Source organism: uncultured Desulfovibrio sp., from assembly GCF_902477725.1.
In the GTDB taxonomy this organism is placed as follows: Bacteria; Desulfobacterota; Desulfovibrionia; order Desulfovibrionales; family Desulfovibrionaceae; genus Desulfovibrio.
The window spans coordinates 115,344-230,686 of record NZ_CABSIF010000002.1 but is presented as its reverse complement, the minus strand read 5'-3'; the positions used below and the strand labels follow the sequence as shown (position 1 = coordinate 230,686).

97 protein-coding genes, 3 tRNA genes, 1 other RNA gene and 1 CRISPR repeat array (2 of these 102 cut by a window edge) are annotated in these 115,343 nt (G+C 56.0%); of the genes, 53 read left to right on the top strand and 48 right to left on the bottom strand.

Translation table 11 applies throughout. From position 1 onward, the window contains the following. Together RDK48_RS02475 and RDK48_RS02470 are read left to right on the top strand one after the other, a co-directional pair. Nucleotides 1-431: the 3' portion of a hypothetical protein gene (locus RDK48_RS02475; protein ID WP_298994199.1), read on the top strand. The gene continues 52 nt to the left of window position 1, outside the view; only the last 431 of its 483 coding nucleotides appear in the window; its start codon lies off the left edge, out of view; the stop codon is at nucleotides 429-431. A gap of 364 nt (nucleotides 432-795) precedes the next feature. After that, nucleotides 796-3,252, top strand: a complete 2,457-nt coding sequence (locus RDK48_RS02470) for a DUF3365 domain-containing protein (protein ID WP_298994201.1) — start codon at nucleotides 796-798, stop codon at nucleotides 3,250-3,252. A 102-nt stretch (nucleotides 3,253-3,354) separates the two neighbouring features. On the opposite strand, the gene RDK48_RS02465 is transcribed toward RDK48_RS02470, so the two are convergent. Together RDK48_RS02465 and RDK48_RS02460 are read right to left on the bottom strand one after the other, a co-directional pair. Beyond that, nucleotides 3,355-3,849 (bottom strand): periplasmic heavy metal sensor, encoded by a 495-nt coding sequence (locus RDK48_RS02465; RefSeq protein WP_298994203.1) that lies wholly within the window; start codon nucleotides 3,847-3,849, stop codon nucleotides 3,355-3,357. 230 nt (nucleotides 3,850-4,079) lie between these two features. Further along, nucleotides 4,080-5,735 (bottom strand): multicopper oxidase family protein, encoded by a 1,656-nt coding sequence (locus RDK48_RS02460; RefSeq protein ID WP_298994206.1) that lies wholly within the window; start codon nucleotides 5,733-5,735, stop codon nucleotides 4,080-4,082. 373 nt (nucleotides 5,736-6,108) lie between these two features. Between RDK48_RS02460 and RDK48_RS02455 the strand changes: the two genes are divergently transcribed. From RDK48_RS02455 to RDK48_RS02440, 4 genes are all read left to right on the top strand, one after another. Beyond that, nucleotides 6,109-6,324, top strand: coding sequence for a hypothetical protein (locus RDK48_RS02455; RefSeq protein WP_298994208.1), 216 nt, complete (start codon nucleotides 6,109-6,111; stop codon nucleotides 6,322-6,324). A gap of 5 nt (nucleotides 6,325-6,329) precedes the next feature. Then, the gene (locus RDK48_RS02450) at nucleotides 6,330-6,473 is read left to right on the top strand and encodes a response regulator (protein ID WP_298994210.1); all 144 of its coding nucleotides are present in this window, start codon (nucleotides 6,330-6,332) and stop codon (nucleotides 6,471-6,473) included. A gap of 300 nt (nucleotides 6,474-6,773) precedes the next feature. Beyond that, nucleotides 6,774-7,955: an AAA family ATPase gene (locus RDK48_RS02445; protein WP_298994214.1), complete on the top strand. Its 1,182-nt coding sequence runs from the start codon at nucleotides 6,774-6,776 to the stop codon at nucleotides 7,953-7,955. After that, nucleotides 7,952-8,605 carry a retron system putative HNH endonuclease gene (locus RDK48_RS02440; RefSeq protein ID WP_298994216.1) on the top strand — a complete coding sequence of 218 codons (654 nt, stop codon included), beginning with the start codon at nucleotides 7,952-7,954 and terminating at the stop codon, nucleotides 8,603-8,605. Before RDK48_RS02445 ends, RDK48_RS02440 begins: the two co-directional genes overlap by 4 nt. A gap of 125 nt (nucleotides 8,606-8,730) precedes the next feature. On the opposite strand, the gene RDK48_RS02435 is transcribed toward RDK48_RS02440, so the two are convergent. The 8 genes from RDK48_RS02435 to RDK48_RS02400 all read right to left on the bottom strand — a co-directional run bounded on the left by RDK48_RS02435 (nucleotide 8,731) and on the right by RDK48_RS02400 (nucleotide 15,801). Beyond that, a tRNA-Arg gene (locus RDK48_RS02435) sits at nucleotides 8,731-8,807 on the bottom strand. 307 nt (nucleotides 8,808-9,114) lie between these two features. Then, nucleotides 9,115-9,591 (bottom strand): hypothetical protein, encoded by a 477-nt coding sequence (locus RDK48_RS02430; protein WP_298994217.1) that lies wholly within the window; start codon nucleotides 9,589-9,591, stop codon nucleotides 9,115-9,117. A 198-nt stretch (nucleotides 9,592-9,789) separates the two neighbouring features. Then, nucleotides 9,790-10,248 carry a PTS sugar transporter subunit IIB gene (locus RDK48_RS02425; protein WP_022657413.1) on the bottom strand — a complete coding sequence of 153 codons (459 nt, stop codon included), beginning with the start codon at nucleotides 10,246-10,248 and terminating at the stop codon, nucleotides 9,790-9,792. A 1-nt stretch (nucleotide 10,249) separates the two neighbouring features. Beyond that, entirely contained in the window at nucleotides 10,250-10,693 is a 444-nt protein-coding gene (locus RDK48_RS02420) for a PTS sugar transporter subunit IIA (protein ID WP_022657414.1), read from the bottom strand. Nucleotides 10,694-10,726: 33 nt separating this feature from the next. After that, the gene (gene rapZ, locus RDK48_RS02415) at nucleotides 10,727-11,677 is read right to left on the bottom strand and encodes an RNase adapter RapZ (RefSeq protein WP_298994221.1); all 951 of its coding nucleotides are present in this window, start codon (nucleotides 11,675-11,677) and stop codon (nucleotides 10,727-10,729) included. Nucleotides 11,678-11,863: 186 nt separating this feature from the next. Further along, nucleotides 11,864-12,403, bottom strand: coding sequence for a ribosome hibernation-promoting factor, HPF/YfiA family (gene hpf / locus RDK48_RS02410; protein WP_298994224.1), 540 nt, complete (start codon nucleotides 12,401-12,403; stop codon nucleotides 11,864-11,866). A gap of 36 nt (nucleotides 12,404-12,439) precedes the next feature. Then, the gene (gene rpoN / locus RDK48_RS02405) at nucleotides 12,440-13,864 is read right to left on the bottom strand and encodes an RNA polymerase factor sigma-54 (protein WP_298994227.1); all 1,425 of its coding nucleotides are present in this window, start codon (nucleotides 13,862-13,864) and stop codon (nucleotides 12,440-12,442) included. A 293-nt stretch (nucleotides 13,865-14,157) separates the two neighbouring features. Then, on the bottom strand, nucleotides 14,158-15,801 hold the full coding sequence (locus RDK48_RS02400) for a CTP synthase (protein ID WP_192111658.1): 1,644 nt from the start codon (nucleotides 15,799-15,801) through the stop codon (nucleotides 14,158-14,160). A 274-nt stretch (nucleotides 15,802-16,075) separates the two neighbouring features. Between RDK48_RS02400 and RDK48_RS02395 the strand changes: the two genes are divergently transcribed. The 14 genes from RDK48_RS02395 to RDK48_RS02330 all read left to right on the top strand — a co-directional run bounded on the left by RDK48_RS02395 (nucleotide 16,076) and on the right by RDK48_RS02330 (nucleotide 32,338). Then, nucleotides 16,076-16,885 (top strand): phosphoribosylformylglycinamidine synthase subunit PurQ, encoded by an 810-nt coding sequence (locus RDK48_RS02395; RefSeq protein ID WP_227118514.1) that lies wholly within the window; start codon nucleotides 16,076-16,078, stop codon nucleotides 16,883-16,885. 365 nt (nucleotides 16,886-17,250) lie between these two features. Next, nucleotides 17,251-18,042, top strand: coding sequence for a Nif3-like dinuclear metal center hexameric protein (locus RDK48_RS02390; RefSeq protein WP_298994229.1), 792 nt, complete (start codon nucleotides 17,251-17,253; stop codon nucleotides 18,040-18,042). Between the two features lie 19 nt (nucleotides 18,043-18,061). After that, complete coding sequence (locus tag RDK48_RS02385; protein WP_298994231.1) at nucleotides 18,062-18,838, top strand: zinc ribbon domain-containing protein; 777 nt, start codon at nucleotides 18,062-18,064, stop codon at nucleotides 18,836-18,838. 58 nt (nucleotides 18,839-18,896) lie between these two features. Then, nucleotides 18,897-19,259, top strand: an RNA gene (rnpB, locus tag RDK48_RS02380) — RNase P RNA component class A. Nucleotides 19,260-19,276: 17 nt separating this feature from the next. Next, entirely contained in the window at nucleotides 19,277-20,488 is a 1,212-nt protein-coding gene (gene ispD, locus RDK48_RS02375; protein WP_298994233.1) for a 2-C-methyl-D-erythritol 4-phosphate cytidylyltransferase, read from the top strand. Between the two features lie 48 nt (nucleotides 20,489-20,536). Next, complete coding sequence (locus RDK48_RS02370) at nucleotides 20,537-22,300, top strand: long-chain fatty acid--CoA ligase (protein WP_298994235.1); 1,764 nt, start codon at nucleotides 20,537-20,539, stop codon at nucleotides 22,298-22,300. Further along, nucleotides 22,300-22,782: a D-aminoacyl-tRNA deacylase gene (dtd, locus tag RDK48_RS02365; protein WP_298994236.1), complete on the top strand. Its 483-nt coding sequence runs from the start codon at nucleotides 22,300-22,302 to the stop codon at nucleotides 22,780-22,782. Before RDK48_RS02370 ends, dtd begins: the two co-directional genes overlap by 1 nt. A gap of 33 nt (nucleotides 22,783-22,815) precedes the next feature. Next, complete coding sequence (locus tag RDK48_RS02360; RefSeq protein ID WP_298994238.1) at nucleotides 22,816-23,169, top strand: STAS domain-containing protein; 354 nt, start codon at nucleotides 22,816-22,818, stop codon at nucleotides 23,167-23,169. A gap of 41 nt (nucleotides 23,170-23,210) precedes the next feature. Further along, nucleotides 23,211-24,344, top strand: coding sequence for a FapA family protein (locus RDK48_RS02355; protein ID WP_298994240.1), 1,134 nt, complete (start codon nucleotides 23,211-23,213; stop codon nucleotides 24,342-24,344). Continuing rightward, the gene (locus RDK48_RS02350) at nucleotides 24,341-26,119 is read left to right on the top strand and encodes a glycosyltransferase (RefSeq protein ID WP_298994242.1); all 1,779 of its coding nucleotides are present in this window, start codon (nucleotides 24,341-24,343) and stop codon (nucleotides 26,117-26,119) included. The genes RDK48_RS02355 and RDK48_RS02350 overlap by 4 nt, the downstream gene beginning before the upstream one ends. 2 nt (nucleotides 26,120-26,121) lie before the next feature. Beyond that, nucleotides 26,122-27,537, top strand: coding sequence for a glycosyltransferase family 9 protein (locus RDK48_RS02345; protein ID WP_298994244.1), 1,416 nt, complete (start codon nucleotides 26,122-26,124; stop codon nucleotides 27,535-27,537). Nucleotides 27,538-27,660: 123 nt separating this feature from the next. Next, a complete protein-coding gene (locus tag RDK48_RS02340; RefSeq protein ID WP_298994246.1) occupies nucleotides 27,661-29,691 on the top strand; it encodes a flagellar hook-length control protein FliK in 2,031 nt (676 codons plus the stop codon). 24 nt (nucleotides 29,692-29,715) lie between these two features. After that, nucleotides 29,716-30,459, top strand: coding sequence for a flagellar hook assembly protein FlgD (locus tag RDK48_RS02335; protein WP_298994248.1), 744 nt, complete (start codon nucleotides 29,716-29,718; stop codon nucleotides 30,457-30,459). Nucleotides 30,460-30,541: 82 nt separating this feature from the next. Continuing rightward, nucleotides 30,542-32,338 carry a flagellar hook protein FlgE gene (locus RDK48_RS02330; protein WP_298994250.1) on the top strand — a complete coding sequence of 599 codons (1,797 nt, stop codon included), beginning with the start codon at nucleotides 30,542-30,544 and terminating at the stop codon, nucleotides 32,336-32,338. 189 nt (nucleotides 32,339-32,527) lie between these two features. Here RDK48_RS02330 and RDK48_RS02325 read toward each other — a convergent pair whose 3' ends face one another. From RDK48_RS02325 to cas3, 14 genes are all read right to left on the bottom strand, one after another. Continuing rightward, nucleotides 32,528-33,526 (bottom strand): hypothetical protein, encoded by a 999-nt coding sequence (locus RDK48_RS02325; RefSeq protein WP_298994252.1) that lies wholly within the window; start codon nucleotides 33,524-33,526, stop codon nucleotides 32,528-32,530. A 40-nt stretch (nucleotides 33,527-33,566) separates the two neighbouring features. Next, nucleotides 33,567-35,687 (bottom strand): HD domain-containing phosphohydrolase, encoded by a 2,121-nt coding sequence (locus RDK48_RS02320; RefSeq protein ID WP_298994253.1) that lies wholly within the window; start codon nucleotides 35,685-35,687, stop codon nucleotides 33,567-33,569. A gap of 99 nt (nucleotides 35,688-35,786) precedes the next feature. Then, the gene (locus RDK48_RS02315; protein WP_298994255.1) at nucleotides 35,787-36,890 is read right to left on the bottom strand and encodes a transglutaminase-like cysteine peptidase; all 1,104 of its coding nucleotides are present in this window, start codon (nucleotides 36,888-36,890) and stop codon (nucleotides 35,787-35,789) included. A 257-nt stretch (nucleotides 36,891-37,147) separates the two neighbouring features. Beyond that, nucleotides 37,148-38,299: a (Fe-S)-binding protein gene (locus RDK48_RS02310; protein WP_298994258.1), complete on the bottom strand. Its 1,152-nt coding sequence runs from the start codon at nucleotides 38,297-38,299 to the stop codon at nucleotides 37,148-37,150. A 1-nt stretch (nucleotide 38,300) separates the two neighbouring features. Beyond that, nucleotides 38,301-39,680, bottom strand: coding sequence for an FAD-binding oxidoreductase (locus RDK48_RS02305; protein WP_298994260.1), 1,380 nt, complete (start codon nucleotides 39,678-39,680; stop codon nucleotides 38,301-38,303). Nucleotides 39,681-39,996: 316 nt separating this feature from the next. Continuing rightward, nucleotides 39,997-42,102 carry a methyl-accepting chemotaxis protein gene (locus RDK48_RS02300; protein WP_298994261.1) on the bottom strand — a complete coding sequence of 702 codons (2,106 nt, stop codon included), beginning with the start codon at nucleotides 42,100-42,102 and terminating at the stop codon, nucleotides 39,997-39,999. Nucleotides 42,103-42,490: 388 nt separating this feature from the next. Further along, nucleotides 42,491-42,851: a CRISPR direct-repeat array (repeat unit 32 nt; unit sequence GCTTCAATCCACGCTCCCGCACGGGGAGCGAC). A 270-nt stretch (nucleotides 42,852-43,121) separates the two neighbouring features. Further along, nucleotides 43,122-43,412 (bottom strand): CRISPR-associated endonuclease Cas2, encoded by a 291-nt coding sequence (gene cas2 / locus RDK48_RS02295; protein ID WP_022659420.1) that lies wholly within the window; start codon nucleotides 43,410-43,412, stop codon nucleotides 43,122-43,124. A gap of 4 nt (nucleotides 43,413-43,416) precedes the next feature. Continuing rightward, on the bottom strand, nucleotides 43,417-44,436 hold the full coding sequence (gene cas1c / locus RDK48_RS02290; protein WP_298994263.1) for a type I-C CRISPR-associated endonuclease Cas1c: 1,020 nt from the start codon (nucleotides 44,434-44,436) through the stop codon (nucleotides 43,417-43,419). Beyond that, entirely contained in the window at nucleotides 44,433-45,074 is a 642-nt protein-coding gene (gene cas4, locus RDK48_RS02285) for a CRISPR-associated protein Cas4 (RefSeq protein WP_298994267.1), read from the bottom strand. Before cas4 ends, cas1c begins: the two co-directional genes overlap by 4 nt. Before the next feature lie 459 nt (nucleotides 45,075-45,533). Next, nucleotides 45,534-45,695, bottom strand: a complete 162-nt coding sequence (locus tag RDK48_RS02280) for a Dna2/Cas4 domain-containing protein (RefSeq protein WP_298994269.1) — start codon at nucleotides 45,693-45,695, stop codon at nucleotides 45,534-45,536. Beyond that, entirely contained in the window at nucleotides 45,695-46,546 is an 852-nt protein-coding gene (gene cas7c, locus RDK48_RS02275; RefSeq protein ID WP_298994271.1) for a type I-C CRISPR-associated protein Cas7/Csd2, read from the bottom strand. Before cas7c ends, RDK48_RS02280 begins: the two co-directional genes overlap by 1 nt. Nucleotide 46,547: 1 nt before the next feature. Next, nucleotides 46,548-48,566: a type I-C CRISPR-associated protein Cas8c/Csd1 gene (gene cas8c / locus RDK48_RS02270; RefSeq protein ID WP_298994463.1), complete on the bottom strand. Its 2,019-nt coding sequence runs from the start codon at nucleotides 48,564-48,566 to the stop codon at nucleotides 46,548-46,550. 5 nt (nucleotides 48,567-48,571) lie between these two features. Further along, on the bottom strand, nucleotides 48,572-49,363 hold the full coding sequence (cas5c, locus tag RDK48_RS02265) for a type I-C CRISPR-associated protein Cas5c (protein ID WP_298994272.1): 792 nt from the start codon (nucleotides 49,361-49,363) through the stop codon (nucleotides 48,572-48,574). A gap of 12 nt (nucleotides 49,364-49,375) precedes the next feature. Next, nucleotides 49,376-51,877: a CRISPR-associated helicase Cas3' gene (cas3, locus tag RDK48_RS02260; RefSeq protein WP_298994275.1), complete on the bottom strand. Its 2,502-nt coding sequence runs from the start codon at nucleotides 51,875-51,877 to the stop codon at nucleotides 49,376-49,378. A gap of 240 nt (nucleotides 51,878-52,117) precedes the next feature. Between cas3 and RDK48_RS02255 the strand changes: the two genes are divergently transcribed. Continuing rightward, complete coding sequence (locus tag RDK48_RS02255) at nucleotides 52,118-52,411, top strand: hypothetical protein (RefSeq protein ID WP_298994276.1); 294 nt, start codon at nucleotides 52,118-52,120, stop codon at nucleotides 52,409-52,411. Between the two features lie 376 nt (nucleotides 52,412-52,787). Here RDK48_RS02255 and RDK48_RS02250 read toward each other — a convergent pair whose 3' ends face one another. The 4 genes from RDK48_RS02250 to rimI form a co-directional block, all read right to left on the bottom strand. Continuing rightward, nucleotides 52,788-53,843, bottom strand: coding sequence for a Smr/MutS family protein (locus tag RDK48_RS02250; protein ID WP_298994279.1), 1,056 nt, complete (start codon nucleotides 53,841-53,843; stop codon nucleotides 52,788-52,790). An 80-nt stretch (nucleotides 53,844-53,923) separates the two neighbouring features. Next, nucleotides 53,924-54,307 (bottom strand): preprotein translocase subunit SecG, encoded by a 384-nt coding sequence (gene secG / locus RDK48_RS02245; protein WP_298994282.1) that lies wholly within the window; start codon nucleotides 54,305-54,307, stop codon nucleotides 53,924-53,926. Nucleotides 54,308-54,358: 51 nt separating this feature from the next. Next, the gene (tpiA, locus tag RDK48_RS02240) at nucleotides 54,359-55,123 is read right to left on the bottom strand and encodes a triose-phosphate isomerase (protein ID WP_298994284.1); all 765 of its coding nucleotides are present in this window, start codon (nucleotides 55,121-55,123) and stop codon (nucleotides 54,359-54,361) included. Between the two features lie 14 nt (nucleotides 55,124-55,137). Then, entirely contained in the window at nucleotides 55,138-55,596 is a 459-nt protein-coding gene (gene rimI, locus RDK48_RS02235) for a ribosomal protein S18-alanine N-acetyltransferase (RefSeq protein WP_225529810.1), read from the bottom strand. On the opposite strand from rimI, the gene RDK48_RS02230 reads away from it, so the two are divergent. After that, on the top strand, nucleotides 55,595-56,110 hold the full coding sequence (locus RDK48_RS02230) for an NUDIX hydrolase (protein ID WP_298994287.1): 516 nt from the start codon (nucleotides 55,595-55,597) through the stop codon (nucleotides 56,108-56,110). The two genes, rimI and RDK48_RS02230, sit on opposite strands and share 2 nt — an antisense overlap. A 90-nt stretch (nucleotides 56,111-56,200) precedes the next feature. Here RDK48_RS02230 and RDK48_RS02225 read toward each other — a convergent pair whose 3' ends face one another. The 3 genes from RDK48_RS02225 to RDK48_RS02215 all read right to left on the bottom strand — a co-directional run bounded on the left by RDK48_RS02225 (nucleotide 56,201) and on the right by RDK48_RS02215 (nucleotide 59,252). After that, complete coding sequence (locus tag RDK48_RS02225) at nucleotides 56,201-56,989, bottom strand: inositol monophosphatase family protein (protein WP_298994289.1); 789 nt, start codon at nucleotides 56,987-56,989, stop codon at nucleotides 56,201-56,203. A gap of 119 nt (nucleotides 56,990-57,108) precedes the next feature. Then, nucleotides 57,109-58,134 (bottom strand): rod shape-determining protein, encoded by a 1,026-nt coding sequence (locus RDK48_RS02220; protein ID WP_022659408.1) that lies wholly within the window; start codon nucleotides 58,132-58,134, stop codon nucleotides 57,109-57,111. Nucleotides 58,135-58,136: 2 nt separating this feature from the next. Beyond that, a complete protein-coding gene (locus tag RDK48_RS02215; protein ID WP_298994291.1) occupies nucleotides 58,137-59,252 on the bottom strand; it encodes a GAF domain-containing protein in 1,116 nt (371 codons plus the stop codon). 196 nt (nucleotides 59,253-59,448) lie between these two features. On the opposite strand from RDK48_RS02215, the gene RDK48_RS02210 reads away from it, so the two are divergent. Genes RDK48_RS02210 through RDK48_RS02195 form a run of 4 tightly spaced genes read left to right on the top strand, consistent with a single transcriptional unit; the run spans nucleotide 59,449 to nucleotide 63,969 of the window. Then, complete coding sequence (locus tag RDK48_RS02210) at nucleotides 59,449-61,167, top strand: hypothetical protein (protein ID WP_298994293.1); 1,719 nt, start codon at nucleotides 59,449-59,451, stop codon at nucleotides 61,165-61,167. After that, nucleotides 61,164-61,922, top strand: coding sequence for a 16S rRNA (uracil(1498)-N(3))-methyltransferase (locus tag RDK48_RS02205; protein WP_298994294.1), 759 nt, complete (start codon nucleotides 61,164-61,166; stop codon nucleotides 61,920-61,922). The genes RDK48_RS02210 and RDK48_RS02205 overlap by 4 nt, the downstream gene beginning before the upstream one ends. Beyond that, a complete protein-coding gene (locus RDK48_RS02200; RefSeq protein ID WP_298994295.1) occupies nucleotides 61,919-63,142 on the top strand; it encodes a replication-associated recombination protein A in 1,224 nt (407 codons plus the stop codon). Before RDK48_RS02205 ends, RDK48_RS02200 begins: the two co-directional genes overlap by 4 nt. Nucleotides 63,143-63,144: 2 nt before the next feature. Further along, complete coding sequence (locus tag RDK48_RS02195; RefSeq protein WP_298994296.1) at nucleotides 63,145-63,969, top strand: 1-acyl-sn-glycerol-3-phosphate acyltransferase; 825 nt, start codon at nucleotides 63,145-63,147, stop codon at nucleotides 63,967-63,969. Nucleotides 63,970-64,116: 147 nt separating this feature from the next. On the opposite strand, the gene RDK48_RS02190 is transcribed toward RDK48_RS02195, so the two are convergent. From RDK48_RS02190 to RDK48_RS02180, 3 genes are all read right to left on the bottom strand, one after another. After that, a complete protein-coding gene (locus tag RDK48_RS02190) occupies nucleotides 64,117-67,434 on the bottom strand; it encodes an EAL domain-containing protein (RefSeq protein WP_298994297.1) in 3,318 nt (1,105 codons plus the stop codon). A gap of 247 nt (nucleotides 67,435-67,681) precedes the next feature. Beyond that, complete coding sequence (locus RDK48_RS02185) at nucleotides 67,682-69,124, bottom strand: diguanylate cyclase (RefSeq protein ID WP_298994299.1); 1,443 nt, start codon at nucleotides 69,122-69,124, stop codon at nucleotides 67,682-67,684. Between the two features lie 332 nt (nucleotides 69,125-69,456). Next, the gene (locus RDK48_RS02180) at nucleotides 69,457-71,148 is read right to left on the bottom strand and encodes a bacteriohemerythrin (RefSeq protein WP_298994300.1); all 1,692 of its coding nucleotides are present in this window, start codon (nucleotides 71,146-71,148) and stop codon (nucleotides 69,457-69,459) included. An 843-nt stretch (nucleotides 71,149-71,991) separates the two neighbouring features. Between RDK48_RS02180 and RDK48_RS02175 the strand changes: the two genes are divergently transcribed. The 5 genes from RDK48_RS02175 to RDK48_RS02155 all read left to right on the top strand — a co-directional run bounded on the left by RDK48_RS02175 (nucleotide 71,992) and on the right by RDK48_RS02155 (nucleotide 76,485). Continuing rightward, on the top strand, nucleotides 71,992-72,903 hold the full coding sequence (locus RDK48_RS02175; protein ID WP_298994301.1) for a glutamate/aspartate ABC transporter substrate-binding protein: 912 nt from the start codon (nucleotides 71,992-71,994) through the stop codon (nucleotides 72,901-72,903). Nucleotides 72,904-73,009: 106 nt separating this feature from the next. After that, complete coding sequence (locus RDK48_RS02170; protein WP_298994302.1) at nucleotides 73,010-73,759, top strand: amino acid ABC transporter permease; 750 nt, start codon at nucleotides 73,010-73,012, stop codon at nucleotides 73,757-73,759. Further along, nucleotides 73,752-74,429 carry an ABC transporter permease subunit gene (locus RDK48_RS02165; protein ID WP_022659397.1) on the top strand — a complete coding sequence of 226 codons (678 nt, stop codon included), beginning with the start codon at nucleotides 73,752-73,754 and terminating at the stop codon, nucleotides 74,427-74,429. The genes RDK48_RS02170 and RDK48_RS02165 overlap by 8 nt, the downstream gene beginning before the upstream one ends. A 20-nt stretch (nucleotides 74,430-74,449) precedes the next feature. Further along, complete coding sequence (locus RDK48_RS02160; RefSeq protein WP_027180933.1) at nucleotides 74,450-75,178, top strand: amino acid ABC transporter ATP-binding protein; 729 nt, start codon at nucleotides 74,450-74,452, stop codon at nucleotides 75,176-75,178. A 398-nt stretch (nucleotides 75,179-75,576) separates the two neighbouring features. Next, the gene (locus RDK48_RS02155) at nucleotides 75,577-76,485 is read left to right on the top strand and encodes a flagellin (protein ID WP_298994304.1); all 909 of its coding nucleotides are present in this window, start codon (nucleotides 75,577-75,579) and stop codon (nucleotides 76,483-76,485) included. A gap of 116 nt (nucleotides 76,486-76,601) precedes the next feature. Here RDK48_RS02155 and rnc read toward each other — a convergent pair whose 3' ends face one another. After that, entirely contained in the window at nucleotides 76,602-77,345 is a 744-nt protein-coding gene (rnc, locus tag RDK48_RS02150) for a ribonuclease III (RefSeq protein WP_298994307.1), read from the bottom strand. A gap of 101 nt (nucleotides 77,346-77,446) precedes the next feature. Here rnc and RDK48_RS02145 point away from each other — a divergent pair, with 101 nt between their 5' ends. From RDK48_RS02145 to RDK48_RS02130, 4 genes are all read left to right on the top strand, one after another. Next, the gene (locus RDK48_RS02145; protein WP_298994310.1) at nucleotides 77,447-77,788 is read left to right on the top strand and encodes a hypothetical protein; all 342 of its coding nucleotides are present in this window, start codon (nucleotides 77,447-77,449) and stop codon (nucleotides 77,786-77,788) included. Nucleotides 77,789-77,952: 164 nt separating this feature from the next. Then, nucleotides 77,953-80,628 carry a TIGR03960 family B12-binding radical SAM protein gene (locus RDK48_RS02140; protein ID WP_298994313.1) on the top strand — a complete coding sequence of 892 codons (2,676 nt, stop codon included), beginning with the start codon at nucleotides 77,953-77,955 and terminating at the stop codon, nucleotides 80,626-80,628. A 4-nt stretch (nucleotides 80,629-80,632) separates the two neighbouring features. Continuing rightward, nucleotides 80,633-81,253 (top strand): GDSL-type esterase/lipase family protein, encoded by a 621-nt coding sequence (locus RDK48_RS02135; RefSeq protein ID WP_298994315.1) that lies wholly within the window; start codon nucleotides 80,633-80,635, stop codon nucleotides 81,251-81,253. A 9-nt stretch (nucleotides 81,254-81,262) separates the two neighbouring features. After that, nucleotides 81,263-81,493, top strand: coding sequence for a hypothetical protein (locus RDK48_RS02130; protein ID WP_298994318.1), 231 nt, complete (start codon nucleotides 81,263-81,265; stop codon nucleotides 81,491-81,493). Between the two features lie 444 nt (nucleotides 81,494-81,937). Here the strand turns inward: RDK48_RS02130 and RDK48_RS02125 are convergent, their stop codons facing one another. Together RDK48_RS02125 and RDK48_RS02120 are read right to left on the bottom strand one after the other, a co-directional pair. Further along, on the bottom strand, nucleotides 81,938-82,414 hold the full coding sequence (locus RDK48_RS02125) for a chemotaxis protein CheW (protein ID WP_022659383.1): 477 nt from the start codon (nucleotides 82,412-82,414) through the stop codon (nucleotides 81,938-81,940). Nucleotides 82,415-82,583: 169 nt separating this feature from the next. After that, a complete protein-coding gene (locus tag RDK48_RS02120; RefSeq protein ID WP_298994323.1) occupies nucleotides 82,584-84,506 on the bottom strand; it encodes a cytochrome c biogenesis protein CcdA in 1,923 nt (640 codons plus the stop codon). 83 nt (nucleotides 84,507-84,589) lie between these two features. Here RDK48_RS02120 and RDK48_RS02115 point away from each other — a divergent pair. Further along, nucleotides 84,590-84,665: transfer RNA gene (locus tag RDK48_RS02115), tRNA-Lys, on the top strand. 554 nt (nucleotides 84,666-85,219) lie between these two features. Here the strand turns inward: RDK48_RS02115 and RDK48_RS02110 are convergent. From RDK48_RS02110 to RDK48_RS02085, 6 genes are all read right to left on the bottom strand, one after another. Further along, nucleotides 85,220-86,587 (bottom strand): amino acid permease, encoded by a 1,368-nt coding sequence (locus tag RDK48_RS02110; protein ID WP_298994326.1) that lies wholly within the window; start codon nucleotides 86,585-86,587, stop codon nucleotides 85,220-85,222. A 337-nt stretch (nucleotides 86,588-86,924) separates the two neighbouring features. Next, entirely contained in the window at nucleotides 86,925-87,647 is a 723-nt protein-coding gene (locus tag RDK48_RS02105) for a zinc-ribbon and DUF3426 domain-containing protein (protein WP_298994329.1), read from the bottom strand. 43 nt (nucleotides 87,648-87,690) lie between these two features. Then, complete coding sequence (gene hpt, locus RDK48_RS02100; protein WP_298994331.1) at nucleotides 87,691-88,239, bottom strand: hypoxanthine phosphoribosyltransferase; 549 nt, start codon at nucleotides 88,237-88,239, stop codon at nucleotides 87,691-87,693. Then, entirely contained in the window at nucleotides 88,226-88,735 is a 510-nt protein-coding gene (locus RDK48_RS02095) for an N-acetyltransferase (protein ID WP_298994334.1), read from the bottom strand. Before RDK48_RS02095 ends, hpt begins: the two co-directional genes overlap by 14 nt. Continuing rightward, nucleotides 88,735-89,202 carry a TlpA disulfide reductase family protein gene (locus RDK48_RS02090; protein WP_022659376.1) on the bottom strand — a complete coding sequence of 156 codons (468 nt, stop codon included), beginning with the start codon at nucleotides 89,200-89,202 and terminating at the stop codon, nucleotides 88,735-88,737. Before RDK48_RS02090 ends, RDK48_RS02095 begins: the two co-directional genes overlap by 1 nt. Nucleotides 89,203-89,251: 49 nt before the next feature. Then, nucleotides 89,252-91,648: a homocysteine S-methyltransferase family protein gene (locus tag RDK48_RS02085; RefSeq protein ID WP_298994338.1), complete on the bottom strand. Its 2,397-nt coding sequence runs from the start codon at nucleotides 91,646-91,648 to the stop codon at nucleotides 89,252-89,254. A gap of 297 nt (nucleotides 91,649-91,945) precedes the next feature. Here RDK48_RS02085 and RDK48_RS02080 point away from each other — a divergent pair, with 297 nt between their 5' ends. The 17 genes from RDK48_RS02080 to RDK48_RS02000 all read left to right on the top strand — a co-directional run bounded on the left by RDK48_RS02080 (nucleotide 91,946) and on the right by RDK48_RS02000 (nucleotide 107,475). Continuing rightward, nucleotides 91,946-93,208, top strand: a complete 1,263-nt coding sequence (locus RDK48_RS02080) for an RNA polymerase factor sigma-32 (protein ID WP_298994342.1) — start codon at nucleotides 91,946-91,948, stop codon at nucleotides 93,206-93,208. Between the two features lies 1 nt (nucleotide 93,209). Continuing rightward, on the top strand, nucleotides 93,210-94,994 hold the full coding sequence (locus RDK48_RS02075) for a tetratricopeptide repeat protein (RefSeq protein ID WP_298994345.1): 1,785 nt from the start codon (nucleotides 93,210-93,212) through the stop codon (nucleotides 94,992-94,994). Further along, nucleotides 94,991-95,776: a lipoprotein insertase outer membrane protein LolB gene (locus RDK48_RS02070; protein WP_192111900.1), complete on the top strand. Its 786-nt coding sequence runs from the start codon at nucleotides 94,991-94,993 to the stop codon at nucleotides 95,774-95,776. The genes RDK48_RS02075 and RDK48_RS02070 overlap by 4 nt, the downstream gene beginning before the upstream one ends. Nucleotides 95,777-95,918: 142 nt before the next feature. After that, nucleotides 95,919-96,362 carry a ribose 5-phosphate isomerase B gene (gene rpiB, locus RDK48_RS02065; RefSeq protein ID WP_298994347.1) on the top strand — a complete coding sequence of 148 codons (444 nt, stop codon included), beginning with the start codon at nucleotides 95,919-95,921 and terminating at the stop codon, nucleotides 96,360-96,362. A gap of 9 nt (nucleotides 96,363-96,371) precedes the next feature. After that, a complete protein-coding gene (cysS, locus tag RDK48_RS02060) occupies nucleotides 96,372-97,823 on the top strand; it encodes a cysteine--tRNA ligase (RefSeq protein WP_298994349.1) in 1,452 nt (483 codons plus the stop codon). 59 nt (nucleotides 97,824-97,882) lie between these two features. Next, nucleotides 97,883-99,292: a M48 family metallopeptidase gene (locus RDK48_RS02055; protein WP_298994351.1), complete on the top strand. Its 1,410-nt coding sequence runs from the start codon at nucleotides 97,883-97,885 to the stop codon at nucleotides 99,290-99,292. Nucleotides 99,293-99,294: 2 nt separating this feature from the next. Next, a complete protein-coding gene (gene hslV, locus RDK48_RS02050) occupies nucleotides 99,295-99,828 on the top strand; it encodes an ATP-dependent protease subunit HslV (protein ID WP_027180930.1) in 534 nt (177 codons plus the stop codon). Nucleotides 99,829-99,858: 30 nt separating this feature from the next. Next, complete coding sequence (gene ispE / locus RDK48_RS02045) at nucleotides 99,859-100,737, top strand: 4-(cytidine 5'-diphospho)-2-C-methyl-D-erythritol kinase (protein ID WP_298994354.1); 879 nt, start codon at nucleotides 99,859-99,861, stop codon at nucleotides 100,735-100,737. A gap of 5 nt (nucleotides 100,738-100,742) precedes the next feature. Then, nucleotides 100,743-100,817: transfer RNA gene (locus tag RDK48_RS02040), tRNA-Gln, on the top strand. A gap of 147 nt (nucleotides 100,818-100,964) precedes the next feature. After that, entirely contained in the window at nucleotides 100,965-101,912 is a 948-nt protein-coding gene (locus RDK48_RS02035) for a ribose-phosphate pyrophosphokinase (protein WP_298994356.1), read from the top strand. Nucleotides 101,913-102,021: 109 nt separating this feature from the next. After that, nucleotides 102,022-102,612, top strand: coding sequence for a 50S ribosomal protein L25/general stress protein Ctc (locus tag RDK48_RS02030; RefSeq protein WP_298994359.1), 591 nt, complete (start codon nucleotides 102,022-102,024; stop codon nucleotides 102,610-102,612). 95 nt (nucleotides 102,613-102,707) lie between these two features. After that, nucleotides 102,708-103,592: a carboxylesterase gene (locus RDK48_RS02025; RefSeq protein WP_298994361.1), complete on the top strand. Its 885-nt coding sequence runs from the start codon at nucleotides 102,708-102,710 to the stop codon at nucleotides 103,590-103,592. 153 nt (nucleotides 103,593-103,745) lie between these two features. Next, on the top strand, nucleotides 103,746-104,342 hold the full coding sequence (pth, locus tag RDK48_RS02020; protein WP_298994363.1) for an aminoacyl-tRNA hydrolase: 597 nt from the start codon (nucleotides 103,746-103,748) through the stop codon (nucleotides 104,340-104,342). A gap of 307 nt (nucleotides 104,343-104,649) precedes the next feature. Further along, nucleotides 104,650-105,165 (top strand): CarD family transcriptional regulator, encoded by a 516-nt coding sequence (locus RDK48_RS02015; protein WP_298994365.1) that lies wholly within the window; start codon nucleotides 104,650-104,652, stop codon nucleotides 105,163-105,165. A gap of 183 nt (nucleotides 105,166-105,348) precedes the next feature. Next, nucleotides 105,349-106,644, top strand: a complete 1,296-nt coding sequence (gene rho, locus RDK48_RS02010) for a transcription termination factor Rho (RefSeq protein WP_298994368.1) — start codon at nucleotides 105,349-105,351, stop codon at nucleotides 106,642-106,644. 160 nt (nucleotides 106,645-106,804) lie between these two features. Next, the gene (locus RDK48_RS02005; protein ID WP_022659359.1) at nucleotides 106,805-107,014 is read left to right on the top strand and encodes a twin-arginine translocase TatA/TatE family subunit; all 210 of its coding nucleotides are present in this window, start codon (nucleotides 106,805-106,807) and stop codon (nucleotides 107,012-107,014) included. Between the two features lie 29 nt (nucleotides 107,015-107,043). Further along, on the top strand, nucleotides 107,044-107,475 hold the full coding sequence (locus RDK48_RS02000; RefSeq protein ID WP_240824457.1) for an ACT domain-containing protein: 432 nt from the start codon (nucleotides 107,044-107,046) through the stop codon (nucleotides 107,473-107,475). Nucleotides 107,476-107,648: 173 nt separating this feature from the next. On the opposite strand, the gene RDK48_RS01995 is transcribed toward RDK48_RS02000, so the two are convergent. From RDK48_RS01995 to RDK48_RS01975, 5 genes are all read right to left on the bottom strand, one after another. Continuing rightward, on the bottom strand, nucleotides 107,649-109,022 hold the full coding sequence (locus tag RDK48_RS01995) for a tetratricopeptide repeat protein (protein WP_298994373.1): 1,374 nt from the start codon (nucleotides 109,020-109,022) through the stop codon (nucleotides 107,649-107,651). Between the two features lie 12 nt (nucleotides 109,023-109,034). Next, nucleotides 109,035-110,090 carry a FecR family protein gene (locus RDK48_RS01990; protein ID WP_298994375.1) on the bottom strand — a complete coding sequence of 352 codons (1,056 nt, stop codon included), beginning with the start codon at nucleotides 110,088-110,090 and terminating at the stop codon, nucleotides 109,035-109,037. Nucleotides 110,091-110,118: 28 nt separating this feature from the next. Further along, complete coding sequence (locus RDK48_RS01985) at nucleotides 110,119-112,317, bottom strand: CHASE2 domain-containing protein (RefSeq protein WP_298994378.1); 2,199 nt, start codon at nucleotides 112,315-112,317, stop codon at nucleotides 110,119-110,121. Further along, a complete protein-coding gene (locus RDK48_RS01980; RefSeq protein ID WP_298994381.1) occupies nucleotides 112,314-114,368 on the bottom strand; it encodes an HD domain-containing phosphohydrolase in 2,055 nt (684 codons plus the stop codon). Before RDK48_RS01980 ends, RDK48_RS01985 begins: the two co-directional genes overlap by 4 nt. Nucleotides 114,369-114,598: 230 nt before the next feature. Continuing rightward, nucleotides 114,599-115,343, bottom strand: the 3' end of a protein-coding gene (locus RDK48_RS01975; RefSeq protein WP_298994385.1) for a formate--tetrahydrofolate ligase. It continues 1,034 nt past the right edge of the window; 745 of the gene's 1,779 nt are visible here — the last part of the coding sequence; the start codon falls outside the window, past its right edge — the gene reads right to left on this strand; the stop codon is at nucleotides 114,599-114,601.

Sequence of the window (115,343 nt, the reverse complement as noted above, 5' to 3'; positions counted from 1 at the left end):
TGCAATATTCTGTGCATCTTGAAGAACACGAAAAAGCTCTGGCCCTGCCTATTGTCAGCATAGTTTCAACCATTCCGCAGCCAGAAGAAGAACGGCAGGATTACTGCTATCCCGGCCTGTTCGAGCGGGCGCAGGGTTACACCCCCACCCATTTTCACACCCTTGAGGCCCCATCGCACAAGGGGCACTCGTGGACGCGCAGCCTCACCCTGCCCTGGCGCGAAATCAACGAATACCCGGAAGTGGAAGAATCGTTTCAGCGCCTGCGCGCCGCCTTGGAAGCAGAAATTGAAAGGGCAGACAACAGCCAGCCCATGAGCGTGAGCGGCAGCGTGCAAACTTCTGCCGCCGCCAAGGTAATGCTTGCCCCCAACCTGCTTGCCGAGCGCTTTTTGCGCCTTGCCGCCGGGGCCCAAGCCTCCGGCCAATAAATATAATGATGTGTTGCGGCAGATATGTGAACATGGACATGCTTTTAATTAGCAGCCTAACAATAAAAAATGGCTTATATCTCGCACACAAAATTCATCACGCATCTATCAGCATAAAATATATGATTTTTTAAATATTGAAATAAACTCATAACATATGAGTATTATTTTGACATAATCATCATACAACTGTATGTTCATAAAAATTCTGATTCATACAGACATTACAAGTTACCTTCAAATTCATAATTTGTTATTAGTCTGTTTTTCCTGCTTCACCTTCCTGCATCACCAGACACAATGCATATCGCAAGACCACTGGCCTGAGACTGATAACGTGCCATAGGCTGACTGAGAGGCTGCTATGCGCATCAAGTACAAGGTTTGGTGCCTTACCGCTGCAATTATCAGCATAATCATTTGTGCTGATATCTATTTTGGTTACAATGAAATTGAGTCTTCCATCCGCATCGAATTGGGGCGTGATGCAGAAGACATCCGCGCCATTATCATGTCCACCCGCCGTGTTTATCAAAAGCAGTTCATTGATAGTGGGCTGCCCGTAACCGATGCCACCATCGGTTTTTTGCCTGCGTACGCGCTCTCCAGAATTTCAACAGAATTCCATAACTGGAGCGACAGCGGACTCAGGTTCAGCACTGTTTCTGACAGGCCGCGCAATCCCGCCAACATGGCAAATCATTTTGAGCTTCAGGCCCTGGCATGGTTCAAAGCCAACCCTGCCGCCAAGAGCCGGATGGTTGAAGTAACAGAAAACGGCCTTGCCTACTATCACTACACCAGCCCCATTTGGGTAGAAGAATACTGCTTGCGATGTCATGGCAACCGCGAGAATGCCCCCCAGTCCATCGCTGCGAACTACGCAGATGCCTTCGATTACAAAACTGATGATATCCGGGGCATAGTCAGCATTTTCATGCCCACGCAGGAGATGCGTCAGGAATATTATTCCGAGTGGGTCTTTCAGCTTGCGCTGCGCCTTGTTGGGTATCTGGTGCTCTTGATTGCGCTTGGCGTCTTGCTCAACAAATACGTTATTGCCCGCCTGGCGCGGCTGGAAGAAAGCACCAAAAAACTCGCCGCGGGCGATTATACCGTCCGGGTTCACCGCATCGGCAAGGATGAAATTGGCGATCTGGCCGACTCCATCAATAAAATGAGTTCAGAAATCCAGAAGCGCGAGCAAACCCTGCGCGAGAATGAGGAGCGCTTCCGCCTGACAACAAACAGCATCAAGGACGCGCTGATTCTGCTGGATTGCTCCGGGCACATCATTTTTTGGAACAAGGCGGCGGAGACCATCTTTGGCTATACGGCAGACGAGGTTATAGGGCGCGTTTTGCACGAATTTTTAGTGCCGCCCCGCTATCGCGATAGGATGGCCGAGGGTCTGGAAGATTTCTGCCACAGCGGTCAGGGGGATTTTCTGGGTTCTGGCGTTGAATTGAGCGCCCTGCGCAAGGATGGGCAGGAATTTGCCATTGAGCTTGCGCTGTCTACCATGAACATGCAGGGCAAGTGGGTGGCTATCGGGCTGGTCAGGGATATCACAGAGCGCAAGCAGGTTGAGGCCGAGCTTGCGGCCCACCGTGAACGGCTGGAGGCGCTGGTGGAATCGCGCACCCAGGATCTGATTATTGCCAAAAACGCAGCGGAGGCTGGCAGCGTTGCCAAGAGCGCCTTTCTCGCCAACATGAGCCACGAGATTCGCACGCCCCTGAACGCCATCACGGGCATGATCCATATTTTGCGCAAATCGGGGCTCACGCCCAATCAGGTGGAAAAGCTCACCAAGATCGAGATCGCCAGCAGTCACTTGCTGGAAATCATCAACAATGTTCTGGAATTATCAAAAATTGAAGCCGGAAAGTTCGTGCTGCAACATGTGCCCGTGCATATTCCTACCCTGCTTGAGAACATCACTTCCATTCTGGGCCAGAAAGCGCAGGAAAAAGGCCTTGACCTGCTTATGGATGCTGCGCCAGAGACCTGCCCCGTCTATGGCGACGACAGCCGGTTGCAGCAAGCCCTGCTCAACCTCGCCACCAATGCGCTCAAGTTTACGGATCACGGCTATGTCAAGGTGGCAGTGCGCCCGGAATCGCAGACAGACAGCACCGTGACGTACCGCTTTGAGGTGGAAGACACAGGCATCGGCATCAGCCCGGAGATGCAGCCGCGCCTTTTCAGCGCCTTTGAACAGGCGGATAACTCCATGAGCCGCAAATACGGCGGCACGGGCCTTGGCCTTGCCATCACCAAAAAGCTTGCGGAACTCATGGGCGGCAAGGCGGGGATGACCAGCGTGGAGGGCAAGGGCAGCACGTTCTGGTTCACTGCCGTGCTGCGCAAGGATGCGCCCCCGCACAACGAACCGACCAGAGTCAGCGCTGAGGAAGCAGAACGCACAATCAGGCAAAAGCTTGGCAGCAAGCGCATTTTGCTGGTGGAAGACGAGCCTATCAACCGTGAGATTGCCCAGGCCCTGCTGGAAGACGTGGGCTTTATCGTTGACCTTGCGGAAGACGGCGGCAAGGCCATTGAGCGGGTGCAGGCCGCTACCTATGATCTGATTCTCATGGATATGCAGATGCCGCACATCAACGGACTGGAGGCCACCAGGCAGATACGGCTGCTCCCCGAAGGGGCGACCATTCCCATTATCGCCATGACTGCCAACGCCTTTGCCGAAGATCGCGAACTCTGCATCGAGGCTGGCATGAACGACTTTATCGCCAAGCCCGTTTCAGTGTCGCTGCTCTACCAGAAGCTCTGCGCGTGGTTGCAGAGGGGGAATTGAAAAGGGCAAATTGCCACTAGCTAAGAAAAATTGGGGCTGAGGGGAGTAACAAATCCCCTCAACCCCAATCCAGATGATCAGATTTTGTTCAACGCTCTTCGTTTATTGCTTATGCCCTTCATGTCCAGCGGGCGCTTGATCTGCTGCGGCAGCAGGGGGAGTCTGCCCCATGGCGTCGTGCTTCATGCCACCCATCATGCCTCCATCCTTCATGCCACCCATCATGCCGCCGTGCAGATCTTTGATGCCAAAATCTTTTGTGATCTTGTCTTCAAAGGCTTCACGCTCTGACTTGAGCTTGCTGACAAGCTGCGCAAACTCGGTAGCAGTCTTGCTTACAGCCTTCACATCCGGGTTTGTCGCATGTTGCAGGGCTTTCAGTTCTTCATGCTTAACAAAGAGAGCCTGCTGCGTGGGCTCAATTTTTTTGCTGTAATCCTTGAGTGCTGCGTCAAACTGAGCCATTTGTTCGGGCTTCAGCTGCCCCTTGATATGTTTGATCATGCCTGGGTGGATTGCCCCCATGCCCATATGTGACATCATGGGGCCCATTTCTGAACCACCCATCATGCCACAACCTCCCATTTTTCCGTCCATGGCCACCGCAGTGGTGGAATAGACAGTGGTGCCAACCATTGTTGCGGCCAGAAGGATGGGAAGAATAATTTTTGAAGATTTCATAATACCTCTCCGTGTTGGGGGGTGTTTGCGCGTTTGTTTTTAAATCCACCTTCATTACATATCAAATTGCTATGAAATGTCCAGCCCCAGCGTGCAACTACTGAATATGCCTACCGGCATGGGGCCAAGTGGGGCTGGCCTGCGGACTAGACCACCCTGACATTGAGCATCATGCCCTGGTCTTCGTGTTCAAGGTTATGGCAATGGAAGAGGAACAGTTGCTCACCAGGATATTGCGGGCTGGAAAAATCGATACTCACAGTGACAGTCTCACCAGGCCAGACCAGTACAGTGTCCTTGTAGCCAAGATCCGTAGCAAGCCGCCCGTGAGCATCCACAGCACGATTTTTTACCTGCGTGGGGCTGCCGCTCCTTTCCAGCACACGATAAAAGTATCCATGCAGGTGCATAGGATGGGGCATGCTGGCTTTGGCATTGCTGATACGCCAAATTTCAGGGCCACGTTTTTTTACAACTATGGGCGAACTGTTCATATCAAAAGTGTGATCATTAATAGTCCATCCCCCCATATGCCTCATGGCCAAATTAATGGGGCGATCAAATCCCTCGACGCGGGGGGCCGGGATGTCAGAGAGATTCGTTGGTAGTTTTCTGGCATAAGTAACCTTTTCATCCACCAGCAGCCTCAAAACGGGGTAAGTGCTGCCCTCGCCCAGACCACCGTGACTTCCGGCATGTTCACCAGCGCCCATAGCATGCTGGTTATCGCTGCCGTTCGCGTGACTCATGGAAGCAGCGCCTGTTGAATGCTCCATGTTCATCATGCCGCTCATTCCCATCATTTCACCTTCATTGTGCATGGGATCGAAGGGCATATTTTGAAGAAATATTTCCTGCCCTGGGGAGAAGGTGCTCATGTCCAGCAGTATGTCTGCGCGTTCGCCAGGAGATAAGAAGAGGCCGTCAATTTGTTGTGCTGCTGGAAGGAAGCCGCCATCGTTGCCGATCAGCAGGAAGGGGAGCTGCCTGCCATCTGAAACAAATGAAAGGTTGTAAATGCGGGCAGTGGATCCATTGAGCAGGCGAAAGCGGTACAGACCCGTGGAAGTTTTGAGTGTGGGTGTACGCTGCCCATTGACGAGTATGGTGTCGCCCAAATAACCCATCATCAAATCATCTTTGGATGGGGAATAGTCCAGGCGGCCATCATGGGTAAGGCGCTTGTCCTGAATTACAATGGGAATATCCGTCTCGCCCAGGCGGAAATCATATTCTTTGGCAAAGGCTTCTTCCTCGTCATCGCGCACTATGAAAAAGGATGCCAGCCCCATGTACGCCTGTTTTGCTGTCAACCCGTGGGGATGCGGATGATACCAATACGTTCCGGCCCGGTTTGTTACAGGAAACGAATACTCGTAGCTGCTCTTGGGCCCAATGGCATAGGATGGATGCCCTGCCTGTTTCCATGAGCAATCCACTCCATGCCAATGAATAATTGTGGGCTCGTCCAGACCATTCACAAGCGTTGTTTCAAAAGGTTGCCCCTTACGCAACACGAGGATCGGGTTCAGGTATGCCTCACCCTTATACTTGGCAGAATAAGCAAGCATGGGCGCGCCAGTTGCGGGCAGTGCTCCTTTTACTTCCTCTGCCGTCAGGGTAAACTTCCCTTCCGGGGTAAGCAGCCCAAAGAGGCCCGATTTGCCCGGAACAGGCAGTTGGGTAGAATTAAAATTTGTTGTTGCGGCTTGAAGTAGGCCCCCAAAGCCAAGGTCTGACCCGACTGCGAGTATGACGGCTTTAGAGGAAAAGGACAGGAATTCTCTACGATTTTGCTGCATCTGGCACCTCTCAGAATGGTTATCCCTAAACCTGGAGTTGCTAACGCTGGTGAGTCAAAAGACCTTATAAAAAAATACTCTAGTCATACCGCAATAGCAAGCATATAGACTATTTTAATACATATCCATGCGAGATTATTTGCTTCATCTTGTGAAAAAATCAGACCTTTACAATACAAAACATAGTATACGCTGAGGAAATCAAAAAAACATATGCTTTAACGTTCCACCTCAAGCTATTTCGTTCCTTGTTAAACTACTTTAAAATAAAAGCCGGAGCCAAAGACAAAAATATAGTTCCGCAGCCGAAGCCCCAAAAGACAAACACCTCGCAGCAAAAATCTTTTTCGATTCACTGCCGTACTGCGCGGATATGCCCTGGTCAACGAACCGACCAGAGTCAGCGCTGAGGAAGCGGAACGCACCATCCCGGCAAAAGCTTGGCAGCAAGCGCATTCTGCTGGTGGAAGACGAGCCTATCAACCGCGAGATCGCACAAACCCTGCTGGAAGACGTGGGCTTTGTCGTTGATCTGGCAGAGGACGGAGGCAAGGCCATTGAGCGGGTGCAGGCGCTACCTATGATCTGATTCTTATGGATATGCAGATGCCGCACATCAACGGCCTGGAGGCCACCCGGCAGATACGGCTGCTGCCGGTGGGGGCCACAATCCCCATTATCGCCATGACAGCCAACGCCTTGCCGAAGACCGGGAACTGTGCATCAAGGCTGGCATGAACGACTTTATCGCCAAAGCCGTTTCAGTGTCGCTGCTCTACCATAAGCTCTGCGCGTGGTTGCAGAAGAGGTGAGGGGGGGAAGGGGGAAAAATTATGAAAAAATTCCGTAGAATCGAACAGTTACTTTCAAGGGTACAGACGTTTTCTGCTGACTATAGAAGCAATAAATAGAGCTACTGGAGTATTCATGATTGTTGCTCAAAAAAAAGTGACACATTTATACAATGTATTGTGTGATTAAAAAAAATTTCATATAATTTTTTTGTCACTCGTTTCGAAACAAATAAGAGAGAAGATCATGAAGCTATCCAATATTACTATCAAAAATTATAGGGCTATAGATGATATCAAAATCAGTCTAAATAGCAATATGAATGTTATTTATGGTGAAAATGGTACTGGTAAAAGCAGCATCATATATTTAATTTATGATTTAATTAATACAATACAAATGAATCCAGAAGTGGCTCTAAAAATATTCCATAAAGAGAGAGTTAGAAATATAAACAAAGAAGCAAGTGTTGCAATTGAAGGGATCAACAATGAAATAATAAAAGTATCATTTCCCCCGAACCAACAAAATGAAATATCAACAAAAAATGTAGATGATTTAAATATCAAATGTGTTGGCTTTATACCAGGCATGTTTTCACAAAATATTAGTCAAAAAATTGAAAATGGTCAGATTAGCTTTGAAGTCTCAGTTGCACCAAAGTTTGTATGCACACGTGGCATAATTAATTACGCGAAATTGAAAGAAAATTTTTTTAATTTGGAATATGATGAAAATAAAAAAAGAGTATCTGAATATGAAAAAACTGGGAAAATGGAGTATAATAATCCTGCTTTGCAAAAAATAAGAACTGCAATAAAAGAAATTAATCCCATATTTGGGAAGATCACCATAGAAGGTGAAAAAGACAAAAGAACACTAATTGTTGAAAAGAACAGTATTCCACTTAATGTTGAAGATCAGTTATCATCAGGGGAAGCAAGCGTTATTGCAATGATCGGAGAAATTTGCATTGAGGCCTACGCTGAGCCAAATGAAAAAGATATCGTCGTACTTATCGATGAAGTAGATGCTAGCCTACATCCTCAGTGGCAAATGAGAATAGGAAAAATTTTAAAAACTTCTTTCCCTGATGTTCAGTTCATCATGACAAGCCACTCTCCATTTATATGGGCAGGCCTTAACAAAGAAGAGATTATATGGTTATCACACGATGACCAAGATCACATCATTCAAAAAAATGTTGAATATGCTAAAGGTGGAAGCGTAGAAAGCATTGTTGCAGAATTTTTTGATACGGACAGCTATGATAACGACTTTTCCATAGAATTACACGAGATAGAGAATATTATACAAAATAAAGACGCCAAGAAAGCCACAACAGCCTTATCTAAGTTAAAGAAAAAATATGGGAATTTACCTGTAATTTCTCAGCTAGAATTCAAAATGAGGTTGCTTGGCTTATGATTTTCATTAAAAAAAGCAATGAGCCGCCCAGATTAACCGATTGGAAGAAACGTTTTCCAAATGGGAAATATGAAGACTTATCTACATGTGTAAGAATAGAACTTCGAAATTCTCTCTTGGTAGAGCAAGGCTTTGTTTGTTGTTTTTGTGGAGCAGCAATTGGCAAAAAAGGGACTGGCACAATTATACAACAAACTTTGTTAAAGAAAGGTCAACAGCATAATATTCGTAATGCTCATCTTACACCACAATCTAAAGATCCATTAAACACTTTGAGTTACGAAAATATTTGCGCATCTTGTGCTTCTACCGATGGGGAGAGACATTGCGATATTGCTCAAGGGGATCAATCTCTGCCAATATCTCCGCTAGAAGAGGACTGTCTTTCATTTTTTTCTTTTAGTGTTGATGGGAAAATTCTGCCAAATTTTGAAAACACTCCAGAGAATCAAAAAAAAGCATCTGACACAATTGAGCTATTGGGTCTTCAAGCAAAAACATTAAATGTTGAACGAAAAAAAATACTAGAAATTACAGAAAATCTTTTAAAAATTGATCCGGATTGTTTAATAAATTTAGAGAAAAAAGACTCTAATGGCAGATATGCACCTTATTATTTTGTCCCTTTAAGCTTTTATAAAAATAATTAATATTTTTTAGACATAATATGTTCAAAAAATCTTTTTTGGGTATTTCGGGGAATGATTGTTACTTTTCAAGAAAACCTGTCTGTAAAAAAGGGCACATGAAGTTTATATTCATGTGCCCTTAAATATGGTGCGCCCGACAGGAATCGAACCTGTGGCCTACAACTTAGGAGGTTGTCGCTCTATCCAACTGAGCTACGAGCGCAATCCGGATTTTGTAGTGATTCTTTAGGGTCATGTCAAGCTGGGCGTCTATGGCTTCACAGGCAGCAAGCCTTTGGCATCAGGATGGGCACTTCTGGCGCGCGAGGAGAAGAGAAACCATGGTTCGCAGGAAGGGAGAAAGCGCCTGTAACTGGTGGCCTGTACTGGTGGCCCGCAGCGACAGCCTACAACTTAGGAGGTTGTCGCTCTCCCGCAGAGCTGGAGGCGAGTTCCGTCTAAATCTGGACGAATAGCAGGCCGAGCCGCAGCAGCTCTACCACCAGCCCACAACTCTGTTGCCACCACCTTTACTTGCCGCCCCAAATGAGCAGTGCCAGCGCGCCCAGCGTACCCACAAGCACGGCATAGGCCTGCCGTGTGCGCAGCGACAGCACCGCCCCAAGCAGGGCCGCCACATACAGGGCCGACCACGTCACCGCCCGCAGGGCCGGTATGGCATGATGCGCCGAAAGCACCGCCAGCAGCATATAAATCAGCCCAAAGCACGCAATATACAGTGCCATCTGCCACAAGACGCGGCACAACCCGGCCCGCAGAATGACGCGCCCCGGCGATGCTCCCCCGCTGCCGCTCCCCCACGCCACCACGGCGTCCACCATCGGGTTCAGGCTGATGCGCTGGCGCTGTTCACACCAGCTCGCCGTATAGGCCGCCATCATGGCAAGTATGAGCGGTAAAAGCGCCATACCGGGCTGATCCAGCCCAAACTGTCTGCATAGGGGAAACACCAGCAGAAAGCTCAGGCTGCCATACGGCGGCACCACGCTGCCAAGTTCCAGCGCGTCAAGCCAGAGCAGTTCGATGATTATGCCAAGGGGGAGAGCCAGCGACCAGTCGCCGGTAAAAAAGCCCGCGAACAGGGCCAGACAGATGGGGCGGTCTACAAGGCCAACGATGCAGGTTGAACGCGCAGCGCCAGCCAGGGCAAAAAAAAAGCGTAGGGAGCCCCAGCAGCGAATAAATCAGAAAAGTTGATCATTGGGGCCTCGAACTGTCTCTGTGGGAACGCAGCGAAAATCAAGCTGCACAAGATGATCCTGTATAACGTGCAGGTCTTCCCTGTCCTGTGCGGAAAGGGCCACATGGGGCAGCACCTGTAGCTTGTCCGGCGCGTAGTGCAGGTTGCCCATGTTCAGCACCAGCATGAGGATGCCCGCATCACAGGCGCGCCGCGCATCCTGACAATTGGCAAACAGCACAAAACAGTCATCGCCGCATGAATTGAGCGTGGCCGCCAGTTCCTTTACGCTGATGAAGTGGGTCATCACGCGCTGCGGCACTGCCAGTTCAATTATCTGCTGCCGCATTATGTCGTTCGCAAGTTCGTCGTTGGCTACCACCAGATGCCGCGCCCCTGTGTAGGGTAACCAGGCTTCGATGACCTGGCCGTGAACCAGGCGATTGTCCACGCGAAACCACATACTAGCTATCGGCTTTGTCACGGGCTTTGTTGCGCAGCATGCTGCCCGCAACCACAATACCTTTTGCCCCTGCCTCGCCAGCGATGCGGGCAACTTCTTCAAGCTCCTTGTCGCGCGAGGTAAAGACCTTGAGCAGCATGGGCAGGTTCACGCCGGTAACCACCTCGACCTTGTGGGTTGCCAGCAGCGAAAGCGCAAGATTGGTGGGCGTGCCGCCAAACATATCCGTAAGAATAATGACGCCCGCGCCCTTGTCGAGCCGCTGGGTTGCGTCCGTAAGACGGCGAACGGTTTCGGAAACCTCGTGCGCCACGTCAACACTGATGGAGCTGCAATCGCTCTGCTGCCCGAGTATGAATTCGGCGGTGCGCAGCATGGCCGAACCATAGTCGGCATGCGAAACCAGAATGATTCCAACCTGAGTCTTCTTGTTTTCGTCCGTCATGACAACCTCACGCAACAGAACGTGCCAGCTTTTTTAGCCAAGTTCAAGGTGCCGATGCTCCAGAAAAGCCGGATAATCAGCCTGCCGCAGCGCCTGTAAAATTTCTTCTGCCATTGCCACCGAGCGGTGGCGTCCGCCGGTACAGCCCACGGCCACGGTTATGCGATAGCGGCCTTCGGCCTCCATGAGCGGCAGCATAAAAAACAGCAGATCAACCAGCTTGTCGCGGTATTCGCGGGCATGGGGCGAGTTGAACACGTAGTCGGCAACGGGTTTGTCCTTGCCGCTCATGGGCCGCAGCTCGTCCACAAAATAGGGGTTTGCCAGAAAACGCAGGTCAAAAACCAGATCAGCCTCGCGCGGCACACCGTATTTGAAGCCGAAAGAAATCACGTTGACCCTGATGGCCCGTAGCTTGCCCTTGTTGCCGCTCCAGCGCTTCTGGATGGCGCGCCGCAGGTCATGGATGGAAAAACGCGAGGTGTCGATGACCAGATCAGCCATTTCACGCAGGGGGCGCAGACTGCTGCGCTCTGCCAGCAGCGCCGCTTCAAGGCCCATGCCCTCGCGCTCCAGCGGATGCGGGCGGCGGGTCGAGGCATAGCGGCGAATGAGTTCCTGATTGTTGGCCTCAAGAAAAAGCAGCATGGGGCGGATGTTTTTGCCCGCGAGCATGCTCAGGCAGTCGTTGATGTCTTCCACAAAATTGCTCTGGCGCAGATCCATGCCCAGGGCAATGCCCTTGAAGTGGCTCATGGAAGGGCGCGACATCATGTCCACCATTTCCATGACAAGGCTCACGGGCAGCCCATCGACCACAAAGTGGCCCATGTCTTCAAAAACCTTGAGCGCCGTGCTTTTGCCCGCGCCGGAAAGGCCCGTGACAATGCACACCTGCACGTCCACGCCGGGAACGGGCGCGTCCGCATCAGGCTGTGCGGCAAGGGTGGGATCTGTGGGGGGTATCTGCGCGGAATCCTTCATGACATTCGCCTCTTCGGGGTCAGATCGCCGTTTGCAGCCGGGGTTGTGCGCCACAGGCTTCTGACGGACGTTGCCAAATCCGCGCCGCGCTCAAGCCCGTGTGAAGGCCATTGCGCGGCAACCGGCAGGGGGGGTGCGCCTGAACGGGGGCGAGCCGTTGCCAGCCCGCCCCCCCATTATGAACGTTTACAACACGGGGTCAATGAGGGCATAGCCGTTCACCTTGGTGCGGTATACCACATTGATGCGGTTGTTTTCTGCATTAAAGAACACCAGAAACTCGCTGCCGATGGAATCAAGCTGCATGAGCGCTTCATCCAGATGCAGGGGCTTGGTGGCGAGGCGGTCGGTGCCGTCAACGGGCTGCTGCACGTCGGCTTCGGCATCGAGGTTGTAAGTAAACACGTCCACATCCGTATTGCGGGCGTGCCGCCGCTGGGCCTTTACGCGGGCCACCTGGCGCTTGATCTGCGATTCAACCTTGTCTGTCACAAGGTCAATGGCGGCGTACATGTCCGAAGTCTGCTCTGTGGCGTTGATATGCAAGCCCTCGCCCGTAACGGTCACTTCGCAGCGATGACGGAACTTGTCGACTGTCAGCACAACGGCAACGTCAAGGCCAGAGGCCTTGCCAAAAAACCGTCCCAGCTTTTCCATGCGGCGACGGGCATACTTCTTCAGATGTTCGGAGGCTTCAAAATTCTTGAAAGCAAATGAGATGTTCATAAGTTCCTCCTAAGTATTGAGCCACTCGACGGGGAATCAGAAATGCTCCTTGCGCCTTGATGAAGATGGAATATCAAGCGCCGTGCGGTATTTTGCCACCGTGCGCCGCGCAATATTGACCTTGAGACGCTCCTTGAGCATTTCGCCGATACGCTCATCGCTGAGGGGGGATCGGGTATCTTCCTCAGAGATGAATTTCTTGATCAGAGCCTTGACGCTTTCTGAGCCTACCTGACTTCCGTCATCGAGTTCAAGGCCGCTGTTAAAGAAAAACTTCAATTCAAAGATGCCGTGGGGCGTTGCCACATACTTGTTGGTGGTAATGCGGCTCACCGTTGATTCGTGCATGCTGATGTCGTCTGCAATGTCTTTGAGAATGAGCGGCGCGAGCTTGGTCACGCCGTCTTCAAAAAACGGCTGCTGATGGCGCACAATGCTTTCCATAACCTTGTAAAGCGTGCGCTGGCGCTGATACAGGCTCTTGATAAGCCATGAGGCGGAGCGGATCTTTTCGGAACAGTAGTCCTTTTCCTTCTCCGAGCCGCCTATGTTCATCTGGCTCATGGCCGAAAGCTGCAACTGGGGCAGGCCGTCATCGTTGAGCAAAATCACAAATTCGTCGCCCATCTTGTACACAAATACATCGGGGCTTACATAAGTTGGCTCGCCGCCGCCAAAACTTGCGCCGGGCAATGGGTCAAGGCTCTGGATGATATCCAGATACTCCTTGAGCTCTTCCATATCGAGCTTGAACTTGCGCAGCAGGGGCTTGTAGCGCTTGGCCTCGAGGTCTTCAAGGTGGGATTCCACCAGCTCCACAAGGATGGGATCGCGGGCGTAATTAAGGTTCTTGATCTGCACCATCAGGCATTCGCGCGCGTCGCGCGCGGCAACGCCGATGGGGTCAAAAAGCTGCACCCTTTCAAGCACGGGCAGTACGGCCTCGGGCGCAACCTCGGCCATTTCGGCCACTTCTTCAATGGTGGCTTGCAGATACCCGGCTGAGGAAAGATTGCCGATAATGACCTCGCCAATGGCCTTCTGCTCTTCTGTCAGAGAAGAAAGGCGCAACTGCCAGAACAGATGTCCCTCAAGGGTGGGCTTGGCTGCATAGCGGGCTTCAAGAGGCGAAATTTCTTCGGCAAGTTCATATTCACGCGACTGCGAAAGGCGGGGGGTGCTGGCAAACTCACCAAGGTAATCTTCCCAGTCGGCGTCCTTGGCCAGTTCCCTGTCGTATACTTCCTCCTTGGGCGCTTCGCGGCTTTCCTCGTGCTGCTCCTGGGAGGCATCGTCAGTAAGTGAAGATTCTTCGAGAAAGGGGTTTTCAAGCAGTTCCTGCTGCACAGTTTCCAGAAGTTCCACGCGTGAGAGTTGCAACAGCTTGATTGCCTGCTGCAATTGCGGGGTCATTACCAGTTGCTGTGACAGCTTGAGTTGCTGCCGTAGTTCCAGTGCCATGTGTGCTCTTTTGCCTTAACTAGCCATAGGACTATAGAATTATCTGTTTACAAGTACTGTGCCACATCTGCAAAAATTATGCAATAGCTAACAGTTGCAAGATCAGGTTCACGGCATTCCCAGCCTGCGGCAAGGGCTGCCAGCGCAAAAAACCTGATTTGGCGCAGTTTTTGCGCCGTTGAAATAATCTGCGCACAAAAAAAGGGAAGGCAATGCCCTCCCCTTTTTGCGCGATTTTGCGATACCCAAGCTTGGTGAAAACCAACAAGCCTCGCTGCGTTAACGCTGCGAAATTACACCTTGGCGAACTTTTTCGCCGCTCCGATAAATTCGCGGAACAGCGGATGCGCGTTCATGGGCCGGGACTTGAATTCGGGGTGGAACTGGCAGCCAAGGAACCAGGGATGGTTCTTCAGCTCAATGATTTCCACAAGCGAATCGTCAGGGGCGGTGCCGCTGAAAACCATGCCCTTTTCGCCCAGCATTTCCTTGAAGGCATTGTTGAATTCGTAGCGGTGGCGGTGGCGTTCATCAACCATGCCCTTCTTGTAGGCCACAAAGGCCTTGGTATCGGGCTGCACCTTGCAGGGGTAGGAGCCAAGGCGCATGGTGCCGCCCTTGTCGCTGCCCGCATCGCGTTTTTCAACGTTCTTGGTGCGGAAGTCGAACCACTCGGTCATAAGGTAGATAACCTTGTGATCAGAAAGCGGGTTGAATTCTTCCGAGTTGGCGTCATCAAGATTTGCCACGTGGCGGGCAAATTCGATAACCGCGCACTGCATGCCAAGGCAGATGCCGAAGAAGGGAATGTTGTTTTCACGCGCATAGCGGATGGCGGCAATCTTGCCTTCCACGCCGCGATAGCCAAAGCCGCCGGGCACAAGAATGCCATGACAGCCCTTGAAGGATTCCGCGCAGTTGCTTTCGTCCACATTCTCGGAATTGACGTAGCGCAGTTCCACCTCAACACGGTTGGCAACGCCGCCGTGAATGAGGGCTTCGTGCAGACTCTTGTAAGCTTCCTTGAGGTCAACGTACTTGCCCACAATGGCAATGGTGACCTTGCCCTTGGGGTTGGCGCAGTCGCTTACGAGTTTTTCCCAGGCCTCAAGGTGGGCATTGCGCGCGGGCAGGCGCAGCATGATGGCCACCTTCTGGTCAAAGCCTTCCTCATAGAACTTGAGCGGCACTTCATAAATATTGTTCACGTCCACCGAAGAGAACACGGCGTCCTGATCCACATTGCAGAACAGGGCGATCTTGCGGCGCAGTTCTTCGGGGATGCTCTGCTCGCAGCGGCACAGAATAATGTCGGGCTGAATGCCGATGGAGAGCAGTTCCTTGACGCTGTGCTGGGTGGGCTTGGTTTTGTGCTCGCCAGCGCTGCGCAGGTAGGGGACCAGGGTAAGGTGAATGTTCAGGCAGTTGTCGCGTCCAAGGTCGGAACGCAACTGGCGGATGGCCTCAAGAAAGGGCAGACCTTCGATGTCGCCCACGGTGCCGCCGATTTCGATAATGGCGACATCGGGCGCGTCTTCGCCTTCTGAAAGGGAGAGCACCACGCTCTTGATTTCATCAGTAATGTGCGGGATCACCTGCACCGTGGCGCCCAGGTAATCGCCGTGACGTTCCTTGGCGATAACGTGGTTGTAAATGGCGCCGGAAGTGGTGTTGTTCTTCCGCGACATGGGCACGTTGAGGTAACGTTCGTAGTGCCCGAGATCCAGATCCGTTTCCGCGCCGTCATCGGTAACAAATACTTCGCCGTGCTGGAACGGGTTCATGGTGCCGGGGTCAACATTGATGTAAGGATCAAGCTTCTGGATGGTTACCGTAAGCCCGCGCGTTTGCAGCAGCGCGCCCAAAGACGCAGCCGCGAGGCCCTTGCCTAACGACGACAGAACGCCGCCCGTCACAAAAATGTATTTAGTTTTCATGCACTTCCACCTGTACTTGGGTATGTTGAATAGTTCAACCAAACAGTCTTAACCCAAATTGAATTTTTTGGCTAGCATTGACTAAGTAAAACAAGCTAAGTAATGTGTTATTCCCTTTTCAGCGTGCGTGCCCACCACAAGCGGCCCGTGCGCCGGTCATCTGTTGTGCCCGGCGCGGGTCAGCCAAGGTTTCCAAGGCAAAAGCACGCCCGGCGCACACCGCAAGGCATGGCCGGGATTATCCGCGTTGCAAAGCCAAGGAGGCTTCCCCCGCATGGGTACGGTCAACACACTGGTCATCACCGGCTACGGTACAAATTCGCACATGGAAACAGCCCACACGGCCCGTCTGGCCGGTGCCGACAAGGCCGATGTGGTGCATTTTTCCGATCTGGTGGCGGCCAAGGTTCGCCTTGCCGACTATCACTTTTTGATTTTCCCCGGCGGGTTTCTGGATGGCGACGATCTCGGCGCGGCCCAGGCTGCGGCCATGCGCTGGCGTTACCTCAAGGACGACGCGGGCGCGGCCCTGTTGCAGAGCTTGCGCGAGTTTTTGGATGAGGGCAAGCTGATTTTGGGCATCTGCAACGGTTTCCAGTTGCTGGTCAAACTAGGTGTGCTGCCTGCCCTTGGCGGCCAGCGCTTTGAGCGCCAGGTTTCGCTGGGCAACAACGATTCCGCCCGGTTTGAAGACCGCTGGGTGCACCTGCTCCCCAATGCGGCAAGCCCCTGCGTGTTCACCAAAAACCTGCCCCTGCTCTCCATGCCCGTGCGCCACGGCGAAGGCAAGCTCGTTGCCCGCGATGCGGATTGCCTGCGCCGCCTGGAGGAAGAAAACCTCATCGCCCTGCAATATGCTGACCCCGCAACGGGCAAGCCTACGCAGGAATATCCGCTCAACCCCAACGGCTCCACTCTTGCCATTGCGGGCCTGACAGATCCCACGGGCCGGGTGCTCGGCCTTATGCCCCACCCCGAGGCATTCCACCACGTGACCAACCACCCCGGCTGGACGCGCGGCGAGCTGGATGCCCCCGGGACGCTCATTTTTGTGAATGCCGTGCGCTACCTGCGCGGTCAATAGAGAGATACAGCTGAGCCTGATGCCGACAAACATTATATAATGCTCTGCACAGTCCGGCTCACTTTGTCGCCATGATTATTTGGGGAGGCTTTACCAAGCCTCCCCTTTCTGTATATATTTTGCGACACGGCGCGGCCTTGCGGCAGGCAGCTCCCGCGCAATGTTTATTGACAAAGCACACGGGCTTCGATAGATTCTTTGATTCCGAAGAGCTGAACCCCCTTTGGATTTTCCTGCGCGCACGCGTCAGACAAGGTGCGAAACAACATTGCCACAACACGTTGCACATTTTTTTACGCCGTATTCAACGAGGCGCTTTCTCTGCACCAGCAAGAAAGTGCCTTTTTTTATGGTGGGTGATATCCATGCAACCTATTGAAATTATTGAGGCGATAGAAGAAATTGCACCTCTGGCCGCTGCCGCTGGATGGGACGTTTCGGGCCAACAGGTGGCGGCGCACAGGCAGGATGTTGCCAGGCTTGCCGTCTGCCTCGACCCAACGCCCGCATCCGTGCGTACAGCGCTGGAAAAGGGTGCGCAATTTGTGCTCAGCCATCACCCGCTGCTGCTCAAGGCCATGCTGCCCAACAGGCTTGACGACTACCACGAGGTGCTGCGCCTGCTTTTTCAGGCTGATGTGCCGCTGTACGCGGCCCATACCTCGCTGGATGTCAACGCTTACGGCCCGGCAGGCTGGCTGGCCCGTGCGCTTGAGCTGCGCAATCTTGCGGTACTGGAGCCTGTGGCCCCGGCTGTGGGCGAGGATCTGCCGCTGGGCTTCGGCCTTGCGGGCGATCTGCCAATGCCCATGACCGTGGCGCAGATTGCAGGCATCATTGCCCGCAACGCCCCCCTTGCCACAGCCACAGTGAGTGGGCCGGAGCCGCAAACAATTACCCGCGTGGCCTACTGCACGGGTTCGGGTTCATCGCTGCTCGGCGCGGCGCAAGCTGCCGATGCGCAGCTTTTCATAACCGGTGATGTCAAATACCACACGGCGCTTGCCGCGGAAATCTGCCTTCTGGATGTGGGGCACCACAGCCTTGAGGAAGAAATGATGCTGCGCATGAGCCGGTTGCTGCAACAGCGCCTGCCAGAGACGGAAGTGTTTTTTGTTCCTTCCGCCTCGCCCTTCCGCCCTGTTGCCCTGTCATGATTTTATCAGGAGGACTCTCATGAGCAATGCCGTATATTTTGACCAGATCAAGCAGCTTGTTGAGTTGCAGAAGGTCGATGACGCCATCCACGCCGTCAAGCAGGACCTGAGCAGCGCCCCGAGCGAGCTTGTTTCCCTTGAGCAGCGTTTTGCCGCCATCGAAACCCAGCGCAACTACATTCTGGACAAGCTTTCGCACCTTCAGGATCAGCAAAAGCGCCTCTCGCTCGAGATTGATGACGACTCCGCGCGCATCAAAAAGAGCAAGAACAAGCTCATGGCAGTTGGCAATCAGCGTGAATACCACGCCATGATGCGCGAAATGGACAGCATGGAAAAGGTCAACCGTTCCCGTGAAGAAGAAAAAATGACCCTTCTTGAGGAACTGCAATACCAGAACGACGCGCTGGCCGAAATCGACCTGACCTACACCGCCATCAAGGCCGAGCTTGAAGTAAAGCGCGATGGCCTTGAAGAAAAGCTGCAAAAGGGCAACGCCGCCCTTGAAGGCCTGAACGGAAAGCGCACTTCAGCCAGTAAGAATATTCCCCAGCCCGTGTTCATGCGCTATGAATTCATCCGCAGGCGTCTTGAGCATCCCGTCATCGTTGCCGTGAAAGAAGGCATCTGCTCCGGTTGCCACATTGCCGTACCGCCGCAGTCTTTCATTGAATTGCAGCGCGGTCAGCAGATTCTGAGCTGCCCCAACTGCCAGCGCCTCATTTTCTGGTGCGAGCACTTCTCTATTGAAGAAGCCCCGCAGTGCGCCCAGAAGCCGGTGACCCTTACCGACTAAAAATCACTTCCGGCGCGGCCTGTTCCACAAGCCGCGCCGGAAACAAGATCAACAAGTGGGAGTCGGACAGACCGTCGCTGCGGGCCGCAAGGCCCGGGGAGGAAAGTCCGGGCTCCACAGGGCAGAACGCTGGGTAACACCCAGGAGGGGCGACCCTCGGACAGCGCCACAGAAAGCAAACCGCCCCGCCTCACGGCGGGGTAAGGGTGAAACGGTGGGGTAAGAGCCCACCAGATGCCGCGGTGACGCGGCATGCTCGGCATACCCCGTTTGGAGCAAGACCAAATAGGGAAGGTGGTCGGCCCGACCATTGCCTTCCGGGTAGGTTGCTTGAGGGCGCAGGTAACTGCGCTCCTAGAGGAATGACGGTCTGGTGCGGGCAACCGCATGACAGAACCCGGCTTATCGTCCGACTCCCACTTGTTAACAAGGTATATAATGTCAGAAAGTTCCGGCACATCATCTGTTGCGGCAAAGCCCTGGGCGCTCATTCTGGCTGCCGGGCAGGGTACGCGCATGGCCGATGCCGCTGGCGGCACGGCAAAACAGTTTTTGCCCTGGCAGGGCGTGCCGCTTTTCTGGCATGCCGCCCGCGCCATGAGCCGCAGCGCCTGCGTGGCCGGAATTGTCTTTGTTTTTCCTCCCAGCCAGCTTACGGAAGCCAGCGAACTCTTGGCAGACCTGCACAGACACGATGATCTTGGGCTGCCCTGGGTTACGGCCTGCGGCGGGCCTTTGCGCCAGGATTCCGTACGCCTTGGCCTGGCCGCCCTGCCCCTGCGCCCCGCCAGCGTGCTTGTGCACGATGCAGCCCGTCCCTTTCTTTCCCCGGCGCTTGTACGCCGCGTGTGTGAGGCGCTTGCTGAGGGCGCTGCTGGCGTTATCCCCGCCATATCAGTTACCGACACCATCAAGACGGTGGAAAATGGCCGCGTAACGGCCACCCTGCCGCGTGACGGGCTTGCGGCTGTGCAGACTCCGCAGGGCTTTCAGCTTGAAGCGCTGCTCTCGGCCCACGCCCACGCGGTTGAGGCGGGGCTTGCCGTAACCGACGATGCGTCGCTTCTGGAGGCCCTCGGCCTTGAAGTGCGTGTCATACAAGGCGAGGCTGCCAACGTGAAGATTACCCGTCCTGAAGATCTTGACCTGCTGCAAGACGAAAATCCCCTTCCTTCCATCCGCACGGGCATGGGCTACGATGTTCACCGTTACGGTCAGGGCCGCCCCATGCGCCTTGGTGGCGTGAGCATTCCCAACGCGCCCGAAGTACTGGCCCACTCTGACGGCGATGTGCTTCTGCATGCCCTGTCCGACGCTCTGCTCGGCTGTGCCTGCCTTGGCGACATTGGTCAGCACTTTTCAGACAAGGATCCCCGTTTTGACGGCATTTCATCCGCCATTCTGCTGCATCAGGTCTTGGACATGGTGCGCGAGGCGGGCTGTACGCCCTGTCACGTGGATATGACCATAGTGGCGCAGGTTCCCAAACTCGCGCCCTACCGGGAAGAAATCAGAAAGAACGTCGCTCGGCTCATGGGGTTGCCCGCATCATGCGTGAACCTCAAGGCTACCACAGAGGAACATCTGGGCTTTACCGGGCGTTCCGAAGGTATCAAGGCATATGCAGTTGTGACCGCGCGGGGGCGCTGATTAGCTCCGCCTCCCCTGCCATAACGATTCGACACCATAAGGAAGGACATGAACACAGAACTCAGCAGGCCCTGGTTTGCCCACTATGACTCCTTCGTTCCGCGCACTTCCGAGGTGTGGAACAAGCCGCTCTATGCCTTGCTGGATGAGGCCGCAGACAAATATCCCAATCGACTGGCCGTCATTTTCCAGAATACGCGCATCACCTACAAGCAGTTGCGCGAGCAGGCGGAGCGTTTTGCAGGGGCGCTGCGCCGCATCGGCGTTAAGACAGGGCACCGCGTTGCCCTGATGATGCCCAACATGCCGCAGACCGTGGTGGCCTTCTGGGGCATCATCAAGGCCGGGGGCGTGGTGGTCATGACCAACCCCCTGTATATGGAAAAGGAAATCATGGCCAACATGCAGGATTCGGGCGCAGAACACATGGTGCTGCTCGATCTGCTCTGGCCCCGCGTTTCCGCCCTGCGCGACCGCCTGCCCCTGAAAAACTTCATCGTTACTGGCGCTGCGGATGCGCTTTCTTTCCCGCTCAACTGGCTCTACCGCCTCAAAAAGAGCCGCAGCGTCAAGGAACCCGTGCCCTACGACGGCAAGAACGTTCATGAGTGGAAACACTTCTGCAAGGGCGCGGAGCGTTATTCCGCTCCCATTGCCGACCCGCTGCGCGACCCCATCATGTTGCAGTATACCGGCGGCACAACGGGCCTGCCCAAGGGCGTTACCCTGACGCACAGCAACGTGGGCACCAACTGCCGCCAGGTGCTGGACATCATCCACGTCAAGGCGGAGGACAAGCACACCTTCATTTCCCTGCTGCCCTTCTTCCACGTGTACGGCCTCACCACGGGCCTGATTATTCCCATCGCGCTCGCGGCCACCACCCTGCCCCTGCCGCGCTATGTGCCGCAGGATGTGCTGCGCCTTATTGCCAAGTACAAACCCACGGTCTTTCCCGGTGCGCCCTCGGTCTATATTTCGCTGCTGCAACAGAAGAATCTGACAGAGTTTGACCTGCGCAGCATCAAAATCTGCGTTTCAGGCTCCGCGCCGCTGCCGCGCGAAATATTCCGCAAATTTCAGGAAACCACCGGCGCCGCCATTCTGGAGGGCTACGGCCTTACAGAAGCTTCGCCCATCACCCATTGCAACCCGCTTGGTCAGGAAGGGCAACGCCCCAATTCCATCGGCATGCCCGTGCCCGGCACTGATGCCCGCATTGTGGATATGGAAGGCGGCTCCCTCACCCTGCCCCCCGGCAAAATGGGCGAGCTGATCGTGCAGGGGCCGCAGGTTATGCACGGCTACTGGCGCAGGCCTGACGAAAGCGCCAGCGCCCTGCGCAACGGCTGGCTGTATACGGGCGACCTTGCCACCATGGATGAAGACGGTTATTTTTATATTGTTGACCGTAAAAAAGACATGGTCATTGTGGGCGGATACAACGTATACCCCCGCGAAGTGGACGAAGTGTTGCTGGAACACCCCAAGGTGCTTGAAGCCGTCACTGTCGGCATTACCGACGAGATGCGCGGCGAGATACTCAAGGCCTTTGTGGTGCGCCGCCCTGAAGAAGAGCTGACCAAGGCTGACGTCATCGCCTGGTGCCGCCAGAAGCTGGCTGGCTACAAGGTACCGCGCCTTGTGGAATTTCGCGAGGAACTGCCCAAAACCATTGTGGGCAAGGTTCTGCGACGTGCTCTGCGCGAAGAAGAAGAGCAAAAAATGGCCAACAGAAAGAACCGGCGCGCCGCAGCCGCTACCAGTGCTCCTGCCGCCAACGGCGAGGATGACCAAGTGGGCCATGCCTGATGCGGATTGTCGCGCAAAGGGTTAAAGAAGCTTCTGTTAGTGTTGATGGCCGTCTTGTGGCGGCCATCAACACTGGCATCATGGCCCTTGTTGCCTTTGGGCAGGAGGATGGGCCAGAATTTCGCTCCTCCCCGGCTTTTACGGGCATGGCCCGCAAGCTTGTGGGGCTGCGCATCTTTCCCGGCACAGGAGAGTATGCCCATAAGTTCCACCTTTCATTGGATGAAATCGGTGGTCAGATATTATTGGTGCCGCAGTTCACCCTGTACGCCGATTGCCACAAGGGCCGCAGGCCTTCCTTTACTGATGCAGGCGACCCCGCCTGGGCCAAAGACATGTTTACGGATTTCGTTCAAATGGTTGACGAAACTTGCGCCGTCAGCGTATCGTCAGGCATCTTCGGAGCGGACATGGATGTGCGCCTGTGCAACTGGGGGCCTGTAACCATATCTCTGGACTCTGCCAACCTGTTTTCCCGTTGAAGCGACCTGTTGCCTTACGGAGGAAATACAGCCATGTTTGAGCTGAAGGCGGAATCGCACACCAACGTCACGGTATTGCGTTTTTCTGGCAATCTTCTGCTGCCCGATGTGGCCGAGTTCAGCAAACAGCTTGAAGCGCATCTGCTGGCGCCTAATATTCGCCAGGTGGTGCTTGATCTGAGCCACGTTGAAAAAGTGGATACTTCCGGGCTGGGAGTGCTGGTAAGCGCCAGCACAAAGGGCCGGGGGCGGGGGCGCAGGCTTGTACTGCTGATGCCCGCGCCACATGTGGCCGAATTGCTGCGCAAAGCCGAGATTGAGGGATTTTTCCCCACATTCGAGAGCGAAGATGAACTGAAAGGCTATATTCCCGATACTGCTGAGTAACAATATCACGGGGTTTTGCCCTTCAGCCCGACGGATGGTGCATGGTGCAATACTATCTGAGGCATTACTTCAATCCCGATTTCGATTATCTCAATCTCAAGCCGGGTGGAGATAATGGAAAGTCCGACGTATACAGTCTGGGCTACGTCCAGAATGTCATCGCCGGGCAGGTGCTTGCTGAGCTTGTACCGCTGGACGCCGCCGGACCCAAGGTTGACCAGCGCTTCATACTTGAAAATGAAGCCTTCCCCATGGGTGGCAACACCCGCGTAGATCCGCGCTATCCCAACTATCTGCTTGCCGCCGCCAAGGGCTATGTTTTTTACCTTAACGGCAAAATTACCGTAAAGACCCTGCTCAACGTGCGTCAGGACGTGAGCTTTCAGACCGGCAACATCTTTTTTGTGGGCGATATGGCCGTGCACGGTTCCGTACGCGCCGGATTTTCCGTTCAGGGCAACAACGTACGCATCATGGGCATGGTTGAAGGCGGCGTTGTGCGAGCCCGCCGTGATCTCATGATTGATGGCGGGGTGCGGGGCGGCGCAGGCAAGCACAGCAAGGTCGATGCCGGCGACAAGCTCATGACTCCCTTTCTGGAAAGCGTGGACGCCCGCGCGCGCGGCAACATGGTTATTGAAAAAACCTGCCTGTACAGCACAGTATACGCTGGCAGCAACATGGTTGTGCGCGACAAGCTCTACGGCGGCACAACCAATGCCTACGGCAGCGTTTATGTTGGCGGCCAGCTAGGCAACAAGGCGGCTCTGAGCACCAAGGTTTATCTGGGGTACGACCCCTTGAGCATCCGCCAGCTTGAAAAAATCGACAAGATTATCGCACAGCTGTCGCAAACCATTACCCACCTCAATGCCATTGCCGGGCATCTGCCGCCGGAAACCAACGATGCGTCCCGCAAGCTGCAAGCCCTGCGGCTACAGCGCAGGCAGCTCATCAACAGACGCGACGAACTGTGGAGCAGACTGGCTCAGGACGAAAACTACATGCAGAACTGCCGTCTGCTCTGCCAGGGCACCGTATACCCCGGTGTGGAAATCTCCATCGGACGCGCGTTTATGGTTGTTGAACAGGTATACCAGTGCACGCTGTTCCGCCTGGTGGACAACGAAATCATTGCGGAACCCATGCAGCCCTCGCAGATGAGTCCCAAATGATGAAGCAGACTGAAACGCCGCATTTTTTGGCGGTGTATTCCGAGCATTCCGTAGATCAAGGCCAGAACGCACAACAATCCGGGATACCAGACGATATTGAAGTCAGGCTGGGCGAGCGTGTTTTTCACATGCTGCGCCCCGGCGGAGCTGAGCGTGAAACCGCAGTTGTAGCCGGGCAGATGCAGGAATTACAGCGCGATTGCCTGCCGGTTCTGCTTGGCTGTGGCCTTGGGCACGCACTGCGCCAGGTGTTGGAGTGCCTTGACGGGCCTGTGGCCGTGGTGGAAAAGGAGGCCGGGCTTCAGGCCATCACAGGAGTGCTGCAAAGCCTGCCGCCTGATCAACGTGAGCGCATTACGCTTATCACCAGCCCGCGCCCTCAGGATGCCCTTACAGAGCTGACCCACTGGCAGATGCACCACGGCGGCCTGCGTCTGCTGCCTCTGGCCCTGCCCTTTTATCTGCGCCTTGACCGCGATTATTATGGTTCCCTGCAAAAAGATCTGCTCGCCAGCGCCAGGTTTGACTTCTGGAGCCGCGCCGCAGGGCCGCGCTTTGCCGATGCAAGCCCCCGCGTACTGCTGCTGACCAGCAAATATTTCCTCATGGGTGAAATCGAGGGCGCATGCCGCAAGCTTGGCATTGAATACAAGCTGGTTGTCATCGGCGATGAAGCCGTGGCCCGCGCGGATTTTGTGCAGCAGCTGCTGGAAGCCGTGATTGCTTTCAGGCCAGACTGCTGCATTACGCTCAACCATATGGGCGTGGACGTAGAGGGCGTGCTTATGGACCTGCTGGCCCGTTTGCAGTTGCCCCTGGCCTCATGGTTTGTGGATAATCCCCACCTCATCATCCACCTGTACTCTCGTTGCGTCAGCCCCTGGACGACCTTGTTCACCTGGGATTCTGACAATATTTCATCCCTGCGCGCGGCGGGTTTTGAGCATGTGTTCTACCTGCCTCTGGGCACAGACCCGGATCGATTTCATCCCTCCAAGGGAGCATCCGCACCAGCCGCATGGAAGGCAGACATCTCCTTCGTGGGCAATTCCATGGTCTACAAGGTTGGCGGCAGGCTGAAAAACGGGCATTTTCCCCGCCCGCTGCTGCTCTCCTTTTACGCCGTGGCCCAGGAGTTCATGGACAGCCACCACCGCTCGGTTGCTGATTTTCTGCGCGACTGCCAGCCAGAAGCCTATGCTCACTATCAGGCCCTGCCGGACAACGAAGCCAAGCTGGCCTATGAAACCGCCGTCACCTGGCAGGCCACCCGGTTGTACCGCAATGGCTGCGTGCGGCGCCTGTTGCCCCTGCGCCCGCTTATTGTGGGCGACGCAGGCTGGCAGAAGGTGGAATTTCGCCACGAGTCCTTGCAACCCCGCTATCTGGACGCCCTGAGCTATTATACGGAACTGCCCCTCTTTTACGGGCACTCGGCCATCAACTTCAACTGCACCAGCAAGCAGATGAAGGGCGCGGTCAACCAGCGGGTATTTGACGTGCCCGCCGCAGGCAGTTTTGTGCTTACCGACTGGCGCGAGCAGATGGAACAGCTTTTTGAGCCGCACGAAATCGTCTGCTACCATGAGCCGGATGAAGCCCCTGAACTGGCGCGCCACTACCTCGCCCGCCCAACAGAGCGCCGCCGCATTACGCAGGCGGCCCGGCAGCGTGTGCTTGCCTGCCACACATGGCAACACAGGCTGCAGACCATGCTGGAACGCATGCGCGAGGTTTACGGCACACCTGCGGCCCGTCAGGCCGTCCGGGGCTGATAATGGCTGCTGATCCAATTCTGGTGCTGCAACTGCACCGCATGGGTGATCTGATCCTCACCTTTCCCCTGCTTATCCGCCTGCGCCAGCTTTGGCCCCACAATCCCCTGTGGATTGTGGCAGAACCGGCTTTTTTTCAGCAGCTCATGCCCCTGGCGCCGGATGCCGTGTTTTTTCCCCCTTCGCACTGCCAGGAGCTTGCCCGCCAAACATACGCGGCGGCGATCAATCTGAGCAGCAGTACGGTCGCGGCCCAGCTCATGGGGCGGCTTGAGTCACCCCTCAAGCTAGGGCCTGTGGCCGACAGCGATGGATTGCGCGTTCAGGGCTTCTGGCAATTGTACCGCGCGGCCCTGACGCAGAATAACCACGCCAATGCCTTTCACTGGGCCGATCTACACCTGCTGGATCTTTCCCCAATACCCGATCTAGCCGCTGTGGGGCATTCGCGCCCCAAACCAGCGGGAACGGGCCGCCTTGGGCTGGTGCTGGGCGCCAGCGAGACAGCCAAAAGGCCGGATGCGGCCTTTTGGGCACGGCTTGCCATGCGCCTTGCGGCGGCAGATCTGGCCCCGGTTTTTCTGGGCGGCAAGGCCGAGCAGGAACTGGGCGATGAAGTGGCGCGCCGTTCCGGCCTTGCGCAGGCAAACCTGTGCGGCAAGCTTGACCTGCGCGAAGTTGCGGCCCTCATGGGCACGCTTGATTTGTGTATAACGCCAGATACCGGCCCCATGCACCTTGCCGATTACCTTGGCGTACCTGTGCTCAATCTCTCTATGGGGCCAGTACACGCCCGCGAAACAGGCCCATCCGCACCCGGCCAGTGGGTGCTGCGCGCCGCCATGAGCTGCGTGGGCTGCTGGCAATGCAGACGCAGCCGTCTTTTTTGCAAGCAGGCCTTCATACCCGCTTCTGTAGCCCAGCTTGCGCTGCAGATTCATCAGGAGCTTGCCACCGGCAAGCCCTCCTGCAAGGCCCCAGGCAATGGTCTTACGCTTTACCGAACCGGGCGTGACGCTCTTGGGCTGCACACCTTGAAACCTTACCCTGAGCCATGCGGCAATTCCTGTCGCCCTCAGCTCGAAGACGTATGGCAGGCGGCCTTTCTTTTTCTGTATGATCCAGGCCAGCAAACCCGGCTGCGCCAACGGTTGACACGCCTCCACGCGGAACATCCCGCACTTGCTGAGCGTCTTGCCGCCCGCCTTGCCCACCTTTGCGCCCTGTGCAGCGATCATCTGAAACAGCGCACTCCCCTGCCCGATGATTTCTGGCGTGCTCAGCCCGGCATGATACGGCTGTTCACCGGGCATCTGCACATGTTTTTGCAAAATGAAGGTTTCAACGAGCAGGGCTGGCGCACAGCAGTGCACAGGCTTGCCGCTCTGGCTCCGCTTTTTGCCAACCCATCCTCCTAGCGCACTCCCGATTCGGCAAGTATTGCCCTTTTCCCGCAATTCTCATTTACTTAACATATTGAATTAATTGCACTAACAATTTTGGAACACTCCTTGTATAGCTCAGCACGCAAGGAGTGAACCATGCAGATTATTCCCACAAGCGTAAGCACTAACGAAACGCTTTGGAACGTTGCCACTAACAACCGCCCCAATGACGAGCGGACGTCTTCCTTTATGGACGCCCTCAACTCCAGTCTGAAGGCCGTTGAAGAGGCTGACGTATCTGCCGATGTTTTTGAGGGCAAGTCAGAATCCAAGCCCAGCACTCCTTTTACGCCCACCGCCAGAGCTGCCGCGCAGGTGCAAAGCCCTTATTCGCGCAACACCAGCAACGGCGTCACCTACACGCTGAACGAAGTCTGTTTTACCAAGCAGGAAGTGCAGGACATGCACAGCAAGCTTATCAAGGCTGGCGCTACGCCTGAAAGCCTTGCCAAGCTTGCGGCTCTGGCGGAAATGCCCGACGGCGCAACCCTTGCGCAGATAACGGCCAGCGTTAAGGGCGGCGGCGACATCCCTGTTCTCACTGATGAGGACAAGGCCAACATCACCTCGCTGCTTAAAAAGATCGACCCAACCGGCGTTCTGGATACCAATGTTCAGGCCATGATGTTGCAGGGCAACACGCAGCAGGCATTCAACACCATATCGGCCTTTGTGAGCAAGCTTGATCCAGCGGGCACCCTTGAAGTGAGCCAGGGTGAGGCCATCTCGCTCGGGCGCGGCCTTGGGCTTGGCACTGCCAACCTGCAAACCCTGGCCAACAGCTTTGGCAACAGCGCCTCCATCACCTGCCTGAACGAGCAATTCGGCACGCTCATGGCCCCGGTGACAGATTTTTTCACCACGCAGGCCGCTGCGCAAAAAACGCTTGATACTGCCCTCAAAACCACGTTGCAGCCCATTATCAGCAAGGCGCGGGCCCGCACGGAAAAAGAGAAGCAGGCCAGTTCGCTGCGCGACCGCACGGTGCAACAGAGCAAGGCTCTCATAGACAAGACCGTTCAGAAAAAAAGCAACAATATTCTTGGTGAAACCCTTGAAGCAGGCCAGAAGGCCGAGCCTGGCGATATCAAGATCGCTGCGCAGAGCGAAGCCATAGGCAAGGATGCGGCCGCCACAAAACATGAGGGCGATCGCACCGCATCCGAAAACAAGGCCACAGTGACCCAGCGCATGCCCGCAGAAAGAACTGTCGACAACACAGCCGCGCAGCAGCCAAACACGCAGGCGGCGCAGCAGTCTGGGTCGCAGGCGGTCTCTCGCGCAAGCGCGCAGGCAGACGTGCAAACGGGTAAAACATCTGCGCAAAATAATGTGCTGCCATCCTCGCAACCGGACAAAACTCCCGCAGCCAACCAGATTCACGCGCAGTCTGCCACTCAGCAGACCGCCGTTCTGGACGACAAGGGTCAGAAGAATGCTGACAGCAATTCCGGACAGAGCGAATCTGACAAGGATCAAAAGGGCAAGTCCGCCTGGGGCGATCTGCTGGGCAAGGTTGATACGCAATCCGCTGCTGTTGCAGCGCGCGGCTCCACCCCCGCCTACGCGGCAGCGCAGGCCATGCAAGCTGCCCATACAGCCCAAAACACAACTGACGTGCAGGATCCCTCAGCCGTTGCCCCCATCGGGCGGCAGGTGGCGCAGCAGGTTGAACAGGGCATGCTTTCAACCGTCAAGGGCGGCGGCACTCGCCTTGACCTGCAACTTAACCCGCAGGAGCTGGGATCCATCACGGTTTCCCTTTCGGTTCGCAATGGCGAAGTCAGCGCGGTGATCCGTTCTGAAAAGTCGGAAACCAATGACATGATCAGCCGTCAGGTCGATGCAATCCGCATGAATCTTGAGCAGCAGGGCCTCAAGGTAGACAAGCTCGAAGTGCGGCAGGAAACGCAGCAGGAGCAGAACAGCGCATCCTGGCAGGATTTCAACCAGCACAATTCCCGGCAGGAAGAAGATGCCCGCAGGGAAGAACTTTCCCGGCTGAAGAATCTTGCAACAGTTCGAAATTCCAGCTTAAATATGGACATTTCAACTTTGGAACAGCCTGTGCATTCTCTTGGCAACACGGCAAGATATACCACCAGCAACCTCAACGTGGTTGCCTGAACCGGGCCGTGAGGAGAATGAAGTATGGCCAGCAGCGTATCATCAGCAATCACCCAGGCTAACAACGAGTTCAATGCCGTTGTCGGCAAGCAGAAAGGTGGCGCTAACCTTGATAAAAACGCCTTTATGCTGCTTCTGGTGACACAGTTCAAGTATCAGGATCCGCTGAACCCTATGGACGACAAGGAATTTGTCTCCCAGATGGCGCAGTTCTCCAGCCTTGAACAGCTCATCAACCTGAATACCAGCATGGGTTCGCTGACTACTGCCACCAACAACCAGCAGATGATCAACGCCACGTCGTACATCGGCAAGGAAGTGACTGTCTCTGGCAACAGTATAGGCAAGGTGACGGACGCAACCGCAAAGACGACATCCATAACCAAGTTCCGCTATGCGCCCAACGATGCCGTTGCCAGCGGCACCATCACGGTGCGGGATGCCGACAACAACGTCATCTACACAGAAACTTTGGCACCCAAGGCAGCCGGAACCACCTACGAGTTCAACTGGAACGGCAAAAACGGCGCCGGAACAGTTGCCCCGGATGGCGTGTACACGGTCAATTTGTCCCTGCTTAACGCCAGCGGCGAGGCTGTTCTTGCCGATCAGGTGGTGGACGCCAGGGTTACAGGCGTGGTCAACAACAATGGCACGGTATATCTGGGGCTTGATGGCGGCCAGTTGATGGAGCTTTCAAAAGTGCGGCAGGTCACACAGCCGACCACCAGCACGAGTACGTCCGGATCGGGCACGACAACGAGTTAACAATACAGATGAACAAAGGGCAGGCAGTCCCCACTGCACTACCCGGAAAAAATATCCCCTATCCCAAGACACGGAGGAAGATATGAGTCTCTCATCCAGCATGTGGGCAAGCGTTTCCGGCCTTATGGCGCACGGAAACAAAATGAACGTCGTCGGCAACAATATCGCCAACGTCAGCACCCTGGCTTACAAGGGCCAGCGCGCGGACTTCAGCGACTATCTTTACACCGATAGCGGCAGCGTCAGCGGCACCACCCAGATTGGTCAGGGCGTCAGTACCTACGCGGTGCTCGGCGACTACTCGCAGGGTTCTCTTGAATCCACCAATTCAGGATCAGATCTTGCCATTTCTGGCAACGGGTACTTCAAAGTTCGCCAGCCAGACAGTGAGCAGGCGTACTACACCCGCGCCGGCGATTTCTATTTCAATAACAATCGCGCGTTGCAAAATCCTCAAGGCATGATTCTGCAGGGATGGAAAGTTGACAATAACAGTTCTTCTGTTGTTTTTAACTCTGGCTCTACAACGACCAGCAGCTCGGCCTCAACAACCGCATACAAGGGCACTGGTTCGCCCACGGATATCGTGCTTGACAACTGGAACCTTCCGCCCAAACAAACGCAGAGTGTTTCCTTCACCATGCAGTTGTCGAACGACGCCGGCATGGACAAAACGACCAGTACCACCAGCCCCATGACTGCGCTGTTCGACCAGTGGGACGGCTCAAAGGCGACGCCGCTGGCCGACACTGCATATGCAGCCAGTTCCCCCATTACCGTCTATGACGAGGGTGGCACAAAGCACCAACTCACGGTTTACTACGACAAAGTTGACACCAGCAACAGCTCGTACAAAATTGATAACCTGCCTTCCGGCTACACAATGTACGAATATATTGTGACGGTTCCTCCCTCAGAAGACAACCGGACATACGGCGGCACCACGGCGGTGACGTACGACTCTTCTGGCAACCCGATTCTTCCGGCAGACAGCAAGACATTTCAGGGCACCCAAAAGGCTGGCATGCTCATGACCGGGCAGTTGATCTTCAACGTCAGTGGACAGCTGGTCAACCAGACTGCCTATACGTATGGCGCACAGGATACCGCTACCGCTGATATGCAGTGCGCCCTTGATCCTAAGCTTTCCACTTCATGGCAACCGACCAAGGTTTCCAACAATGGCCTGCCTGTGTTCAACGCCAACTTCTCAGGCGCGGCCCTCAGCAACAGCGTATCCGAGGTTTCATCCTACGGCGGCAGCAATCACAGCCTTGCTGAGAAAAGTATCATTGAAATGGATCTGGGCCTGAGGGATACAAGTGCCACACCGTGGAACAATTCCACCAAGACGTTGAATGATTTAAAAGTTGTCGCCCCAGTTCCACCTGCCACTCAGGGCACTATTGACTACAATACTGCTGCGTGCACCATGTCTACAACCACACGCAGAACCGGTGCCTCCGTCGTGACAAGCGGCAGTTCACTTGTGCAGTCATCAAAAGCTGATGGATATGCATCAGGCGTACTTAACAACTTCAACATTGACGCTAACGGCATACTTTACGGCAAATATGATAACAATCAGACCTTGGCTCTGTATCAGATTTCGCTGTATGATTTTGACAACCTGCAAGGTTTGTACAGGGAAGGAAACAACCTTTACTCTGAAACAAAAGAATCTGGATTTGCCAGGCAGGGCGTTGCAGGCGATAACGGATTTGGCAGCACAAAGGCCTACAATATTGAGCAGTCCAACGTGGACATGTCGCGCGAGTTTGTGCAGATGATTGCTACGCAGCGCGGCTTCCAGGCCAACTCAAAGACCATCACTACGGTGGACAACATGCTGGAAACCGTTATCGGCATGAAGCGGTAAAACAGAGATTGCAGTAGAAAGAGGGCCGGGGGGCCGCAAGGCCCTCCCAGCGTTGGGGATAGCGCTGCAAACCTTTCTTTCCCGTGTCGGGCGTCGGCCATTTGGTCGACGCCTTTTCGCGTTCCAGACAAACCTACGCTTCAGCTTGAAAAAAACAGAAAGGGAAGGGATTTCACAAATGTGGAAAAACTATTGGCCTCTGTCGTTCACGCCGAGCGGCTTGTTGCCGATGGTGCCGCGCAGCCAATCGCAGTAATCGGGAAAGGTGGTCAGCAATATCTTGAGGGCATTTTCCTCTGCCAAAGCATACAACCGGGCGGTTACCTTGCCCGTGCCTACCCAATGCTTGAGGTGGCGGGAAAGATCGGCATGCCGGGCAGTCATGCCGCGCGCATGCACCCCCCGGAACCACTCCACGCCAGTATCAAGGCAGACAGGGCCACACTGCCTGAACGCGCCTGGCGGCAATATTGGGCCATACGGCACGCACAGGGGCCGCGTCTTTTCCAGATCAAGCAGGCAGGCCCATTCATTGACGCGGCATTCCGGAAGGGGCCAGGGTTGGGCATCAAAAATGCCTGCAAAGCCACGGTCATACGGCCTTGCAAAAATGCCCCTCTGGTGCGCCAGAGCATAAAGCTGCTGCAATTGACTGTAAGTGGGCCGAAAATCCAGATACCTCTCAGGCCCACACGGTTCACAGCCCATAACCTCGCGCGTCAGCTCCGCCACACGAGCCGGGCAATTCCAGCACTGACCAAGGTGGCCCACAGCCACGGCATCACCCATAAGGCCGCCCAAATAGCCAAGCACATCCTTGAACACAACTATATCGTTGTGCATGAGAAACAGCCTGCGGCTCGTGCTGTGCTCAAAGGCGTACTGGTAGCGGATGCTGTAGCGGTAGGCATTATCGACAAAGCGCGCCGGGTCAGCGGCATTGAGATCAAGCCAGTAGTCTGGCTGAAAAACCCGCAATCTCTCCCCTATCTGGCTGCTCAGGTACTGCACCAGCGCATAGGGGCTGACGATATCATACTGCGAGCCATAAGGCTCAAACTGCAACCAGATAGTGCCAATATGCCTGCCACTGTGCTTGATCAGCGACAGAACAGAGAGCGCTGTCTGATACGGCTTGGCGAAAATGTTCATCGCCACGTCTATCTTTTCAGAGCTGTCCTGTTGCATAGTCAACTGCTGCACTGCGCCAGTCATGTCGCCCTGCTCTCTAATCGGCTGCGGCAGATTCTGCGGCAGGAGCAGATTTTTTGCTGGCCGCATCGGCTATGGCAATGGCCTGCTGCAAATCGGCCGCAGCAACATTGGCAAGAGCGCTGACAATCTGGCTGTCAAAGCCCTTGTCCTTCATGAGCAGGGCAACGGCTTCTTCGGGCTGCATGCCCGCTCGGTAGGAACGTGGGCTGACCATGGCGCAGAAAGCGTTGACCACTGCCAGAATGCGCGCATTGTGATTGATGGTCTCCCCGGCAAGATGCTGGGGCAGGCCCGTGCCATCCATGCGTTCGCCCATCTGGAAGACGGCGTCCGGCACTGGCAGGTTGAACTGCATGTCGCGCAGGATGCCATAGGCATACTCCGGCGCGCGCATAACTTCCGCCTGTTCCTCGGGGGTGAGCTTGCCCTTCTTGGTGAGCAGCTCGCGTGGCACAAAGATTTTGCCCACCTGCGAAAGGCGGGCCGCAAGCCGCAGGGTTTCCCTGTCCTTGTCGGGCAGGCTCATGGCGCCGGAGAGCAGGTCTGCCACATGCTCCATCTTCATGGAGTGCCCGATGAGGTTCACGTCCACACTTTCAATGGCCCGCACAAGGGCGGCAATGCTGTTGGCCTGGCGTTCACGCGCGGCCTCGGCACGGCGGCGGAATTCCGTAATATCCTGGAAAATGCCCACGCAGCCGCCCTTGCCTTCTTCCCCTGAATTATCGTGATCTTCAAATGGAAACAGGGTCACGCGGAAAAGGCGCACATCCCCGGGTTGAGGAACAGAAATCTCGATGCTGCCTTCCTTGCCGCTGGCGCTCACCTGAGCCATGCCCTCCATGAGCCGAAGGGCGGCATCTTCCGGCAGGGCCTCGCCCACGGGGATTCCCTTGAGGGAATCCTCATCCTTGCCCGCCATCTGGCAAAAGGCCGGGTTGCACATCTGCAAGCGACCGTTTTTGTCCATGAGCATAAGCCCAGCCTGTAATGAGGCATTGACGCTGTCGAGCATGATTTTCTGCTGGCGGATAAGCGTGTACAGATGCTTGAAATGCTGGGCAGTGGCCCTGTGCGAGCGACTTACAAGCGAAGCCCAGATAAAGGCCAGCAAAAGCGCCGTGCCAAGACTGCCAAGAATGCCCAGACCGTATATCTGCTTTGCCTGGCTTTCCACCAGCGCATCAACCATGTCTGCCGGGGCCTCAATGGTCACAAGCCAGCCCAGACTGTTCATGTAACTGCCGAGGGAATAGGCCTCGCCGCCGCCCACAAGCCCCTGCCTACGCTTGAAACCAAGACCGTCAGCCAGAGTCACCTGCTGCACTGGCTCAAGCGCAGGTTTGCCATCGCGCAGCAGCACGGCCTCTGTGCCGCTGCCGCCAGCCTGCAAAATGCACGGCAGCAGTCCGCCGTACTGATCCTGCCGCTGGGCAAGAAATGCCGTCAGCACCCTGTCCACAGGAAGAGTGGCAAAAAGCACGGCAACGGGAAGACTTTCTCCCCGCCCCAGCACTTCGTACATGGGATCGGCCAGATCAATAACCATTACATCGCCAAGGGCGCGCACAGGGCCAAAAACAACAGTTTTTCTGTCCACGGCGCGAGTCACAAGGCCCACCTGGGCCTCGCCAAGGGGCGCGTCCCCTTTGCTCACCACAAAGGGGTTGCCCTTGGGCGAAACAATCCGTGCAGAAACCCAGTTTTTGCCGCGCGCAAAGTCGCGCAGCAAATCCTGCATATAGCCCATCTGCTCGGCAAGATTGCGCAACGATTCATCGCCGTTTTCCATGGCATCGGGCGCGGAAAGGCGCGCCTCGCCATCGGAGCCAAGGTTGCGCACATCCACGGCAAACAGGCGGAACATCTCCGCGCTGCTCACAAGCCGCGCCTGCTCAACAACGGTTGCATGCCACGCGCGGATGGATTCCAGCGATTTATCCACCCACGATTGCTGCATTTCACGCTGGTTATTCAGAATATCCTGCGTAACGTTCTTGAGCTGCAAGGTGCAGAGGCCGTAGGCCACAGCCGCCGCCACAGCAAAAAGCGACAGGCTGACAGCAGCTACGGCGGCTTTTTTCAGACGATAGCGACCAGCAACGGATTGCTCATTAAGTTCCTGCGTTTTCATAGGCTTATCCTATAGTACATTGCGCATTAACGTACCGTTTGCGGTGAAACACCGCCCACACAAAGGGTGCGGGCTGCGCGCTGCATGCCTGCAACGGCTCTAGTTTATCTTGCGGCCCTTCATATGGGCCCAGCGACCGAATTCATTGACAGAATACTGCGGGCTGTACTGCCGCACCTTGGTGTGCGAAAGCACTGAATTACTGAGATTATCCAGAATAAAGGCATCGTCGTTCAGGTATACGACCAGAACAGCATGGGCAAAATTTCTGATTGTGTCACGCACAACCACAACACGCATGCTTTCGGGTGGAATGCCCAATTCCTTAAGAGTAAAATACTTGATAATGGAATAGTCTTCGCAGTCGCCAGACTTTTTAAGAAACTCCGCCGGAATTTCCCAATAATCTTCCTGCCCCCAGTTGACGATGTCTTCCACATAGGGCCACGTATTCCAGAAAGAATTTACGTAGCGCAGCAGTTCCATCTTGTTGTTAAGCGGGGCTTTTGACTTGAAGGTGTCCCAGGTAACGCCCTTTTTGAACACCTTGCCGGGTATGAATATGGGATCCATCTGGTTTCGCTTGAGCAGGTCAAGCCAGCCCGGCAAAGTGGATAACGGGCGTTTGAACTCCACAGTGCCGAAAAGCTGCACCTTGGAATCGTGCGCAGGTGCTGGCTGTGCCGCAGATTGCGCCGCGCCTTTTGCGGCATCCGGTGCCGCGACCTTGGCGGCGGCATTGGCTGCGGTGGAAAAATCTGACTTTCCAGTTGATTGCGATGGATCCGGGGATGGGAGCTGATCTGCGTTATCAGCATCCGGCTGTATCTGAGCGCTAGAATCAGCGCCTGCCTGCTGGATTGTCTGGAGGACTGGCTGCCTATCTGGTTGGAGGCCTCTTTGCTGGTCAGCAGGGGGCAAAACAGCGTTTGCCCCAGTATTGCCGTTCTGTTCAGCCCCCGTGCTCGCCTGCTCAGGGGCGGCAACAGGCGGCACTGCATTATTTTCCGCAGCAGCGGAAGATACGGCAGGCGGCTCGGAAACTTCGGCATTGCCAATGGCTGCGCGGGGTTGCAGATTGAGCGAACCTGCCAGAGCGGGGTTCCAACCATAGGCCCAAAACAGCAGACACGCCAAAAGGGCCGCCATACCCCCAGAAAGGGCCGCGACCAAAGCAAATTTGGAATGTCGAAGTTTGGGCATAGGCTCACCGATTACAGGTATGCATGTTGCGGCATACTATACTGCCGCCTATGGGGCGTCCAGTGTGCCAGCGGCGTTTCGGCTTATTTTTCGGCAGGCTAGGCCCCAGCGCCACCCAGTGCCGTGCCCATGCACCATTTCTCAATAAAGCATTGCAAAATATTGCGGCGCACATCTGCCAGAGGCAACCATACCCGCCCGGAAGCTGCAAAATTTCACAGCTACTGCCGCAAGAGCCAGTATGGGGGCGGATGCGCCTAAGTGCGAGCTTCTGCCAGCGCTGTCACATCAAGCCAGTGACGCACCTGTACCTCCTTACCCGCCGCAGCTGAAAGCTGCATGACGCAACCGCTGCACCCGGTGACAATGTGCCGGATTTCAGGGGCAAAGCCTTCCAGGCATTTGCGCGCCATGTCTGCTGAAAGGTCGGGGTTGGACATTTTCAGTATGCCGCCCATGCCGCAGCACAGGCCAGTGCCTTTTTTCAAGCCCGGCAGCCCCGCCGTGAGCAGGGGCAAATCAGGATCATCAGAACCCCAGTGGCAAGGCTGATGATAACCCACCGCTGCCGGGGCCTTTCCTGTGGGGCTGATTTGCGACCCCACAAGCAGGGAGGAAAGCCCAACGCACTTCTGCTTCCACTCCTTGCCCTCCTCCGCCGACATAACGGCGGTGTAGCCATCAAGGCTGTGCTTGCACGAGGCGCAAAAACTCGCCATTACAGGCTTGCCAGCCTTGCGCCAAAGCTCAAGGTTGCGCTCGCGCACTTCTGCCAGCGCCCCCAACTGCCCGGCATGGTGCAACGTGCCGCCGCAACAGGCAAAATCCGCTATGTCCACAAGGTCGTATCCCCAGCCTGCCAGCAGTTGCCGGGCAGTGGATATCCAGTGGGGACGGGCATTTTTAGCCGTGCAGCCGCTGAACAGGGCCACCCTGACGCCGCTGACCTTCTGGCTGGGCCGCAGGGTCATCCATGGTTCGCAAGGCTCCAGATCAACCAGCGCGCGTGCGGTTTCCACAGAAGACCGCAACACGCCGGGAACAATGGAATCCGGCGCAAGCATGGCGATTTTGCCCGCCATGGGCCACAGTGGGCCAGCGCGGCGAATCCACATATCCCAGAGAGTTTGCGTCCAGTGAGGATTACGTGCCCGCGCCTCGGCCAGCAGATCACTGGTGGAAAGCTTGCGCGCGCAGGCCTGCTGGCATCGCTCGCACCCGGCGCAGAGACGCGCCAGCTCGCGGATATCCTCCCAGGGCAGGGACGAATCCGGGCTGCCGCCGAACTCGGGATCAATCTGCTCCAGAAGCAGGCGCTTGCCCTTGGGCGCGTATTCCTCGCGCTTGAAGAGCGCGTACACAGGGCAGACGTTCAGGCATTCGCCGCATTGCGTACAGCCGCGTTTCATTTCAGTACCCCTTGCCGGGATTGAGAATGCCGTTGGGATCAAAGACACCGCGCAAACGCAACATGAGGGCATGTTCCTTCTGCCCGAGCTGCTTGCCAACTTCTTTCAGGCATCCGCCGCCGTGCTCGCCAGAAAGACTGCCGCCACATTCAAGGGCTGCCGCATCCAGTTCGTGGTGGGTTTTCAGCGTGCGGCGGGCATCGTCAGCGTCAGAGGCATCGTAATGCAGATTGGCGTGGATGTTGCCGTCGCCCGCATGCCCAAAGGCGATAAGGCGCTTGCCGTTGCTGGCGGCAATTTCTTCAAATTTGCGCACGGCCTTGAGAATAGAGCCGCGCGGCACGGCCATATCACCGCCGATGCGGTCTGGGCCGAGCACATAGGAGGCAGCCGAAACCCTGCGTCTGTAGGCCCACAGCTTGTCTTCCTCTTGCTTGCCCACGCCCTCCATGCGCCACAGGGCGTCATCAAGCTGGTTGGCAAGGCGGATATTTTCCAGCGGCACAGTCTCCTTGCTGCCGTCCACCTGAAACAGCAGCAGCGATTTTACGCTGTCCGGCCACGGCACCTCGCCGGTTCTGGCAAGGATTTCCAGCACGGTTTCATTCATGAATTCCACCGCGCAGGGCAGAATACCTGCGGCAAAAACCTTGCTCATGGAGGCCAGGGCGGCATCCAGCGAAGGATACCCCACAAGCACCGATGCCGAAGCCTCGGGCCTGGGCAAAAGCTTGAGAATAAGCCTGGTCACAATGCCAAGGGTGCCCTCGCTGCCCACAAAGAGCCGCCCGAGGTCAAGGCCTATGACATCCTTGTGGGAGCGGCCCCCGAACTTCACCAGTTCGCCGCCGGGTAACACGGCCTCCAGGCCAAGCACGTAATCGCGTGTAACGCCGTATTTTACGGCGCGCAGGCCCCCGGCGCAGGTGATGACATTGCCGCCAACGCTGGTTGCCTTGCCGCTGGCCGGATCCGGCGGGTAAAACATGCCCAGCTTTTCGCACTCGGCCTGAAGCAGAGCCGTATTAACGCCCGGCTCCACCACGGCAACAAAATCTTCCTTATTGATCTCGATAATTTTATCCATGCCCAGCATGGAAACCACGATGCCGGGGACTGTGGGCACGCACCCGCCGGAAAGGCTGGTGCCGCGCCCTCGCGGATGCACAGCCACATGCTCCGCATCTGCCCAGCGCATAAATTCGCACAGTTGCCCGACACTCTCGGGCCGAACCATGGCCAGCACCGTACCCGTAAGCAGGCTGGCATCGGATGCGTAAACGCGCAGCACCTTGGGGTCAAAGGACACGCCGTCCTTGAACAAATCCACAAGAAACTTCTTGTGCTCAGGGGTGAGCGAGGTCAGAAATTCCCCTGTCATGGCATACTCCAGTGCGGTTATTGCTGCGCAGCAACATTCATTCGGCGGGCCGCCGAATAGGGTATACAAAAAAAATTCAAATCTGCTTTTCCACCTGCCTGCCGGGTGGGGTGCAATCTGCCTTGCAGCGCCTCTGTAGCTGCTGCGTCAATGAGCAGCAGAAAAGCCTCTGATTACGGGCTATTGGCGAAAAATATACTGGCGTTGACCAGTGCGACAACATAGCGCAGGACGAAAATGATGTCACTCCCGCACGAAAAACGGCAACCGCAGAACGGTTGCCGTTGTCCTTTTCTGGCGATCGAGCTTTGCCAGTCTATGCCGACTGGTCTTTCAGCTCCTTGATAAGACCGGAAAGCGATAGAGCCAGATCTTCCAGCCGCCGGGTGGCCTGGAGCGAGGCCTCGGCGCGCTCGTCCGTCTGCCCAGCGATGGCGTTGATTTCGTCAATGGACTTGTTGATTTCTTCAGATGTGGCGGCCTGCTGCTCTGCCGCAGTGGCGATGGACTGAATCTGCCCTGCCGACTGGTTTGTGCTGGTGACAATGTCGCCCAGCGCCGCGCCGGATTCGCCAGCCAGCGATGAGGCGTGGTCAAGCCCCTGCACGGCTTCTTCCACAGACTGCACGTTGATTCCGGCTACCCGCTGGATGGAGAGGATGGAGTCGCTCACTTCCTTGGTGGCATGCATGGTCTTTTCCGCCAGCTTGCGCACTTCATCGGCCACAACGGCAAAGCCTCTGCCCGCCTCGCCCGCGCGGGCGGCCTCAATGGCCGCATTCAAGGCCAGCAGGTTTGTTTGATCGGCTATGTCTTCAATGGTGGTCATGATTGTGCCGATGCCGTGGGCCTGTTTATCCAGATCACCCATGGCTTCGCGCAGTTCAAGAGCCTTCTGCTCCGAGGCGCGCATGGCCTCAAGCGACCGGCCTACAACCTCTGCGCCCTGATTGGCCTTGTCCCGCGCATCCGTGCCCTGGGCCGCGGCATGCGAAGCGTTTTTGGCAACCTCAAGCACGGTGGAGTTCATTTCTTCCATGGCCGTGGCTGTTTCGTGGATGCGCTGCCGCTGCACGAGCGTGGCCTCGCGGATGTCTTCTGAACTGCTTGAAAGGGTGCTCACTTCCTGGTGGAGCATCTGCACCATATGTTCGAGCTGGCGCGCTGCTTCAAGCATGCCCTCGGCCTTGGCGCGCTCGGCGTGCAGGCGGGCGGCCTCGGCCTCGCGCGTGGCGTCATTTGCTGCTGCGGCCTGTTGCTGTGCTTCAACAGTTTTGGCCTCAATCTCGGAAATATTGGATTTGAGGGTGGCGCTCATGGAATTAAGAGACTCAAAAATCACGCCAATTTCGTCAACGCGGCGGTTGACGAGGCTGCCATACACACCAGCGGAAATATCCTTGAGGAAAACCCCCACGGTCTTCAATGGCGTAATGATGAGCCGCCCGGCCAGCACCCAGATGCCTATGCAAATGCCTATGAGGCTTGCCAGCATGCCGGTGGCAAACTGCCACAAGGCGGCGTTGACAGGCTCCATGAGTTCGCTCTTTTCAATGAGGCCAATAAACTTCCACTTGAGCTCCGGCGAGTTGTACACCACAGCTTCATACTGCTTGCCGCTGATGGCGGCCTCGCCCGTGGCTGAACCGGATTTGAACAGCGCAGCCAGAGCATCGTTGCCGATGCCGTCTATTTTCTGAAAATTGTGCTGCGGAGTTTTGGGGTCGGAAATAACCACCCCGTCATCCTGCACCAGAATAACAAAGCCCGTGCGGCCAATACGCACGTTTTTAATGAGGTCTGTGAGGGTGCCCAGCGTAATATCTATGGCCGCAACGCCAGTGACTTTGCCGCTGCTGTCGCGCACGGCGCGGCAGGCGCTGACCATGGGTTGCCCATCGGTGCTTCTGTAGGCGCTGGTAATATAGCTTTTGGCAGGATCAGACACTGCCATGCCCCACCAGGGGCGCTTGCGCGGGTCGTAACCACCGGGCTGGGTTTTACCGACTACGGGACTGTTGAGCACAAATGCGCCCTCCATATTACCCGCATAAACATTGGTATATGAGGGGTGCGATTCCCGATACAGACGGAACAGGGCATCCAGCGCCTTGCCAGCAGTATCGCCCGCTGCAGCACTTGATGGCGTGGGTTCCGTTGCTGTTACGTGACTTGTGGTCATCTGCGGCAATTGCGCCATCAGGGGATCAGCAGCCAGCATGCCAACGTTGAGCTTGTATTCATCAAACATGGCTGTGACAACATTGCTGACCTGCCGCAGTTCGCCAATGGCGGACTTGGCGAAGCTTTCTTCTGAAAGCGTTGCAATGCCCCGCGACGTAAGGGCAAACAGTATGCCCATGGGTATGACGATGATTGCCGCAATGCCAAGCATCAGCTTGAGCGATATGGATCTGTTCATAACAAGCCCTTTTGCAAGTGTAGAATTCTGCTTACAGCATCCACCAAGTACGTTGCTATTGTTGCAGCCATCATACAACTCTGGAACACTTTTGTTTATCTAAATTTTTGTCTGCAAGATCAGACCCTTCAATGGAGAATATTGAAGAGACACAATGCGGAGAAGCCGCTTCAGTATTAATCGGAAGGCGGCGGGAAAGGATTATGGTGACGGAGAATAAAAATCAAGGAATCGAAAACGTATTAATATCAGCACAATATTTATAACAAACCCGCAAAATAGGTTATATATTTTACGCAAGACATTTTTAAAACAAAGCAATAGATAAATCAGAACAGCTGGTTCCAGTTGCTGCGGCATGTCTGGGCTGTGCCCATGATAATATCAATCCACATAAGTCGCTCCCGCACGGGGAGCGACCCTCAACAGATCTAGCCCACGCATAGACCGGGGCGCTTCAATCCACGCTCCCGCACGGGGAGCGACGGGGCCAAACTCCGTAGGAGCTGTATGATGGGTAGCTTCAATCCACGCTCCCGCACGGGGAGCGACTTACTTGACCTTTGGCATCCTCGCGCCCGGCTATGCTTCAATCCACGCTCCCGCACGGGGAGCGACTTGCGTTAAAATCCTACATGGGGCATAATATCGGCTTCAATCCACGCTCCCGCACGGGGAGCGACTGGAAAAACACTGCTTGTTATAACCATTCAAACAGCTTCAATCCACGCTCCCGCACGGGGAGCGACTGTGACCCTTTTTCGCCTTTGCCCTGCAATGATATGCAGGGCATTTTTCGAGAGGGCCACGAACCTCGAATAAAATTTGCATTAAGCAAAACCACTCAAAAAATTTACTACAATAAAATCATATTGTTAAAAAATCGAGTACTTCCCAGAAAAATGCTGTGCGCTTCAGGTTCTCGCGGGTTGTCTGCCAGAAGTACACATATCCCCTCCTCTGCCACTCTGGTCTCTGCTGACACTCTCAGCCTGCCACTTCGTAATTATGTTCGTTATCTACAGAATCAACGTTCCCTGAGGATCATATGATGGTTTTGCCCCAACATGCTCCACGCGATTTTTCCAGTTCGCGCCCAAAAAGTAAAAGCGCAGGCTATCTTTTTCCTCATCCATGCAGTCCAGCAAATTATTGCGTAAGGCAACCCATTGGGCAGGATCAACCACGCACTCAAAAACAGAAAACTGCACGCGCTGCCCCCAATTTTCACAATGGCGGGCAATTTTGCGCAGACGGCGCTTTCCAGCCGCATCCTGTGTATTTACATCGTAGCTTACCAGTACAAGCATGACGTCACCGAATCACAAAGGGTGGGTAAGCATCCAGATCGCCACGCAGATATCGGGCGAGCAAACGCGCCTGACAATGATATAACAAGCCTGCCGCCATTTTTTCCTGCAAAAAAGGATGCTCCACAGTCTCCTGTTTTCGCTCCTGCCATGCAGAGATCACATCTTTGCGCGTGGCATCGTCCATAATCACCGCGCCAGATTCTGTTTTACGAAAGCCTTTGGCCTTCACTTGCCCGCGGTTGATAAGCGTACAAGCCAGGCGATCTGCCAAATACGGGCGAAATTCTTCCATTATGTCCAGAGCCAGACTGGGGCGTCCGGGCCTGTCGCGGTGCAAAAAGCCCACGGCAGGATCAAGCCCGCAGCTTTCCAGCGCCCCGCGAACATCGTGCGCCAGAAGTGTATATAGAAAGGAAAGAAGGCAGTTAACAGCATCGAGAGGTGGACGGCGGTTGCGGCCATCAAAGCGGAAGGCGGCGTCTTTTGCCTGAATAAGGTTGGCAAATACGCCAAAATACACTTGCGCCGCCTCACCTTCAACGCCACGTACCATATTGAGCGGCAAAGGCTCGCGCAGGCGGGCAAGGCATTGGGCCAGCCGGGCCACTGCTGCGTCAAGACTTGCAGCCGGCCTCTCGCGCGCTGCGCGCATCAGCACCGTGCGGCAATTGGCGATTTTTCCGATTACCATAGCGGAGGCAATGGCGGCAGACGCCGCATCATCATCCGCACGGCGGTATTGCTCACGCCGCAACAGCACATTGCCGCTCACTGGCCCGTGCATGGATGCCAGAAACCGCCCATATTGGGTCAACCACGACACTGTTACACCGTTTTCCGCGCAGTGACCCAACAAAAAAGGACTGCACGAAATCTGCCCAAACAGCACAAGCCCGCCAAGCGTGTGGATGGGGATTTTTCCTTTAAGCGCATCTCCCTGGTACACGGCCACGCATTCGCCGTCTTTAGCCAAATAACTTTCCTGAGTAGTCACAAACAGTGTATTGAGCAGCGGTTTCATATGCTCTCCAGCACGGATTGCAGATAGCTCGCAGCCGAGGTCTGCGGAGCAAGGGGCAGGCAGGCGTCGCTCAGCGAGCACGCCGGGCAGATGGTGTTGGCTATTTCCAAAGGCGGAGGCGCAGGGGTAAGCCCTTTATTCAACAAATCCTGCACGGCAAGAATAGTGGCGCGGGTTTCATCCCGCAGGGCGTCGTCAAGAGCGACTACTTGCCGCCGCCGGGTTTTGCCGTAAAACAACGCCCCTTCAGGAATGGAGACTCGCAGCATTTCTTCGAGACAGAGGGCTTGAGCGCAGAGCTGGATACGGTCTGCCGCCATGCTTTTGGGGCGGCCCCGCTTGTATTCAACAGGGTACGGCTGCCAGACATTGCCGTGCCGATGAAACTCCACAACGTCTGCCTGCCCTGTCAGGCCAAGAGCGCGCGAGCAGAGCAGCAGCCCTGAAACAGTTTTGCTGTCGCCGCGACTTTCAGATGCGCTGCTGTGGGCTTTTTCGTGCAGCTGACGGCCCTCGGCAGTGTACACGTTTTCCGTCCAGAGCTGTTCCAGATGGATGAGTGCACACTGCCGGGGGCAGAACAGATAATGCTGCAAAGCCGATATGGGGATGGAATCGGCTGGGGGATGGTGATGCATGGTGGCTTCCTTGATAAAGGATGAGTGCCCCCTCCCATCGGGAGGGGGCCTGCCTGCCACAACTAATCACTTCAAACACGTTTCAATCCACACTCAATATTTGAGCGACTGCCAACACGGGAGGATTCAATTCCAAGAAGATGGTGCGACATATTTCAAGATATGCATACTCAACCGTTGACAAGCCAAGAACGCACACCGTATTGAAGACGGGAACTTGGAGAGCCTTCCGTTCGATCCGCAAAACCTTACTGGAAGGCTCTCCCCTTTAACGGCGACCGCCACGTTCCCATAGAACAGCCGCCTTCGACTAATAAGGCTCGCATTCTCTCCTCCTGGAAACAAACGACTAACCTTACGGACAGCCGCTAAAAGAGAAAATAAAGAAAATTTAAAAAAAGTCAATTCGTGTTATAAGTCATTATAATATAAAAACACACTATAAGAAAAAAAATGCAACTAACTAATTTTGCTGTGGGCTTTTTCGTGCAGCTGACGGCCCTCGACAGTGTACACGTTTTCCGTCCAGAGCTGTTCCAGATGGATGAGTGCACACTGCCGGGGGCAGAACAGATAATGCTGCAAAGCCGATATGGGGATGGAATCGGCCGGGGGGTGCATTAGAAACCTGAAATGGTTTCAGCCTTCAACCCCGGAGTTGCCTCGCCGTTGAGCGTATAGCTGCCATCGGGGTTAACCGTGAGGCTTTTATGCACTTTTGCGGATGAATACTGCCCGGAAGCGCAGTTGTGTTGCCACCAGAATACCTGACTGACGGCCATGCTGCCCTCCGGACGGGCAGACGAAGCGTCATTTTCAAACAGCCTGGGCAGGATGGCCTTGAGCACGGCGGCGTCTTCATCGCTAAAGCCGGTGCGTTCGGCAAGCTGCGGATTCATGCTGCCGTAAAAAACATATACGCCTTTATCCACACGGTGCTTCATGCCCATGGTGTCCGAACCGCGCTTGCTGCCATCGCCCTCGCCGCTGACGCTTTTGGTGATCTGAATACTTGCAACGCTGACAGGCTCCACGCTGAAGGCCGAGTGAATGCTCACCGGGCCGCGCACAGCAATGGAAACCCCCGCTGCATCACCGTCTTTGCCAAAAGCAAAAAGCTGACCAAAAGCGCGCACGTCAAACCACTTGGCGCAGGCCTTTCGGGCGGTTTCTTCCTTGCTGCATTTTTTGGGATTAAAAGCATCCTTGCCAAGGCCGTGCTCCGCAGATTCGGCTCTTTCCTTGAGCGAGGCCATGTTGTCCAGCTTGCGGTCGTCCGACTGCACAAAAACTTGCGTCCCCTTCTGCTCCATGAGCCGATCACGGATCTTGCGCTTAAGGCAAACATCGCTGATTTCCCCATAGCCATCATAATCGGTACGGGGACGGTTGCCGTTGAGCGGATCGCCGTTAGGGTTGGCGTGATCTACGGTGAGAATAACGGCGAAGTCGATCTTGTGTTGCAGACTCATGTTACGCTCCTTGCTGGTCATTGGCTTCAGTGGTGCTTTCTTTATCAGCCTTGGCGTACAAGGCTGACATCTGACAATGGTAGCCCAGCAGAAACTCACCACTGAGCTTGTCTGAAGAAGTAAATTCTTCAGGGTCAAATTTATCGTAAATTTCTTTCCAGGCTTTTTGGGCGCGGGTAAGCAGCGCAACGCGAGAACTGCTCTTCAGCCGCTGCATATACGGCTGCAACTGAGGCTCAAGCTGCCTCCAGGTAGCAAAGGGGTGGTCGGCAAAGCGCTGCATCAGCCGCTCGGCATTGGTGGGGCGTTTTTCTCCCGCGCTATCCAAAGCGGTCCGCTCAATATATTCCGCAACCGCCAGAAGCCGCCCAAAGAGGTAGTCACGGGAGTTACGCGTTTCATCAAGTGCCATGCTGTATTCCCCTTCTTTTATGTGTCTGGCGAAATAGCCCCTGTACATGGCGCAGGCAACGCCCAGCACTTCAGCCCACTCCCATGCCTCATGCGCCGCGCGATTGCAGGCTCGGCGCACGCAACTCTCAACAATATCGCGCGGCAAAGCTGCCCTATCAACAATGCATGGCAACAACCGCTCTACAGTTGCCTTGAGCAGCTTGTCGTCAATACGCCTGCCGTAAGCAACGCGGGCAATCGTTTCTGGCGTAGGAGCAAGGGGCGTGTAAACAGTGCGCGTTTTGGGTTTGCTCTGGCCCTCGCGCGTTTCGGCAATGCGAACGGGCAAAACCCATGCGCATTCTTCCTGCCATCGTTCCAGATTGTGCAGGTAGTCCTTAAGCATCTGCTCACGGTAAAATATGACAGAAAGCCGACCAGGGCTGGCCGCATCCATCGCCATGATGGTGATGCCGTCAGTTTCCTTGAGATCAGCCTTGTATCCCACGAGGGCTTTGTTCAGCCTTTTTGCAAAGGGCAGCCCCATATTTACGGGAGGAACAAAAAGAGGCAGGGCGGCGTCCTTCTCTGCCTGCACCTCAGGCGTGTCATCAAGCAAGAAGTCGTCGGCACTCAGATCAAACAAATCTTCACAAGGATTAGGCACGGGCGCGCCGCTCACAGCCCAGGCCACAACAGCCTGATCCCCGTTGCGGTAGCCTTGCCGCGCTATGAGCCAGCGCAACGCATTATGCGCCTTGTGACTTACCTCATAGCCGACGGTGCAGGCCTGCTCCGGCTCCAGAAAGCGCCCCCGGTAGGTAAAATTTGCGGAATCATTGGAGGAAATAAGTTTTGCACCATCACCGGGGCGGCGGATATTGCGCGGATGCTTTGTGGCAACAACGCATTCCACCCCTTGCACCATGCAAAGGCCTTTTTGCTCCATCATGGATGCGTCGTAAGCCATCCAAGCCTGTTGCAGGCTGGTGTCCTTCCATGTACGCGGTTCCATGTCATCAGGCAGGTTTACCACGCTCCATACCACCAGGGCGTCCCCCTGGTCGCGCACCGTGGCGTTGCCAATTTTTTTGGGCTGCAATCTGTTAAAGATGCTGTCTGCGCCGCTCTCTTTGTCTGCTTCGGTTGGTTCCGTCTGCAAGGAGTTGGCTGATTCGCCGCGCAAAATTCCACATTTCAACAGGTCATTCACCAGATGCCCCTGCGAAACATAGGCATATACAGCCCTGGCCTTTGGATGACTGTGGGGAGAATCGCACCATGCCTGCAATTGCGCAGCATACAAGCTATAAAGATTCTTTTTGCCGCCAGAGTAGTCTTTGGCGCAATAATGAATTTTATCATCCAGAGGATGTGGGGAATCACCGCTAGTGCGCCCTGCGGAATCTTCGGTTGCCGGGATAATAAACTGCATTTTCAACGGCAACAGCTCTGCCCTCACAAAATTACCAGCCCCGTCAATGACGACATGAATATGCGCCTGTTGGCTGGTGTGGCTCACGGGCATAAGCGCCGGGGCTTCTTTGCCGCCATTCTCCGCCTGTGGCGGGTCCACAAAGGCGGGATTTTGGGAGCAGGCTTCATACGTTTCAAAAAGTTTTTGCATCCAGCTCACAGTGAACCCCCTTGCGGGCCGCCGTCAGAAAGCAGGCTACGGGCATCGGGGTATGCCACGGTTTCGGGCTCCTGCAAAAGGTGGCATAGCGCTTCTTCATCGCAACCCGCATAATTTTTGCCAGGGTGGAACACCTTGGACTTCATGGGGCGAATTTCTTTACGCAGCAGCGAGGCGTCATCCGGCGAGGGGAATTCGATAATGCCTTTGCGCATAACCGGCTTCCAGAACCGTGCGCCAAAACTGGAATTTCCGGTTTCATCAGGATAATCAAACCCGTGAAACATGAGGCCAAAGGCCAGCTCTTCCAGGTCATCATACGCGCCGGGTCCTTCACCAAACCTGCAAGGCTCCACATACCCCTGGCAGTCGCGCGTACCCAAAAAGATATCCTGTCGGCCACCGCGCGCCAGCATACGCTTGGCTATTTCGTAGTGCTTGCCCTCAATCCGGTCTTGTTTCAGTTCCGGCCTATGCTCATTCCATACAAAATGGGCCTTTACCTGATAGGCAACATCAGCCAGATAGGTATAGATGGAAAGATCATTGCCGCCTGTGGTGGGCCTGATTGGTTTTACGCCCTTGGTTTGTGTGCGAAAGGGGCGCAGAATGCGTACCTTTTCAATCACCCAGGTCAGCGTTGGCTTCCAATATATAGACTTTGCTATTCCTTTAAGGGCCTCATAGGTGGGAATGTGGTAAGAACATTTTTCGCCGCCGACTCGAGTTACAGGATCAGAAAACAGGGCATAACGCCCATAAACAGTAAAGGATATGTCGTTATTCACTCAATCCTCCTATCAATAATTACAAAAACACAGTTTTTGCACTGATTGCGCGGTAACGCCCTGATCGTTGCAGTAAAAATTGGGTTTCAGAGCAAACATGCCACTATCCTGAATGGGATACAAGGCATTTTTCTGTATAAGCTCGCGTTCTGTATGTGGAAAAATGTTTACGGAAAAACGCTGAGCCTTACGTAAAAGCTCATATTTTTTATACAGCAAATCTGATGAACAAAGTGCAGCAATGATGCCCTCGCCGTCTTCATAAGGCACCAAAATACTTTTTGATGTTGAGTCGATGGACTTGAAAATTTTTGCTGCGGTGCTGAATGATTGCCCCAATATGGGGAATGGATTCTTATTGTTGCTGACGGCAAACTGGTTGCTCCCCAGCATATCAAGCAAAGAATTATTATCGCCTGCCGCGTAAGAAAGCGCGGCACCCTTACGATGAAAATAATGGTCAAAATATGTTGAAACCAACTGCGGCATAGTGAGATCGTAGCCAGACTCCAGAAGCTCTTGTGCATACTTTATGCGCACTGTATCAAGAAAGATGTCCCGTCCATCTTTGATGTCTTTCAGCCAGTCCAGATTTTCCGCATCTGCCTCAACCCGCACAACATGCACCCGGCCCGGCTCTTTTTCACCATGCCGGTTGCAGCGACCTGCCGCCTGAAGGATTGAATCAAGGCCCGCAGCCATACGGATAACAGATCGAAAGCTGATATCCACACCACACTCAATGAGCTGCGTGCTCACACAAAGCACTGGACGCCCGTTTTTCAGATCGTCACGCATTGCTTCTAGTTTTGCCATGCGGTGCGCGGGGCAGAGGTTGGTGCTAAGGTAGTAGAAGTTTACGCCTTCTTGTTCGGCGCAAAGCGCATAAATCTTTTCTGCCATTCGCTTGGTATTGCAAACCACCAGGCATGAGCCGTGGGATTGTTGCTCTTCTTGCGCCAGTGCGGCCACATCTTCTGCACTCATGGAGGTATGGCAGTGGTCAAAAAATGTCGTGCGCTTGAGGCGCGTGAACAGGTCTGGCACATTTGGCACGATTTCTATGTCGGGTTGTATATCAAGGCTGCCGCGCAGCGGATGCGGCAAATTGCCCAGCCTCGGCTGCGTGGCAGTGCATAGCACTGCGGTAGAACCGCATTGCCCGGTCAAAAAATCCACAGCATTGCAAAACATGCGTAAGCAGCGCACAGGGACAGTCTGCACTTCATCAAACACTATCACGCTACGTGCAAGATTATGCATGCGGCGGGCGGAGCTTGTGCCTGCGCCAAACAGGCTCTCAAGAAACTGCACCATGGTGGTGAAGACCACGGGGGCATCCCAATTTTCAGACAGCTTTTCCCACCGGCTGGCGACTTCTTCAGCGTCAGAATCTTCATCAGGCATAAAATTGGAATGATGCTCAAGCACTATAGACCCAGGGGCTTCACCCTGCTCAAGAATCTTTCGGGCTACATCGGCATTTTGATCAATAATGGATGTATAAGGAATAACATAGATAATTCTGTCCATCTGATGCTTTTGCGCGTGCAGCAGGGCAAAACGAAGGCTGGCCAGCGTTTTACCCCCGCCAGTGGGCACAGTGAGAGTAAACATACCCGGCGCATCCTGGGCACGCTGCGCGCAATGGGCTGAGATATCGCCCCGGATGTGGTCGATGGCGTGTTGCGGGGTCTTTTGGGCCAAGGCTGCTTCAAAACGCTGCACCAGAGCATCCCAAGGACGCCTGACCCCGCTGCGCCGAATTTCCGCCCCTTTTTGATCTTCAAAATCTGCACTGTCAGTACGATCCGCATCAATCAGGCAGCTGAATAAAAAACGCGCCAGCAATCCAAGCTGAAAATCACGACTATTTGCGCCGTCTCGTTGGTCATTTATATCGGAACTTGCTGGCTGCTTGTTCATGACTCGATCACGCAACTTCATCAAAACTGCTCGCACTTCTGATAAAAGCGCATTCGAGATTTCATTTTCTATCTCTTCAAGGAATGCTTGATCACACTGCTCAACGCACTGCTCACGGTGTGTTTTTTCCTCCGGACGGGCCATGTAATTCTGTGTAAATGCGTCCTTGCCGTCTGGGGTTATGCAATCTTTTAACCCTGAATGGTGGGACAGAATACACAATGCAATCATCCGGGCAATCGCTTTTTTCGTATCATTGCCTTGCAGGTGCTTCCAGAGGTGCTGCCCTCCAGCAAAAGCATGATTAATCTTCCCTTTGCAAGCTATGGGATCGGTGTAGCCCGGCTCACCAGGAGTAATGCAGCCAGCAGCGGAAAGGATATAATCCTGAAATTCTTTTGAATACTTGCCAAAATCATGCAGCAAGCCAACCAGATGACCTGTCAGGGGCAACCCGACCTTGGCTGCCGCTGATGATGTCAGGGCAGCAACATTCCGCAAATGTTCAGAAAGAGGCTGTATGCGAACAGGTGCGCCATTCTCGGGGCAATAGACATGAGCCACGCAGCAATCAGGCAAGTTCGACATAATGGCCCCCTTGAAGTCGTTATCAAAAAAAGAATAAAAAAAAATTTAATATTTTAATATATACAAAATACTATCAACATTGCAACTTCAATTTCAACATATACATGCCTGCCTTGCCCTGGCGTGGGCGTAAACCCCATTCGCAGGCTTGCCCCGTCCTTGGTGTAGCCCCACATAGCATCGCTTTTGAGTGACGCTTGTTCTACCGTTAAGGATTCAAATAGATGGCAGCAAAACGCTATGCTGAAGGAGGCAATAGTTAAAGAGCATTATGAAGGGCTGGGTATTAAAGACACTATAACCTTATGCAGCTGGATAGGAGAATATTCGCGAGGTGAATCTATTGATGAGGGACGCAGAAGAAAAATACCTATATCTGGAAGTTGCCAAAAAACTAATTTTGCGTCTATTGAAGAAGAACTCGTCTATGTAGTAACGACTGAAATAATTGCTCAAAAAGGTTATATCTCTTCCGCTTCTGACATGAATATGGAGCGCACAAGAATAAAACTCTTCAAAGTTGTGATAAATTGAGCGAACGATATCACTTGATTTTTTCTGTCTACTCAGCGTAATCAATGTCTGATATTATAAAGTTATGAAAGACAATAATAATGGGAAACTATTGGAGATACTTAGCAAACCACTTTGGCAATACAGTTTGCGCAACAATCTTGCCCCAGTATTTACAGCTTTGGAAAAATCTCCAGTACTGTGTGGCACTGTACTACACGCTAATCAATGATTTCAGCACACTGATAAGTCATATCAGAAATGAATACGTACAGCATATATCTTTTGGGGGAGGTATAACCTCTCAGGAGCTTGCTGCAAGTGAAGCCAAAGGCAGCTCCATGTCGAGTTGACTTGTCAAACACTTGCAAGTGTACATTTTCAAAAACAAGCAGCCTTAGTACAGGTCAGAATCCGCAGGCATTCTTTCCCAGTAAATACGGCCTTTTTTGCGATACTTGCGTAGCAGCACATAAACGCTGCCCGGCCCACCGTCGTGAGGCTGGGCTGTGCAGAAGGCCAGCACCACCCGCTTGAAGGGATCCTGCGTCAGCCAGCTTTGCAGCTTTTCGCGCAGAACGCCCATACCGTCAGGCGAATTGCGGCCACGACCCGGCACCACCAGCACTGTACGCAGGCCCTTGTACCAGCTTCCTTTAAAAAAGCCGCGCAGGGCTTCAAAAGCCTGCAAAGCATTGAGGCCGTGCAGGTCAAGGTGGGCCTCCGGGCTGAGGCCGCCACCGCGGAGCTTGTTCAGAATCATCTGGTCAAGGCCGACCACATGACCCTCGAGGTATTCATCGGAGAACGTCAGCGCAAATTCCAGTTTGCCGTCCATGAAATCCTGAAGGCTCAGCTCGCCATGCGGCGGTGGAGTTACCGGGGCAGGAGCCGGAACAACATCCCGCCCGCCGCCAGTAAGGGGGCTTACTGTGCCCATGGCGGCAAGAAAGGCCGAGGCCTCGTCATCCTCATCATCTTGAACGGGTGTGGCTGCGGCGCTGCCAGATGGCACCTTGCCAGATGACGACTGGGTAGGCGACGCATGACCGCTCGATATTTGGGCCGCTCCCAGAGCCACGCCCTTGGATTTGCCAGCATCCTGCGTTGCGGCCTTAGTCGCATTTTTTTTGCCCTTGCTGCGTTCCTCGGCCAGGGCATCTGCCATACTGGTCATGGTGCCTCGTTCTTCCAGTGAAAACCCCGGCTTTGCAGCCTTGCGGCTGTTTTTGGCGGGTGTCACGCTGCTCACGGCGTTCAAAAACAGATCGCAATCTTCATCCGAAATTTCAGCAGCCTGCGCAGTGCCAGCAGACGCGATAACGCGCTTGCCCTTGCCCTGCCCATGGTGCGCAGGTTTGCGCTCATTGCCGCCGTTTTTTTGCTTTTCGGGAAATTTTTTTGCATTGAGCGCGCGGAACGGATTTGCCCCAAAGGCGTCTGCGTCAGACATAACGGCTCCACTCATGGGTTATGCGAATAAAAAAAGCCGCAGCACAGGCCGCGGCTTTAACAGCAAAACAGGTGCTGCGCTTATTGAGCCGCAGGCGCCGGGGCCTTCTGCTCGGCAGGAGCAGTGGGAACCACAGGAGCCGGGGTCGCTTCCGCACCGGGCTTAACAGCCGGGGCGGCGGGCCTGGGAGCAGCAGGCTCTTCAATCTTCACGTCAAGAATCGTAGACTGACTGGAAGGACGCGAGCTGGTCACGAGGGTGTAGCTGAGCGACGTGATAACAAAAATCACGGCCATCAGGGCTGTCAGTTTGGCAAGAATGCCGCCTGCGCCGCCGCTGCCGAACACAGAGCTGTTGCCACCGCCAAAAATCACGCCCATGCCTTCCTTGCCCGCCTGAAGCAGCACAAGAATAACCAGCAACACGCACACAATGATATGCAGCGTAAGAATGAGAGTCTGCACGAATTCCTCCTCGCCGTCCGGCCACTGCCCGATGGCGCGCCCGAAGTGGGGTTAGGCCCCGATAATTTGTAAGAAGCTTTGCGCTTCTAAAGACGCTCCACCTACCAGAAGGCCATCCACATTGTCAAGGGCCATGAGCCCTGCGGCATTGTTTGGCTTAACGCTACCGCCATAAAGAATGGGCAGCTTGTCTGCGGTTTCACCCACAATTTTTTGCAACAAGGCCCGCGTGACGGCGTGGGCATCGAGTACTTCTTCCGGCCCGGCAACCTTGCCCGTGCCAATGGCCCACACAGGCTCGTAGCCAATGGCAAGCTTGCCCACAAGGGCAGCGCCGCGCAGGCTCTCGGGCATGGCCGAAAAAACGGCGGCAAGCTGGCGCTCAAGCACGGCGTTTAGCTTGCCAGCTTCGCGCTCGTTAAGGGTTTCGCCGATGCAGAACAGCACCTTGAGGCCATGCTCAAGGGCAAAAATTGTTTTGCGGGCCACAAGGGCATCGTCCTCGCCCATGATGTGCCGCCGCTCGGAATGCCCGGTCAGCACCCAGCTTGCACCAGCGTCAAGCAGCATGGCGGGCGAAGTTTCGCCTGTAAAAGCCCCTTCTTCTGCGGGATAGCAATTCTGTGCGCCCGCCGAAAGCGCCGCAACGCCCTTAAAGGCGTCCGCCACGCAGTTTATGGACGTAAAGGGTGCAAAAACAACCACATCCTGCCCCGCAGGCATATGCCCGAGGCCTTTAGCCAGATCGCTGGCGCTTTGGGCAGCCTGAGCGCGGGTTTTATACATCTTCCAGTTGGCGGCAAATATTTTTTGCATGGCGTCCTCAAGGATCAGATGGAACAAAGATAAATGAGCGCGTCTTCGCCAGTATCGGTATAATACTTTTTGCGCACGCCCTCTCGCTTGAAGCCGCAACTCTCATACAGACAAATAGCGGGCCTGTTGCCCACTCTGACTTCAAGCAAGATTTTGTTTATAGCCATTTTACGCGCAAGGCGCAAGACCACGCCCAATATACGTCGCCCGTGTCCTCTGCGACGTTCATCCGGCAAAACTGCAAGATTGAGTATTTCCAGTTCATCCAGCGTGTGGTACACTGATATATAGCCAATCAGCGCCTCATGCCGGAACATTCCCAATGCCGAAAAAGCCTTTTGTCCAAAGGCGGCAGCGCACTGCTCTTCTGACCAGGGCAGAGGAAAGCACTGGCGCTCAATCTCGTACATGGCGGCGGCATGCTGCGGCCCAAGCATCTGAAGGCGTTCGTCCCGCACTGTGGAAGCATTCATGAAAATCAGCCTTTATCCTTCATTAGGCAACACTCCTGACTTGCAGGAGGTTGTAGACCACAACAATATACCGCTGTGCATCATGCGCGGCGAGGACATACTGCGGCAGAACCTGCGGCATCGGGCAGTGGGCCTGCTTGTGCGCGACCGGCTTGGGCGCGCCCTGCTGACGAACCGCCCTGGCCTTGGCTGGGGATTTTCGTCCTTCGGGAGGCTGCCCGCCGGGCAATCAAGCGAGCACAAGGCGCAGGAGCTGTTTAAAAACGACTGGAACCACGAGGGACGCATACTGCCGCTCGGCGTTTCCCCGCCTGGGCCGGACAACTTCAACGCCTTTGTGGCACTGTATGAAGGCCGCATGCCCGCCTCGCTGGCTACTGCCGCCGTGCGCGACCCGGATCAGCACATGCTGGTCGATTATGACGAACTGCGGGGCCTTGGCGTACACTTTGGCGAACTGCTATCGCCTTTTTTGCGGCAGGCGGTGCAGTCTGGCCTTGTGCGCCCGCGCTGACCTGCCCACACTCCCTCAATTTACCCGCGCGCAAGCCTGCCAGTTGCAAAAAACTGCTGCCAAGGGCGCAGGCCGTGCAACGCTGTGTTCTTATACGGCGGTGGGGCCAAGCAGATCAACAGCCTCCTGGTGCACCAGCCCGTTGGAGGCCATGAGCACATCACCAAAATGCATGGCCTCGCCGCGCAAATTGGTAACCTTGCCCCCGGCTTCTTCCACCAGCAGCAGGCCAGCGGCAAAATCCCAGGGTTTCAGCCCTTCTTCATAAAACATATCCAGCCTGCCGCAGGCCACATAGGCCATATCCACCGCCGCCGCGCCTATGCGGCGCAGGCCCTGGCTTTTGGGCAGCACAAGGGAGAGGCGTTCCAGTATTCTGTCGAGCCGTCCGCCAAAGTCATAAGGAAAGCCCGTGGCCACCAGCGCATCACCCAGAGTTTCAGCCTTGCTCACGCTTATGGGCGCGCCGTTGAGGTACGCGCCCTGCCCGCGCTGCGCACTGAAGCATTCGTTCATCATGGGAATGTTGACCACGCCAAGCTCCACACGATCCTTGTTCCAGAGCGCCACTGAGGTCGCCACCTGCGGGATGCGGTGCACAAAGTTGGTTGTGCCGTCCACTGGGTCGATGATCCAGCACAGGCCGTCCGGTTCCTTCTCGCTCTCGCTGCTTTCTTCCGCCATAAAGGCGGCGCCGGGCACAAGGTTTGCCAGTTTTTCCTTCAAAAAGGCTTCCACCGCCAGGTCGGTCTGCGTGACCAGATCAATGCGGCCCTTGTGGCGCACGTTGCTGGGCTTTGCCCAGTGCTCGCGCACGATGTCGCCGCTCTGGCGCACAATTTCCAGACATCCCTGCAAAATATCCTGTGATGCAAACATGGGGCTTCCTTTACGCGTGCGGGTTCTGCAACGCAAAATGCCGCAGGGTGGTCACCCCGCAGCAGACAGTTTTCAAAAGATGGATTGTCGCGGCCTCTCGGCAAGCAACGTGGACACAGCTAGTTAATGAAAACCGAGTGATAGAGCTGGCGGTCAAGCATGGCGCGGGCCGTGCCGCGCAGCACGGTGGTCAGGGGGTCTTTGTCCACAAAAACCTTGAGGCGCGTTTCTCTGGCGATAAACTGATCCAGCCCCTTGAGCAGAGAACCGCCGCCCGCCATGAGCATGCCGTTACGGTAAATATCCGCAGCCAGTTCAGGCGGCGTTTTTTCCAGCGCGCGCATCACTGCGCCAAGGATTGCCAGCACAGGCTCGCGCAAGGCTTCGCGCACATGGCCTTCCGTCACCTTGACCACGCGGGGCGCGCCGCGCACCAGATCCTTGCCCGAAACTTCGAGCACCGGCGCATTGGGCATGGGCATGGCGGAACCAAGAATCTTCTTCACATTTTCCGCTGTATTGTCGCCAACTTCCATGCGAAAAACATCGCGCATGTAGCGTTGCACGGCCATATTCATGGCATCGCCCGCCACGCGCACAGACTGCGCATTGGCAATGCCCGCCATGGTGATAACAGCCACCTCGCTTGTGCCGCCGCCAATGTCGAGCACCAGATTGCCCAGAGGCTCATGAATGGGCAGGTCAGCGCCGATTGCCGCCGCCATGGGTTCCTCGACCATGGCCACATCGGCAGCACCTGCCAGAATGGCCGAGTCGATGACCGCGCGTTTTTCCACCTGGGTGATGCCCGTTGGAATGCAGATGACCATGGAGGGCTTAACCAGCCGCAGCCCGGTAATGGCCTTGCGCACAAAGTAGGAGATCATTTCGCGGGTGATGTCGAAGTCGGCGATGACGCCGTCCTTCATGGGACGCACGGCCTTGATGCGCTGGGGTGTGCGGCCCAGATATTCCTTGGCTGAAGCGCCCACGGCGAGAACAGAATTCTTGTGCGTGTCTATGGCCACCACCGATGGTTCATTGATCACAATGCCATCAGCCCTGGTGTAAAGCAGGGTGTTGGCAGTGCCAAGATCCATGGCAATGTCTTTGGACAAGAATCTGAAGAAACGCCGTAGAATCATATTTAGTATTCTTTTGTTGGCGGAATGGGCGCAGTGTCTGGGTCATAGGCCTGGGGGCCGTCGTTGTGCACCCGCGCTCTGGGCAACATGGTTCTGAGCCGCATTTTGAGATACAGATTTTCCAAAAACAGGGCCAGATGATCCACAGACTGACGCACAAAACTGCGCAGGGATTCGTCTATTTGCCGAGGATTGGTGTGCGCAAGGCAAAGTACGCCGCGCGTGCTTTTGTTGACCATGACAGGCATGCATATGGCAGCCTGAAAATCAGGCATATCCGGCAGTTTGCCAAACAGCACAGTGGCGGGCGCGCCTTCGACGCCTTCGGCTATCACTGGCTGGTCGTTGCGAAAAACCCAGCCTGTTATGCCGCTGCCCATGGGCAGGATAAGCGGTTCTTCACCGGTCAACAGCAGGCGGGCCGATTCGCTCTCAACGCAATATGTTTCGCCCGGTTCGTCCACCGAGGCAAAGGCGCAGTAGTCAAAGCCCGTGGCTTCAACCATGATGCGCAGATAGTTTTGCAAAAACTGGGGCCAGCGCTTGTAGCGAAAGCGCAGATCCTGAATAACGGACAATTCCGCAAAATAACGCGGAATATCCCCTGCAAGCTCCTGCCGTCCGGTGGAACCCTGCTGGCGGGAGATAAGCTCTGCGAACATTTGCAGGATCTTGTGGTCTTTGTCTGAAAAAGAGTACTGTCGCTTGCTGTCAACGCAGAGCGCGCCGCCGGTAGGCACGGGGCAGCCCATAAAGGCCTTGATGTTGGCCTCTTCGCCGCCGGTGTAGTAGCCAAGGTTGCTCTGGCGCTGGTCAAAATTTGGCACAAGCAGAGGTTGCCGGTTACGAACAATCCAGCCGACAAGGCCCTTGCCGGGCAGCACCGATGCGTTGGACGCAATCCTTTCACCCAGGCTGAAGGCAGCCGCAAGGTGGTGCGCTTCGCCTTCTTCGTCAGGCAGAAAAAGGACTACGGAATAAGCGTCAAAAACGCTGCAAACGATGCTCAGAATATGCTTTTCAACAGAGTTGGCGGTCATGGGCACATGGGGTTGATGGTGATGCCGCCCACAGGCGTGACGGCTCTCGGGTAACGCATTTCTTGTAGCAAAGGGCATGCGCCGCCGCAACTTCTTTTGCGCTGTTCCTGCTCGTTGATCCGATGCTGCGGGCCGAGGCTGGCAGCGCTGCGCCCCTAACATCGGGCTTGGCAGCCCCGGTTGATGCCGTTTTTCGGGGAACCTGCATCATTCCTACTGGAAAATATTCTAAAAAGCAGGTAGTAAATAACAAATTTCTATAAGGGATGTGCGGATGATTAAATGGCAAGAGGTATTCAGCAAGGACGGTCTGCCCTGGCAGGACGCTACCCAGTTGTCCTCTTCGCTTGCCCTAAGCGACCTGACACAGCTCAAGAAAATGCTCGATGCCGTGCATATCCGCCTGTGCCTGGTCAAACCATATCAGGAAAACAAGAACTACCCCCTTGTGGAAGCACGCGAGCTCCTGCCCTCTTTTGACAACGACATGTTTGAATACAAAGAGCTGCCCGGCTTTGCCATGGTGGCCTTTGCCCGCCAGCTCGACTATTTTTCAGAAATTTTTCAGTTCGACCGCCTGCACCCCGTAATTACCGAAGGCGACGGCGCCTGCTGCCCGCTGGAAAATCAGGTCATGGTGCAGAACCTGCAGACCCTGGCCTCGCGGCTGCCGCGCGTGCATCAGGATATTTTTCGCCAGCAGTTCCGCTCGTCAGACACGGTTGTGCTTGAAACATACCCGGCCCTCATGCCCTACCTGCTCAGCATGGACAGGGCGCACGTGCTGGCCTGGGGCGCTGACAAGCAGTTTCATCTGGCCGGAATATTCGCCTCCTTTCCTTCGGATATCGACAGCGAACTGAAGCGCTTTGGTATCCGCATCGGCAAGTTCGTATACGGCGACAGCGATATTTACGAACGCAACCGCATGTTTGTGTATCAGTACCTCATGGAGCTTTACGGCTTCCCCATTGTTTCAGAGCGCCGCACCTCGAGCGCGCTTTTTGCCCGCAAGCTGCACAAGATGGGCGAGCGCTTTTTGCTGCGCGTGCTGGGGCAGACGGACAGAACCATCACCACCTACATGGCCAATGGCGAGAACACGCGCTATCCCCTGCTGGAAAAAGTGGCCCTTGTGGCTGTGGACGCCGATCAGGACGAAGCATTGAGCGCCATTGACCGCGATGGATTTTTTCTGGACAAGCCGCGCCGGGTGGTCATTCTGCGCATCAAATACCGCCAGCACACCTTTGACGCCAGCAACGTGCGGCAGGACCGCGCCCTCTCCGTGGTGGCGCAGGAGGTGCTGCACCCCATCACGGGCGAAGCGCTCACCGGGCTTAATATCATCAAGGACACCTCCAACATGTTCCTGCGCCTCAACGACATTGTGCGCGGCGAATATACGGGGCGCATCATTTACAAGCGCACCGAAGTGGTGGAAAACACGGGCACGCACGAAAAGCGGCTCAAGTTCCTCTACAGCTGGCTGACCAAGCATCAGCGGCGCATGATCAGCTATAGTGATGAATTTTTCTCCAATGTAAGCAAGGTGTTGACCAACTACCTCTTTTCGCCCGATAACGACGAAGCCTTTGAGAACCTGCGCGAACTGTATCAGGAAGTCTGCACCCGGTTCAGCTACATTCAGCAGGCCCGGCGTGTGCGCATACTGGAAGACCTGTGCCAGCGCACCTTCAAGGGCGCGCGCATCACCTACCAGCAGATGTTCCGCGAGGCCCTGAACCTGCTCAACGAGCTGAAGTTTGAAATCGTCAGCTTTTTCCCAGGGCTGGTTGACGCCGTGATCGACTGTGTGGAAAGAATCCTGCGCGACAGTTATCTGCAACGCAAATACGTAGAACCGCCGGAAGATACCCTGACCCCGGCAGGTCAGGAAATTCGTAAAAATTACAGACGTCTTGTTTCATTGCAGGACGGGTTCAAGGCTGTGCGCAAGGCGCGCAGCGGCAAGGAAAACGTGGTGGCATGAGCGTACCGTTTTTTTATCTGGCCCCTGAACACTGGGGCGATGCACCTCTTCTTGAAGGGCAGGAAGCCCGGCATCTGGGGCAGGTTCTGCGCGCGGAACCCGGCACCGAAGTGGGCCTCCTGGATGGCCGGGGCCGCTCGGGCATATTTGTGGTGTGCAAGGTGGGCAAAAAAAACGTGCAGCTCCAGCGCGTTTCTGAAACTGTCACCCCTGCTCCGCATTCGCGGGCCATTGTGGCGCTGGCCTACAGCAAGGCCGTGCGGCGCGGCTTTTTTATGGAAAAGGCCGTGGAACTTGGCGCGCATGGCGTATGGCTGTGGCAGGGCGACCACAGTCAGGGAAAACTTTCTGCCGCCGCAGAAGAAGCCTGCCTTGGGCAGATGATTGCAGGGGCAAAGCAGAGCGGCAACCCCTGGCTGCCTGAAGTGCGCGCCCTCTCGGGCGGCGTGGATCAGCTCATCCATCTTTCGCACAGTGCCGACCACCGCATTCTGCCCTGGGAACTCCAGGACGGCGTGCATATGCTCACCCCGGAAATGGCGGGCCAGCCCGGCCTTACCGTCTATGTTATCGGCCCGGAAGGCGGCTTTTCGCAACGTGAGCTGGCAGCTCTGAAAGCCGCCCACTTTGCCGCCGTGAGCCTTGGTGCACGCGTATTGCGCTGTGAAACAGCCGCAACGCTCTGCCTTGGCCTGCACTGGTGGGGTTCGCAGCTTAGCGGCAAGGCCGATGCCACCCAAGGGAGCGGAAAGTGACCGTAAGCAAGCCGCTGCCGGAGCGCATGCGGCCCGATGATCTGGCGCTTTTTCTTGGTCAGACCCACCTTGGCGACCGCCTGCGCTCACTTATGAAGTCCGGGCGTTTGCCCAGCCTGCTGTTTTTCGGCCCGCCCGGCTGCGGCAAATCAACCCTCGCCCTGCTGCTGGCCAAATCATCCGGCAAGCCCTATCTGCGCTTGAGCGCGCCCGAGGCCGGATTGCAGCATCTGAGGCGCTCGCTGACGGGCGTGGAAATTCTTGTGCTGGACGAACTGCACCGGTTTTCCAAGGCGCAGCAGGACTTCTTTTTGCCGCTGGTGGAATCGGGCGACCTGACCCTGCTGGCCACAACCACGGAAAACCCCTCGTTCAGCGTCACGCGTCAGTTGCTTTCACGCCTGCATGTACTGCGGCTGCGCCCCCTTGGCCGCCCTGAACTTATGGAGCTTGCCCGGCGCGGCGCAAAAGACATGCAGCTTGAAATGACCGATGAGGTGGCCGACCTGCTGGCCGGGGTTTCGCACGGCGATGCCCGCACCCTGCTGAATCTTGTGGAGTACGTTGGCGCCCTGCCGGAAGATAGGCGCGATCTGGAGCATATCAAGGCGGCGCTGCCCGAGGTGCTCATCCGGCATGACAAGGACGGCGACAACCACTATGAACTGGCCTCGGCGCTCATCAAGTCCATTCGCGGCAGTGATGTGGATGCGGCCCTGTACTACCTGGCCTGCCTGCTTGAAGGCGGCGAAGACCCGCGCTTTGTGTGCCGCCGCCTGATACTTTCCGCCTCCGAGGATGTGGGGCTGGCCGACCCGGACGCTCTGGGGCTGGCTGTGGCCTGCCAGCAGGCCGTGGAATTTGTGGGCATGCCGGAAGGGTTCATTCCGCTGGCGGAAACCGTCACCTATCTGGCCCTTGCCAAAAAGAGCAACACTTCCTACGCGGCCTATCTCAACGCCGCCCGCGAGGTCAAACTCAACGGAGCGCGCCCGGTGCCGCTGCATCTGCGCAATCCTTCCACACAGTTGCACAAGGAATGGGGCTACGGCAAGGAATACAAGTATCCCCACAACTACCCGGAATCGTGGATCGAGCAGTCATACCTGCCGACAGAACTGGAAGGCCGCAGGTTCTACCAGCCGCGCGACAATGGCGAAGAACCCCGCCTCAGCCAGTGGTGGCGCAAACTGCATAAAATCAAAAAAACGGATGAATAGGCATGAACCCCTTTGTTGACGGCGCATTTGAAGCCAAGTTTCTCACGGGCGACACATACAGCAGTCAGCCTGCAAGTGCGGGCTTTTTCAGCCGTATGCTGCCCTCGCTCAGCTTTTACAGCCGCCTGTTTCTCGGCCCGGTGCGCTGGCTGTGCTCCAGAGCGTCCAAGGGGCAGTGCGACGATGCCGCCTGGGTATATGCCAGCGCGTGGGTGGCAGACCTTATGGAGCGCATGGGCTGCCCCATCAAGATTGAAGGCATGGACGCCATTGAAGCCGTGGACGGCCCCTGCCTGTTTGTGGCCAACCATATGAGCACGCTGGAAACATTCATGCTTCCGGCCATGATCCGGCCCCGCCGCCAGGTGACCTTTGTGGTCAAAAAAAGCCTCACCACCATGCCGTTTTTTGGCCCGGTGATGTGCTCGCGCGACCCCATCGTTGTTGGGCGCGCCAATCCGCGTGAAGACCTCACAGCCGTGCTGAACGGCGGGCTGGAGCGCCTGAAAAAGGGCATCTCCATCATTGTGTTTCCGCAGCATACCCGCTCGCGCCAGTTCAACCCGCAGCAGTTCAATTCCATCGGTGTCAAGCTGGCCAAAAAGGCCGGAGTGCCCATTGTGCCGCTGGCGCTCAAGACCGATGCCTGGGGACAGGGCAAAAAGATTAAAGAGCTGGGCCCGGTAAAACCCGGCCTGACCATACGCTACACCTTTGCAAGCCCCCTCACCATTGCCGGGCAAGGCAAGGAAGAACAGGCGGCAATCTGCCAGCATATTGAAAGCCACCTCGGCAAATGGCAGCAACTGGACGGCATCAACGAATAACTGAATTTTTGTGGATATTTTGCGGATATGACGTTCAGGGGCGGGGTTTACCCCGCCCTTGTTATTTGGGAAGCACTCAGTTTTTTTCAGGCATGGCTAGGCGCTCAGTAGGCCTGCACTTTGCCCTGCCCAAATTTTTCTCCCCGCTCAGGCGGCTCCCCTGCCCTCACCCTCCGCTACCTGTTCAGCACTTTCGGGCTGCTCGGCCCGATTACCATGCCCATCTGCGGCTGCCGCTGCATTTCTGCGCGCCAGATAGCGCTCAAAGTCCTTTACCGCCAGCGGTACGCTGAACAGGTACCCCTGAAACAACGTGCAGCCCATATTCAGCAGGGCCCTTTTCTGCTCGCGTGTTTCCACGCCCTCGGCCACGGTGGTTAAACCAAGGCTTTGCGAAAGTGCGATGATAATGCTGGCGATGGCGGCATCGTTGGGATCTGTGAGCAGATCGCGAATGAAAGAACGGTCAATTTTGAGCTGATCCAGCGGGAGCAGTTTGAGATACGCCATGGATGAATAGCCCGTGCCAAAGTCATCCAGCGAAAACCGGATGCCCAGATTGCTCAACTTGACCATGGACGCTATGATTTCCTGCATGTTCACGGCCAGCTGACTTTCGGTCAGTTCCAGCTTCAGCAGACCTGGGTCAATGCCAGTTTGCCGCACCGCTGCCGTAACATCCCGTACAAAATCACTTTCACGGAACTGGCGGGCGCTTACGTTGATGGCAATTGTCAGACTTGAAAACTCGGGTATCTCAGCCCAGCGCCCAAGCTGGCTGCACGCCTCCCGCACCACCCATGCGCCGATGCGGGCAATCATGCCGTTTTCTTCCGCAAAGGGAATAAAATCGGCAGGCGGCACAATACCACGCTTGGGGTGTTGCCAGCGAATCAGCGCTTCTGCGCCAAACACAGTGTCATCCACGCTGATCAGCGGCTGATAATACAGCACAAACTGCTCAAGGCGTATGGCTTCCTCAAGATCCCGCTCAAGCTCTATGCGCTCCATGACGGTTTGCTGCATGGCCGGATCAAAAAAACGCACGGTATTTCTTCCGGCATCTTTAGCCTGATACATGGCAAGATCCGCCTGCTTGAGCAGTTCATCCGGAGTGATGCTCTGCTTGCCGAACAGGGCAACGCCGATACTGGCTGTGCAGTTGCAGGTAATGCCCTCCAGAAGAATTGGCTCGCGTATGGCAGTGAGAATTTTGCGGCAGATAAGCGCCACGGCTTCAGCAGCCTCCTCGCTGTTACCCGACAGACCGTGCAATAACAAAACAAATTCGTCGCCGCCAAAGCGCGCAACCGTGTCGTCTGCTGGAACAATGGCAAGCAGGCGCTGCCCAACCTGCTTGAGCAGATTGTCGCCGTGTGCGTGACCAAGTGTATCGTTGACCGTCTTGAACCGGTCGAGGTCAATAAACAGCATCGCACTGTACTTACCCGTGCGCATGCCCACCGCAACTGCCTGCCGGATGCGGTCAGTAAGCAGGGGGCGGTTGGCAAGCCCGGTCAGCTGATCGTAGTAGGCCAGCTCATTGATGCGGGCTTCGTTGCGGCGACGCTCTTCTTCCCAGGTAAAATTATCCAGTGCAAAACTGACGTTCAGGGCCATTTCCCCCAAAAGTTCGCGCACCTCTGCATCAAAGGTTTCGGCATCGTCGGCGTAGAGTGTCAAATTTCCAACAACTTCTCCACGTTGGCGCAAGGGGAGTGCTCCAACAGAAAGGAAGCCCGTTCTGCGCACAAGCTGCCACCAGGGCGCAAGCCTGGGGTCAGTTGTGGTGTCGTCTGACCAGACAGACTCGTTGTTTCGGATTGCGCAGCCAGTTGGGCCGGACCCTTTGGGGTCAGACGCCCATACAGATATGTCGAGCTTTTGCAGATCAACATTGCTCAGGCCAAATGACGCAACGGGCTGCACGTTGCCAGTCTGCTTTTCAACAAGACCGATCCAGGCTCCCTTCATGCCGCCAGCTTCCACCGCAGCCCGGCAGACCTCTGCAAAAAGGTCGTTTCTGCCAGAACAGCGCACAATGGCCTGATTGCACCTGCTGAGCGCCGCGTACATTTGTGAAATACGGTTTGCCCGCCCCTGCGCAAATTTTCTTTCACTTATATCCGTACACAAAAATGCTATGATTCCAGCTTCTGAGCGATAGGCAACAATATCTGCCCACAGGTTGTTGCCAGCAAGGTAAAATTCAAAATGAGACGGTTCACCGGTTTCCGCAGTGACTATGAGCGGATTCACCCAGCGGGCTGTTTCGCTGGTTTTGGGGCTGATTCTTTCCAGCAGCGTTTTGCCGATAACGTCTTCCCGCCCCGCCTTGAATACATCGCAGTAGGCCTGGTTGATCTCAACCAGTCTGAAATCGCAAATTTTCCCGTCTGGCGCGAAGACCGGCTCGCACAGGGCCATGCCTGCCTGCATATTGTCAAAAAGGCCTTTATAGCGCTTTTCGCCCAATTCAAGAGCCTTGAGCTGACGGGTGTAGCTCATGCCGCTCCAGAATGAGATAAAGACGCAGACTATCCATAAAAAACCCAGTGAAAAAATGTCCTGCCGCCATTTGGCAAGTACGGCCTGCTCATACAGGCCAATAGAAAGATACAGGGGCCATTGACGGAGCTTGCGATAAAACGCGATCCTTTTTTTATCGCCAAAATCTGCACGCCTGTGCTGGTAGATGCTTGGGGCGGCATCGCGTTCAATAAGTTTTCGCAACGGGGGCGACGGCTTGGCGTCAAGCCAGAAACGCCCGCGCGGGTACTGCGTGACAAGGCCCAGCTTTTTGTCCCACAGGGTGGCCACGGCGCTTGAGCCCACAATGACGGCTGAAGCCATGATGTCCGAAAACATATCTATGGAGACAGCACAGGCCACAACGCCGCCAAACGAACCATCGGGCAACAAATAGCGCATGGAAAGCACAATGATGGGGCGCGTCCACAACTGGCTGTAAAAAGGATGGGAAATAACAAGCCCAGGGGAGGGATTATTGCGCAGCTGAACAAAGTGGTCGGCGTTGGTGATGGACATCTCGCCAGAAAGCGCACGGGGAGAAGCGTACACTACCCGCCCCTGCGTATTTGTCAGCAAAAAGCCAAGAGTGTCCGGCAGGCGTTCATCAAGGTTTTTGCCATAGGCTTCAAAGCGTTCCCATGAAACATCGCCGTGCAGTGCCTGCTGTTGCGCTTCATCAACCGCGCCCAGCAGGGCAAGATTGATTTTCTCAAAACGCCAGGAAAGAACGTCGTCTATGGATCGGGAAACGCTTTCAAGCGTGTTGGCGGCTGTGGCGAGTTCCTGCTGCCTGCTCCCCACCAGGGCAAAAATAATAATGCCCAGAACAAGCAGGTTGATTATGGCAATGACCCATAGCTGCTTGTGGGAATGCAGCCGGGATGATTTGCTGCGTTCAGACTCTGAACGAATGTTTGGCTGGGAATCAGTCATATGAACCCCGCATCGGCAGAATGCGTCAACTCCCAAGAAACAGAACATCTGGCAGCAAATGGAGGCAAAGGAGGCCATGCAGCATTCAACAAAAAGTGAACGACAAAAGGCTGTTACGGAAATATGAAAATTAAAAACCTATAGCAATTAACCTACTCCAAATCTTTGTTCCAAGCAAGTTCATGACCCGATATTATAAACTGGTATGGCATAATTACGCAGTTTGAAACCTCAAATGCACAAGAAATCAGCCCTCTGAAACTCGATTTTTTCCCATTCTTTTTGCATGGTAAAGCGCAGTATCCGCCCTGTGGATCAGGCTGTCCTGAGTATCATAGGGGCGCATTTCTGCAAGGCCGATGCTCACTGTACAGTGCAGGCCGTCTGCAAAACTGAATTCTTCAATACGGTGGCGAAGCTTTTCTGCAATTTCCCCGGCTGCATTGGCATCTGTTTCAGGCAAAAGCACAAGAAACTCCTCCCCACCCCAGCGCCCGGCAACATCCTGCGGGCGCAGCACATCGACAGCCAGGGCGCTCAGGGCCTGCAACACAGCGTCACCAGCAAGATGCCCAAAGGTATCGTTGACATTTTTAAAGTTGTCCACATCCAGCAACAGCACGGAAAGAGGAACTTCTCGCTGGTGCGCACGCAGCATGGCCTCGGCCATATCGCCAGAAAGTTTTTGCCGGTTGGCAAGGCCTGTGAGCTTGTCTGTATTTGAAATATGCAGCAGCACTGCATTCAGCCGCCGTAGCCGATACGTCCAGTAGCCCCAGAGCAAGGCAATGACAGCGCCTATCCCGCCGCCAAAAAGAAACCACCTGGGGTTGATGGCTGACTGCACATTGATGGAAATGTGCTGATTTACCACCCTTCCCCGTTCCTGCGGTGTTATGGACATCACGCCCTTGTCCAGAATATTGCGCAGGGTGACATCACCCTTGCTTACGCCAATGCGCAGGTGGTTCATGTACATGGGCAATTGCCCGGCAATTTTCAGATTGAACAGCCCGTTTGTGCGTATGGTGTAGGCGGCCACCATCAGGGAACGCATGGTCATGGAGCTGCGGCGGCTTGAGACCATTTTCATGGCCTCATCCTCTGACCGCACAAGCTTGATCTCAAGATTGGGATACCGCTCCCTGATCAAACCTTCCATTGCCGTGCCTTCGGGAAAGACGATGGATTCGTGCTCAAGCGCTGCCGGGTCAGAAATATAATGATGTTCTTCGCGGGTTATGAACACGTTGGGGTCACTGAACAGGGGCGAGGTAAAGATAAGCCATTCACTGCGTTCAGTGGTCTGATTGAGAAAACTCAGCACCTTGCACTGTCCGCTTTTGGAAAAAGCCAGGCTTTCATTCCAGTCGGCGGTGCGCACCAGCTCAAACTCAAGGCCGGTTCTGTCTGCGACCAGCGCCAGAAGATCGGCTGCAATGCCCACGTGTTTTCCCGATGCGTCTATCTGCTCATAAGGAACCCAATCAGGGTCAACACACAGGGTAACTTTTCTATGTTCGCGCAGGTAGGTCTGCTCGGTGGGGGTGAGGCTCACATCACCAATATGCGCGATAGCCGTATCGAACGCGCATGCCCCACCTGGCAATGCCTGCAAAACAAGCCAGACAAGCCCACAGCACAATATTTTGGAGACGCGGTTGATTGCGGCAACGAGTTGAATTGACATCCACTCTCCCAGGCTTGAACACAGGCCGCTTTTTACAGCAGCGAGATCACTTGCTTGTACAGCCATAAAACCGTGCGAACCCAAAAATCCGCTTACGACCTGCCCCCGGCGGTGAAACAATCATTCCATAACCTGCATATGAATGATTTTCGTCAGTCCTGCAATGGCAGAAAGGGGATCCACGCTATTTTCAAAAACTTGGAAACGAGAGGTGGGAGAGCAAAAGAACCTGCCACTACCGCATGATAAAAGCCCGCTCGGGCCTGAAACCGCAGGCTACTGCGCTTTCCTGAACCGGAACGGGCTTTTAACAAACAGCCGAAACAGTGGAATCAGGCAGCCCGCACCTTGCGGGTCGTGCCAAGCCTGGCAGCTTTTTTGACATAGGGCGCGTACTGCGCATCCATGCCCATAATGTGCTCCACAAGCCAGTCTTTGAGGAAGGAAAGCAGATCCATGCTCAGGGTTATTGTTCCCTGCTTGAGGCCCTGCTCCACTTCATTGACCTTGGCCTCAAAGTCACGATGGATCTGAAGATGTTCCTTGGTGGAGGGGTAATCGGTGCGGACAAAGTGCTTTTCTTCATCCCTGAAGTGTGTACTGGTGTAGTCGCGGAGCTTGCGCAGAATGCCAAGCATTTCCTGCGCGCTGCTATTATTGGTCATGGCGCTGTGCAGATCGTTAATATAGTCAACAAGCAGGCGATGCTGGCTGTCTATATCATTTATGCCAAGATCCATATTACGCGTCCACTGCACAAACTTGCTTGAAGATGCACGATCATAGTCGCCGCTTGCCAGGGCGCTTACAATCATGTCCAGCTCTTCCATGCCGCCCTGAAATGTCAGAAGCGCAGCAGTAAAGACCTTCATATTGCCAGAGGTCTGCTCCGCCACTATGCGGATTTCATCCAGGGCTTTATTGGCGTCTTCAATATTTTCCGACTGCACTCCGGCGGTGGCGGCCACAGCCTGCAAATGCTGGGCTGTGCCGGACATGGTCTCCAAAATTTCGCGCATGCGCTCGCCAGCCACAGAGGCGGAACTGGCCCCTTCAAGGCTGAGACGCGCGGCGGCATCCACAGTTTCGGCATTACGGTGGGCCTCATGCTGAATTGCCTTCACTGCGTCTTCAACTTCCCGCGTGGCGCCCATGGTTTTTTCTGCCAGCTTGCGCACTTCGTCAGCCACAACGGCAAAACCGCGCCCGGCTTCACCAGCCCGCGCCGCCTCAATAGCTGCGTTAAGGGCCAGCAGGTTGGTCTGGTCGGCAACTTCATTGATGACAGCCATCACCTTGCCAATATTGCTGGCTTTTTCTCCAAGACCTGCCATGGCTTCCTTGAGCTGCACAATGGTATTTTTGAGTTGCTCAATGGAACTAACAGCGCCGTCAACCTGCTCCTTGCTGGCAGATGCGCTGCCGCTGGCCGTTTGCGCGTTTTCCGAAAGCTCGCGTACGCGCATGGATGATTCGTGCGCCCCCTGAGAGACTGCGTCCATAGCGCCGCCGGTTTCGTTCAGGCGGTCGCGCTGCACGGCAACCCCCTGGTTCACTTCCGTAACCAGGGTTGCAAGGTTCTGGGCTTCGCCAGAGAGTTTGGCGCAAACAGTATGCGCCTTGCGCAGCACGGTATCGCCCTTTTCAAATTTCTCACTCAAGGCTGTATTTTCGGCCTGCGCCGCTTGCAGCTTTGCCTGAAGCGCCGCATTGGTGGCTTCAAGCCCGACAGTGCGTTGCCGCTCGGCAGCCAGATTATCTTCTGCAGAACGCAGCCGCCCAAGGCAATAGGCAAGGCGTTCCTGATTATTGGCGCCCCCGGATTCGCCAGCGCGACCGGCAACTTCATCCATCTGCTCGCGCAGTTGCCTGGCCTCCGCCAGGGCGCGCAACCACATAATTGCATCCACCGCCAGGCAGGCAGCCACACCACCCAAGGCAAACCACAACAATCCGTCAATTTTTCCAACAACCGCAAAAATAACCAGCATGGCCAGAGCAAACGCATGGGAAATAAAAACCATAAACCCATCCTTGTCGGAAAACGGATAATTGTGCCCGAGGCTGAGAAAAACAGCCTCCCGGTAAACCAAGCAGAATGATCATATTATCGTTTATCGGACAAAACAAGCGGCACCAATAGCGCAAATTTTGAAAAAAATGTTACATTTAAGCGTCTAACTAAAATCTGGAGGGCAGCACGCGCGAGGTCAGCGCAAGCGGATGTCATATTGACACCAGGGCTAATATTTATAATGATGCCGAGGTATTTTAATGAAAATTTTGACGCAGGTGTTCTGCCGCAAGCATAACCGCTTGTGGTTCCTGCACTCTCGGGAGCGATTTCACCTTGTAATCGCTCTTAAGGCTGTGCGAGCTTTTTACCCGCACGGGGTAAATGCCTGAACATGTGACGTAAAATTTTGCGAATGCATTTTCGCATCATTTAATTGCTCAAGAGCGCAGCGACGCCTCCCCCCCAAGGCACCAGTCAGCGATGGATCATGCACCGCTAAGCGCCGCATGGTTTGATGTATTTTTCTTTGCCGGTTGCCGCGTATCGTTCACAGAAGCGTGAAGCGGCGTGCGCTGAACCATGATAGCGCACCCGGCTTTCTTGCCTGCCAGCATCGGCGCGCCCGATGAGCGCAGACACTGCACTCTGGCAGGAACTCAGGGAAACTGTTTGCCGTGGACGTGCCCTTGCACACCGGCACCCCATCAAAACCAGAGCACCGTGGATACTGAATGCGGGGCTTGGCTTTCATGGGTCTGGCAAACACCATTTTCCGGGTAGTTTTCTTGGGCGGCGCTGCTATTTGGCAACGGGGCGCCGTCTTCCGTAAATGCCATTCCAGGAGGAAACCATGGCGCTGAAGAAATCCATTTTGTCCGCTCTTGCGGCTCTGCTTCTGCTGACCTCTGTTCAGGGCGGTCAGGCGCAGGCAGAGGAACTCACCGGCACCTTGAAAAAAATCAAGGATACCGGCGTGATTGTTGTGGGTCACCGTGAATCTTCCGTGCCTTTTTCCTACTACGATCTTCAGCAGAACGTTATCGGCTACGCACAGGACTATTCCAACAAGGTTGTGGAAGCCGTTAAAAAACAGCTGAACATGCCCAACCTCCAGGTGCGCTTTGTGCCCATCACCTCGCAGAACCGCATTCCCCTGCTGCAAAACGGCACCTTTGATTTCGAGTGTGGCTCGACCACCAACAACCTGGAACGTCAGCAGCAGGTTGACTTCTCCAACACCTTTTTTATCATCGGCACCCGCTTGCTGGTCAACAAAGACTCCGGCATCACGGACTTTGACGGCCTGAAGGGCAAGAACGTTGCCGTGACCTCCGGCACCACGTCTGAAAAGCTGCTGAACAAGATGAATGACGAGAAGGGCCTCGCCATCAACATCATCAGCGTAAAAGACCACGGCGATGCGTTCCGCACTGTGGAATCTGGCCGCGCTGTGGCCTTCTTTATGGATGACGCCCTGCTTGCCGGCGAACGCGCCAAGGCCAAAAAGCCCGCTGACTGGATCATCGTGGGTACCCCGCAGAGCTTTGAAGCCTACGGCTGCATGGTGCGCAAGGGTGATGCCCAGTTCAAGAAGCTGCTTGACGACGTGATTGCCGCGGAACAGGGCAACGGCAACGCCGAAAAGTCCTTTAACCGCTGGTTCATGCAGCCGATTCCGCCCAAGAACATGAACATGAATTTTGAAATGTCTGACGAAATGAAGGCTCTTTTCAAGGCCCCCAACGACAAGGCCCTGAACTGATTTTAGGCATGCCCGGGAGCTTCAGGCGCAAGCGGGCGCTCCCGGGCATGCGTTTAAGCCCGCTGCACCATGAGATACGTTTTTTACACAGGGATGGAACCAACGAATGCAGGCTAACTGGAACTGGGGCATTTTTTTTGAGCAGGCGCCGTTCGGAAACGTCACCTACTTTAGCTGGCTGGTGGACGGCTTTTTGACGACAGTGGCCCTGTCTGTCTGTGCCTGGATTCTGGCTTTTCTTCTGGGCTCTTTTTTCGGTATTCTCCGCACTCTGCCCAACAAGATTCTGAGTAACATTGGCACGGCCTATGTGACCATTTTTCGTAACATACCTCTTATCGTTCAGTTTTTCATATGGTACCTCGCAGCACCCGACCTGCTGCCCTACAAAGCTAGCGTATGGTTTAAGGCAGAACTGAACCCCAACATCCAATTTTTTGTCATTGCCACCTGCGCGCTGGGTTTCTTTACCGGGGCGCGCGTCTGTGAGCAGGTCAGGTCTGGCATTCAGGCGCTCTCGCGCGGACAACGCTACGCCGCCCTGGCCCTTGGCCTTACGCTGCCGCAGACCTATCGGCATGTTCTGTTGCCCAATGCCTACCGCATCATTATTCCGCCGTTGACCTCAGAAATGCTCAATATGGTCAAAAACACCGCAGTCGCTTCAACTGTGGGACTTATAGAACTGACCGCACAGGCCAACCGCCTTCTGGAATTTTCTGGCTACGCGTATGAATCGTTTATTGCGGTTACGCTTGCCTACGCCTTCCTGAATTTTGTGGTCATGCGTTCCATGAAACTGCTGGAGAACAAAATGCGTTTGCCCTCCATGAGCACAGGAGGCAAAAATGTTTAGCATAGACTGGAGCATCATCCAGCAGAGCCTGCCCCTGCTTGCGCAGGGGGCATTGGTAACGCTCAAGATCACCATCACGGCCATTGCCTTTGGCATGGTGATAGGCACGTTGCTTGCTGTGGCGCGCATTTCTGTTTACGCGCCCATGCGCTGGCTCTCCGCCGCCTACGTGAACTGCTTCCGCTCCATTCCCCTTGTGATGGTACTGTTATGGTTCTACCTCATTGTGCCGCAGTTTTTGACTTCATTCTTCAATCTTTCGCCGCAAACAGACATTCGGCTTGTTTCCGCCATAGTGGCCTTTACCGCATTTGAGGCGGCCTACTATGCAGAAATTATCCGCGCAGGCATGCGCAGTGTTTCGAGCGGCCAGTATGCGGCATCCCTTGCCCTTGGCATGACCAAGTCGCAAACCATCACCTATGTCATCCTGCCGCAGGCATTCCGCGTTATGACGCCCCTGCTGCTGACCCAGGGCATGATTCTTTTTCAGGATACCGCCCTGGTGTACATCATCGGCCTTGCCGACTTTTTCCGCACCGCTTCCAACATTGGCAAAACAACAGGCTATGAAATTGATATGGTACTGATTGCAGGATCCGGCTACTTTGTGGTCTGCCTCTGTGTTTCAGCCACCGTAACCATGGTAAAAAAGAGACTCAATCAATGATTAATCCCACCGATGAAGCCATGATCATTCTGGAAAACGTATCCAAGTGGTACGGTGACTTCAATGTGCTGAGCCACTGTAGCACGCGCATACACAAAGGCGAGGTTGTTGTGGTATGCGGGCCTTCCGGTTCGGGAAAATCCACGCTGATCAAAACCGTGAACGGCCTTGAACCCGTGCAGTCTGGCAAAATTTTTGTGAACAACACAGAAGTGACCAGCAAAAAGACCAACCTGGCCCAGCTCCGCAGCCACGTTGGCATGGTTTTTCAGCATTTTGAGCTTTTTCCGCACCTGAACATCATCCATAACCTTGTTCTGGCTCAGGAAAAAGTGCTCAAGCGCAACCGCGAAGAATCTATGGAAAAGGCCCACATGCTGCTCAAGCGGGTCGGCCTTGAACAGCAGACGGAAAAGTATCCCTCACAGCTTTCGGGCGGGCAGCAGCAACGCGTTGCCATTGCCCGTGCCCTGTGCATGGATCCCGTGGCCATGCTTTTTGACGAGCCGACCTCCGCACTTGACCCGGAAATGATTAACGAAGTGCTGGATGTCATGGTTGAACTGGCCTACGAAGGCATGACCATGATGGTCGTTACCCACGAAATGGGCTTTGCCCGCAAGGTCGCCAACCGGGTTCTCTTTATGGAAAACGGCCAGATTCTTGAAGACTCCCCCAAGGACAAGTTCTTCGACAATCCGGCAACCCAGCGCGCCAAGGACTTTTTGGCCAACATCATTCCGCACTAATCGCCGCCTCAGGGCGCTGACAACAGCGTAACCCCGGCCTGCTCCCCGATACATGGGGGGAACAGGCCGGGGTTTTCTGTATGGTGCGCACGGCCCACGACCTTAACGAATACCTTTTCCTCAGGCGTATGCCTGTGCGCAATGCCTGCGCTCAATGGCTGCCTGCGCATCGGGGCATGAGAAAAGTCTTCGGCAGACCAGCCTCCATGGCCGAAGCAGGCAGGCAAAGTGGTTTGCGCGAATGCCTTGATATACTGTCAAAAATTCCTCTCCGGGGAGGGAAATTTTTTCCCGTTACAATTTAAATTTTATAACTATCTAAATTATAACAATTTTTTTTGTTGGCACATGGATTGCATCTTGGCGAGTACAGCTTAGTAACCACCAGGAGGTGTCCCATGTCTTTGGTCATTAACCATAATATGATGGCCGACAACACGGCCAGAAATTTAAATGCGCATTACTCGGCACTGGGAAAATCCATGCAGCGCTTGTCGTCTGGTCTTCGCGTCAACAGCGCCGCTGATGATGCCGCAGGTCTGGCAATTCGAGAACTGCAACGCGCCGACATAACCACCCTGCATCAGGGCGCGCGTAACGCGAACGACGCTATTTCCATGATCCAGACCGCTGACGGCGCGCTTGGCATCATCGATGAAAAGCTCACGCGCATGAAGGAACTGGCGGAACAGGCGGCCACCGGTACCTATGATTCCACGCAGCGCCTGATGATCGAGTCCGAGTACCAGGCAATGGCTTCGGAAATTACCCGTATCGCCAACGCCACCGATTTCAACGGTATCCACCTGTTGAACGGCACATTGTCCTCTGACACGCACGATGGCAGCGGCATGACGGCTTCCGGCAAGCTGAAGGTTCACTTTGGCACCGGCAACGATTCTGCCGAAGACTATTACTATATCACCATCGGTAGCACCACTGCATCTGCCCTTGGTGTTGGCAATCAGGCCTATGATACCGCCACCAACACATTGCGCGCGGGCGGCACGGTTTCCACGCAGCAGGCCGCGCAGCAGTCGCTTGAGGCCATCACGAAGGCCATTGTGTCCAAGGATAAAATCCGCGCGCACCTTGGCGCGGTGCAGAACCGTCTGGAAAATACGATTACCAACCTGAATACTCAGGCTGAAAATCTCCAGGCTGCTGAATCCCGTATTTCCGACGTGGACGTGGCAACAGAAATGACGTCCTTTGTCCGCAACCAGATTCTCACCCAGTCTGCGGTGGCCATGTTGTCGCAGGCCAACTCCTTGCCGCAGATGGCCATGAAGCTTATCGGCGGTTAGGCCATCATAAACTAGGCTGTGGTGGACCAAAGATGGGAGGCCCGGGGGCTGTGCCCCCGGGCCGGGACAATCCCGATTATGCACGCATGCTTTGCAGCGGCATATTGGGGGATTTGTCAGTTCTTTTTTGGTATTGCAGTAGATTCAAGAACGTCAAGCGCCTGCTGGGCGGCATTTTGTTCCGCCTTTTTGCAGCTGCTGCCAGTGGCGGCAAATTCGGTTCCATCTGGCAGCCGCAAGGCTATCTCAAAAATTTTGGCATGCTCCGGCCCTTGGCTGCCCATGCGGGTGTAGAGCGGCGCTTCGCCAAAGCGCTGTTGCGAAGCTTCCTGAAGCCGGGTCTTATAGTCCTTGGGCATGGTCTTGCTTGCAGCCGTGGGCCAGCGGTCGGCAAAAAGCCGCGCTACCACGCCCTGGGCGGCAGCAAAACCGCCGTCCTCATACACGGCAGCAAGCACGGCCTCCAGCGCATCGCTCAACACGCCATCACGATTGCGCCCTCCCTGGCTTTCTTCTCCCCGTCCCAGTTTCAGCAAGGCAACAAGCCCAATCTTCCGTGCCCGCTCCGCAAGGCTTACGGTGCTCACCAGATGCGCCCGCATCTTGGTCAGCTCGCCTTCGCGCGCATCGGGAAACCGCCTGAATAACTGGGCAGAGACACACAGTTCAAGCACGGCATCGCCTAAAAATTCAAGACGTTCATTATGGTTTTGCCCTGTGCCGCATTCATTGGCCCACGAGCTGTGCGTCAGGGCAAGATCCAGCAGCGCGGGCTTTGTAAAGACATACCCGAGCACGGGTTCCAGCACTTTGGCCGCTGCTGCGGGGTCTGTATTGATGGGTGCGTCAAAATTCTGCATGCCCGTACTGTAGTCATTTCAAAACTGTTGGCAACATAAAATACCTTGACATGCGTTGCGCCAATGCCTAGGTAAAACCAACGACTACCGAGGAGTTGAGCATGGCTTATGATATCCGTTTGATGAAGCTGGTGACGGGCGAACTGGTCATCGGCAAGTATGACGCCGACAAGGACTGCCTTAACGAGGTGGCCACCCTTCAGACTGTCCCCACCCAGCAGGGTGTGCAGATGATGCTGTTGCCCTACGGCTATCCCTTTGAACCTGATTTTACGGGCAGCATTGAGGGAAAAAATTTCCTCTACCGCTATGCCAACACCCCCAAGGAACTGCAGGACAAGTACATCGAAGCCTGCACCAATCTGACCGTGGCCGGCGGCCTCGGCAAGATGCAGTTCAGCTCCGAACCCTTTGGCGGTTCCGGCAGCGGCCTTATCAAGTAATTACAAGTAAAACTCTTGCAGCAAACCCCTTTGCGCCCGGCGGCTTTGCCGACTTTGACGGCGCAATACCCGAGAAACGGGGTTTGCCATCACTCTTGGGGCGGCGCAAAACGCCGCCCTTTTTGCACCCTTCGCCTTTTTCTCCAACCCACACAAGGATAGACATGCGCCCACTGCTGCCCCTATTGCCCAAACCCAGCCGCTATGCGGGCATTGAGGACAACGCCTGCCGTAAGAACCCCGAAGACGTACGCCTGCGCGTGGCCTTGGCCTTTCCCGATACCTATGATGTGGGCATGTCCTACCTTGGGCAAAAAATTCTTTACAATATCGTCAACAGCGAACCGCGCTGGTGGGCAGAACGCGTCATGGCTCCTGAAAAGGAAGCCGCAGATATCCTGCGCGCACACAACACGCCTCTGGCCACGCTGGAATCAGATACGCCCCTGGGCAGCATGCACTGCCTGAGCTTTTCCATCACGCACGAGCTCTGCTACACAAATGTGCTCTACATGCTCGATCTGGCGGGCATTCCGCTGCGCACGGCAGACAGGCCGCAAAGCCTCACCCAATGCCCCCTGGTTATTGCTGGCGGCGGCGCGCTGCTGAGCGCGGAACCGCTGACCCCCTTTGTGGACATTATGGTGCTCGGCGATGGCGAGGAAAGCCTCCCGGACGTGCTGCGCATGCTCGAAAAAGCTCTGGATCTGGGCTGGACGCGCGATGAAATGCTGCTGCAATCGCGCACCATTCCCGGCGTATACGTGCCGTCCCTTTTTCAGCAGGAATTTGACGCCGCAGGCGCTCCCGTGTTCCCGCTCAAGCCCCTGCGTGACGACTACCAGCGCCCCACCCGGCGCATTGTGGCCGATCTCAACAATGCGGCCTACCCCACGCGGCAGGTTGTGCCTGTGGGCGCGGTGCACAATCGCCTCTCGCTCGAAATCGCGCGCGGCTGCACACGCGGCTGCCGTTTTTGCCATGCGGGCATGGTTTACCGCCCTGTGCGCGAACGCTCGCTCGACAATATCAATGAACTCCTGACCAAATGCCTGAACGAAACGGGCTTTGACGAAATTTCCTTCCTTTCTCTGAGCACGGGCGACTTTTCCGCCTTGAAAACCCTGAGCTTCGGCGTGCTTGACCGCTGCGCCCGCGAACAGATCAGCCTCTCCCTGCCCTCGCTGCGCGTTGGCTCCATTGATGACGAAATCATTGAGCGCATGGCCGATCTGCGCCGCACGGGCGTGACTCTCGCCCCCGAGGCTGGCAGCCAGCGTCTGCGCGATGTCATCAACAAAGGCGTTACCGAAGAAGGCCTGCTGCTGCACGCGCAGAAGCTGGTCGAACACGGCTGGCGGCTTGTAAAGCTCTATTTCATGATCGGCCTGCCTACAGAAACGGATGAAGACCTGTCGGCCATTGCGGATATCTGCCGTAAGGTGCGCGATGCCGCAGGTCGCGGCAACCCCCGCTTACAGGTGACAGCCGCTCTTTCGCCCTTTGTTCCCAAGCCCTTCACGCCCTTCCAGTGGGTGCCGCAGATCGGGCAGGATGAAATCCAGCGCCGCGTCAATCTGGTGCGGACGCAGTTCAAGGGACAAAAATTCCTCAAGCTGCGTTGGCACGAACCCGCCATGAGCCACCTTGAGGGTGTCTTGTCGCGCGCAGACCGCCGCATGGCCGATGTGGTGGAAAAGGCCTATCGCAAGGGTGCGGTGTTTACGAGCTGGATGGAACATTTTTCTTTGCCGCCCTGGCTTGAAGCCCTTGAAGAGTGCGGCATCAGCGCGCAGGAATGCACCGGCCCGCGCGAACCCGGCGCGGCCCTGCCCTGGAGCCACCTTGAAGCTGGCATCTCCGAGGAATTTCTGCTGCGTGAACGCGAACGCGCCCTGACGGAAAAAATTACCGATGATTGCCGCTACGGCGCTTGCCGCCAGTGCGGCGCCTGCGACACCAAGGCTGGCCCTTCGCGCATGCAACACGCATCCGCCCCGGCAGACTCGGACGAACCCGACCAGCCCCTGCACCGCAACAGGCTTATTTTGCCGCAGCGCGACCAGATGGCCCACGCGCCCACTCTGGACGAGGAAGGCCGCCTTGTATGCCGCCCGCAAACCAGCCGCCCGCCCAAGATCACGGCGGAGCTGACCGTCAAGGCGGCCCAGTACCGCCTGTGGCACAGCAAGGCTGGGGGCAGCGCATATTTGAGCCAGCTTGAATTGCAGGCCGTGCTTGACCGCGCTCTGCGCAGGGCTGCCATGCCCCTGGCATTTTCGCAGGGTTTTCACCCCATGCCGCTGCTCTCCTTTGGCCGTGCGCTGCCTGTGGGCGTGGAAAGCCAGGCGGAGTGGTTTGCCCTTACCCTGCACAAAAATTTGCCGCCGGAAGAAGTAGCCGCGCGCCTGGCCCCCCTGCTGCCCCCCGGCATGACCGTACTGCGGGTGGAGCCTGTGGAGAAAAGCCGCCGCACAGAACAGGCCGTTGCCGAGGCCTTTACCCTGCGCATGCCCACTCAGGAAGAAACCGCGGCTGCGGCTCGCTGTTTTGCCGAATTTGCAGAGCTGCCCGAGCGCATGTTCACGCGTGATACCAAGAAGGGCCCGCGCACAGCAGATATCCGACTGATGTTGCGCGACTGGTCCACAGAGACCAATGCAACGGGCCAGGTGGAGGCCGTGACATTTGTGGCAGACTGGAGTAACGGTTATTTGTCACCTATGGTTTTCTGCATGGCAGTGCTAGACACCCTGGGAACACCCGAAACTCTGCGCCAGCGCATAGGCTTGCTTAAAACAGCGCAGATATTTGCGGACGGTCAATCCTATCCAGAGTAACCATATGCCGCATACGACACCTGCCTGGTTCTTTTTTGGCGATTCGCTGACGCAAGGCGTTAACGATTGCCTCATGCCGGGCGGGTGGGTAAGCAGGCTGGCGGTGCTTGCGCACAAAACAGGCCTTTGCCCCATACCACGCTCCACCTTTTATAATCTTGGCGCGAGGCGGCACGGCACGGCTGACATTGCCGCCCGCTGGCGGCAGGAGCTGGAAAACAGGCTGATACCCGGCATGAAGCCGCACCTTGTTTTTTGTGTGGGCGTGGTGGATATGGCTGCCCCAGGCGGCGGTCAGCCAGCAGACCCGGCATTGACGGCAGCGCTGCTGCACCCCGTGCTGGAAGAAGCGGCAGCAACCGCCCCCACACTGGTGATCAGCCCGCCACCCGTTGCGGCTGCGGAAGCGAACGCCCGCATCGCGCAGCTGTGCAAGCTGCAGCAAAGGCTGTGCAACCAGCGCGGCATTCCGTTTGCGCAGGTGCATGAGCTTTTGATAACTAATTCCGTCTATATGGACGATCTGAGCGATGGGCTGCACCCCGGATCACAGGGTTGCTCCCAGATGGCGCAAACGCTGCTGGCGCAGCAATGCGTAAGTGAATTCATGCGCGCCGCGCAGTAGGAGAACACAATGGGTTCATGTATTCCCTTTATTGATGAACAGCCTTTTGCAGAACGTGTCAAAACAATGGCGGATGACGAACTGCTCGAAATCTGGGAAGAAACCCAGCAACTTGAAAGCATGTTGTCCAATGCCCTGCACACAGATCTTGCCTTGGCCCCTGATTATGAAAAAGTCATTGTGGAAGAGCTGTTTCTGCGGTCGAGCCGCCGGGTACGGCAGCAGCCACTGGGCAAATAATTCTCTTTTTTTCTATTGATACGGCACCTGCACACAAATGCCGGGGCCGTTTTTCTCATTGCAGCTTTTGCCTTGCAGCGCAGGATCCCTGCGGCGGCAAAACGCCCCACCAGTCAGACCATCGCAAGACAAAAGGCTTGCGCACTTTCAGCGGCAGGCGCTGGTGCGACCCATCATCTCCCCTCTTTTCCCAGTTCACTACGAGATCAAATGAGTGCTTGGCAGTGGTCAACAGTTAAGACAGGCCGGGCATAGCCCGGCCTGTCTTAAATACCCTTTCGGCATGCGTGGTGTGAACTCCGGCATGCTGCCAGCACACCGCAAGCGAGCGGCTGCAAGGCGGTCATACCCCGCGCGGCGGGCGCAACCAGAGAAATCCGATGCCAGCATACCGTCTTCTTTCAAATCTGCTGGCAACGGCAACACCGGATGCTGGGCTACGGGCTACACGGACGTCAACATCTCCAGGTCGTCGCCAGAAAGCAGCTTATCAAGGTCAAGCATGATAAGCAGGCGATCCTGCAACTTGCCCACGCCGCTGATGTAGTCCGAGTCCACCCCGGCAACAACCGGTGGCGGCGGTTCCACCGTGCTCGCGGGTATGCGCAATACCTCGGAGACGGCATCGACAACAAAGCCCACGATGATGTTGTTGATTTCAATGACGATAATCCGCGTGTTTTTGTCATGCCCCTTGGGTGCAAGACCAAAACGCCGACGCAGGTCAATGATGGGGATCACCTTGCCGCGCAGATTGATGACGCCTTCCACAAATTCCGGAGCGCGGGGCACCTTGGTGATTTCCATGGTGCGGATGATCTCCTGAACTTTCAGGATGTTCACCCCGAACTCTTCTTCACCGATGCTGAACGTCACCAGTTGCAGAAGTTCGTCTTCCTGTTTTTTTTGACTCAGATCCATGTCTGCTCCCTTGTCGCAAGTAGGCCGCAGTCGTGTGCAGAAAAATTACATGAGGGACAACCCTTGGGCCGTAAACCTCTTTTCCATTTCAAGCACTGCTGTATGGTCACACATTAGACAATATCGGCAGGGCAGTAAAGAACCATAGGGCAATCTACGAAAAAGGCCATTATTTTTCATAAGTTTCGTTCAGGGCCTGCTCAAGTGTCCGGGCGCTATACACATCGCGCAACACAAGCGGCTGCCCGGCCTCGTCCCCGGCGGGGAAAATGGCTGTGAGCGGAATACTTTTGCTGCCCAGAGCGTCCAGCAGGCGCACCGCATAGGCATTGGCGTTGGTCAGATCCACGCGTACGAGTTCCATGCCGTACCGGGCCTGAAGCTTGCGCATGCGCTCGTCCGTCAGCACTGTGGCTTCCATAAATTTGCAGTTGGGGCACCAGTTGGCGGTAAATTCAAGCAGCATGGGCTTTTTGCCAAGGTTGGCCTCAAAAGCCTCCGGCGTGAATTGCCGCCAGTGCGGCAGGGGCGCAACAGGGCGCAGCACCCAGAAAACAGACGCCACCAGCAGCCCCACGCCCAGCACGCCCATGATCTTGCGTCTCAGGGGCGGCGCGGTTATGCCGCAATACTGCCCCCACAGCCAGGCACAGAGCGAAAGCACCAGCAACACGGTGAGCACCTGCATGTGCCGCTCAACAGGCAGCACAGAAAGCAGGTAAAGGGCTGTGCCCATGAGCATAAAGCCCACTATGCGCTCAAATACGTGCATCCATGCCCCGGGTTTTGGCAAAATTCGCGCCAGATCGGGCCAGAGGCAAAACAGGATGTACGGCAGGGCCATGCCCAGCCCCACAGCCCAAAAGACCACAACAACAATGATGAGCGGCTGGGTAAAAGCCCAGCCCAGTACGCCGCCCAGCAGTGGGCCGCTGCAAGGCGTAGCCAGAAATGTCGAAACAAGGCCTGTAAAATATGCCTGCAAGCAGGGATTTTTGCTGTTGGCCCCGGTCTTGAGGTCAATAACCGGCAGGCTGAACACGCCAAGGGTGGACAGCCCCATCAGAAAGACCACCAGCAGCATGACCATGAGCACAGCCTGATTTTGATAAAGCTGCCCCCACATGAGGTCTGCAAGCCCCAGCACAAGGGCCAGCGCGCTGAACAGCGTCATGACCCCAGCTGCAAAGCAGAGGTTGTGCTGCCGAAAACGCTTGAGCCCTGCGGCATCACGCCCGCCAACCATGAGCAGTCCGCTGACCTTGAAGGTAAGCACTGGCAGCACGCAGGGCATGGCGTTGAGCAGCAGGCCCGCGAGTATGCCAAACAGCAGGGCCTTGCCCAGGCCGGAAATTTCCATGGAATCATCAAGAAAACGCGGAGAAAGACGCACGTCAAAACCATCCGGCGGCGGCAGCTTTTCAATGCTTTCATCAGCCAATGCTCCGTTGGTGGCCTGCGCTGGCTCTCTGGCCCACGTATCGCCCGCCGCATCATCGTTGCCGTCCTCCTCCGCCGGGGTTGCTGGCGGCGCCGCAGGCGCGCGATGCTGCAATTCCTGCCACTGTATGCGCCAGGGCATGCCGCTGAGGGGCGCTGATTCGCGCGCAACCATGCCCGTCACTTGTTCATTGACGGGCATGCACTTGCGGCTGGAGCATAACAGCATGCTCAAATCAGCCACAAAGGGCTTTCCTGCGGCATCGGACGGCAAGGGGATGTAAAATGTCACGTTGCCTTCGTACACGTTCACAGTGGCCGCTGGATCGTAATAATCCCGCTGAACTGCTCCATCGGGGTAATACACGGGCAAGGCCCGGCCCCCTGCTACAGAAAAAGCCACAGTGGTGGGTCTGCCCGCCTCGCCCGGTTCGTGCCCGTAGGCGTGAAATTCCGCAGGGATAACAATATGCAGCGCAGCAATCAGGTTTTGCCCGTCGCGGGCAGTTTCAAGCCTTGGTTGCAGATCCTCGGCCCGCGCCCCAAAACTCATAAAAACAGCGGCGCACAGCACTACGAGGCCTGCGCACAGCGCTCGCCAGGCCGGGGCAAGCGGCATGGTGGAAGCTACGGCCAGTTTGTCATATTTCAATGCATTATCTCTTTTTAGCTGATTTTTTTCAAATTGCTTGACAGGCAGGGCCGCATAAGCGTAAACACCTTTTCACGCAATGCGGGTCATTAGCTCAATTGGTAGAGCAGCTGACTCTTAATCAGTTGGTTCGGGGTTCGAGTCCCTGATGGCCCACCAGAAAATTCAGGTTCGCGGTTCAACCGCGAACCTTTTTTTGTTGTTGCTTTATGTTTTTTCATGGCGTTCACCTGTTGCAAGACAATAGCCGCTCCTCGAAGGCAAGTCTAGACAAACGCTTTCCGGCCACGCCACTTGTGAAAACCGCAGCTTACGCTTTTCTGTTCGCATTTACCCACTCCAGCCCTTTGCCAGCCCATCACAGACTGATTCTGCCCATTCAGCTATCGAATTTTCCTAACAGTCTTGCAGACATAAATATTCCAACCGCACACCGGGCGTGAAACCAGACAGGCTGGCACAGACGCTACGTCACAGCTACGGATTTTTTGCCGCACCACGCGACTAGCCGCTCTTTCATCTTTCTGCTTGTGCCAAAAAAAATTTCAATACCTTGCTGCGCGCTGTCCAATTTGCTCGGCTGGCAGCGGCAGGAATCCCCTGCCCCAAACAAAGTATCGCACCACAAAAAACAAGGCCCGCTTGGTCATGCCGTCCCCGGAGGAACGCGTACGCCAAGCGGGCCTTTACAGCCAGAAAGGGCGGCTACAGCGTTATTTACTCATGCTGGGCGGCAGATGTTTGCTCTGCTTTTTCAGCTTGTAGCCCAGCCACACAAAGGCAATCCAGATGGGGGCAAGCATTACCGCAAGGCTTTCACCAATGATCACAAGCACTGTGAGCACCATGGCCATGACCAGCAGGCACAGGTAGTTGGTGAAAGGATGCCAAAGGGACTTGAAATAAATAACTTCGCCAGCCCGAACCATGGCAGCGCGGAACTTGAGGTGCGTCAGGCTGATCATGGCCCAGTTGATGACCAGAGCGGCCACAACAAGCGACATGAGCAGGCCAAGGGCCTTGCCGGGCATGGCGTAGTTGATGATGACGCAGATCAGCGTGGCAAGAGACGAAATCAGCAGGGCATACACAGGCACGCCGCGAGCGCTGACCGTACCGAAGGCCTTGGGGGCGTTGCCCTGCAGCGCCAGACCAAACAGCATGCGGCTGTTGCAGTAAACGCAGCCATTGTAGACGGAAAGGGCCGCCGTGAGCACCACAAAGTTCAGCACATGCGCAGCAAAAGGAATACCGATGAGGTCAAAAATCTGCACAAAGGGGCTGGCTACCATAGCCTGGGCCCAGTGGCTTTTGTCCACGGGTGCGCCAAGCTGGCTCCAGGGGTGCAGGGTCAGCAGCACAAGCAGCGCGCCGATGTAAAAAATAAGAATGCGGTAGATGATCTGGTTCACAGCCTTGGGGATGGTCACACGCGGGTTGTCGGTTTCCGCAGCGGCAATGCCCACAAGTTCCAGCCCGCCGAACGAAAAGGCCACAACCGCCAGTGCGGTAAACACGCCTTCCCAGCCATGCGGCAAAAAGCCGCCGTGGGTCCACAGGTTGCTCACCGCCGCGTCAGGGCCAGCGTGACCGCTGAACAACAAAAAAGACCCCAGCAGAATCATGGACACAATGGCCACAATCTTGATGGAGGCAAACCAGAATTCCATTTCGCCAAAAAGGCTCACATGGCAAAGGTTTACGCCAGTGATCAGCAGGAAGAAAAAGGCCGTGGTCTGCCATGGCTGGATGCTGGGAAACCAGTATTGCACGTATACGGCAACAGCCGACAGCTCGGACATGCCCACCAGAACATACAGAATCCAGTAGTTCCAGCCAGAGAGCAGACCGGGAAAATCACCCCAGTACTTATGGGCAAGGTTGCTGAAAGATCCGGCAACGGGTTCTTGCGCCATCATTTCGCCAAGCTGGCGCATGATCATGAAGGCAATGAAGCCGCCAAGCGAGTAGCTGATCAGAACAGCTGGGCCAGCCATCTGGATGGTGCCGGCCGAACCAAGGAACAAGCCCGTGCCAATGGCTCCGCCCAGGGCAATGAGCTGTACATGCCTGTTTTTCAAGGCTCTTTTCAATTCTGGTGTTTCGTTTTTCATTTGCAGCTATTTGGCTATGCGGCCACTCCCCGCCAGAGTCGCCCAGTTGCACAAAATCCGGTATGCGGCCGGCCAATCCTCTTGTCGTCAAAAACGAAAGGCGGCTTCCACAACAAAACCGGCCTTTCGCGCACATTCGCCTTTTGCCCGGCCAGCAGCAGACGGCTGACCCAACATTCCACAGGCCGCAATACAGCCCGCCGCTGCCATAGGCACTGCGGTGGGCAAACCGCGTATGCGGCCCTGCGCCTGGCACAATAACAAAACGCCGCTCGAAAACAAGCGGCGTTTTGCGTCAGACCAACTATTTGGGCTGTTCGGCAGTGGCGCCCGTACCGGAGCCGCCCTGCTCAGATACATCCCTGGCGTCAATGATCCTCACGCCAAACTCGGCCACGCCATCGGGCGGCGCGTAAAACAGCACCATAAACGGCACTTCGCCGCCGCGCGGTACATTGGTATTGTTGGTGAGAATCTCAACCTTGTTGTTGAGGAAGGATTCCATTTCTTTCTCACTCAGCACCTGGAGCTGAAAAAGTGAAAGCTGCACGCCACCGAGCTGTTTTTTGACAGCCAGGGGTTTCTTGTCTTTATCGTAGATGGCGGCTTCAATGGTAATGAGTTCCTTTGGCTGCGGAAACTCGTTAACCACCCTGCCCTCTACCACAAAAACCTTGCCCACCTTTTCATTATCAACATAATACTGCCGCACGTTGCGCATGGTCAGCAGTTCAACCTGCTTGGCAATTTCCTGCTCATTGGGCTGCTTGGCAGCATTCTTGAGCGAATAATAATACCAGCCGCCGCCTGCACAGGCCAGCACCAGCACAAAAATCAGCGCCAGTTTGACCAGTGGCAGCTTCTTTTTGATGGGCATTTCCGGCAGCGGCCCCTGTTCGGCCAAGGGAACTTCCGGCTCGTAGGTGAAAACCGTCTTGCAGACCGAGCAACGCAGCTTGACGCCCGGCTTGGCAAGCTGATCCGGCAAACTGAAGCGGCTACTGCAATTGGGACACTTTATTTCCATGCCATTACTCCAAAACCCACCGGCTGCCGGAGCCGGGAAAAGCCTATTCTGGAATCACTTCAAACACGCCGGGCAACATACGGTAATGCTCGGCGTAGTCCAGGCCATAGCCCACAATGAACCCCTGGTTCAGCTTGAAGCCCGCAAAATCGACCTTAACGTCTACTTCCCGGCGTTCATCCTTGTCCACCAGTGCAGCCAGACGCAGACTGCGCGCCTTGCGCGCCGCAAACTGCCCGAGCAGAAAACGCATACTGTGCCCGCTGTCCACGATATCTTCAACAATCAGCACATGCTTGCCGCAAATGTCAATCTCCACATCTTTACTGAAGATCACATGCTTGGAACTGGAAGACCCTTTGCCATAACTAGACAGGCGGACAAAATCCAGCTCCAGATTTTTGTTATGCAAAAATCGAACCAGATCGCTAAAAAACATGAAGCCACCCTTGAGCACACACACTGCCACCATCGGTTCATCACCGTACTCGGCGTTGATCTCTGCGGCCAGCTCCTGGATCCGGGCTGCAATCTGCTCCGGCGTAAATACCGGTTTCAGTTCTTTTACCTTGATGTCGTTAGCCTTGGGCATGCACCTCTCCTACGTCCTTTGCAGCGGAATCCAGTTCAAAATAGACGGCCGTTTCGTCGCAGTTGGGGTACTTAGCGCAGTGCACGCAGTCGGCCCATATTTTTTGCGGCAAAACATCCTTGTCCACAACCCTGAAACCCAGGCGGGCAAAAAACGCCTCCTGGTATGTAAGCGCAAATACTTTCTGAATATGCAGGTCGCGGCATTCGCTGAGGCAGGCGTTGACAAGCTCCCGGCCCGTTCCCAGGCGGCGGGCTTCTTCACGCACCACAAGCGAGCATATTTCGGCCAGGTCTTCCCACACCGGGGCAAGGGCGCAGCAGCCCACTATCTCGCCAGCCGTATTCTCCGCAACCATAAAGTTGCGCACATGCCCATAAAGATGGATCAGCGCGCGGGGCAGCAAAAGCCCTTTCTGGGCGCATTGCAGCAAAAGCCCATGCATGGACTTTACATCGTCCATGTGGGCTTTGCGCACCACAAGGGTATTTTCCATTATTTCTGTTCCAGCAGCTTTTTAAAGACCATTTCGACCATTTCGGCGTCCGCCATGCCGGGTTCAGAAAGAATGAGCTGGCCATCCTTGCTGTAGAAGGCATTGTGAGGAATCTGCGAAATCTTGAACGCCCGCGCCACTTCGCGGTCAGCGACAAAGACGGGGTATGTCATCTTCATCTTTTCCACAAAGGGGGGCACAACCTTGGAATCTTCATCAAGGGAGATGCTCACGATAAGCACGTCTTTTTCCGCGTACTTTTTGCGAACGTTCACAAGCTCGGGGATTTCAACGCGGCACGGAGGGCACCATGTGGCGAAGAAATTGAGCATGATGACCTTGCCCTTGTTTTTGGCAAGCATATCCGTCAGCCCGGCCAAATTCAGGGTGGGAACCGATGACGAGGCCGCCAGCGCCGAGCACGGCAAAGCCAGACACAGCAATAAGGCCAGGATGAGTTTCTTCATAGTTTACCCGAAGTTTTGAATGAGGAGCAAAGGCCGCGCCGGGGCGCGGCTAAACAAACTGCTTGGCGGCCTTTACCGCACCTACGGCGTCAGCGCAATACGCATCTGCGCCAATGACATCGGCAAAAGCCTGCGTAACGGCAGCCCCGCCCACCAATACCTTGATGGGCAAAGCGCGCTCCCTGACGATTTTGATGGTGTCTTCCATGCGAACCATGGTGGTGGTCATCAATGCCGACAAGCCGATGATACGCGCGTTGTGCTTGAGTGCGCAAGCAACAATGGCTTCTGCCGGAACGTCCTTGCCCGCGTCCACAACGTCAAAACCGTGGTTGCCGAGCAGCAGCGAAACAATATTTTTGCCAATATCGTGAATATCACCTTCGACCGTGGCCATCACAACAACAGGGCGCGTTTCCGGGCCTCGCCCGGCCTCCAGCAAAGGCTTGAGATGCGCAAAGGCGGTCTGCATGGTTTCTGCCGCGCGAATGAGCTGGGGCAAAAAATATTCCCGCCGTTCATAGCGCGCGCCCACTTCCGTAATAGCCGGAATGAGCGTTTCCTGCACAAGGGTAAAGGGGTCAGCGCCCGCGTCAAGCTCTGCCGTAAGCAGGGGCAGCACATTTTCCTTGTCGCCGTTGAGCACGGCCTCGGCAAGGGTTTTGGCCGCCGCCCCGCCGCCCTGACGCACCTGCACGGAGCCTTCGCCGGGCTTCCAGCCGGAATAGGAGGCTATAAATGAGGATGCGTGGGCATCGTGGTTGCACAGCACCTTGAGCGCGTCTGCCGCCTCGCGCAGCCGCTGGGCCGAGGGGTTGGCGATGCACGATGTAAGCCCCGCGCCAGCCGCCAGGGAAAGAAACGTGGAATTGAGCAGTTCACGCGCGGGCAGGCCAAAAGAAAGATTTGAAAGGCCAAGCGTTGTGGGCAGGCCGTTGGCAGCGCACCAGCGGGTCATTTCCAGGCACTGGAGCGCGCTGTCCGCGCTGGAGGATACAGCCAGCGCGAGAATGTCCACCATCATCAGCCGCCGCGAAATACCCATGCCCTCGGCCTTTTCGATCAGGCTCTCCACCGTGCGGATGCGCTCTGCGGCTTTTTCCGGCAGATGCGCCCCCTGGAGGGGCAGCAGAATAAAGGGCGCGCCAAAGTCGCGGCACAAGGGGCCGAGCGCTTCCATGCGCCCAGTCTCGCCGCTGATGGAATTCACCAGAAACGAACCGGGACAGTACGGCAAGGCGTTGGCAATGGCATTGGCATTGGAGGAATCTATGGAGAGCGGCAGGGGCAGCCGCCCCACAAGGCGCTGCACGAGTTCGGGCAAAAGCTGGGTTTCGTCCACCAGGGGCGCGCCCACGTTCACATCAAGCACAGTGGCTCCGGCATCCACCTGTGCGTCGGCCAGTTGCATGGCGACGTCAAAAACTCCGGCCTGAAGCTCCTGCGTAAGAGCCTTTTTGCCCGTGGGGTTGATACGCTCGCCAATGATGGTCAGGGGCTGGCCCACAGCGATGCGCACCATCTGGGAGCGGTTGGTCAGGCAGATGCCCTTGCGCGATACCGGGGGCGGCGTGACGCTGTCCATGCCGCGCAGGGCCTGCGCAAGCGCCGCCAGATGAGCGGGCGTGGTGCCGCAGCAGCCGCCAAGTATGCGCGCGCCAAGGTGGGCGAAGGGGGCGGTTTTTTGCGCAAAATCTTCCGGCCCCAGAGGGAACACGGTTTCATTACCGCGCAGCTCGGGCAAACCGGCATTGGGTTCGGCCATGACCGGGCATTCGCACACGCCGAGCAGTTCCTGCACCACGGGCAGCATTTGATCCGGGCCGAGGCTACAGTTGGTGCCCACCACATCCACGCCCATGTTCTGCATGGTTTCGGCAAAAATTGCGGGGGTGGAGCCGGTAAGGCTCACGCCCTGTTCAAAAGTCATGGAGACCATGACGGGCAGGTCGCATTCCTGCCGGGCAGCCGCCACGGCGGCTCTGGCTTCGGCCAGATCAAATTGCGTTTCAATAAATATGAGGTCGGCCCCGCCCGCCACAAGCCCGCGAATCTGATTGGCAAAGGCCGCGATAAGATCGCGCGGTTCCACCGGGCCGAGGGGCTTGGCAAAATGCCCCGTGGGGCCCACATTGCCCGCCACAAAGACAGGGCGGCCAGCCTGTGCGGCGGCTTCCCTGGCAATTTCGACCATGCGCCGGTTGAACGAAAAAACGTCCAGGCTCTTGGGCCGCTTGTAAATATTGCCGCCAAAGGTGCACGACGTCAGCAGATCAACGCCCGCGTCCAGATAGGCCTTGTGGATGCCGCGCAGGGTGTCGGGGTTTGCCATGCAAAATTCTTCGGGAGTCGCGCCAGCGGGCATGCCCGAGGCCTGAAGCATGGTACCCATGGCACCGTCGAGCAAAAGTGGCCTGCCAAGGCCGAGGGCTTGTCGAAATGTCATCGTCGTCTCGCTCTGTTCCCAGCACAGTCGCCGCAAGCCAAAGTGCACCTTTGCCTTCCGCCTGCATTACCTGTATGCTGGGGCTTCCGTTGTTTGAGGCCGCTGATTCCGTAAGGATTTTGCGAACCGGAACATGCGGGCCGACCCGGGGCTGAACGCCGCCGGGGCCGCAAAACCGCGCCGCGCATTAAACCCGGCAGGCCTTTTACTACTGAAAAACACTGAAAAGAACAAACCAAAACTATAGCATTAAACATTGCGGCCCGTTACAGGCAGCGATGCTCAGACATAAATATCATGAAAAAAGATAGTCCGATAGCTCCCAAAAACCCGCGCAGCGCGCAAAAAGCGGAAGAAACCGAAATTTCCTCGCCTGAGGTGGAAATTCTGGATGCTCCCCCTTCGCGCAAGCGGGCAGCCCCTGCCGGGGGCGGCACACGTGGCGCTGCCGCCAAGGCGCGCTCCCGCACGACCGAAGGCAAGGCCGCCAAGCAGAGCATTATTGATGTGGATGGCTCCGCCGCGCGCGAGGTTCCAGCAGATTCCGTATCTGACGATCAGGACGATGACGACGCCCTCGCTGATTCCCCAGAAGATGTGGACGTTGAGCTGGACACCAGCGATCACGATATCGATCCCTTTGTTCTTGATGCCGACCACGAGGGCCTGCCTGCGCCATCCACACCGCGCCTGCCTGCTGTGGGGCCACGCGACAGCCTGCACCTTTACCTGCGCGAAGTAAGCCGCTTCCCCCTGCTCAAGCCGGATGAAGAGCACGAGCTTGCCCTGCGTGTGCGCGACCACAACGATGCGGATGCGGCATTTCGGCTGGTTTCATCGCATCTGCGGCTTGTGGTGCGCATTGCCATGGACTTTCAGCGCAGATGGATGCAGAACGTGCTCGACCTTGTGCAGGAGGGCAACGTGGGCCTCATGCGCGCGGTCAACAAATTTGACCCCGACAAGGGCATCAAGTTTTCGTACTATGCTTCGTTCTGGATCAAGGCTTACATACTCAAGTTCATTATGGACAACTGGCGCATGGTCAAGATCGGCACCACCCAGGTGCAGCGTAAGCTGTTCTACAATCTGAACCGCGAGCGCCAAAAGCTGATCATGCAGGGCTTTGACCCGGATGCGGCCATGCTTTCCGAGCGCCTTGGCGTTACGGAAGACCAGATCAACGAGATGGATCAGCGCCTTGCGTCCACCGATATGTCGCTGAATGTGCCCGTGGGCGAGGATGCCGGCGGCGCAACACGCATGGACTTTTTGCCCGCGCTCGGCCCCGGCATTGAAGACAGCCTCGCGCGCGACGAAATCGCCAGCCTGGTGCGCAGCAAGCTCAAAACCATACTGCCCAGGCTGAACGAAAAAGAGCTGTATATTCTGCAAAATCGCCTGCTCACGGATGAACCTGTAACCTTGCGCGAGATAGGCGAACGGTATAACGTCACGCGGGAACGAGTCCGCCAGCTTGAAGCGCGGTTGCTGGAAAAGATCCGGCAGCATCTGGCTGTGGATATCAAAGACTTTTCAGACACATGGATACAATCCTGATATGAAACGTAACCACGTTGCGCTGCTATGCGCTCTGGCCCTGACTGCCGCCACCTCCTTTTCCTTGCTGGGATGCGGCGGCTGTTCCGGCGCCAGGCACCAGACTGCTGAAAAATCGGACACGTCCGCTGCAGAATCTGCCGCGCCATCTGCCACAGCAAAGGCCCAGCAGCACGACCTCAAGGGCGTATCGCTGCGCCCGGTTGAAGCAGAGCTTTCGCCCAATGCGCTCAACACCTACGCCTTTCTTGTTTTTGCGCAGGCCATGAACAATGAGGACGACAACGCCCTTGCCGCAGCGTCGCCGCTGCTGGCCAAGGCGCACATGCCCGTCAACATCTGGCTTGAAGGCGGCGTGTGGCTGCTCAGCCGCAAGTCTCCCCATACCGCTATGGTCATGGAGCAGGCCCTGAGCGTCTGGCCCGATGATATTTCGCTCAATCTGCTCTATGCCGAAGCCCTCATGGAAAAAGGTTCGCCCGAGCTTGGCGTCAAGCTCATGCGCGAATACCTTAAAAAGCACCCCGATTCCGTAGATGCCCGCATGGAGCTGGCCCTGCTGCTGGTCAAAACCAAGCAGTATCCCGAGGCCGAAAAGCTGCTCAACAGCGTTACGGGCAAGCAGCGCACCCCGCTGGTGGATTATTATCACGCCCGGGCGCTCATCGGCATGGACAGGCCCAGTGAAGCCGTGGCCTATCTGCAGCGCGCCATCAAGGATACGCCCGATTTTGTGGAGGCTCTGGCCGAACTGGCCTTCATCTACGAGCAGAAGCCCGACCTCAAGGCAGCGCGCGGCGTTTACGAAAAACTGCTCAAACTCAATTTTTCGTCGCAGGATGTGCTGCTGAGGCTCATCAATATCTCGCTGCGCATGGGCCAGCCCGAACGGGCGCTCAAGTACATGCAGCAGGGGCCGGACAGTACGCCTTTCAAGCTGACTGTCGCCAGCATGTTTATGGATTCGCGCCACTTTTTGCAGGCGGAGAGCCTGCTCAAACAGATAGTTGCGCAGGGCGATGCGCCCCACGATGTGTATCTGCTGCTGGCCGAGCTGGCATATGACCAGCGCCGCGATCTGGACATGGCTTTCTCCTGGCTGGATAAAATCCCGGCTTCCAGCAAGTCTGCCGTGCGGGGCGTACTGCTGCGCATCCAGTTGCTGGCAGAGGCTGGCCGTGATGCCGAGGCCCTTGACGCCGTGCGCAAGGCCACAAGCGCCAACCCCGACTCCTCCGAGCTTGTGGAGGTCGAGGTGCGCCTGCTTGCGCGGAAAAAGCAGATGAAGCAGGCCCTGGACGTTGCCCAGAATGCCATAAAGCGCTGGCCCAACAATGCAGAAATGTTCTTTCTGCTCGGCTCTCTTCAGGATGAAACCGGCGACAAAAAAGCCGCTTTCAAAACCATGGAAAAACTCCTGGCCCTGCATCCTGACAATTATCAGGCCCTCAACTACGTGGGCTACACCCTGGCCGAGGAAGACCGCGACCTTGACCGCGCCCTGACGCTTCTTGTGCGGGCCAACGATCTGGCCCCCAACCAGTCCTATATTATAGATTCTCTGGCCTGGGCTTATTTCAAGGCTGGAAAACTCGATGACGCCCTGAAGGAAATCCGCCGCGCCGTTACGCTGGACGAGCATACGGATGCCTCCATATGGGAGCACTATGGTGATATCGCCGCGCGGGCTGGCCTTAAGGATGAAGCCCGCACCGCCTATCAAAAGGCCATGGAACTCAAACCCGACAATGCGGAAGCATTGCGGCAGCGGCTTTCACATCTATGAAAAAACTAGTTATTTTTTGTTGTCTGGCGCTGCTGTGCGCCTGCGCCCGTCAGCCCGTGCTGGAAACCTCGCCCGAAAACCGCGCCGTGCTTGAACAGCGCTGGCAAAAGTTTGCGGCTGTCAGCTCTGCCGACAAGTCTGAACCCTATCGCCTGCAACTGAGCCTGCGCTTTGGCACAGAGGGCGACACGCGGCGCGTCACGGCCCTGTTCTGGGGCAACAGCCAGCGCCAGTTGCGACTGGATGTTATGGCGGGCGTGGGCACCACTGTTGCCAAGATACTTGAAGACGGACAGCATTTTCTTGTGTACAGCCCCAGCGAAAACAAGGCCTACTTCTATCAGGGCGCTACCAAGCCCCTGCTTCAGGTTGGCGTGCCGGTTCCCTTCAACCTTGTGCATCTGGCCGACCTGCTCAATGGGCGGTACACGGCGGTATTTGGCAACCAGTTTGACAAAACCGCCTTTTCTGCCGACGGCAAGGCCCTGTACGACCTTCAGGGTCAGCCCGGAGGCCGCCTGATCATCAACGAGCAAGGGCTGCCCGTGGAATGGCAGGAACAGGCCAACGGCAAGGGCTGGAGCATGGAAATCCTGTATTCGGATGATCCCAAGCCGCTGCCCCGCCGTCTGAACCTTGCCCATAGCAACGGCAAACGCGCCATTGTGCTTATCAAGGAAAGAGAAAAGGTTTCCCAGCCCTTTACAAAAGAGCAGATGGCCTTACCCCTTCCTGATGACGCTCCCCTGCTGCCGCTCGCCAAGTTCAAGCAGCAGCAATAGTTTTGACCTGACGGGACGCGCCTTACAGCTGCGGCCCGGTATCGGGGCAACGCGCCTTAACCGCCAATACAGAAGTGTTAAATGCTCTAGCGGTGCGTCCGGCCAGTCCGGGCGCACCGTGCGTACCATTGCAGGAGTATACATGCAGACCATTCATATTGCCTCAGACCACGCTGGCTATGCGCTGAAAGAACACCTTGTCCAGTTTCTTGCCCAGAAGGGCATAAACGTGGTGGACGACGGTACCCATTCCACCGAAAGCTGCGACTACCCCGTGCTGGCGCACAAGCTTTGCGCCGCTGTGGAAAAAGAGCAGGGAACAGGCATTCTCATTTGCGGTACAGGCATTGGCATTTCCATTGCCGCCAACCGCCACTCCGGCATCCGCGCGGCCCTGTGCGCCACAGAGCTTCAGGCGCGCCTTTCGCGCCAGCACAACAACGCCAATGTGCTCTGCCTCGGTGCGCGCATCATCGGCGTGGAACTGGCTCAGGCCATTGTTGAAGCTTTTCTGTGCGCTTCCTTTGAAGGCGGCAGGCACCAGCGCCGCATCGACATGATCAATCTTCCCGGTCAGGCCGGGTAAGGGATATACATGCTGCTCTACAATACCCTGGGCCGTAAGAAGGAAGAGTTTGTTCCCGTTCATCCGGGCAAGGCAAACATGTATGTTTGCGGCATAACGGCCTATGATCTTTGCCATATCGGGCATGCGCGTTCCGCTCTTGTTTTTGACGTGCTCGTGCGGCAGTTGCGCCATACAGGGCTTGAGGTCCGCTTTGTGCGCAATTTTACAGACGTGGACGACAAGATCATCAACCGCGCCAACAAGGAAGGCCGCGACTGGCGCGAGGTTGCCCAGACCTACATAACCGCCTTCCATGAAGACATGGATCGCCTGGGCGTGCTGCGGGCCGATGAAGAACCCCGCGCCACCGACTTTATCCCGCAGATTCAGGCCATCTGCTCCACTCTTATTGATTCGGGCAAGGCCTACTCCACGCCCTCCGGGGACGTGTATTTTCGTGTGCGGGCTTACGAGCCCTACGGCAAACTCTCTGGCCGCAGCCTGGACGATCTGCTCTCCGGCGCGCGCGTAGCACCCGGCGAAGAAAAGGAAGACCCCCTGGATTTCGCCCTGTGGAAGGCCGCCAAGCCCGGCGAACCTTTCTGGGAAAGTCCCTGGGGCAAGGGCCGTCCCGGCTGGCATATTGAGTGCTCGGCCATGAGCCAGCCCTATCTGCCGCTGGATATTCACGGCGGCGGGCAGGATCTTATCTTCCCGCACCACGAGAACGAGATCGCCCAGTCCGAAGCTGCCTGCGCCTGCTCGCTGGCCCGCTACTGGGTGCATAACGGCTTTGTGCAGGTAAATGCGGAAAAGATGTCCAAATCCCTGGGCAACTTCAAGACCATCCGCGATATTCTTGAAAACTATCTGCCTGAAACCCTGCGCTTTTTCCTGCTGGGCAAGCACTACCGCAGCCCCATCGACTTTACCGCCGACAGCATGGACGAAGCGGAAAAAGCCCAGCACCGCGTGTACACAGCCCTGCACGAAGCGGGCAAGGCCCTTGCCCGCGACAAGTGGAAAAAAACGCCCCTGCCGCAGGAAATGGCCGAGGAATGGGCCGCGCTGCCCAAGGCTTTTGATGCCGCCCTTGAGGATGACATCAATACGGCGCAGGCCCTTGGGCAGGTTTTTGCCCAGGTACGCCTTGTGAACCGCCTGCTGGAAGACAAGGCCCTGCGCGCAGCCGAAGCCGGACGCGACCTCTTGCAGGAATTTCTTGCCCGCGCGCAGGAATGGGACAAACGCCTTGGCCTCTTCGGGCAGGCCCCGCAAGCTTTTCTGGCTGATTTGCGCAGCCAGCGCGCCACACGCAGCAAGATTGACGTGCCCCGAGTGGAAGAGCTAATGCTCGCCCGGCAGGAAGCCCGCGCCAGCAAGGATTTTGCCCGCTCGGATTCGCTACGTCAGGAAATTCTTGATCTGGGCGTCAGCGTACGCGACACCCCCGAAGGTCAGGTTTGGGATCTGGAATAAGCCGCTGCCCGCGTCGGTCTCCGACGCGGGCGCTTTTACTGCGGCATCATGAGGACGCCATGTTGCATCGTGTTGCCCTGCGCCGAGTTATGGCGCTGTTTGTTCTGCTGGCATTTCTGTCAGCCCAGCTTGTGGCCGTACCGGCCCAGGCCTTCTTTTTCGGCGGTGTCACCATCAAGGACGAAAAAGAGATGGGCCACAAGTTTGACGTGATGATCCGCGCAAACATGCCCATTGTGGAAGACCCAGAGGTGAGCCAGTACGTCAACCAGATCGTAGACCGTCTGGTCAAAAAAATTCCGCCGCAGCCCTTCAATTTCAAAGCCGCCGTTATCCTGCACAATTCGCTCAACGCCTTTGCCATTCCCGGCGGCTACGTCTACGTGTTCACCGGCCTCATCATGAACATGGAAAAGGAAGAAGAACTCGCAGGCGTTCTTGCCCATGAACTGGCGCACGTAACCCAGCACCACGTGGCCTCACGCCTTGAACGCGCGCAGTTTGTGACCCTTGGCTCCCTGCTGCTGGCCATTGCGGGCGTGGCGGTGGGCGGCTCCAGCGGCGGCGCGATTGCTGTGGGCGCGCTGGGGGCCGGACAGTCGGCCATGCTCAACTACAGCCGCATGGACGAAACCGAAGCCGACCAGATTGGCCTGCAATACCTTGTGGCTGCGGGTTATCCCCCGCAGGGCATGGTGGGCGGCTTCAAGGTGCTGCGCCAGAAAAGCTGGATGAGCGGCACCAGCGTACCGACCTACCTTTCTACCCACCCTGCCATTGGCGACCGCATCAACGGGCTTCAGGCCCGCATTGAGGGCATGGGCAAGTCTGTGCAGGGCCGTACGCAGGACAACACCAAATTTATCCGCGTCAAAACGCTCCTCTGGGCGCGCTATGGCGACGCGCAGGCTGCGCAGCAGCGTTTTTCGGGCAAGGACGGCCTTTCATGCATGGGGCGCGGTATTGTGCTGGCCCGTACCAACCGGGTTACTGAGGCCAGCAAGGCCTTTGACGAAGCCCTCGCCGCTTCGCCCAACGATCCTCTGGTGCTGCGCGAGGCTGGGGCATTCCACTACCGCAAGGGCGACATGAGCCGTGCTGATGGCTTGCTGCGTCAGGCCATGCGCCTTGACCCGCGCGACTACATGGCCTCTTTTTTCTATGCCCGCATGCTTGACGAAACGGGCAGGCAGGCGCAGGCCGCGCAGTATTATAAAGATGTGCTGCGCTACGTGCCGGAAGACGCCGAAGTTCACGAGGCCTACGCCCGCTCGCTCGGTAAAACGGGCGACACTGCCGGGGCCTATATCCACATGGCGTACAGCGCGCTGTATTCCAACAACAAAAAACAGACCGAGCGCTACTTTAACCAGGCCAAGGCCTTGTCGGGCAAATCTGCAAATCCGCGCGATTTTCAGAAACTTGAGGCCGCCTACAAAGAGCGCAAGGAAATATGGGAAAAGAACTGATGATGGATACGCATGCCACAACCATACTGGCAGTAAGAAAGAATGGCCGCGTGGCCATTGCTGGCGATGGTCAGGTGACCCTGGGCCAGAATATGATCATGAAGCACGGCGCTCAGAAGGTACGACGTCTGTATGACGGCAAGATCCTGGCGGGTTTTGCCGGGGCCACAGCCGATGCCTTTACCCTGTTTGAACTTTTTGAAGCCAAGCTCAAGGAATTGCGCGGCAACATGGTTCGCGCCGCCGTTGAAATGACCAAGGAGTGGCGCAAGGACAAATACCTGCGCAAGCTCGAGGCCATGCTCCTGCTGGCGGACAGCGAGCACATTCTCGTGCTGTCGGGCACGGGCGACGTCATTGAACCGGACGACGAGGTTGCGGCCATTGGCAGCGGCGGCCCCTATGCCCTTGCGGCGGCGCGGGCGCTTGCCCGGCACAGCGACATGGATGCGGAGGCCATTGCCCGTGAGGCCATGCGCATCGCCTCGGAAATCTGCGTGTACACCAACGGCAATCTCACGGTTGAAACGCTGTAGCCATCAATCGCCACAGGAGCGAAAAAATCCATGAGCGTAGTTGTTGCCGGGTGCAAGGTTAATCTTGGTTTGCGCATCACGGGTGTGCGGGAAAACGGGTATCATGAACTGGATTCTCTTTTCTGGCCCCTGCCCCGTCCCTGCGATCGCCTGTACATTCGCGAAACCGACGCTGCCGGGCTGGTTGTGCAGTGTGATGCGCCGGGCATTGACCTTGAGAACAACACCCTCACCAAGGCCTACGCCGCCCTCGCCAAACGTGTGCCCAACCTGCCCGGGCTTGAAGTGCGCCTGAACAAGGGCATTCCAACAGGCGCAGGTCTTGGCGGCGGCAGCAGCGATGCGGCGGCCCTGCTGCGCTGGCTCAACAGCAGGCTATCCAGCCCGCTTGACGATCAGGCGCTGGCAGAGGTTGCCCTCACAGTAGGCGCGGACACGCCGTTTTTTCTCATAAACAAACCCTGCCGGGTGCGTGGCATTGGCGAGATCATCGAGCCTTGCAGGGATGATACGCTTGCAGGCATACACCTTGTTCTGATATGCTCCCAAATTCATGCATCCACCCCCCAGGCATACGCCGATTATGACGCCGCGCTCAAGGCTTCAAACACGGTTTCTGGGCAAAATTTCTTGACAAAGACAGAAAGCAAGGCTAATGGAACTTTTCTCTCCGGGGTGCGGACAGAGTTGAGCATTCACAACGACCTTGAGGACGTTGTATTTTCTCGCCATCCACAGCTTGCAGAAATCAAGGCGAACTTGCTGCGCCTTGGGGCTGGAGCCGTAGCCATGAGTGGCAGCGGCTCAAGCATTGTGGCGCTTTTCGCACACGAATCCCATGTGGAATCGCAGGCGGCTGCCGCCATGCTGCAAGGAGAGAACAGGCGCGTATACGCGCACGTGCTGTGAAATACTGGGATGTAGCCAAGTGGTAAGGCAACGGGTTTTGGCTCCGTCATTCGAAGGTTCGAACCCTTCCATCCCAGCCACACGCTGCTGTATCGCGTCTGGGGCGTCTGACCGCGCCTTCCGTCGATTTGTCGGCGGCCTGGCAATAAAGCGCCGCCTTTCTTCCGGCGACGGCAGCAAGGATGTATAACCGTAAGTGCTCTTTGGCGCGCAAGGCAGGGCGGTTCATGTACAGCGATCTTAAGATCGTCACCGGGTCTTCCAATCCGGATTTGGCCAAGGCCATCTGCAACCATCTGGGGTGTCAACTCACGCCCACGCTGGCTACCACGTTCAGCGACGGCGAGTTGCGGATCGAAATAGGCGACAATGTTCGCGGTGATGACGTTTTTGTGGTGCAGCCCACCTGCCCCCCGACCATCAACCGCAATCTGGTGCAGCTCTGCCTCATGCTTGATGCCCTCAAAAGGGCCAGCGCAGGCAGGATTACCGCCGTTATTCCTTACTACGGCTATGCGCGCCAGGATCGCAAGGTCAGCCCCCGTGCGCCCATCAGCGCCAAAATGGTGGCCGATTTTATCAGCGTTGCCGGTGCGGAACGCGTGGTCACCATTGACCTGCACGCGGGACAGATTCAGGGCTACTTTGACTGCCCGGTGGACAACCTGTTTGCCGTGCCTGTCATGCTTGAATCGCTGCGGCGGCTGCACGATGACAACATAGTGATCGTGTCGCCCGATGCTGGCGGTGTTGAGCGCGCCCGCGCCTATGCCAAAAGGCTCAATGCGCCGCTGGCCATTGTGGACAAGCGCCGCGACAAGCCCAATCAGGCACAGGCCATGCATGTTATCGGCGATGTGAAAGGCCGTATTGCCATTGTGGTGGACGACATGATCGACACCGCTGGCACATTGTGCGCTGGTGCTGACGTGCTGCTCAAAAACGGCGCTACCAAGATTGTGGCCTGCGCCACCCACGGTGTTTTGTCTGGCCCGGCCATTGAGCGCATCAACAGCACCGAAGCGCTTTCAAAGTTATTTGTCACAGACACCATCCCCATGGGCGACAAGCTTGAGCGTTGTCCAAAGCTGGAGGTTGTTTCTGTGGCTGCCCTTCTGGGCAAGACTATCCACAACATCCATACCGGTTCATCGGTGAGCGTGTTGTTTGTGTAACCCGCTTTATGCGGTTTGCGTATAGCCCCAAGCCTGCCCGCAAGGGCCGGTTCCATAATAACAGAACTTTTTCCGCACGCTTCGGCTGCGGTAAGCCAAGGAGCAGGACATGAATATTGAAAAGACTTTGAGCGTGCAGAAGCGCGAAGGTAGCGGCAAAGGCGCCAGTGGCCGTCTGCGTACCCAGGATCTGATCCCCGGCGTGTTCTACACCGCCAAGGGTGACAACATTTCTGTGCAGGCTCCTACCCTGCCGCTGGAAAAGATTTTTGCCGAAGCCGGTCGCACCTCGGTGTTCAACCTCGAGATTGACGACAACGGTCAGAAGTCCGTGCATCCTGTGATCATCTGGGACGTGCAGTACCATCCCTACAAGAAGGAATTCTGCCATATCGACTACTACGGCGTGGATCTGGACAAGCCCGTGACCGTTGACGTGCCCGTGGAATTCGTGGGTGTGTCGCGCGGCGTGAAGCTCGGCGGCCAGCTTGAAACCTACCGCGAAGTCGTACGCCTGTGCAGCAAGCCCCTGGACATGCCCAAAAAGATCGTTGTTGATGTGACCCCCATGGACATCAACACCACCATCTGCGTGGGCGACCTGCCCCTGCCCGAAAACGTCAAGGCTGTTTACGACCAGAACTTCGCCATCGTCAGCGTCCTTTCCAAGGCCAAGGAAGCCGCTGAAGCCGCCGAATAAGACTGTTTGACGCAAAGCCCGGTCATCGGGCCTTTGTGCGACTGTATTGGCCGGTTCCTCGCGGGACCGGCCTCATTTTATGTACGCATGGCGCCATGAACAAACCAGCCTTTGTCACGCACAAGCTGCCTGCCCATAACCGGGAACTGCGGCTCGAACTCTGGCCCAATCATGGGGCCGGGGTCATGCTGTTTTATCCTGGCACCATGCTGTCGCCCATTCAGTATCGGCCCATGATTGCCGCCTTGCAGCAAGCTGGCTTTGCCGTTGCCGCAGTGCATTTCACCGGGCACGGGCTGAACCGCCACTGCGCGGGGTTCAGCTTTGACGACCTGCGGCAAAACTGCCTGGACGCCGAGACATGGCTGCGCGATGCAGGCCATGCCCACATTGCGGTATGCGGGCACAGCCAGGGCGGCATACTCGCACTGGCGCATGCTGCGGCATCCCCCGGCCTTACAGCGGCGTTTCCCATTACCGGTGTGCTGCCCCAGATGCGCGAGGCTGTCTATCTGACGCGCTTTGCCGGCCTGGCTGACCGCAGAGCGGATATTGAACGTATTTTCTGTAGACTGGCACGCTGGCTGCCGTGGCTGCCCATGCCCTTGCAGGCCTACCTTGATTCCTGGCGGATCATTTCCGGCGCGCGGCGAACTGTGAGCAACCGCCGCAAAACACGGCTGACATATCCCCTGAGTTTTTTGGCCAGCCTGTTCAACACGCGTCTGCCCGAGGGGCTACATTGCCCCCTGTATTTTTTCAGCGCTCAAAACGATGCCCTGTTTACGCCAGCCATCATTCAGGCCACCTTTGACTGCCTCAAGGCACCGGCCAAAAAGCTGGTCTGGCTGCCCGGCGGCGGGCATCTGGCCGCCATGAATCCCCCGCTGTGCCACTTTATGGCCCGCACCGCAGCAGCGGCATGCGCGGGGCTTGGCCTGCCACTGCACCTTGAGCAGACTAGAGCAGATAAGCTTTGAAAAATACATTTTCAAAGTTTAAGACATGCCTGTTCCGGTATTTAACCGCGCAAGTAAATTGCGCTTATACCTTCACGGCGAGTGCCTGCTCTCGCAGTCACCAGAGCAATTTCAAAATGATATTGCCCTAAAATCGCCCCCGGAGGCGTACTGATGGACTATAAAGGCGTTATCGTAGGTCTGGGCAATCCCGGCGCCAAATACGACCATACACGTCATAATTGCGGCTTTGATTTTGTGAGCTATCTTGTGGAACTTGCCGCCAGAGACGGCGAAGCAAGCCAACAAAACGGCGGCAAATTTTCTTGCGAATTGTGGCGCTTGCGCCTGCCAAAGCTTGGGGGCTTATGGCTTGCGGCCAAGCCGCAGACATTCATGAACCTGAGCGGTCAGTGCGTGCAGCCGCTGCTCGCCTGGCACAAACTCAAGCCGCATGACCTTGTTGTTGTGCATGACGAACTGGACATCCCCGCCGGGGAGCTTCGCTTCAAGCTTGGCGGGGGCAATGCTGGGCACAATGGACTGAAATCCATCACAGAACTTTTGGGAACGCCAGATTTTTACCGCCTGCGCATGGGCATTGGCCGCCCCCCTCACAAGGGTGACGTGACCAACTGGGTACTGGGGCGACCTGAGGGCGAAGATGCAAAACACATTGAGAATTCGATGGAACTTGCCGCCGATACATTGTTTGCCTTTGCCGATAAAGGGCTCGACAGCGCTGTTCGTGCTGCGCGAAAGGCATCCTGAGCAGTGCCGTGCAGTGCTGCCTTTTGATAATGGCTTTCTGTAACCGCCGGTTTTGCAATCAATTTGCATCGGGCCAATGCTGTAAACCCTCTGCAACAGTATCTGCGCACTGCCTTGCTCGCCCGGTCAAATGCCTATTGCCTCAAATATGAGCAAAATACTTTTTCAACTGGACTCCTGCTCATTCTTGGACTAGGATATTTGAAGAGTCGGTTTCCGACTCTTCAATACTTCATTTAATTCGCGACTTCCAGCTATCGCTCCAGGTCTCGTTTATTTGCGCCTTTGGGGGCGTTTTGGTGGCATCATGTTCACTCCGGACGATCTCGTTGTATATCCTGCCCAAGGTGTGGGCCAAATAGAACGCATAGACAGCAAAACCGTTGGGGGGCTTGTCTGTGAGCTCTATATTGTGCGCATTCGGGCAAACAACGTCACGCTGATGGTTCCGGTAAACAATGCCGCGCATGTGGGCCTGCGTACCCTTACGCCCAAGGATGAAGCGGCCACGATTCTTGAATCGCTCCACAATGATTCGGGCAAGGTTGTGTATACGGGCCAGAACTGGAACCGCCGCTTCCGCGAATATTCCGAGCGGCTCAAAAGCCCGAGCCTTGCAATTGTGGCCGAAGTGCTGCGCGAGCTGCTGCTTATTGGCCGCAGCAAGGAACTTTCTTTTGGCGAACGGCGGCTTCAGGAGCAGGCCATGGGCCTTGTGACCGGCGAATTGTCAGAAGTTCTGGAAATCGCAGAAGACAAGGTGCGCAACGAACTGCTTGAAATCTATGCCCCTCCGCCAGCACCTGAAGAAACCGCCAGCTAGCCCGCTCACCCCCTGACCAAATTTTTTGTGAACAACGACGTATTTTTTCCTTGCCATTACAGAAAAGATGGGCTAATCGCATTTTCACACATCTTTTTTGTTCCCAATATCATCCGCCTACCACGCTACAATATGCAAATATTGTAAGCGTTACCCTGTGTCTTATCAAAATATCGGACTGTTATGCGCAAAAAGAAAGCTACTTCCACACTGTTGACCGACAGCGCCTTGAGCCTCACGGAGCTGAAGACGCGTAGCATGCAGGAACTCATGGAGCTGGCTGAGCAGTATGAAATTGAAAATGCCAGTTCCATGCGCAAGCAGGAGCTCATTTTCGCTCTGCTTTCCACCTGTGCTTCACAAAACGGCACCATTTACGGTGATGGCGTGCTTGAAATTCTGCCCGATGGCTTTGGCTTTTTGAGGTCGCCGCTGTGCAGCTACATGCCCGGCCCGGATGACATCTACGTGTCGCCCTCGCAGATCAGGCGGTTTTCCTTGCGCAAGGGCGATATAGTTTCCGGTCAGATCCGCCCCCCCAAGGAAGGCGAACGCTACTTTGCCCTGCTCAAGGTCACCGAGATCGGCTTTGAACCGCCGGAACACGCCAAGAACCTTGTTCTTTTTGACAACCTCACGCCCATCTATCCCGACCTCCAGCTCGTCATGGAAAACGGCGAGAAAAATCTTTCCAATCGCGTTATCGACATCATGGCGCCCATTGGCTGCGGGCAGCGCGGCCTTATCGTGGCCCCGCCGCGCACGGGTAAAACAATCCTGCTCCAGGCGCTGGCCAATGCCATTAATGCCAATAACCCCGATGTGTACCTCATTGTGCTTTTGATTGACGAGCGCCCGGAAGAAGTTACCGACATGGAGCGCACAGTCAAAAAGGCCGAGGTTATCAGCTCCACCTTTGACGAACCGCCGCAGCGCCACGTGCAGGTGTGCGAGATGGTGCTTGAAAAAGCCAAGCGCCTTGTGGAACGCAAGCGCGACGTTGTCATCCTGCTCGACTCCATCACCCGCCTGGGGCGCGCGTATAACGCGGTTACCCCTTCTTCTGGCCGGGTGCTCTCCGGCGGTCTTGACGCCAACGCCCTGCAACGGCCCAAACGCTTTTTTGGCGCGGCCCGCAATATTGAAGAAGGCGGCAGCCTCACCATCATCGCTACAGCGCTTATCGACACGGGTTCCCGCATGGATGAAGTTATCTTTGAAGAATTCAAAGGTACCGGCAACATGGAAATCTATCTCGACCGCCACCTTTCGGAAAAACGCGTCTTCCCCGCCATCGATATCAACCGCACGGGCACTCGCAAGGAAGACCTGCTGCTGGCCGACGATGTACTCAACCGCGTATGGATTCTGCGCAAAATTCTTGCCCCCATGTCTTCCATCGACAGTATGGAATTTTTGCTGGACAAAATGCGCGCGACCAAATCCAACAAGGATTTCATGAACGCCATGGGCAAGTAAGCCCCCGGCAACCAACCAAGGCAAATTGCCGCTCTGCGGCGCGAGCATGGGGCCGTCCACCCGGTCGGCTCCAGGTTTCACCTTGACCTTGGGTTTAGCAAGGCTTATCTTTTAGGGTGTAATTTGCATTATTGCCCAACTCTCAACGGAGGCTCCCCGCATGTTCGGCGTAAGCATGCCTGAATTATTGCTCTTACTTGTTGTGGTTCTGCTTGTTTTCGGGTCGAACAAACTGCCGGAAATCGGCGGCGGGCTGGGTCGGGCAATCCGCAACTTTCGCCGCTCTTCAACCGAGCCGGATGAAATTGACATAACCCCCAAGGATAAAAAGCAGCCCACGTCTACTGACGATCCCAATCACAAGGCATAGAACCGCCCGTTGAAACATAAGGATTTGTCATGAAAACGGAACAGCTTTCAGTTTTTCTGGAAAACCGGGCCGGTCGTCTGGCCGAGGTTACGCATACTCTGGCAGAGGCTGGCATTAATATTCGCGCGCTCTCGCTGGCCGATACTTCTGATTTCGGCATTCTGCGCATGATTGTATGCGACCATGATAAAGCCAAGGTTGTTTTGAAGGAAAAGGGGTTCACCCTTGGCCGCACAAGCGTTGTGGCCGTGGAAGTTCCCGATGTCCCAGGCGGCCTTGATTCCGTCCTTCAGACGGTTTCCAAGAACGGAATCAACGTGGAATACATGTACGCCTTTGTGCAGCGCGAAGCTGAAAGCGCCGTTATGATCTTCCGCTTTGACAAGGTCGATCAGGCCATTGAAGTACTCAAGGCCCACGACTTTGTCATTATCCCGGCAGAGCGCCTTTGCGCCCGCTAGGGCGTTAACGCAAGCCACAGGATTTTCAAGCTGAAAGAGCCGCAGTAACCTGCGGCTCTTTTTGTCCAAGCTCTTGGCAGATTTTACGCAAAATGGCTTGTGGGAAACCACAAGCCATTTTGCGTTGCGTGTGAAGTGCCCCTTGGGCGTCAATACCACGATTCTAGCCAACCCTAGAACGACCAGGCAACTCCTAGCGAAACAAGGGACTGGTCGTATCTGTACAGCGGGCTTTCTGAATTGTTGTGGGTATACTGGTACGAGGTTTCAACAGACCAGGCATCGGTAATATGCCACGTAAGGGCCGCGCCGGTGCGCCATTTCTGGTCAAGCCTGTTGGACGTTTCAAGCGCTGTTGCCGGGCCGTTGTACCAGTCGTTTTCAAAGGAAACAAAGGGGGCGAGCTCAAAACCCTTGGGCAGTTTGAGTGAGAGCCGGGCGCTGGCTTCCCATCCCGTGTAGCAATAATCGGCCTTCTCCGGCGTATTACCGCCCACATAGCTTAAGCCGACCATGATTTCATGGTTGCTCTCGCCAAAAAACCGCCGCACATACTGGCCCAGTGTCCAGTACGCGCCGTTGCGGTCGCCGTCCCGTGAGTATGCCCGCGAATCCAGAGTCCCGCGCGTAATAAGGTGCCATGACGGCGTGACCGCCCAAAGCCAGGTAGCTTCCGGGCCGGATGCCGTGACATTCTGGTACCACTGATAATCAAAAACTTCGCTCTTAAGGCGCAGATCAAACATGGTTGTAGGCGTGAGATGGCGAAGGCCCACCGCCGCCCTACCCCATTCGGATGTGCGGCTGTGCACATCATCCAGGGAGGAATCTCCATTGCCGCGCGCCATGCCCTGCGCGTCGCCCACGATCCACCAGGGCGTATCCCGCTCGGCCTTCCAGCCCACATCAAGGTTTGCCCCAAGATACGCGCCAAAGGTACTTTTGGCTTCCGCATCCGGCAGGGTTACGCGCCAAACCCCCATGTCCATGGTGGTACTTGAGGGGCCAAATGTGGCATTGGAGTCATACAAAAGACCAGTGCGGAGTTTGCCGTGCACCTGCCAGTGATCGTAGCGCTTCTCAAGCGAATCCAGCAGTCGGTCATTATCAGCCTTGCTGATGTTGGGGTTCAGCGACCGCATGGTTGCCATGGCTTGCTCTGCGCTTACACGGTCTTCAAGCGCCATATAGGCCTGTGCCAGCTCATTGTAGAGTACTGGTTCCGACGGATACTTTTCCGTGAGGCGCTCATAGGCCATTACGGCCTGATTGTACCGCCCGCTGCGCATGGAGCTGCGCGCCAGATTAAGGTTGATTTCATCATCGTCCGGCGCTTCACGCAGCAGGCGCATGTACATGTCGTATGCGGAAGCATATTTGCCCTGTTGCATGAGGGCAGCGGCATCCGCCTTTGCGGATCCTACCGCAGTGCGCAGAGCGGGTGAATCATCTGCGGCGATGGCGGTGCTAACCAGCAAAAGCATGCACAGGAGCACAAGCGCGAACCTACAGCAGAGCTGCAACGGGTGGAATGGATTACGTATCATTGCTGGCTCCACCTATCGTTGTTTGCCGGAAAATGTACCAGATTCCCTCAAGCTGCCATCACTGTTATTAGTGACATTGTAGCCGCCTATAACAGACAGCCCTGATGTGTTGCGGGCGGCGGTGCCACTCATGGAGCCGGAATAATCATTGGCCGTGAATCCGCTAACATTCAGGCTTGAGCCGCTGATGCTTCCCCTTCCGCCCGTCATTGCCATAGGTGTGTCCGAGTTGCCAGACTGCATGACACCGTTGCTCACATTGCCGTTTGTCAGGTTAACAAGAAAACTGAACGATCCTGTATACATACCAGTTATCAGCGCGCCAGACACGTTGGCGTTGCCCGTCTGCCGGAAGCCCTCGCCCAGCGCCTGCGCTACAATGGGCGTCTGCGCCAGGGGCGTTGGCGTAATTGGGTTCCCCATTACGGGGGAAGGCGGCGCCAGCTGCGCGGTTCCGCCAGAGGCGGGTCTGTTGGCCGCCACGCTGCCAGACACCAGGTTGTGGTCTGCTGGCGTCATGGGGGTAACCGTACCCTGCGGCAGGGTGATCTTGAAACCGGACGGCACCCGCACACCGTTAACAAAAACCTCTTTGGAGGTATTGGCTACATACACGGTTGTGGCGCCGCTATCCACCTTAAGGGAAAGGATGGTGCCGCGGATGCCTACGGTGGCATCCGGCGTAACCACAGAAAACCCGTCAGGATTTTTTTCCACAATCTTGCCCGTGATAAACCGGGCTATGCCCTGCCCCATCCTGACCTTGAAGGCAGGATTCGCGCCTTCTGCGACCACAGTTTCAAGGCTCAGGGACGTGTTGGAACCAAGCGACACTGTTGTGTCGTCGTCAAACAAAATCTGCGCCCGGCCCGTGGCGTCTGTAGTCAGCGTATCCCGATCCGCAACCGGGCTTTTCATGTCCAGCACCACGGCCTGTCCACTCCTCTGGGCAGTAACGCCTGCCTTGAAGGAAATAACCTGTCCCACATCCTTGGCCGTGCATACGCCTCCGGCCAGCAAAGTCAGGCACAGGGCCAAAGCCCCGCGCCCCAGCATTGAACGAATCATGGTTCCCCCCACAGCAACAGGATTGTTTCTACTTGCCTTCCATTGTCCAGATGCCGTCCCACTGGGCAGGTGGATTCTGCGCAAGCATGAGCGAGCGCTCATGATACAAACCAAACAGGCGCACGCCTGGATACCTTTTTACCAGCGCGGCAAAGCCAGCCGCAGCCTCGGAAAAATCCCCCTTTTCATACAGTGCGCGCGCCGCGATCCATTGCGGCATGGACTCCTGAAAAATTGCATCCGTACCCGGCCTCATGGGCCAGTAAATGCTGACGGGCTTCGTCTTACCCTTCACGCGCAGCACATCAAGATGAACAAAGGCAAAGGCATCCCCGCAGCCTTCCCTGGTATCCTCACTCACCACCACGGGCGCGCCATAGCGTTTGCACAGGCCCTCAAGGCGCGAGGCCAGATTCACATTATCGCCAATGAGGGTGTAGTTGATGAGGTCGTCTGACCCCATGTTGCCCACATAGGCCTGCCCGGTGTGAATGCCCGCGCCCATCGCAAGCCGTATGCCAAAGCTCGCCTCAATTTCGCCGTTCAGCGCCTCAAGCTGCTCCTGCATGCTCAGTGCGGCGTCCACCGCAAGTGCGGGATGGCCCGGCACATCAAGGGGTGCGTTCCAGAAGGCCATGAGCGCATCGCCGATGAACTTGTCCAGGGTGCCCTGCCGACTGCGCACAATTGCCGTCATGGGCGTAAAATAGCTGTTCAGCAGCTGCACCACATCCTGCGGTGAAAGCGATTCGGAAAGGCTTGTAAAACCCCGAATATCCGTAAACAGGATGGAAAGCTCGCGATTTTCGCCAGCCAGCAGATCGCCCTGCCGCTTGCTGATCCGCTTGACCACCTCCGGCGACACATAGCGCGAAAACGCCCGGCGCAGAACGATCTTCTGCTTTTCCTCCTGCCAGAAACGCACGCTCAGCAGCAAACCGCCGCACAGCAGGGTGGTGAGCAGACCATACAGGGGCGAGAGAAAGAGGCCCCCCATAAACAGCTGCCGTGAGGCCACGACCGTAGCGCCCATCAGCGCCAGAGAAGACGGCACATATACGCGCGGCCCGGCAAAACCAAAGGCCAGCGTTGCCGCGCAGGTCACAAAGGCTATTATCAGCGCCTGCGCACCCGGCCCCCAGGATGGCGCCTGCACAAAATTGCCGCTGATCATGGCGTCTATGGCCGCTGCATGTACCTCCACCCCGGGCATCACCCTGTCAAAGGGCGTTGCGCGGATATCGGCCAGACCGGGTGCTGACGTGCCCACAAAAACAATGCAACCGTCAATATCAGCCCGCTTTGCGCTGCCATCCAGCACCTTGGCGGCGCTGACATACCGATAGGTATGCCGCCCTCCCTGAAAGGGAACCAGCATATAGCCTTCGCGCGAAACCGGAATCTTGAACTCCCCCGCCGCCACGCTGAAAAGCCCGTCCGGCCCGGTGTACAGCCGCAGGGCATCAGTTCCCAGCGCGCGCATGAGGGCCTGCAAGGCCAGCGAGGGGTAAACAGCATCGCCAAGCCTGAGGAGCAGCGGAACCTGCCGCACAAGGCCATCCGCATCGGGCGATACATTCACAAAACCCACGGGGGCCTCTGCAAAAAGCTGCGGCAGAGGCAAAACTGCGCCAAGGGCAGTCGGTAAATAGGCATCAAATGGGGGGGCATCCTTGCCGCCCCGCGCTATCATGGCCGGAGGCTGCGGCATGGGGCCGGAATACGGCTCGCCCGCATAGCGGGCAAACGCGCCCAGCACCACAGGCGCGGCGCGCACGGAGGCGGCGAACAGGGTATCAAAATCCCCCAGATATGAAGGCAGGCCCACAATTTCTAGCGCCACGCCCCTGTCGCGGTAAAGCCCCTCGCGCAGACGTGTCGGCGAGGTTCTGTCCGGCTCTGCAAACATGATATCCAGCCCTATGGAAGCAGCGCCATTCTGCGCCAGTCTGTCCACCAGGTCGGCCACCAGATACCGGGGCCAGGGCCACTGTCCGTAACGGGCCAGGGATTCCTCGTCTATATCAACAACAAGAGGTACCGGAGAAGGCTCGCTTTGCCGCCGAAGGGGCAGCAGAGCATCGTAAATTCTCAGATCAAGGCGTTGCAGCGCCACAGGCTGCACCACATACAGCGCCAGCATGGCAAGGCCGCCGCACAGCCCCACAAGGGCGGTGAAAATCCACGGCTGCCGCAGCAGCCGTTTCAGGGCATCTGCAAAGTTCATGAAGCAATGTCACGGTTTGGCTGTTCCGGCTCCGCATCAGGAAAACGCTCATAAATCTTGGCGACAACGTCCATGATTTCTTCAAGGCATTCCACAAGCTGCGGGTCGAAATGACTGCCTGCCTCCTCGCGCAGGAGTACAAGAGCCTTTTCGTGCGGCCATGCGGCCTTGTACGAACGGGGAGAAACCAGCGCATCAAACACATCGGCAATGGCGGTTATGCGCGCCGCAAGGGGGATACCCTCCCCTTCCAGCCTGCCCGCATCGCTGGGGCCTGCATAGCCCTTGCCATTCCATTTCTGGTGGTGATGGTGGGCTATCTCGCGGGCGAAGGACATGAATCCGCCGCTCTGGGCCTCTACCTCCAGAATGCCCGCGCCAATAATCGTATGCGACCGCATGACGGCCATTTCTTCATCAGAGAGCTTGCCCGGCTTTTTCAGCAGCAGATCGCTCACGCCCACCTTGCCTATGTCGTGCAACATGGCAGCAAGGCGTATCTGGCTTTTGACATGCAGGGTCACGTCCGGGTCAAGGCACAGGCGGTTGGCCCACACCTGATACATTTCTGCGGCAATGGCACCCACACGCTCGGCATGGGGGCCAGTTTCCAGCGGATCATGCACCGAGGCCAGCCGCACAAGCCGGTTGATGCTTGCCCGCACCAGATGGCTGCGCTCAAGGATATTGGCGATTTCGCGAGCCAGCACCCGTATGTGCCGCTCCATGTCGTGGGTGAACTTGCGGGGCTTGCCCGTGCGCGGATCAAGGCTGTTGATGAGCTGCATCACACCCGAGATGTGCCCCGCGTGGTCGTGAAAAGGCACCACAAGCATGGATTCCGTGTGGTATCCCGTGGCCTTGTCAAAATCATCGCGGAACGAAAACGGCAAATCCTTCGGCAAGGCGCGCACATTCACAATATTGAGCATTTCGCCCGTGCAGGCCGCATAGCCCGCAATGGAATGGGGATTGATGGGCAGGCGCGCCGAGGAATAGGCGAACTTTGAGGCAGTGTTTACAGAAAACAGACTGTCGTTGTGCGTATAGGCAAAGAGCAGGTCTTCCCCATCAACAAGAAAAATGGTTCCTGCATCAGCCCGCGTGATCTCTCGGGATTTGGCGAGGATGCGGTCGAGCAGCGTGTTCTCGTCCTGATACTGCGAAAGGTCGTCCAGAAATCTGTCGAGCCAGTCGCTGAACTGAACCAGACCACATTCCCCGCAGGCCTGTTGCCTGGGCATGGGCAGGCTGAACCGCATGCCCTCACGCGCAAAGCACAGGCGCTGCCCGCTTGTCTGGCAACTGTGCAAGGCCTCATGCTGTAGTGCGTCTATCTGCGCGTCGGTCATATCCGGCGCATGGTGTGAAAGCACAATGCAGCCCGACCCGGCAGCATGGCCCAGATCACGCCAGTCTTCCCAGCGAGAATGCCCCCAGCCTTCAACATAGCTGGCCTTGCTGTACATGCTGTCCACAACAGCCAGATCCACGCCTTCAAGCAGTTCGCGCGCCGCCTGCTGCACTTCTGGGGCGCTGGTGATTTCATAATCGCCGGAGTACACAAAAACGGCATTGTCGGCGCAAACCCTGTAGGCAAGCGCTCCGCCGGGATGGTTGGCCGCTATGGCCGCAACCGCGACACCATCGGCGGGATGCACCTCGTCACCGGGTTCAAGGCTGTGCCGCACCACATTTCCGGCAAAGTCGCTGAATGGTATGGGAAACATGCCGTGGGCAAAGTGATTGTCCAGCACGTCTTCAAGCCAGGCGGGAATATAGATGTGGGTTGTCCAGCGGGGGGAATGCAGGGGCGGAAAGAACCCCAGCCCCTGAATGTGATCCGTATGCCCGTGCGAAATAAAAAGATGGCAGGTGCCGCTTTCCGGCAGGTTTTCGCCAGCCTGCCGCAGACCTGTGCCTGCGTCAAAAAAAATCAGCGCCCCGTTGTCGGAGCGCAGTTCAACGCATGAGGTGTTGCCACCGTAAAACGACATGGCCGGAGCTGGCACGGCAATGCTGCCGCGCACGCCTCTGAGCACTACTTCCATGTGATCCTCCTGATGGATCAATACGGTGTTTTTATAGCGCTAACCCTATGTCTTTTGTGATTTTTTTCAAGCGGCAAAAAACGGTATATCTGATATTCGGTAATACTATCAACTATGAATAGAGTAGGTTGGAAAAATATTTCTGGAAATTTTTTTTTTGCTCATGAAAGGCAATAAAAGCGTTATCCGGCCAATCAACAGACCGGATAACGCTTTTATTGTATGCTTTCCTAGAACACGCCGGTTACACGTCCGGTTGCCACATCCACATCGATGTTGCGGAAGGAGGGCCTGGAGCCAGTACCGGGCATAAGGCTGATGTCGCCCGCCACCGGAGCCACAAGACCAGCGCCGCCAAAAAGCAGTACATCGCGCACATGCAGCCGCCAGGATGAAGGCACGCCCTTGCGCTTGGCGTCGTCCGAAAGCGAATACTGGGTTTTGACCATGCACACGCCAAGCTCGTCCGCATCGGGGCGTTCCTGAAGCGTCTTGAGCCGCTGGGCAGCCATGGGTTCAAAATCCACGCCGTCCGCGCCGTACACTTCGCGGGCGATGCAGACAATGCGCTCAGCAATGGGCAGCTTCCAGTCGTAGAGCGGACGGAAGTTCCGCTTGGGCGAATTGCAGGCGTCCATGACGGCATCTGCCAGTTCAAGCGCGCCTTCGCCGCCTTTTTCCCAGTGTTCCGAAACAGCCACGCTAGCCCCCGCCTTTTCGCAAATGCGGCGGATAGCGGCGATTTCTGCGGGCTTGTCGGTATAAAACTTGTTGATGCACACTACAGAGGGCACACCGGAACGGCGCACAATGCCGATGTGGTGCAGCAGGTTGACGCAACCGGCTTCCACCAGGCCCACATCTTCCCTCAGATATTCTTCGGGCAGGGGCTGGCCGGGGCGGGGCTGCGGCGCGCCGCCGTGGTGCTTGAGCGCCCGCACCGTCGCCACAATCACTGCCGCGTCAGGCGCAAGG

Coding starts and splice junctions, on each gene's coding strand:
- RDK48_RS02470 (WP_298994201.1), top strand. CDS start 796: ATGCGCATCAAGTACAAGGTTTGGTGCCTTACCGCTGCAATTATCAGC.
- RDK48_RS02465 (WP_298994203.1), bottom strand. CDS start 3,849: ATGGACGGAAAAATGGGAGGTTGTGGCATGATGGGTGGTTCAGAAATG.
- RDK48_RS02460 (WP_298994206.1), bottom strand. CDS start 5,735: ATGCAGCAAAATCGTAGAGAATTCCTGTCCTTTTCCTCTAAAGCCGTC.
- RDK48_RS02455 (WP_298994208.1), top strand. CDS start 6,109: ATGCCCTGGTCAACGAACCGACCAGAGTCAGCGCTGAGGAAGCGGAAC.
- RDK48_RS02450 (WP_298994210.1), top strand. CDS start 6,330: ATGGATATGCAGATGCCGCACATCAACGGCCTGGAGGCCACCCGGCAG.
- RDK48_RS02445 (WP_298994214.1), top strand. CDS start 6,774: ATGAAGCTATCCAATATTACTATCAAAAATTATAGGGCTATAGATGAT.
- RDK48_RS02440 (WP_298994216.1), top strand. CDS start 7,952: ATGATTTTCATTAAAAAAAGCAATGAGCCGCCCAGATTAACCGATTGG.
- RDK48_RS02425 (WP_022657413.1), bottom strand. CDS start 10,248: ATGTGGTTTCGCGTGGACAATCGCCTGGTTCACGGCCAGGTCATCGAA.
- RDK48_RS02420 (WP_022657414.1), bottom strand. CDS start 10,693: ATGACGGACGAAAACAAGAAGACTCAGGTTGGAATCATTCTGGTTTCG.
- rapZ (WP_298994221.1), bottom strand. CDS start 11,677: ATGAAGGATTCCGCGCAGATACCCCCCACAGATCCCACCCTTGCCGCA.
- hpf (WP_298994224.1), bottom strand. CDS start 12,403: ATGAACATCTCATTTGCTTTCAAGAATTTTGAAGCCTCCGAACATCTG.
- rpoN (WP_298994227.1), bottom strand. CDS start 13,864: ATGGCACTGGAACTACGGCAGCAACTCAAGCTGTCACAGCAACTGGTA.
- RDK48_RS02400 (WP_192111658.1), bottom strand. CDS start 15,801: ATGAAAACTAAATACATTTTTGTGACGGGCGGCGTTCTGTCGTCGTTA.
- RDK48_RS02395 (WP_227118514.1), top strand. CDS start 16,076: ATGGGTACGGTCAACACACTGGTCATCACCGGCTACGGTACAAATTCG.
- RDK48_RS02390 (WP_298994229.1), top strand. CDS start 17,251: ATGCAACCTATTGAAATTATTGAGGCGATAGAAGAAATTGCACCTCTG.
- RDK48_RS02385 (WP_298994231.1), top strand. CDS start 18,062: ATGAGCAATGCCGTATATTTTGACCAGATCAAGCAGCTTGTTGAGTTG.
- ispD (WP_298994233.1), top strand. CDS start 19,277: ATGTCAGAAAGTTCCGGCACATCATCTGTTGCGGCAAAGCCCTGGGCG.
- RDK48_RS02370 (WP_298994235.1), top strand. CDS start 20,537: ATGAACACAGAACTCAGCAGGCCCTGGTTTGCCCACTATGACTCCTTC.
- dtd (WP_298994236.1), top strand. CDS start 22,300: ATGCGGATTGTCGCGCAAAGGGTTAAAGAAGCTTCTGTTAGTGTTGAT.
- RDK48_RS02360 (WP_298994238.1), top strand. CDS start 22,816: ATGTTTGAGCTGAAGGCGGAATCGCACACCAACGTCACGGTATTGCGT.
- RDK48_RS02355 (WP_298994240.1), top strand. CDS start 23,211: ATGGTGCAATACTATCTGAGGCATTACTTCAATCCCGATTTCGATTAT.
- RDK48_RS02350 (WP_298994242.1), top strand. CDS start 24,341: ATGATGAAGCAGACTGAAACGCCGCATTTTTTGGCGGTGTATTCCGAG.
- RDK48_RS02345 (WP_298994244.1), top strand. CDS start 26,122: ATGGCTGCTGATCCAATTCTGGTGCTGCAACTGCACCGCATGGGTGAT.
- RDK48_RS02340 (WP_298994246.1), top strand. CDS start 27,661: ATGCAGATTATTCCCACAAGCGTAAGCACTAACGAAACGCTTTGGAAC.
- RDK48_RS02335 (WP_298994248.1), top strand. CDS start 29,716: ATGGCCAGCAGCGTATCATCAGCAATCACCCAGGCTAACAACGAGTTC.
- RDK48_RS02330 (WP_298994250.1), top strand. CDS start 30,542: ATGAGTCTCTCATCCAGCATGTGGGCAAGCGTTTCCGGCCTTATGGCG.
- RDK48_RS02325 (WP_298994252.1), bottom strand. CDS start 33,526: ATGCAACAGGACAGCTCTGAAAAGATAGACGTGGCGATGAACATTTTC.
- RDK48_RS02320 (WP_298994253.1), bottom strand. CDS start 35,687: ATGAAAACGCAGGAACTTAATGAGCAATCCGTTGCTGGTCGCTATCGT.
- RDK48_RS02315 (WP_298994255.1), bottom strand. CDS start 36,890: ATGCCCAAACTTCGACATTCCAAATTTGCTTTGGTCGCGGCCCTTTCT.
- RDK48_RS02310 (WP_298994258.1), bottom strand. CDS start 38,299: ATGAAACGCGGCTGTACGCAATGCGGCGAATGCCTGAACGTCTGCCCT.
- RDK48_RS02305 (WP_298994260.1), bottom strand. CDS start 39,680: ATGACAGGGGAATTTCTGACCTCGCTCACCCCTGAGCACAAGAAGTTT.
- RDK48_RS02300 (WP_298994261.1), bottom strand. CDS start 42,102: ATGAACAGATCCATATCGCTCAAGCTGATGCTTGGCATTGCGGCAATC.
- cas2 (WP_022659420.1), bottom strand. CDS start 43,412: ATGCTTGTACTGGTAAGCTACGATGTAAATACACAGGATGCGGCTGGA.
- cas1c (WP_298994263.1), bottom strand. CDS start 44,436: ATGAAACCGCTGCTCAATACACTGTTTGTGACTACTCAGGAAAGTTAT.
- cas4 (WP_298994267.1), bottom strand. CDS start 45,074: ATGCATCACCATCCCCCAGCCGATTCCATCCCCATATCGGCTTTGCAG.
- RDK48_RS02280 (WP_298994269.1), bottom strand. CDS start 45,695: ATGCACCCCCCGGCCGATTCCATCCCCATATCGGCTTTGCAGCATTAT.
- cas7c (WP_298994271.1), bottom strand. CDS start 46,546: ATGAGTCTGCAACACAAGATCGACTTCGCCGTTATTCTCACCGTAGAT.
- cas8c (WP_298994463.1), bottom strand. CDS start 48,566: ATGCAAAAACTTTTTGAAACGTATGAAGCCTGCTCCCAAAATCCCGCC.
- cas3 (WP_298994275.1), bottom strand. CDS start 51,877: ATGTCGAACTTGCCTGATTGCTGCGTGGCTCATGTCTATTGCCCCGAG.
- RDK48_RS02255 (WP_298994276.1), top strand. CDS start 52,118: ATGCTGAAGGAGGCAATAGTTAAAGAGCATTATGAAGGGCTGGGTATT.
- RDK48_RS02250 (WP_298994279.1), bottom strand. CDS start 53,843: ATGTCTGACGCAGACGCCTTTGGGGCAAATCCGTTCCGCGCGCTCAAT.
- tpiA (WP_298994284.1), bottom strand. CDS start 55,123: ATGCAAAAAATATTTGCCGCCAACTGGAAGATGTATAAAACCCGCGCT.
- RDK48_RS02230 (WP_298994287.1), top strand. CDS start 55,595: ATGAAAATCAGCCTTTATCCTTCATTAGGCAACACTCCTGACTTGCAG.
- rimI (WP_225529810.1), bottom strand. CDS start 55,596: ATGAATGCTTCCACAGTGCGGGACGAACGCCTTCAGATGCTTGGGCCG.
- RDK48_RS02225 (WP_298994289.1), bottom strand. CDS start 56,989: ATGTTTGCATCACAGGATATTTTGCAGGGATGTCTGGAAATTGTGCGC.
- RDK48_RS02220 (WP_022659408.1), bottom strand. CDS start 58,134: ATGATTCTACGGCGTTTCTTCAGATTCTTGTCCAAAGACATTGCCATG.
- RDK48_RS02215 (WP_298994291.1), bottom strand. CDS start 59,252: ATGCCCTTTGCTACAAGAAATGCGTTACCCGAGAGCCGTCACGCCTGT.
- RDK48_RS02210 (WP_298994293.1), top strand. CDS start 59,449: ATGATTAAATGGCAAGAGGTATTCAGCAAGGACGGTCTGCCCTGGCAG.
- RDK48_RS02205 (WP_298994294.1), top strand. CDS start 61,164: ATGAGCGTACCGTTTTTTTATCTGGCCCCTGAACACTGGGGCGATGCA.
- RDK48_RS02195 (WP_298994296.1), top strand. CDS start 63,145: ATGAACCCCTTTGTTGACGGCGCATTTGAAGCCAAGTTTCTCACGGGC.
- RDK48_RS02190 (WP_298994297.1), bottom strand. CDS start 67,434: ATGACTGATTCCCAGCCAAACATTCGTTCAGAGTCTGAACGCAGCAAA.
- RDK48_RS02185 (WP_298994299.1), bottom strand. CDS start 69,124: ATGTCAATTCAACTCGTTGCCGCAATCAACCGCGTCTCCAAAATATTG.
- RDK48_RS02180 (WP_298994300.1), bottom strand. CDS start 71,148: ATGGTTTTTATTTCCCATGCGTTTGCTCTGGCCATGCTGGTTATTTTT.
- RDK48_RS02175 (WP_298994301.1), top strand. CDS start 71,992: ATGGCGCTGAAGAAATCCATTTTGTCCGCTCTTGCGGCTCTGCTTCTG.
- RDK48_RS02170 (WP_298994302.1), top strand. CDS start 73,010: ATGCAGGCTAACTGGAACTGGGGCATTTTTTTTGAGCAGGCGCCGTTC.
- RDK48_RS02165 (WP_022659397.1), top strand. CDS start 73,752: ATGTTTAGCATAGACTGGAGCATCATCCAGCAGAGCCTGCCCCTGCTT.
- RDK48_RS02160 (WP_027180933.1), top strand. CDS start 74,450: ATGATCATTCTGGAAAACGTATCCAAGTGGTACGGTGACTTCAATGTG.
- RDK48_RS02155 (WP_298994304.1), top strand. CDS start 75,577: ATGTCTTTGGTCATTAACCATAATATGATGGCCGACAACACGGCCAGA.
- rnc (WP_298994307.1), bottom strand. CDS start 77,345: ATGCAGAATTTTGACGCACCCATCAATACAGACCCCGCAGCAGCGGCC.
- RDK48_RS02145 (WP_298994310.1), top strand. CDS start 77,447: ATGGCTTATGATATCCGTTTGATGAAGCTGGTGACGGGCGAACTGGTC.
- RDK48_RS02140 (WP_298994313.1), top strand. CDS start 77,953: ATGCGCCCACTGCTGCCCCTATTGCCCAAACCCAGCCGCTATGCGGGC.
- RDK48_RS02135 (WP_298994315.1), top strand. CDS start 80,633: ATGCCGCATACGACACCTGCCTGGTTCTTTTTTGGCGATTCGCTGACG.
- RDK48_RS02130 (WP_298994318.1), top strand. CDS start 81,263: ATGGGTTCATGTATTCCCTTTATTGATGAACAGCCTTTTGCAGAACGT.
- RDK48_RS02125 (WP_022659383.1), bottom strand. CDS start 82,414: ATGGATCTGAGTCAAAAAAAACAGGAAGACGAACTTCTGCAACTGGTG.
- RDK48_RS02105 (WP_298994329.1), bottom strand. CDS start 87,647: ATGGAAATAAAGTGTCCCAATTGCAGTAGCCGCTTCAGTTTGCCGGAT.
- hpt (WP_298994331.1), bottom strand. CDS start 88,239: ATGCCCAAGGCTAACGACATCAAGGTAAAAGAACTGAAACCGGTATTT.
- RDK48_RS02095 (WP_298994334.1), bottom strand. CDS start 88,735: ATGGAAAATACCCTTGTGGTGCGCAAAGCCCACATGGACGATGTAAAG.
- RDK48_RS02090 (WP_022659376.1), bottom strand. CDS start 89,202: ATGAAGAAACTCATCCTGGCCTTATTGCTGTGTCTGGCTTTGCCGTGC.
- RDK48_RS02085 (WP_298994338.1), bottom strand. CDS start 91,648: ATGACATTTCGACAAGCCCTCGGCCTTGGCAGGCCACTTTTGCTCGAC.
- RDK48_RS02080 (WP_298994342.1), top strand. CDS start 91,946: ATGAAAAAAGATAGTCCGATAGCTCCCAAAAACCCGCGCAGCGCGCAA.
- RDK48_RS02075 (WP_298994345.1), top strand. CDS start 93,210: ATGAAACGTAACCACGTTGCGCTGCTATGCGCTCTGGCCCTGACTGCC.
- RDK48_RS02070 (WP_192111900.1), top strand. CDS start 94,991: ATGAAAAAACTAGTTATTTTTTGTTGTCTGGCGCTGCTGTGCGCCTGC.
- rpiB (WP_298994347.1), top strand. CDS start 95,919: ATGCAGACCATTCATATTGCCTCAGACCACGCTGGCTATGCGCTGAAA.
- cysS (WP_298994349.1), top strand. CDS start 96,372: ATGCTGCTCTACAATACCCTGGGCCGTAAGAAGGAAGAGTTTGTTCCC.
- RDK48_RS02055 (WP_298994351.1), top strand. CDS start 97,883: ATGTTGCATCGTGTTGCCCTGCGCCGAGTTATGGCGCTGTTTGTTCTG.
- hslV (WP_027180930.1), top strand. CDS start 99,295: ATGGATACGCATGCCACAACCATACTGGCAGTAAGAAAGAATGGCCGC.
- ispE (WP_298994354.1), top strand. CDS start 99,859: ATGAGCGTAGTTGTTGCCGGGTGCAAGGTTAATCTTGGTTTGCGCATC.
- RDK48_RS02035 (WP_298994356.1), top strand. CDS start 100,965: ATGTACAGCGATCTTAAGATCGTCACCGGGTCTTCCAATCCGGATTTG.
- RDK48_RS02030 (WP_298994359.1), top strand. CDS start 102,022: ATGAATATTGAAAAGACTTTGAGCGTGCAGAAGCGCGAAGGTAGCGGC.
- RDK48_RS02025 (WP_298994361.1), top strand. CDS start 102,708: ATGAACAAACCAGCCTTTGTCACGCACAAGCTGCCTGCCCATAACCGG.
- pth (WP_298994363.1), top strand. CDS start 103,746: ATGGACTATAAAGGCGTTATCGTAGGTCTGGGCAATCCCGGCGCCAAA.
- RDK48_RS02015 (WP_298994365.1), top strand. CDS start 104,650: ATGTTCACTCCGGACGATCTCGTTGTATATCCTGCCCAAGGTGTGGGC.
- rho (WP_298994368.1), top strand. CDS start 105,349: ATGCGCAAAAAGAAAGCTACTTCCACACTGTTGACCGACAGCGCCTTG.
- RDK48_RS02005 (WP_022659359.1), top strand. CDS start 106,805: ATGTTCGGCGTAAGCATGCCTGAATTATTGCTCTTACTTGTTGTGGTT.
- RDK48_RS02000 (WP_240824457.1), top strand. CDS start 107,044: ATGAAAACGGAACAGCTTTCAGTTTTTCTGGAAAACCGGGCCGGTCGT.
- RDK48_RS01995 (WP_298994373.1), bottom strand. CDS start 109,022: ATGATACGTAATCCATTCCACCCGTTGCAGCTCTGCTGTAGGTTCGCG.
- RDK48_RS01990 (WP_298994375.1), bottom strand. CDS start 110,090: ATGATTCGTTCAATGCTGGGGCGCGGGGCTTTGGCCCTGTGCCTGACT.
- RDK48_RS01985 (WP_298994378.1), bottom strand. CDS start 112,317: ATGAACTTTGCAGATGCCCTGAAACGGCTGCTGCGGCAGCCGTGGATT.
- RDK48_RS01980 (WP_298994381.1), bottom strand. CDS start 114,368: ATGGAAGTAGTGCTCAGAGGCGTGCGCGGCAGCATTGCCGTGCCAGCT.